This window comes from Paenibacillus sp. IHBB 10380, from assembly GCF_000949425.1.
GTDB lineage: Bacteria > Bacillota > Bacilli > Paenibacillales > Paenibacillaceae > Paenibacillus_AQ.
On sequence record NZ_CP010976.1, the window covers coordinates 2,941,240 to 3,054,785 of the forward strand.

General features: G+C 41.8%; 139 protein-coding genes, 3 pseudogenes and 1 riboswitch (2 of these 143 only partly in view). Of the genes and pseudogenes, 17 read left to right on the forward strand and 125 right to left on the reverse strand.

Annotated elements, in window-relative coordinates; translation table 11 throughout:
• The 26 genes from UB51_RS12820 to UB51_RS12945 form a co-directional block, all read right to left on the reverse strand.
• Positions 1-593, reverse strand: partial view of a phage tail sheath subtilisin-like domain-containing protein gene (locus UB51_RS12820; protein WP_044877628.1) — the 5' end (the start) only. Its footprint begins 760 nt before the window's first position; 593 of the gene's 1,353 nt are visible here — the first part of the coding sequence; the start codon lies at positions 591-593; its stop codon lies beyond the left edge, outside the window.
• Positions 574-816: a hypothetical protein gene (locus UB51_RS12825; protein ID WP_044877629.1), complete on the reverse strand. Its 243-nt coding sequence runs from the start codon at positions 814-816 to the stop codon at positions 574-576. The genes UB51_RS12820 and UB51_RS12825 overlap by 20 nt, the downstream gene beginning before the upstream one ends.
• Positions 813-1,307 carry a hypothetical protein gene (locus UB51_RS12830; protein WP_044877630.1) on the reverse strand — a complete coding sequence of 165 codons (495 nt, stop codon included), beginning with the start codon at positions 1,305-1,307 and terminating at the stop codon, positions 813-815. Before UB51_RS12830 ends, UB51_RS12825 begins: the two co-directional genes overlap by 4 nt.
• Positions 1,304-1,828, reverse strand: a complete 525-nt coding sequence (locus UB51_RS12835) for an HK97 gp10 family phage protein (protein WP_044877631.1) — start codon at positions 1,826-1,828, stop codon at positions 1,304-1,306. The genes UB51_RS12830 and UB51_RS12835 overlap by 4 nt, the downstream gene beginning before the upstream one ends.
• On the reverse strand, positions 1,815-2,141 hold the full coding sequence (locus UB51_RS12840) for a hypothetical protein (protein ID WP_044877632.1): 327 nt from the start codon (positions 2,139-2,141) through the stop codon (positions 1,815-1,817). The genes UB51_RS12835 and UB51_RS12840 overlap by 14 nt, the downstream gene beginning before the upstream one ends.
• Entirely contained in the window at positions 2,138-2,521 is a 384-nt protein-coding gene (locus UB51_RS12845) for a head-tail connector protein (RefSeq protein WP_044877633.1), read from the reverse strand. Before UB51_RS12845 ends, UB51_RS12840 begins: the two co-directional genes overlap by 4 nt.
• Positions 2,490-2,834, reverse strand: coding sequence for a Rho termination factor N-terminal domain-containing protein (locus UB51_RS12850; RefSeq protein WP_044877634.1), 345 nt, complete (start codon positions 2,832-2,834; stop codon positions 2,490-2,492). The genes UB51_RS12845 and UB51_RS12850 overlap by 32 nt, the downstream gene beginning before the upstream one ends.
• Positions 2,834-3,781, reverse strand: coding sequence for a phage major capsid family protein (locus UB51_RS12855; RefSeq protein ID WP_044877635.1), 948 nt, complete (start codon positions 3,779-3,781; stop codon positions 2,834-2,836). Before UB51_RS12855 ends, UB51_RS12850 begins: the two co-directional genes overlap by 1 nt.
• A gap of 20 nt (positions 3,782-3,801) precedes the next feature.
• Positions 3,802-5,004, reverse strand: a complete 1,203-nt coding sequence (locus UB51_RS12860; protein WP_144407011.1) for an XkdF-like putative serine protease domain-containing protein — start codon at positions 5,002-5,004, stop codon at positions 3,802-3,804.
• Positions 5,005-5,098: 94 nt separating this feature from the next.
• Positions 5,099-5,929, reverse strand: a complete 831-nt coding sequence (locus tag UB51_RS12865; protein ID WP_044877636.1) for a phage minor head protein — start codon at positions 5,927-5,929, stop codon at positions 5,099-5,101.
• Positions 5,922-7,400 carry a phage portal protein gene (locus UB51_RS12870; RefSeq protein WP_044877637.1) on the reverse strand — a complete coding sequence of 493 codons (1,479 nt, stop codon included), beginning with the start codon at positions 7,398-7,400 and terminating at the stop codon, positions 5,922-5,924. Before UB51_RS12870 ends, UB51_RS12865 begins: the two co-directional genes overlap by 8 nt.
• Positions 7,401-7,403: 3 nt before the next feature.
• Complete coding sequence (locus tag UB51_RS12875) at positions 7,404-9,086, reverse strand: terminase large subunit (RefSeq protein WP_044877638.1); 1,683 nt, start codon at positions 9,084-9,086, stop codon at positions 7,404-7,406.
• Entirely contained in the window at positions 9,080-9,940 is an 861-nt protein-coding gene (locus UB51_RS12880; RefSeq protein WP_044877639.1) for a phage terminase small subunit-related protein, read from the reverse strand. Before UB51_RS12880 ends, UB51_RS12875 begins: the two co-directional genes overlap by 7 nt.
• Positions 9,941-9,981: 41 nt before the next feature.
• The gene (locus tag UB51_RS12885) at positions 9,982-10,197 is read right to left on the reverse strand and encodes a hypothetical protein (RefSeq protein WP_044877640.1); all 216 of its coding nucleotides are present in this window, start codon (positions 10,195-10,197) and stop codon (positions 9,982-9,984) included.
• Positions 10,198-10,433: 236 nt separating this feature from the next.
• Entirely contained in the window at positions 10,434-10,952 is a 519-nt protein-coding gene (def, locus tag UB51_RS12890) for a peptide deformylase (RefSeq protein ID WP_044877641.1), read from the reverse strand.
• Positions 10,953-10,954: 2 nt separating this feature from the next.
• A complete protein-coding gene (locus tag UB51_RS12895) occupies positions 10,955-11,197 on the reverse strand; it encodes a helix-turn-helix domain-containing protein (RefSeq protein WP_044877642.1) in 243 nt (80 codons plus the stop codon).
• A gap of 147 nt (positions 11,198-11,344) precedes the next feature.
• Complete coding sequence (locus UB51_RS12900; protein ID WP_044877643.1) at positions 11,345-12,643, reverse strand: site-specific DNA-methyltransferase; 1,299 nt, start codon at positions 12,641-12,643, stop codon at positions 11,345-11,347.
• A 37-nt stretch (positions 12,644-12,680) separates the two neighbouring features.
• The gene (locus UB51_RS26475; RefSeq protein WP_052675912.1) at positions 12,681-13,334 is read right to left on the reverse strand and encodes a hypothetical protein; all 654 of its coding nucleotides are present in this window, start codon (positions 13,332-13,334) and stop codon (positions 12,681-12,683) included.
• Between the two features lie 254 nt (positions 13,335-13,588).
• Positions 13,589-14,125 (reverse strand): hypothetical protein, encoded by a 537-nt coding sequence (locus UB51_RS12910; protein WP_144407012.1) that lies wholly within the window; start codon positions 14,123-14,125, stop codon positions 13,589-13,591.
• A gap of 92 nt (positions 14,126-14,217) precedes the next feature.
• Entirely contained in the window at positions 14,218-14,619 is a 402-nt protein-coding gene (locus tag UB51_RS12915) for a hypothetical protein (RefSeq protein ID WP_044877645.1), read from the reverse strand.
• A gap of 31 nt (positions 14,620-14,650) precedes the next feature.
• Positions 14,651-14,791 carry a hypothetical protein gene (locus tag UB51_RS28540; RefSeq protein WP_199924930.1) on the reverse strand — a complete coding sequence of 47 codons (141 nt, stop codon included), beginning with the start codon at positions 14,789-14,791 and terminating at the stop codon, positions 14,651-14,653.
• A gap of 725 nt (positions 14,792-15,516) precedes the next feature.
• Positions 15,517-16,746 (reverse strand): Kelch repeat-containing protein, encoded by a 1,230-nt coding sequence (locus UB51_RS12920; RefSeq protein WP_234405656.1) that lies wholly within the window; start codon positions 16,744-16,746, stop codon positions 15,517-15,519.
• A gap of 92 nt (positions 16,747-16,838) precedes the next feature.
• The gene (locus UB51_RS12925; protein ID WP_044877646.1) at positions 16,839-17,333 is read right to left on the reverse strand and encodes an ArpU family phage packaging/lysis transcriptional regulator; all 495 of its coding nucleotides are present in this window, start codon (positions 17,331-17,333) and stop codon (positions 16,839-16,841) included.
• 257 nt (positions 17,334-17,590) lie between these two features.
• Positions 17,591-18,046 carry an ASCH domain-containing protein gene (locus UB51_RS12930; RefSeq protein ID WP_044877647.1) on the reverse strand — a complete coding sequence of 152 codons (456 nt, stop codon included), beginning with the start codon at positions 18,044-18,046 and terminating at the stop codon, positions 17,591-17,593.
• A complete protein-coding gene (locus UB51_RS27160; RefSeq protein WP_082063136.1) occupies positions 18,043-18,657 on the reverse strand; it encodes a LexA family protein in 615 nt (204 codons plus the stop codon). The genes UB51_RS12930 and UB51_RS27160 overlap by 4 nt, the downstream gene beginning before the upstream one ends.
• A gap of 2 nt (positions 18,658-18,659) precedes the next feature.
• A complete protein-coding gene (locus UB51_RS12945) occupies positions 18,660-18,869 on the reverse strand; it encodes a hypothetical protein (protein ID WP_044877648.1) in 210 nt (69 codons plus the stop codon).
• A 226-nt stretch (positions 18,870-19,095) separates the two neighbouring features.
• On the opposite strand from UB51_RS12945, the gene UB51_RS12950 reads away from it, so the two are divergent.
• Complete coding sequence (locus UB51_RS12950) at positions 19,096-19,578, forward strand: hypothetical protein (RefSeq protein WP_044877649.1); 483 nt, start codon at positions 19,096-19,098, stop codon at positions 19,576-19,578.
• Between the two features lie 37 nt (positions 19,579-19,615).
• On the opposite strand, the gene UB51_RS12955 is transcribed toward UB51_RS12950, so the two are convergent.
• The 25 genes from UB51_RS12955 to UB51_RS13060 all read right to left on the reverse strand — a co-directional run bounded on the left by UB51_RS12955 (position 19,616) and on the right by UB51_RS13060 (position 34,198).
• Positions 19,616-19,879, reverse strand: a complete 264-nt coding sequence (locus UB51_RS12955) for a hypothetical protein (RefSeq protein WP_044877650.1) — start codon at positions 19,877-19,879, stop codon at positions 19,616-19,618.
• Positions 19,876-20,709, reverse strand: a complete 834-nt coding sequence (locus tag UB51_RS12960) for an HNH endonuclease signature motif containing protein (RefSeq protein ID WP_082063137.1) — start codon at positions 20,707-20,709, stop codon at positions 19,876-19,878. The genes UB51_RS12955 and UB51_RS12960 overlap by 4 nt, the downstream gene beginning before the upstream one ends.
• A 3-nt stretch (positions 20,710-20,712) precedes the next feature.
• Entirely contained in the window at positions 20,713-20,943 is a 231-nt protein-coding gene (locus UB51_RS12965) for a hypothetical protein (protein ID WP_044877651.1), read from the reverse strand.
• A gap of 63 nt (positions 20,944-21,006) precedes the next feature.
• Positions 21,007-22,119, reverse strand: a complete 1,113-nt coding sequence (locus UB51_RS26480) for a hypothetical protein (protein ID WP_052675914.1) — start codon at positions 22,117-22,119, stop codon at positions 21,007-21,009.
• A gap of 2 nt (positions 22,120-22,121) precedes the next feature.
• Positions 22,122-22,604: a crossover junction endodeoxyribonuclease RuvC gene (locus tag UB51_RS12975; RefSeq protein ID WP_234405433.1), complete on the reverse strand. Its 483-nt coding sequence runs from the start codon at positions 22,602-22,604 to the stop codon at positions 22,122-22,124.
• Positions 22,582-22,794, reverse strand: a complete 213-nt coding sequence (locus UB51_RS28420) for a hypothetical protein (protein ID WP_162484581.1) — start codon at positions 22,792-22,794, stop codon at positions 22,582-22,584. Before UB51_RS28420 ends, UB51_RS12975 begins: the two co-directional genes overlap by 23 nt.
• The gene (locus UB51_RS12980) at positions 22,775-22,924 is read right to left on the reverse strand and encodes a hypothetical protein (RefSeq protein WP_162484582.1); all 150 of its coding nucleotides are present in this window, start codon (positions 22,922-22,924) and stop codon (positions 22,775-22,777) included. Before UB51_RS12980 ends, UB51_RS28420 begins: the two co-directional genes overlap by 20 nt.
• Before the next feature lie 50 nt (positions 22,925-22,974).
• Complete coding sequence (locus tag UB51_RS28290; RefSeq protein WP_160297265.1) at positions 22,975-23,133, reverse strand: DUF6906 family protein; 159 nt, start codon at positions 23,131-23,133, stop codon at positions 22,975-22,977.
• Positions 23,134-23,143: 10 nt separating this feature from the next.
• On the reverse strand, positions 23,144-24,547 hold the full coding sequence (gene dnaB / locus UB51_RS12985; RefSeq protein WP_044877654.1) for a replicative DNA helicase: 1,404 nt from the start codon (positions 24,545-24,547) through the stop codon (positions 23,144-23,146).
• On the reverse strand, positions 24,516-24,860 hold the full coding sequence (locus UB51_RS12990; RefSeq protein WP_044877655.1) for a hypothetical protein: 345 nt from the start codon (positions 24,858-24,860) through the stop codon (positions 24,516-24,518). The genes dnaB and UB51_RS12990 overlap by 32 nt, the downstream gene beginning before the upstream one ends.
• Entirely contained in the window at positions 24,853-25,779 is a 927-nt protein-coding gene (locus UB51_RS26485) for a MarR family transcriptional regulator (protein WP_052675915.1), read from the reverse strand. Before UB51_RS26485 ends, UB51_RS12990 begins: the two co-directional genes overlap by 8 nt.
• A 41-nt stretch (positions 25,780-25,820) precedes the next feature.
• A complete protein-coding gene (locus UB51_RS13000; protein ID WP_044877656.1) occupies positions 25,821-26,114 on the reverse strand; it encodes a hypothetical protein in 294 nt (97 codons plus the stop codon).
• Positions 26,111-26,311 carry a hypothetical protein gene (locus UB51_RS13005; protein WP_044877657.1) on the reverse strand — a complete coding sequence of 67 codons (201 nt, stop codon included), beginning with the start codon at positions 26,309-26,311 and terminating at the stop codon, positions 26,111-26,113. Before UB51_RS13005 ends, UB51_RS13000 begins: the two co-directional genes overlap by 4 nt.
• Positions 26,308-26,499: a hypothetical protein gene (locus UB51_RS13010; RefSeq protein WP_044877658.1), complete on the reverse strand. Its 192-nt coding sequence runs from the start codon at positions 26,497-26,499 to the stop codon at positions 26,308-26,310. Before UB51_RS13010 ends, UB51_RS13005 begins: the two co-directional genes overlap by 4 nt.
• On the reverse strand, positions 26,496-29,030 hold the full coding sequence (locus tag UB51_RS13015; RefSeq protein WP_044877659.1) for a sbcc family protein: 2,535 nt from the start codon (positions 29,028-29,030) through the stop codon (positions 26,496-26,498). Before UB51_RS13015 ends, UB51_RS13010 begins: the two co-directional genes overlap by 4 nt.
• Entirely contained in the window at positions 29,027-30,268 is a 1,242-nt protein-coding gene (locus tag UB51_RS13020; protein WP_234405657.1) for a metallophosphoesterase family protein, read from the reverse strand. The genes UB51_RS13015 and UB51_RS13020 overlap by 4 nt, the downstream gene beginning before the upstream one ends.
• Positions 30,216-31,214 carry a hypothetical protein gene (locus tag UB51_RS26490; RefSeq protein ID WP_052675917.1) on the reverse strand — a complete coding sequence of 333 codons (999 nt, stop codon included), beginning with the start codon at positions 31,212-31,214 and terminating at the stop codon, positions 30,216-30,218. The genes UB51_RS13020 and UB51_RS26490 overlap by 53 nt, the downstream gene beginning before the upstream one ends.
• A gap of 1 nt (position 31,215) precedes the next feature.
• Positions 31,216-31,545 carry a hypothetical protein gene (locus UB51_RS13030; protein ID WP_044877661.1) on the reverse strand — a complete coding sequence of 110 codons (330 nt, stop codon included), beginning with the start codon at positions 31,543-31,545 and terminating at the stop codon, positions 31,216-31,218.
• A complete protein-coding gene (locus tag UB51_RS13035) occupies positions 31,542-31,802 on the reverse strand; it encodes a hypothetical protein (protein ID WP_044877662.1) in 261 nt (86 codons plus the stop codon). Before UB51_RS13035 ends, UB51_RS13030 begins: the two co-directional genes overlap by 4 nt.
• Before the next feature lie 206 nt (positions 31,803-32,008).
• On the reverse strand, positions 32,009-32,242 hold the full coding sequence (locus UB51_RS13040; RefSeq protein ID WP_044877663.1) for a hypothetical protein: 234 nt from the start codon (positions 32,240-32,242) through the stop codon (positions 32,009-32,011).
• Between the two features lie 343 nt (positions 32,243-32,585).
• The gene (locus UB51_RS13045) at positions 32,586-32,840 is read right to left on the reverse strand and encodes a hypothetical protein (RefSeq protein WP_044877664.1); all 255 of its coding nucleotides are present in this window, start codon (positions 32,838-32,840) and stop codon (positions 32,586-32,588) included.
• Positions 32,837-33,109, reverse strand: a complete 273-nt coding sequence (locus tag UB51_RS13050) for a hypothetical protein (RefSeq protein ID WP_044877665.1) — start codon at positions 33,107-33,109, stop codon at positions 32,837-32,839. The genes UB51_RS13045 and UB51_RS13050 overlap by 4 nt, the downstream gene beginning before the upstream one ends.
• Before the next feature lie 10 nt (positions 33,110-33,119).
• A complete protein-coding gene (locus tag UB51_RS13055) occupies positions 33,120-33,635 on the reverse strand; it encodes a helix-turn-helix domain-containing protein (RefSeq protein ID WP_044877666.1) in 516 nt (171 codons plus the stop codon).
• Positions 33,636-33,787: 152 nt separating this feature from the next.
• Positions 33,788-33,931: a hypothetical protein gene (locus UB51_RS28545; RefSeq protein ID WP_199924931.1), complete on the reverse strand. Its 144-nt coding sequence runs from the start codon at positions 33,929-33,931 to the stop codon at positions 33,788-33,790.
• On the reverse strand, positions 33,932-34,198 hold the full coding sequence (locus UB51_RS13060; protein WP_234405434.1) for a helix-turn-helix transcriptional regulator: 267 nt from the start codon (positions 34,196-34,198) through the stop codon (positions 33,932-33,934).
• 140 nt (positions 34,199-34,338) lie between these two features.
• Between UB51_RS13060 and UB51_RS13065 the strand changes: the two genes are divergently transcribed.
• The 5 genes and pseudogenes from UB51_RS13065 to UB51_RS13085 form a co-directional block, all read left to right on the forward strand.
• Positions 34,339-34,737: a helix-turn-helix domain-containing protein gene (locus tag UB51_RS13065; protein WP_044877667.1), complete on the forward strand. Its 399-nt coding sequence runs from the start codon at positions 34,339-34,341 to the stop codon at positions 34,735-34,737.
• Between the two features lie 61 nt (positions 34,738-34,798).
• Positions 34,799-35,158 carry a hypothetical protein gene (locus tag UB51_RS13070; RefSeq protein WP_144407013.1) on the forward strand — a complete coding sequence of 120 codons (360 nt, stop codon included), beginning with the start codon at positions 34,799-34,801 and terminating at the stop codon, positions 35,156-35,158.
• Between the two features lie 82 nt (positions 35,159-35,240).
• Entirely contained in the window at positions 35,241-36,116 is an 876-nt protein-coding gene (locus UB51_RS26495; RefSeq protein WP_052675919.1) for an ImmA/IrrE family metallo-endopeptidase, read from the forward strand.
• A gap of 15 nt (positions 36,117-36,131) precedes the next feature.
• Positions 36,132-37,886 carry a recombinase family protein gene (locus UB51_RS13080; protein ID WP_044877669.1) on the forward strand — a complete coding sequence of 585 codons (1,755 nt, stop codon included), beginning with the start codon at positions 36,132-36,134 and terminating at the stop codon, positions 37,884-37,886.
• A pseudogene (locus UB51_RS13085) lies at positions 37,835-38,266 on the forward strand (ATP-binding protein); the annotation flags it as partial. The gene UB51_RS13080 and the pseudogene UB51_RS13085, both read left to right, overlap by 52 nt.
• Before the next feature lie 636 nt (positions 38,267-38,902).
• On the opposite strand, the gene UB51_RS13090 reads toward UB51_RS13085, so the two are convergent.
• The 11 genes and pseudogenes from UB51_RS13090 to rplS all read right to left on the reverse strand — a co-directional run bounded on the left by UB51_RS13090 (position 38,903) and on the right by rplS (position 47,392).
• On the reverse strand, positions 38,903-39,574 hold the full coding sequence (locus UB51_RS13090; protein WP_044877671.1) for a hypothetical protein: 672 nt from the start codon (positions 39,572-39,574) through the stop codon (positions 38,903-38,905).
• Between the two features lie 56 nt (positions 39,575-39,630).
• The gene (locus UB51_RS13095) at positions 39,631-40,215 is read right to left on the reverse strand and encodes a hypothetical protein (protein ID WP_044877672.1); all 585 of its coding nucleotides are present in this window, start codon (positions 40,213-40,215) and stop codon (positions 39,631-39,633) included.
• Positions 40,216-40,398: 183 nt separating this feature from the next.
• Positions 40,399-40,476 (reverse strand): annotated as a pseudogene (locus tag UB51_RS27855) (2-oxoglutarate dehydrogenase E1); the annotation flags it as partial.
• A 69-nt stretch (positions 40,477-40,545) separates the two neighbouring features.
• Complete coding sequence (locus UB51_RS13105; RefSeq protein WP_044877674.1) at positions 40,546-40,848, reverse strand: hypothetical protein; 303 nt, start codon at positions 40,846-40,848, stop codon at positions 40,546-40,548.
• Positions 40,849-41,508: 660 nt separating this feature from the next.
• Positions 41,509-41,892, reverse strand: coding sequence for a YraN family protein (locus UB51_RS13110; protein ID WP_044877675.1), 384 nt, complete (start codon positions 41,890-41,892; stop codon positions 41,509-41,511).
• A gap of 3 nt (positions 41,893-41,895) precedes the next feature.
• Positions 41,896-42,198 carry an EscU/YscU/HrcU family type III secretion system export apparatus switch protein gene (locus tag UB51_RS13115; RefSeq protein ID WP_044877676.1) on the reverse strand — a complete coding sequence of 101 codons (303 nt, stop codon included), beginning with the start codon at positions 42,196-42,198 and terminating at the stop codon, positions 41,896-41,898.
• Positions 42,195-44,315, reverse strand: a complete 2,121-nt coding sequence (locus UB51_RS13120; RefSeq protein ID WP_044877677.1) for a hypothetical protein — start codon at positions 44,313-44,315, stop codon at positions 42,195-42,197. Before UB51_RS13120 ends, UB51_RS13115 begins: the two co-directional genes overlap by 4 nt.
• 72 nt (positions 44,316-44,387) lie before the next feature.
• Positions 44,388-45,038, reverse strand: coding sequence for a ribonuclease HII (locus UB51_RS13125; protein WP_267884703.1), 651 nt, complete (start codon positions 45,036-45,038; stop codon positions 44,388-44,390).
• 278 nt (positions 45,039-45,316) lie between these two features.
• Positions 45,317-46,186, reverse strand: a complete 870-nt coding sequence (gene ylqF / locus UB51_RS13130) for a ribosome biogenesis GTPase YlqF (RefSeq protein WP_267884704.1) — start codon at positions 46,184-46,186, stop codon at positions 45,317-45,319.
• Positions 46,187-46,236: 50 nt separating this feature from the next.
• The gene (gene lepB, locus UB51_RS13135; RefSeq protein WP_144407014.1) at positions 46,237-46,869 is read right to left on the reverse strand and encodes a signal peptidase I; all 633 of its coding nucleotides are present in this window, start codon (positions 46,867-46,869) and stop codon (positions 46,237-46,239) included.
• Between the two features lie 178 nt (positions 46,870-47,047).
• A complete protein-coding gene (gene rplS / locus UB51_RS13140) occupies positions 47,048-47,392 on the reverse strand; it encodes a 50S ribosomal protein L19 (RefSeq protein WP_044877678.1) in 345 nt (114 codons plus the stop codon).
• Between the two features lie 273 nt (positions 47,393-47,665).
• Between rplS and UB51_RS13145 the strand changes: the two genes are divergently transcribed.
• Positions 47,666-48,922 (forward strand): MFS transporter, encoded by a 1,257-nt coding sequence (locus UB51_RS13145; protein ID WP_044877679.1) that lies wholly within the window; start codon positions 47,666-47,668, stop codon positions 48,920-48,922.
• Positions 48,923-49,021: 99 nt separating this feature from the next.
• Positions 49,022-49,591 (forward strand): winged helix-turn-helix domain-containing protein, encoded by a 570-nt coding sequence (locus UB51_RS13150; protein WP_044877680.1) that lies wholly within the window; start codon positions 49,022-49,024, stop codon positions 49,589-49,591.
• Between the two features lie 97 nt (positions 49,592-49,688).
• On the opposite strand, the gene UB51_RS13155 is transcribed toward UB51_RS13150, so the two are convergent.
• The 20 genes from UB51_RS13155 to UB51_RS13250 all read right to left on the reverse strand — a co-directional run bounded on the left by UB51_RS13155 (position 49,689) and on the right by UB51_RS13250 (position 68,353).
• Positions 49,689-51,044 (reverse strand): dipeptidase, encoded by a 1,356-nt coding sequence (locus UB51_RS13155; protein ID WP_044877681.1) that lies wholly within the window; start codon positions 51,042-51,044, stop codon positions 49,689-49,691.
• 33 nt (positions 51,045-51,077) lie between these two features.
• The gene (gene trmD / locus UB51_RS13160; protein WP_044877682.1) at positions 51,078-51,815 is read right to left on the reverse strand and encodes a tRNA (guanosine(37)-N1)-methyltransferase TrmD; all 738 of its coding nucleotides are present in this window, start codon (positions 51,813-51,815) and stop codon (positions 51,078-51,080) included.
• A 2-nt stretch (positions 51,816-51,817) separates the two neighbouring features.
• The gene (gene rimM / locus UB51_RS13165; RefSeq protein WP_044877683.1) at positions 51,818-52,339 is read right to left on the reverse strand and encodes a ribosome maturation factor RimM; all 522 of its coding nucleotides are present in this window, start codon (positions 52,337-52,339) and stop codon (positions 51,818-51,820) included.
• A 136-nt stretch (positions 52,340-52,475) separates the two neighbouring features.
• A complete protein-coding gene (locus UB51_RS13170) occupies positions 52,476-52,706 on the reverse strand; it encodes a KH domain-containing protein (protein ID WP_044877684.1) in 231 nt (76 codons plus the stop codon).
• Between the two features lie 21 nt (positions 52,707-52,727).
• On the reverse strand, positions 52,728-53,000 hold the full coding sequence (gene rpsP / locus UB51_RS13175) for a 30S ribosomal protein S16 (RefSeq protein WP_044877685.1): 273 nt from the start codon (positions 52,998-53,000) through the stop codon (positions 52,728-52,730).
• A 36-nt stretch (positions 53,001-53,036) separates the two neighbouring features.
• Complete coding sequence (gene ffh, locus UB51_RS13180) at positions 53,037-54,419, reverse strand: signal recognition particle protein (protein ID WP_044877686.1); 1,383 nt, start codon at positions 54,417-54,419, stop codon at positions 53,037-53,039.
• Positions 54,420-54,441: 22 nt separating this feature from the next.
• A complete protein-coding gene (locus tag UB51_RS13185; RefSeq protein ID WP_044880133.1) occupies positions 54,442-54,798 on the reverse strand; it encodes a putative DNA-binding protein in 357 nt (118 codons plus the stop codon).
• A 170-nt stretch (positions 54,799-54,968) separates the two neighbouring features.
• Complete coding sequence (gene trhA / locus UB51_RS13190) at positions 54,969-55,616, reverse strand: PAQR family membrane homeostasis protein TrhA (protein WP_044880134.1); 648 nt, start codon at positions 55,614-55,616, stop codon at positions 54,969-54,971.
• A 220-nt stretch (positions 55,617-55,836) separates the two neighbouring features.
• The gene (gene ftsY, locus UB51_RS13195) at positions 55,837-56,847 is read right to left on the reverse strand and encodes a signal recognition particle-docking protein FtsY (RefSeq protein ID WP_044877687.1); all 1,011 of its coding nucleotides are present in this window, start codon (positions 56,845-56,847) and stop codon (positions 55,837-55,839) included.
• A 37-nt stretch (positions 56,848-56,884) separates the two neighbouring features.
• The gene (smc, locus tag UB51_RS13200; protein ID WP_044877688.1) at positions 56,885-60,454 is read right to left on the reverse strand and encodes a chromosome segregation protein SMC; all 3,570 of its coding nucleotides are present in this window, start codon (positions 60,452-60,454) and stop codon (positions 56,885-56,887) included.
• A gap of 181 nt (positions 60,455-60,635) precedes the next feature.
• Entirely contained in the window at positions 60,636-61,334 is a 699-nt protein-coding gene (rnc, locus tag UB51_RS13205) for a ribonuclease III (RefSeq protein WP_044877689.1), read from the reverse strand.
• A 12-nt stretch (positions 61,335-61,346) separates the two neighbouring features.
• Positions 61,347-62,585, reverse strand: a complete 1,239-nt coding sequence (fabF, locus tag UB51_RS13210; protein ID WP_044877690.1) for a beta-ketoacyl-ACP synthase II — start codon at positions 62,583-62,585, stop codon at positions 61,347-61,349.
• Positions 62,586-62,694: 109 nt separating this feature from the next.
• Entirely contained in the window at positions 62,695-62,928 is a 234-nt protein-coding gene (gene acpP / locus UB51_RS13215; protein ID WP_044877691.1) for an acyl carrier protein, read from the reverse strand.
• 47 nt (positions 62,929-62,975) lie between these two features.
• Positions 62,976-63,725, reverse strand: a complete 750-nt coding sequence (gene fabG, locus UB51_RS13220) for a 3-oxoacyl-[acyl-carrier-protein] reductase (RefSeq protein ID WP_044877692.1) — start codon at positions 63,723-63,725, stop codon at positions 62,976-62,978.
• A gap of 34 nt (positions 63,726-63,759) precedes the next feature.
• Entirely contained in the window at positions 63,760-64,683 is a 924-nt protein-coding gene (gene fabD / locus UB51_RS13225) for an ACP S-malonyltransferase (RefSeq protein ID WP_044877693.1), read from the reverse strand.
• A 30-nt stretch (positions 64,684-64,713) separates the two neighbouring features.
• A complete protein-coding gene (locus UB51_RS13230) occupies positions 64,714-65,703 on the reverse strand; it encodes a beta-ketoacyl-ACP synthase III (RefSeq protein WP_199925033.1) in 990 nt (329 codons plus the stop codon).
• Between the two features lie 4 nt (positions 65,704-65,707).
• The gene (plsX, locus tag UB51_RS13235; protein WP_044877695.1) at positions 65,708-66,706 is read right to left on the reverse strand and encodes a phosphate acyltransferase PlsX; all 999 of its coding nucleotides are present in this window, start codon (positions 66,704-66,706) and stop codon (positions 65,708-65,710) included.
• Positions 66,690-67,286, reverse strand: coding sequence for a transcription factor FapR (fapR, locus tag UB51_RS13240; RefSeq protein WP_144407015.1), 597 nt, complete (start codon positions 67,284-67,286; stop codon positions 66,690-66,692). Before fapR ends, plsX begins: the two co-directional genes overlap by 17 nt.
• A 319-nt stretch (positions 67,287-67,605) precedes the next feature.
• On the reverse strand, positions 67,606-67,779 hold the full coding sequence (gene rpmF / locus UB51_RS13245) for a 50S ribosomal protein L32 (protein ID WP_044877697.1): 174 nt from the start codon (positions 67,777-67,779) through the stop codon (positions 67,606-67,608).
• 49 nt (positions 67,780-67,828) lie between these two features.
• Positions 67,829-68,353: a YceD family protein gene (locus UB51_RS13250; protein ID WP_044877698.1), complete on the reverse strand. Its 525-nt coding sequence runs from the start codon at positions 68,351-68,353 to the stop codon at positions 67,829-67,831.
• A 182-nt stretch (positions 68,354-68,535) separates the two neighbouring features.
• Here UB51_RS13250 and UB51_RS13255 point away from each other — a divergent pair, with 182 nt between their 5' ends.
• Entirely contained in the window at positions 68,536-69,768 is a 1,233-nt protein-coding gene (locus tag UB51_RS13255) for a nucleotidyltransferase (RefSeq protein ID WP_044877699.1), read from the forward strand.
• On the opposite strand, the gene UB51_RS13260 is transcribed toward UB51_RS13255, so the two are convergent.
• Complete coding sequence (locus UB51_RS13260; RefSeq protein WP_044877700.1) at positions 69,758-70,792, reverse strand: SepM family pheromone-processing serine protease; 1,035 nt, start codon at positions 70,790-70,792, stop codon at positions 69,758-69,760. The two genes, UB51_RS13255 and UB51_RS13260, sit on opposite strands and share 11 nt — an antisense overlap.
• A 138-nt stretch (positions 70,793-70,930) precedes the next feature.
• On the opposite strand from UB51_RS13260, the gene UB51_RS13265 reads away from it, so the two are divergent.
• Positions 70,931-72,154, forward strand: a complete 1,224-nt coding sequence (locus UB51_RS13265; protein ID WP_044877701.1) for a nucleoside recognition domain-containing protein — start codon at positions 70,931-70,933, stop codon at positions 72,152-72,154.
• On the opposite strand, the gene coaD is transcribed toward UB51_RS13265, so the two are convergent.
• From coaD to UB51_RS28300, 12 genes are all read right to left on the reverse strand, one after another.
• On the reverse strand, positions 72,129-72,644 hold the full coding sequence (gene coaD, locus UB51_RS13270; RefSeq protein ID WP_044877702.1) for a pantetheine-phosphate adenylyltransferase: 516 nt from the start codon (positions 72,642-72,644) through the stop codon (positions 72,129-72,131). The two genes, UB51_RS13265 and coaD, sit on opposite strands and share 26 nt — an antisense overlap.
• The gene (gene rsmD, locus UB51_RS13275) at positions 72,628-73,224 is read right to left on the reverse strand and encodes a 16S rRNA (guanine(966)-N(2))-methyltransferase RsmD (RefSeq protein ID WP_044877703.1); all 597 of its coding nucleotides are present in this window, start codon (positions 73,222-73,224) and stop codon (positions 72,628-72,630) included. The genes coaD and rsmD overlap by 17 nt, the downstream gene beginning before the upstream one ends.
• A 612-nt stretch (positions 73,225-73,836) precedes the next feature.
• Complete coding sequence (locus UB51_RS28295) at positions 73,837-74,007, reverse strand: hypothetical protein (protein WP_160297267.1); 171 nt, start codon at positions 74,005-74,007, stop codon at positions 73,837-73,839.
• Between the two features lie 387 nt (positions 74,008-74,394).
• On the reverse strand, positions 74,395-75,423 hold the full coding sequence (locus tag UB51_RS13280) for a globin-coupled sensor protein (protein ID WP_044877704.1): 1,029 nt from the start codon (positions 75,421-75,423) through the stop codon (positions 74,395-74,397).
• A gap of 259 nt (positions 75,424-75,682) precedes the next feature.
• Positions 75,683-75,856 carry a YjcZ family sporulation protein gene (locus tag UB51_RS27860; protein ID WP_144407017.1) on the reverse strand — a complete coding sequence of 58 codons (174 nt, stop codon included), beginning with the start codon at positions 75,854-75,856 and terminating at the stop codon, positions 75,683-75,685.
• A gap of 206 nt (positions 75,857-76,062) precedes the next feature.
• Complete coding sequence (locus tag UB51_RS13285) at positions 76,063-76,566, reverse strand: ferritin (RefSeq protein ID WP_044877705.1); 504 nt, start codon at positions 76,564-76,566, stop codon at positions 76,063-76,065.
• Positions 76,567-76,734: 168 nt separating this feature from the next.
• A complete protein-coding gene (locus UB51_RS13290; protein ID WP_044877706.1) occupies positions 76,735-77,274 on the reverse strand; it encodes a GNAT family N-acetyltransferase in 540 nt (179 codons plus the stop codon).
• Between the two features lie 260 nt (positions 77,275-77,534).
• A complete protein-coding gene (locus UB51_RS28550) occupies positions 77,535-77,651 on the reverse strand; it encodes a sporulation protein YjcZ (protein ID WP_199924932.1) in 117 nt (38 codons plus the stop codon).
• Positions 77,652-77,698: 47 nt separating this feature from the next.
• On the reverse strand, positions 77,699-77,809 hold the full coding sequence (locus tag UB51_RS29030; protein ID WP_234405435.1) for a YjcZ family sporulation protein: 111 nt from the start codon (positions 77,807-77,809) through the stop codon (positions 77,699-77,701).
• 143 nt (positions 77,810-77,952) lie between these two features.
• A complete protein-coding gene (locus tag UB51_RS13295; protein ID WP_044877707.1) occupies positions 77,953-78,171 on the reverse strand; it encodes a helix-turn-helix domain-containing protein in 219 nt (72 codons plus the stop codon).
• A 117-nt stretch (positions 78,172-78,288) separates the two neighbouring features.
• The gene (locus tag UB51_RS13300) at positions 78,289-78,957 is read right to left on the reverse strand and encodes an SGNH/GDSL hydrolase family protein (RefSeq protein ID WP_044877708.1); all 669 of its coding nucleotides are present in this window, start codon (positions 78,955-78,957) and stop codon (positions 78,289-78,291) included.
• Between the two features lie 55 nt (positions 78,958-79,012).
• The gene (locus UB51_RS28300) at positions 79,013-79,180 is read right to left on the reverse strand and encodes an alpha/beta hydrolase family protein (RefSeq protein ID WP_160297268.1); all 168 of its coding nucleotides are present in this window, start codon (positions 79,178-79,180) and stop codon (positions 79,013-79,015) included.
• 323 nt (positions 79,181-79,503) lie between these two features.
• Here UB51_RS28300 and UB51_RS13305 point away from each other — a divergent pair, with 323 nt between their 5' ends.
• From UB51_RS13305 to UB51_RS13310, 3 genes and pseudogenes are all read left to right on the forward strand, one after another.
• Positions 79,504-80,688 carry an IS256 family transposase gene (locus tag UB51_RS13305; protein WP_044876240.1) on the forward strand — a complete coding sequence of 395 codons (1,185 nt, stop codon included), beginning with the start codon at positions 79,504-79,506 and terminating at the stop codon, positions 80,686-80,688.
• 98 nt (positions 80,689-80,786) lie between these two features.
• Positions 80,787-80,861: pseudogene (locus tag UB51_RS29755) on the forward strand (GTP-binding protein); the annotation flags it as partial.
• Between the two features lie 59 nt (positions 80,862-80,920).
• On the forward strand, positions 80,921-81,589 hold the full coding sequence (locus tag UB51_RS13310) for a tetratricopeptide repeat protein (RefSeq protein WP_044877709.1): 669 nt from the start codon (positions 80,921-80,923) through the stop codon (positions 81,587-81,589).
• 29 nt (positions 81,590-81,618) lie between these two features.
• On the opposite strand, the gene UB51_RS13315 is transcribed toward UB51_RS13310, so the two are convergent.
• The 11 genes from UB51_RS13315 to UB51_RS13365 form a co-directional block, all read right to left on the reverse strand.
• Positions 81,619-82,245, reverse strand: a complete 627-nt coding sequence (locus UB51_RS13315; RefSeq protein WP_044877710.1) for a GDSL-type esterase/lipase family protein — start codon at positions 82,243-82,245, stop codon at positions 81,619-81,621.
• Positions 82,246-82,447: 202 nt separating this feature from the next.
• The gene (locus UB51_RS13320; RefSeq protein ID WP_044877711.1) at positions 82,448-85,615 is read right to left on the reverse strand and encodes an MMPL family transporter; all 3,168 of its coding nucleotides are present in this window, start codon (positions 85,613-85,615) and stop codon (positions 82,448-82,450) included.
• A complete protein-coding gene (locus tag UB51_RS13325; protein WP_234405436.1) occupies positions 85,612-86,073 on the reverse strand; it encodes a MarR family winged helix-turn-helix transcriptional regulator in 462 nt (153 codons plus the stop codon). The genes UB51_RS13320 and UB51_RS13325 overlap by 4 nt, the downstream gene beginning before the upstream one ends.
• A gap of 337 nt (positions 86,074-86,410) precedes the next feature.
• Entirely contained in the window at positions 86,411-87,178 is a 768-nt protein-coding gene (locus UB51_RS13330) for a thiazole synthase (RefSeq protein ID WP_044877712.1), read from the reverse strand.
• A gap of 1 nt (position 87,179) precedes the next feature.
• Positions 87,180-87,386, reverse strand: a complete 207-nt coding sequence (gene thiS, locus UB51_RS13335) for a sulfur carrier protein ThiS (protein ID WP_044877713.1) — start codon at positions 87,384-87,386, stop codon at positions 87,180-87,182.
• Positions 87,383-88,537 (reverse strand): glycine oxidase ThiO, encoded by a 1,155-nt coding sequence (thiO, locus tag UB51_RS13340; protein WP_044877714.1) that lies wholly within the window; start codon positions 88,535-88,537, stop codon positions 87,383-87,385. Before thiO ends, thiS begins: the two co-directional genes overlap by 4 nt.
• Positions 88,534-89,157 carry a thiamine phosphate synthase gene (locus tag UB51_RS13345; RefSeq protein WP_044877715.1) on the reverse strand — a complete coding sequence of 208 codons (624 nt, stop codon included), beginning with the start codon at positions 89,155-89,157 and terminating at the stop codon, positions 88,534-88,536. Before UB51_RS13345 ends, thiO begins: the two co-directional genes overlap by 4 nt.
• A gap of 179 nt (positions 89,158-89,336) precedes the next feature.
• Positions 89,337-89,439, reverse strand: a riboswitch (TPP riboswitch).
• Positions 89,440-89,509: 70 nt separating this feature from the next.
• Entirely contained in the window at positions 89,510-89,845 is a 336-nt protein-coding gene (locus UB51_RS13350; protein ID WP_044877716.1) for a hypothetical protein, read from the reverse strand.
• A gap of 112 nt (positions 89,846-89,957) precedes the next feature.
• Positions 89,958-91,169: an MDR family MFS transporter gene (locus tag UB51_RS13355; RefSeq protein WP_044877717.1), complete on the reverse strand. Its 1,212-nt coding sequence runs from the start codon at positions 91,167-91,169 to the stop codon at positions 89,958-89,960.
• Positions 91,169-91,603 (reverse strand): GNAT family N-acetyltransferase, encoded by a 435-nt coding sequence (locus tag UB51_RS13360; protein WP_044877718.1) that lies wholly within the window; start codon positions 91,601-91,603, stop codon positions 91,169-91,171. The genes UB51_RS13355 and UB51_RS13360 overlap by 1 nt, the downstream gene beginning before the upstream one ends.
• 170 nt (positions 91,604-91,773) lie before the next feature.
• Positions 91,774-92,448, reverse strand: a complete 675-nt coding sequence (locus UB51_RS13365; RefSeq protein ID WP_044877719.1) for an NAD(P)H-dependent oxidoreductase — start codon at positions 92,446-92,448, stop codon at positions 91,774-91,776.
• 145 nt (positions 92,449-92,593) lie between these two features.
• On the opposite strand from UB51_RS13365, the gene UB51_RS13370 reads away from it, so the two are divergent.
• The gene (locus UB51_RS13370; RefSeq protein ID WP_044877720.1) at positions 92,594-92,986 is read left to right on the forward strand and encodes a winged helix-turn-helix transcriptional regulator; all 393 of its coding nucleotides are present in this window, start codon (positions 92,594-92,596) and stop codon (positions 92,984-92,986) included.
• 15 nt (positions 92,987-93,001) lie between these two features.
• On the opposite strand, the gene UB51_RS13375 is transcribed toward UB51_RS13370, so the two are convergent.
• The 5 genes from UB51_RS13375 to UB51_RS13395 form a co-directional block, all read right to left on the reverse strand.
• Positions 93,002-93,379, reverse strand: a complete 378-nt coding sequence (locus UB51_RS13375; RefSeq protein WP_052675921.1) for a YkvA family protein — start codon at positions 93,377-93,379, stop codon at positions 93,002-93,004.
• Positions 93,379-94,404 carry a M23 family metallopeptidase gene (locus UB51_RS13380; RefSeq protein ID WP_234405437.1) on the reverse strand — a complete coding sequence of 342 codons (1,026 nt, stop codon included), beginning with the start codon at positions 94,402-94,404 and terminating at the stop codon, positions 93,379-93,381. The genes UB51_RS13375 and UB51_RS13380 overlap by 1 nt, the downstream gene beginning before the upstream one ends.
• Positions 94,405-94,985: 581 nt before the next feature.
• Complete coding sequence (locus tag UB51_RS13385; RefSeq protein ID WP_044877721.1) at positions 94,986-95,906, reverse strand: GNAT family N-acetyltransferase; 921 nt, start codon at positions 95,904-95,906, stop codon at positions 94,986-94,988.
• Between the two features lie 65 nt (positions 95,907-95,971).
• Entirely contained in the window at positions 95,972-96,520 is a 549-nt protein-coding gene (locus UB51_RS13390) for a GNAT family N-acetyltransferase (protein ID WP_044877722.1), read from the reverse strand.
• A gap of 61 nt (positions 96,521-96,581) precedes the next feature.
• Positions 96,582-97,403 carry a protein-glutamine gamma-glutamyltransferase gene (locus UB51_RS13395; protein ID WP_044877723.1) on the reverse strand — a complete coding sequence of 274 codons (822 nt, stop codon included), beginning with the start codon at positions 97,401-97,403 and terminating at the stop codon, positions 96,582-96,584.
• Between the two features lie 155 nt (positions 97,404-97,558).
• On the opposite strand from UB51_RS13395, the gene UB51_RS13400 reads away from it, so the two are divergent.
• The gene (locus UB51_RS13400; RefSeq protein ID WP_044877724.1) at positions 97,559-99,325 is read left to right on the forward strand and encodes a sulfatase family protein; all 1,767 of its coding nucleotides are present in this window, start codon (positions 97,559-97,561) and stop codon (positions 99,323-99,325) included.
• A 138-nt stretch (positions 99,326-99,463) separates the two neighbouring features.
• Here UB51_RS13400 and UB51_RS13405 read toward each other — a convergent pair whose 3' ends face one another.
• Together UB51_RS13405 and UB51_RS13410 are read right to left on the reverse strand one after the other, a co-directional pair.
• Positions 99,464-100,561 (reverse strand): threonine aldolase family protein, encoded by a 1,098-nt coding sequence (locus UB51_RS13405; RefSeq protein WP_044880138.1) that lies wholly within the window; start codon positions 100,559-100,561, stop codon positions 99,464-99,466.
• A 573-nt stretch (positions 100,562-101,134) separates the two neighbouring features.
• The gene (locus UB51_RS13410; protein WP_044877725.1) at positions 101,135-101,539 is read right to left on the reverse strand and encodes a hypothetical protein; all 405 of its coding nucleotides are present in this window, start codon (positions 101,537-101,539) and stop codon (positions 101,135-101,137) included.
• A 360-nt stretch (positions 101,540-101,899) separates the two neighbouring features.
• On the opposite strand from UB51_RS13410, the gene aspA reads away from it, so the two are divergent.
• Positions 101,900-103,309, forward strand: a complete 1,410-nt coding sequence (gene aspA, locus UB51_RS13420; RefSeq protein ID WP_044877727.1) for an aspartate ammonia-lyase — start codon at positions 101,900-101,902, stop codon at positions 103,307-103,309.
• Positions 103,310-103,512: 203 nt separating this feature from the next.
• On the opposite strand, the gene UB51_RS13425 is transcribed toward aspA, so the two are convergent.
• From UB51_RS13425 to UB51_RS29760, 3 genes are all read right to left on the reverse strand, one after another.
• The gene (locus UB51_RS13425; RefSeq protein ID WP_044880139.1) at positions 103,513-103,965 is read right to left on the reverse strand and encodes a GNAT family N-acetyltransferase; all 453 of its coding nucleotides are present in this window, start codon (positions 103,963-103,965) and stop codon (positions 103,513-103,515) included.
• Between the two features lie 43 nt (positions 103,966-104,008).
• A complete protein-coding gene (locus tag UB51_RS13430) occupies positions 104,009-104,746 on the reverse strand; it encodes an alpha/beta fold hydrolase (RefSeq protein WP_234405438.1) in 738 nt (245 codons plus the stop codon).
• 99 nt (positions 104,747-104,845) lie between these two features.
• The gene (locus tag UB51_RS29760; protein WP_445322382.1) at positions 104,846-104,974 is read right to left on the reverse strand and encodes a suppressor of fused domain protein; all 129 of its coding nucleotides are present in this window, start codon (positions 104,972-104,974) and stop codon (positions 104,846-104,848) included.
• Positions 104,975-105,341: 367 nt separating this feature from the next.
• On the opposite strand from UB51_RS29760, the gene UB51_RS13440 reads away from it, so the two are divergent.
• A complete protein-coding gene (locus UB51_RS13440; RefSeq protein WP_044877730.1) occupies positions 105,342-105,644 on the forward strand; it encodes a hypothetical protein in 303 nt (100 codons plus the stop codon).
• Between the two features lie 167 nt (positions 105,645-105,811).
• On the opposite strand, the gene UB51_RS27865 is transcribed toward UB51_RS13440, so the two are convergent.
• From UB51_RS27865 to UB51_RS13485, 9 genes are all read right to left on the reverse strand, one after another.
• Entirely contained in the window at positions 105,812-107,029 is a 1,218-nt protein-coding gene (locus UB51_RS27865; RefSeq protein WP_044877731.1) for a CynX/NimT family MFS transporter, read from the reverse strand.
• The gene (locus UB51_RS27870; RefSeq protein WP_044877732.1) at positions 107,030-107,716 is read right to left on the reverse strand and encodes a FadR/GntR family transcriptional regulator; all 687 of its coding nucleotides are present in this window, start codon (positions 107,714-107,716) and stop codon (positions 107,030-107,032) included.
• A 320-nt stretch (positions 107,717-108,036) separates the two neighbouring features.
• Positions 108,037-108,234 carry a hypothetical protein gene (locus UB51_RS13455; RefSeq protein WP_044877733.1) on the reverse strand — a complete coding sequence of 66 codons (198 nt, stop codon included), beginning with the start codon at positions 108,232-108,234 and terminating at the stop codon, positions 108,037-108,039.
• Between the two features lie 63 nt (positions 108,235-108,297).
• The gene (locus tag UB51_RS13460; RefSeq protein ID WP_044877734.1) at positions 108,298-109,179 is read right to left on the reverse strand and encodes a GNAT family N-acetyltransferase; all 882 of its coding nucleotides are present in this window, start codon (positions 109,177-109,179) and stop codon (positions 108,298-108,300) included.
• Positions 109,180-109,511: 332 nt separating this feature from the next.
• The gene (locus UB51_RS13465) at positions 109,512-109,775 is read right to left on the reverse strand and encodes a helix-turn-helix domain-containing protein (protein ID WP_044877735.1); all 264 of its coding nucleotides are present in this window, start codon (positions 109,773-109,775) and stop codon (positions 109,512-109,514) included.
• Positions 109,776-109,789: 14 nt separating this feature from the next.
• Positions 109,790-110,776 carry a hypothetical protein gene (locus UB51_RS13470; RefSeq protein WP_044877736.1) on the reverse strand — a complete coding sequence of 329 codons (987 nt, stop codon included), beginning with the start codon at positions 110,774-110,776 and terminating at the stop codon, positions 109,790-109,792.
• A gap of 498 nt (positions 110,777-111,274) precedes the next feature.
• Positions 111,275-112,069, reverse strand: a complete 795-nt coding sequence (coaW, locus tag UB51_RS13475) for a type II pantothenate kinase (RefSeq protein ID WP_234405439.1) — start codon at positions 112,067-112,069, stop codon at positions 111,275-111,277.
• 344 nt (positions 112,070-112,413) lie between these two features.
• On the reverse strand, positions 112,414-113,223 hold the full coding sequence (locus tag UB51_RS13480; RefSeq protein WP_044877738.1) for a GNAT family N-acetyltransferase: 810 nt from the start codon (positions 113,221-113,223) through the stop codon (positions 112,414-112,416).
• A 116-nt stretch (positions 113,224-113,339) separates the two neighbouring features.
• Positions 113,340-113,546, reverse strand: the 3' portion of a protein-coding gene (locus tag UB51_RS13485; protein WP_044877739.1) for a YhfM domain-containing protein. It continues 204 nt past the right edge of the window; only the last 207 of its 411 coding nucleotides appear in the window; its start codon lies off the right edge, out of view; its stop codon occupies positions 113,340-113,342.

The following is a 113,546-nucleotide window of genomic DNA, read 5'->3' on the forward strand; positions in this document are numbered from 1 at the left end:
CCATCAACCCTATTAAAGATACGACTCCAATCGGATGCAGTCATCACACCCGTTCCTGTGATGCCTCCAGCGAGTGGGGTATAAGCCAGATCACCCAGTGTAGTTGCTCCCGCATCTTTCAATCGTACCATTGCCGACTTCTTCAGTATTTCAATCGCTTCAGCTTTGTCAGCAACCAGGTATGTCTCCGTGTCATAAATTCCTTTGGTATCACGGATCACAATCTCTTTCTTCATTGAATCTACCAAGGCTGACCGCACCATAAATTCAAAGTCGTTTCCGCGCGTACCTGGATAACGTGCCTCAATCGTGTAGCTATCAGGCACAGCATAAAGAGCTGTCTTTTCTTGCTCGTTGGTGACGCGGTAGCCGACCACCGTTGCTCCATTCTCTGCAGCAAGCTCTAGTTCGTCCACAAGCAAGCCCGACTCCTTCAGCCGTTCAGATGTATCAGCCATATCGACTGCTTGGGCAGGTGCCCCCCACTCGGCTTGATAAGGGATCAACACACGACCCGTTACTGGTGTAACGCGAGCTTTTGCCAATGCAATTAGTTCAACATAAGCACCTGCTCTATTCCTTTGTATCGACATTTACTGTTTCCTCCTTCGTTGCTGGACGCAAGTATGCATCTAGCTTCTGAATGACTTCCTGCTTTGATAGCAGGTCATCAGCTTTGCAATCAAAAAGAGCGCCGGCGATTTCAAAGCGTTCCCGCTTCAATACCACTGCGCTCTCAATCCATTCCTGCTTGTTTCGTTTGTTCAGATCATCCGAAACATTGACAGGCTCGCGTATTGTTTTTTTAACACTCATATTTTGAGCTCCCTTTCATCGTTATCGATATAGAAATCGTTGATTTTTTCCACCGGCTGCCCATCGTCTTTGATCAGTAGCTTTGGAATGTGTAGCAAATAGGAATAACGGAAAGTGACCTCCGTCTTATCTTTCAACTCCCGTGTACGTGGCGCCTCGACTACCATCATGATTCCGAAGCGCTGTGACGATACGCAAAATCGGCGTTGCCGGAGGTATAAGAAGAAAGGAGCCAGATCCAACGGAATCGGTTCCCCTTGATCCTCTTCTCCGATCCGTTCAAAATCGAAATGGAAGACCAGTCCCACATCCTCAATAATCCGGTCGGCCCTTGGCGTGTGTACTTTATCAGAAACCAGATCCGTTTCCACGAATACGCTTGGCCGCTCAAACTGTCCGGCCAGCCATAACGAACGATCCCGAAGAATCGGAAGCTCAGGATAAACCTGCTGCACGATATCAGCCCACGCTTTAAGCCCAACATCCATCATGACAGCATCCTCTCCAATTCCTTTTCTAGACGCTTCTGGATTAAAGCATTCATGCCGCCCTCCAACTGCTTGATAGCAATGTCAAAATAATGCCGACCAATAAATGATCTCGGTTTTGCCATAAAGCCGCCTTTAGCGTTTGGATCATAAATGAATGCTCCCACACTATCCCAGTAACCAGGTACAAAGTGGGCCTTGTGAATTGTATATCCGTCATTAATCAACCGTGGATATCCCGCTTTACTTGGATCGTTACTTCGGGTTCCCAAATTGGACCCGACTTCAAGGGTTATCGCGTTGCGGTCCACATCCCATTCCCATACGTTTCCGTCTTCGCCACGTGTAAAAGAGTTCCACATTAAACCCGTATTAATAAGGTCCTGCTTATCGATCTCATCAATGACTAAGTTTAATAATGTCTCCCCCACAGCTTCAGCAATATTGCGAAGGATCTCGCTCACGCCTTCATCACTCAACTTTTTAAACTTACGGGCCAAGCCGTCAAAATCATGAACGTTCACTGCCCTTCACCTCACATGCAGCCTGGATCTCTCTCCAATATCGCCGCGGGATCATATCAATGACCAAATAACGGCGTCCTAGTAAAAGTATCTCATCGCTAAGCTTCACATCGGCTGATTTAAGCAAGCCTATCGTCTTCTTTATGATATACAATACAGGCTTTTCATCCGTCTTCTCGGACGTTTCGGTTTTAACAACAAAGCATTTATAATCCCCTGCCTTGGTGGACTTCCGGTCACTGAACAGGTCGTCGCTATCCTTCTTCCCGGTTACTCTATACACCGATAATGGAGTATTGAAGCGATGGTTCATAACACATATGCCGTGATGTTTCCGTCATCGGCCTGCTCCTGCTTCTTAATCCAAAGGAAGAGAATAGTATCCACATCAGCGTTGCCTGTGGTCTTACCTGCAACTGCCTGCCTCGTATAAGTCCATGCACCATCGCTCTCTGATGCGTAATTACGAGCAACGGAAGCAAGGTATTCTTCACTGTCTTGAAGTGCAAGCGACTCGGCAAGTTTTAACCAGGCTAACATGAGCTGCTTATCTACCGTTTCAGGAAATTTAACAGGCAAGTATAGTTCTATCCTAGTCTGTGCGTCATCGACATATTGTTCCAATTGCTCAGGAGTAGCTTCCTGAATAGCACTGACTCGACTACGCTGTTGGAGGATCGTCGGTGTTAGCATTGTCCTTTTCCTTCTTTCCACCCAAATCATCCCCAAGAGCTGCGTTCTCTTTGTCGCGCAGCGCCTTAATCAGTTCAGGCTTCTTCATATCACTAAAACCCTCTATTTCCGATGCCTTTGCCTTATCTTTAAGCTGGACAAGTGTCAGGTCCTCCAGGGGAATAACCTTTTCCTCACGTATCTCAAAATCCACTCGGTCGCGTAACTTCTTCAAAACTGACTCGCTTTCAATTAACACCGGCACCTTCGGTTCAAACCTAGTACCGTGCAGGGTGAGGGACGCGTTGGTCCCCTTATAAGTAACGTATGCCATTAAAATTCCACCCCTTCTACATAAGCAACCGCGTTAGGTTCCTCAAAAATGGAATCAAAGTCAGTGTGAGTTGCATAGAACCGCTTGTCTGCATAAATGGCTTCCTTACCTTCAGTTGTCTTTCTGAGTTGCATATCATAGGTATGCACCATGGCGAAATTCCGCTGATAGGTGAACAAAATCGCACCCTCAGGCATATGAGGAACCTCTTCCACGTCATAGGCATTGACCTTCTTAACACCGCCTGCAATTTGAAGTTGAATCGATGCGCTGGTGTCCATCTCTGCGAGTTTCTGAAGACGTTTTGAGAAGGTATTAGGGTGCATGAAGTATTTGAACACACCACCAGATCGAAAGCGCGTTGCAATTGCTCGTTCAACTTCAAACAGAACGCCTTTCTTTTGCGTAGCTGTCATTGTTGCGAAATCCAGAAAATTCCCTGTCGTACGAGCCAATTTCAGCCAGCCATCATTGATCTTCAAGAATTCATAATCCGGATCGGTGCTTAAAGTAGCAGTATCTCCGTTGAAGCCGATATCCTGCATATTTTCACCAAAGTTATTCGCCATGGAACGCATGATAATGTCCTCAGCATTTTGACCACGAACACGCTGTGTCTGGCGAATAAACTCCTCGGTAATCTCAAATGGTAAAACAACCGGTTCCACAGCATATGGCACTTGCGGAAAGGTTGGTGTTGCGGTATTTGCTGCCATAATATTCTCTTTCTTACTGCGAAGATTACGACCAGTAACACCAATTTTATCGATCGTACCTTTGGAACTCAGTTTATTAATATGGCGAATCCCTTTAAGAAAATCAGTAGATTCATACGCCATTTCTGTAAAAGCATCCACTTGCTCATAATTGAGCGCTGTGTTATCCATCGATGTTACAATAGTGGACTTTTGAATGGTGGTACTAGCGATTTGACCGTTTGTTCTCATAAAATATTATCCCCCTTGGTTTATAGCAATCCGGTGAAGCTTACGCCACCCGATGCCTTGTTAATTTCTTGTTCCCCACCTTGTGCGGAACCACCTCGACTATTCTTAACTAGCTGCACATCAGTAGCCAGCGTTTGCATTTGCTCCGTGAGCGGTGCAAGTGCCTTGGTAATAGCATCGGTTAGATCATTATGTTCAGGTTCGGTGATTGCAGGCTGTTCCTCCATACCCTCCTCTTTCTTCAGCTCCGCAATCTCAGCAGTCAAACCTTCAACTTGCTTAGCGATCGGAGCCATGGCAGCCGTTACGGCCTTTGCAATATCCTCTGCTTTCAAATCGTCTTCCTCCTTTGGCTCTACAGGAGCCGTATTATTTTTAAGTGCAGTTAGTGCAGTAATAGCATCATCCACATGTTTCAAGTTGCCGGAAGAAATCTTCTTTCCTGCTTTGGAGATCAGCTCAGATGGTTTGCCAATAGCCTTCACGATGTCATCCTGAATTAGCACCTCTTGAGCGATCTCAATAAAATCCTGTAAGGCTTCCCGAATGACCTCGGTATCGGACTCCATGCCGCTCTCCCATTGGTCCCAACGAAAAAGAACCGAGTTCAAGGCATCCTGTGCGGCCCAAAATTCTCGGTTCTTCCTGCTCTTATTATATTTGTCTGCCACAGCCCCCTTTTCGATCAGGCCCAGCGCTTTAGCTATTCGGCTTAAGAGTCCTTTGGATACCTCCTCTTCTTCCTCGATTTCTTCCCGTTTGCCAACACCCCACATGGAGAAACCAGTGATTTCACCCTTCTGAATGTCCTCCCAGGTGTCATCGTCTGTTACTTTAACGCCAGCAACCCACGAACCTTTGGCAATCACTTGCTCACCAATCTCCATATCACACGGGGCAACATAGGATTCCACCACGTACCCCTTGTCGGTGTCCAGGTCATGTTGCTTATCAATGTTGTAAGTGTGCTGATTTTCCATAAATAAGTGTGCAGCCTTTTCAATTTCAACAGCGTCCATCATGTCACCATGGGCATCCTCAACATCAGGTTGATACACAACACCGATAACAATGTGTTTGGAATCGTCTACTTTGGCGATCTGGACTTGCTTTTGAATGGCATTCTTCCCAGCCGCCTTAATAATTACAAACGGCACACCATTGGCTCCCTTATCCACGAGCGACAAGTGCGTAATTTTGGCGTCTTTCATTTTGTATGTCACGTCTTTTTTCACCTCCTCTCAGTAATAACGAAAACGCAAAAAGACACGAATTCATAATCCTTCGTGCTACCTTGAACATATTCAGTTCCTCCTTTTAATCCATCTCTGATTGCATCGTGCAGCGACAATGAATGATCTCCTCCGCACGTCCTGAAGGATCACCCGGAAACATCAGATCGCTTTTCCCAACCTTAAAGGGTTTGTCGAGGGGTTGGACTTGACCATTCGCTTTCCTATGCGTTTTGCGGGTACGGCTCCCCTTTGAAGACCGCCATTTCTTACCTGTGACAACTTCTGACTGCTTCCATCCCTCAAGCTTCCCACCGTTGGCTGCGGCTGTACTCATTGTGCGGGCAACTGTGACAGCTCGCTTCATAGTAAAAGGACCATCTTCTCCCTTTGTAGCTACAGCGCTGATCTCTTGCACTAATACCGCTCTCTCTGAAGGTGTCTTCCCTTCCTTGATAGCCTTCTGGAAAGCTCGGGTCATAACGTCCTTAGATGTGCCGTTCATGTCAGGAACAAGCTTCTTAAGATTTCTAGCAAACCGTGAAGCAGCCTTATTTTTCGTGGACCAACTTTTGTCATTATTAAGGACAGTAAGCTCTGATTCCCCAGCCAGGTGAAACAGCGGTGTGAATGCATCATAGACAGCCTGTTCAAATTGTACCGTGAACAGATCACCAGCCTGGACAGATATCAACACCTTGCCTAGCTCCCCAATATCAATCAGTAACTCCTCGCTTAGATCCTGAATGGCTTCGTGCAATTCTTTGCCCTGCAGCTCAAGAATCTCAACAATCCGATCTTCTCCCTGCTTGTATAGCTCTTCAAGTACTGAACGTTCGGCGTTAGTCAACTCCAAGCTATCCAGAAATTCCGCGTCATCTGCCTTTGCTATCCGTTCCCAACATGTCTCACACATGGATGCCTGCCTCCTGATCGCTCTGTCGAAGCAATCGCTTGGCTATCGCCCCAACTTGCTCCTGTATGTCATCATTGTCTAATTCCTTCATCATCAGAGCAGGCTGGCTGTTAATCATCTGAGCGATCGGAGTATCCAGATAATCCTCAGTGTACTTAGATTCGTCAATGGTTGTATCCAGGACTTCCTCGGCAATAGGAATAAGGTCACGAACCAGCATGATACCGCGATCTGCAATAAAGTCCAAAAGCTGCTTGCGGTCTTCAGGATCAATGATACGCGGTCCACGAAGAGTTGCCTGCACTCGAAATATACCCATAGCCGGGAACAGGCGCTTGTTAAAGATTTCATCCATGATCCATTTACGGTAAGGTACAAATATCTGCTCCTCTGCAAACCGCAGCGCAGCCTGTGCCGTTGCCCGATTATAATCGGAGCTCTGGCCCACTAAGATAGGTGGCAAACGAAATGAGGAAAGGATATCTGCCTTCTTCTCTTTTCCGTAATCCAGAAAGAGTGCATCCTGCTGAAGGAGGTCGTTAAGCTTGTCCAGCTTGATAGCTACCTTTTCAACCTTTTCGTCTATGGGACCGCCTGTTTCTTCCCCTTTGGCTTCTAGGTACAGGATGCCACCCTGCGATTGAGAGCCCTTAACATTCTTTAATAGCTCCATTGATTGCTTTGTTAAACGACCATTGGTTACAGTCAGAATCATAGACAGCATCCGACCATTTGAAAAGTAGGAGACGTTCAACTCCTCTGCCTCACGACTACCAACCACACCAGGCGTATTCCCAAACCAACGCGGTTCACCGTAGGGACCATCATTTCCAAAACGTAAAGGAATGATTTCATTCTCCTCTCCCTCAGTCTCGGTGCCGAATAAACGGAACCAAACAACAGATTGCCCTCGCTTCATGGCGTAACGCCGGGCGTAGATGTTTTGGGAGAATTCCTCAATTCGCTTTGTAGATTTGATACGCCGTTTTCGCTTGATAGTCGCCACTTTGCTTTCGGTTGTGCATCTGACATACTGCGGCTTCATTCTATAAATCGTTGGAAACTCGCTTCCTTGCGGCCATGCAACTTCCACATCTGCCATGCCACAGCTCTCCAAGTCCTCTATGAGCATCCCTATGATTTCCTCCGGAGAGTTCTCAAGGTTACATGTCTCAAGGAACTTCTCTGCCCGATGCCAGTCCTCTACTGCCGTTTCGTCATTCTCGCCCGGTAGATACTCCAAAGCAATTCCATAACCCGCAATGTTCCGTCTGTATGCCTCGATGCATTGCGGAATAATATTACTGTTTTTGACCAACAACTTACAGGAAGCCGGGTCATTACCCGGAGGAAATGGTAGTAGCCCGTGCTGATCGTAGAGGTTTTCAAAGCTATCAGGTAACTGTGCGCTTGAAGGAATATGTCTTTCATCCCCTTTTGAAATTTGAAACCATTGTGATTCATCACTCATTTACTATATCCACCCCGCTTCCTCTTGGGAGTCTTCTTCATACTGCTTTCTCAATTTCCTCTCATACCAGTCAAACCATCTGCCAGCGACTTGCCGCACCTGCAGAGCAATGGAATAGGCCATGATCCGGTCATCGTGGCAGCCGCTGTCCGCTTCTGCCTTGCCTTTATTATCGATTAGTGTCATACACTCGGTATATAACTCAGGACAATAAACGTCGTACAGTTCGTCCCTGATAGCTTCCTTGAGATCACTGATCATCACAGGGCGGGTGGCTTGGTTCGTGTTCCAACCCATTGAACCCTTCTTATGCATGAACAGTAACGGGTAATGACATGTGTTGTATAACGTATTTAAGACAGATTCACCTGTATTGTTGTTCTCTACTGCAAGTAAAGCTGTATTGTAATACAAGCCTAACGTGTTTAGCTTCTTGCCATACAAGTCCGTGTCCCATTTCCCGTGCAGAGCCGCACACATTTCGCCTGTACGTTCATCGATCACATAGGCAGCGTCATAGTCACCGTCTTCCTTGCCCTTCGCTGTATCGGCAGCCAGGACGTACCTTTTTCCCTGCTCTGGTTTTCGATATATAACGAGTTCACCAGCATGTGACAGGATAATCTTGTTCTTCACAAAGTCGATATCATGAACGCCGCCCATAAGGCTAATCGTTTCCTTCAGGCGCTTAATGAACTTGTTATCAAAGATGCTTTCACCAGATAACAGGAACGCTTCGTCAGGTTCGGAAGGATATTCCTGGTCAAACTGACGTGAATCACCGCCGCAGTCGTTTCGTATCGTATATCGACGCCACTGCAATTGCTCGTCGTCCAAGTCGTACTTGGCTTTCAGTTCCTTTTCTTCATCCGTCAGCTCAAAGCCGGGCGGTACCGGCTTGCGGTAATCGGGCATTTCAAACCATGCAAAAAAGAGCGGAGAAAAATCGCTCTCGCCCTTAACGGCTGCATCCCACATTTGTTTGAATTCTTCCATGCCGTTCGCCGTTGATTCAATAACCCCAATGCTGCCAGGTTCTTTGGATAACGCGGCCAGAAGGGAAAGCAAATGCCGCTTCTTTTTCTTGGCGGGCCAGAAGGCCACCTCTGAAGCATGCAGATAATGAATGGTATCGGAACGGGCCAGAACCCGGCTTTCCGCCGTTTGAACTGTGATCTTTGACTTCAATCCCGGATTCCTGCGGCGGTCTGCCGTTCGGATCGCGGGATTCTCAAAGGTCAGCTTCTTGGCGTTGTTCTTCCTGGTCATGGGTTGAATAACAGAAGGAACCCTCTCATAGTATAACTGGAACATTTCGAACAGGTTGCTGGAAGCATCGGAAGACTGAGCAACGATAAAGGCATTCTTTGCTTCCTGCAATGACGTGAAATAGTAAATCAACGCCTCTGTCACCGTTGAAAAGCCCATCTGTCGGGCCTTCAGGATAATAATCCGAACGGGCTTCCCTGCCGCTATATCCTCGAACACTTTGGCAGCATATCGCCGTTGGGCATCGTTGAGGATTAACCGAACCATGGCCCCGGACTTGTCCTTGATCTTCAACATACGGAAACAAAACTGCTCGAAGTCTGTGAGGATCTCCTTTAGTTCGGCCAGTTTCTCTGGTCGCTCCTTTAATTTACGAGAGATCCGCTTCCGATGCTCCTTTGCAAGTGTGATTACCACCTTAGATCATCCCCATCATCTTCACCGTCATCTTCATCACCGTCCCCTTCTGGTTTATCACCATAGACTTTGAATTTCTCCAACTCCAGCCGCTCTCTAGCAATTGCTAGCTTCTCATCTTCCTGCTGCAGGTTGGTGATCAGGTTGATAACCCTGATCTTCTTGTCTCTTGTCTTGGTCAAAGCTTCCTCTTGCTTCAGGATCTTATCCAGCTTAGATGTGACGACTGTGGTAATCTCGGTAATCTTCATGCCCTCAGTTAATAGAGGGACGATGGATTTTTTACCTGTTGTTGGGCTTGTATAGGACATCTTGTCCTTGCGCTGATGTAACTCTTCTTTGATCTTACGCTCCTCATCTGTCATACCTTCTTCCAGCAACTTAATACGCTTCAGGTGACGACGTTCCTGCAGGGAGAGCATTAATAACTGCTCTTCAGCCTGCACGATCGGTGAGGTATCAATCTGCTCCAGCAGCTCCTGTTCATCTTCATCGAGCGTATCCATAAAGATCGTTTCATACATTCCTGTTTTGAGAGCCTTCTTGTTTCGATACGGCCCTCCTGCTCCACCTTTATTCCCTTTGGCATTTTGATTATCCGGCGGTGCGCCCCCACGATTGCCCACAGCGTTCTTGTTACCTTTAGGCGCTCCTCGTTTAGCAACGTTACCTTTCAATTCATTAGTAACGTTACTATTCAAATCAGCAGCCCATTTGTCTTGAGACTTCCATTTACGGACCTGTGTTTCCCCGACATTAAGAGCAGTGGCAATGTCTTTAAGCTTCATCGCCCCGCTGCTCTCCAGCCACATCTTTTTAGCCTTGTCCCGTTCAGGACTTCTTTCTCTGGCCATGCTACACCATCACCACCCCCAACAGAAAAAGGACAAGCCGGTTAAAGCTCATCCTTCTGCAATTCGATATCTATTTCAATCAGTTTTTTCAGGTCATCCACCGTCTTGATCTCAATCCGGCCATCCTGAAAATCCTTTACCCACTTGGCTATTCCAGCTTTAACGATCTTGCGATATTGTGCTTTAGATTCCAGGATACCAGCCATGACTTCGAGCTCATGCTGTAATAATACATTTTCTTCCTCTGGTGTTCCCATTTACGTATCCCTCGGCTTCCGTGTAGAATTGGAGATGAGATAGCGGATGTCTGAAAAATGCCACGCGTGGCGCGCCGCTATCTCAGCCGGGGGATACCCTGGATGATTGGGAGGACGTTCATGCGTCCTCCTTTTAATTTGTCTGGGCATAAGAAAAACCGCCCCATATCAGGCGGTTGATTCTAAACTATAGTTCTTCATTAGCGGAGTAACGATCAAATGCCTTAGATATCCCTTTAAAGCGAATTGCTACATATTAACTTATTCGCTTCAAACAGACTCGCCCTTTCATTAGTTTCCTCATTATAAAATAAACCATCTTTGATATGATCTATGTAGAGAATTCCATTTAAATGATCAATTTCATGTTGGATGCATCTTGCTAGTAACCCTTCAGCTTCAATAAAAGACTCTGAACCGGATCTAGTTAAACTTTTGATTTTTACAGATTGAGATCTCTTTACTACACCCGCGTAACCCGGATATGATAAACATCCTTCTGGTCCCACTTGTTCTCCGCTTCGATAAATTATCTCGGGATTAATTAATTCAATTAAACCTTCACCGCAATCCATAACAATAACTCTTCTTAGAATTCCGACTTGAGGGGCTGCTAAGCCAGCTCCATCCGAAGCGTAAAGTGTATCAGTCATATCATCAAGAAGTTTAATGATTCTTGGAGTAATGCTTTCAACTGGCTTAGATAACTTTCGAAGAATAGGATCTCCAAATGGCAAAATAATCTTTATTGTCATTGCTATGCACCCTTTACTCTTGAAGATGGAGTATGAACCCATAAGTCATTTGGTTTACATTCTAAAGCTGTACATAACGCATCAAGCGTATCTGCCTTCATTTGCTTAGGCTTTCCTGATAATAGAGCACTGATGGAAGGTGCAGAAAGACTATAGTCTGTTTTTTCTTTTAAAAGACGCGCTAACGCTACACCTGACCATATACCTCTGTCAGCCATTATTTTTCTCAACATCCATTCGAGCAAGTCGGGAACCCCCTCGTATATATTAGGTAAATCTTAATAAAATTAGGTAATACCTAATATACACTACCATAGAAGTGAGATATATTCAACTCTACCGCCCACTAGCTTAATAAGAGAATCAATAACAAAACTTAACATAGCCTATATTTAGGCTGCGGGATCTACACGACGAAGCAGCACAGGCTCAATACCAGTAGCTTCCTGGTACCTCATCTTAATGACGTCACAAAAGATAGGATCCAGTTCCATTGTCCGGCATGTCCTACCAAGTTGATCACATGTCATAAGAGTGGATCCACTACCCCCGAAGAAATCAGCGACCTCATCGCCTTGCTTGCTGCTGTTCCTGATTGGAATAGCTAGGAGCTCTAGTGGCTTCTGTGTAGGATGCACGTATTTACTAACGTCACCTTTTGAAACCTCCCAAATCGTCTCAGGCAACTGCTCCTCCATTGGTAAACCAGACTTCCAAACTGTAGTCTGACAACGATCGCCATACCAAGCAGGAGCCTTCCCTTTAATATGTGCATAAAACACTGGCTCATGTTTGAAGCGATACTGTGCCCACCCAAACGTGGCCGCGTTTTTCACCCAGATGCACTGGCAGCGAGCGATAATGCTGGCGGCGTTCATAGCCTCTTCAAACTCCCGTTGATAAGATGAGGGATGGAAAACGTAAATAGCTGCAGTCGGGTCCATGACATCGGCATATCGCTCGAAGACTGCATGCAAAAAGCCCGCAAATTCCTCTGCAGGCATATCATCGTTCATTATGGAGCCGCGACCGTCGGCTGATAAACGAGCAGAACTGCTTTCTACTGCGACATTGTAAGGTGGGTCCGTAACGACCAGTGCTGCCTTCTTACCATCCATGAGCCGGTTAACATCTTCTTCACTAGTAGAGTCACCGCACATCAGGATATGCCTGCCAAGCTGCCACACATCACCACGTTGTGTTTCGGTTTTTTTGATATTGTCCAAGGCTTTCTGAACGTCGAAATCATCCTCAATGACTGGTTCCTGTATATCAGGAGTGTCAGGAAGACTACTGATCAACTCTTCTATTTCCTCAAACTCAAATCCTGATAAAGAAATATCAGCTCCACTCACCTGCAGGTCATCCAATAATCTGGCCAGTGCTTCATCATCCCACCGGCCAGAGACTTTGTTCAGTGCGATGTTCAGTAGCTTCTCTTGTTGATCGTCTAAGTTCACGACGGATACGTCAAGCTCAGTATGACCCAGCTCATTAACCATAATCTTATAACGTTGATGACCGCCAACCATATTCCCTGTACGTTCATTCCAAATGATCGGATCGATGTAACCGAATTGTTCAATGGATCTCTTTAATTTCTCGTACTCAGGATCACCAGGCCGAAGGTCGACACGAGGGTTATAAGTAGCTGCATTAATCTTATCTATAGGTATGTTTCTAATATCCATTTCGATCTCTCCTTCTGAAATAAAGAAAAAGCCGCTCTCATGAGCGACTCCTCGGATATCGATTTTCTTTGTAAAAAGCATAATCCTTTATTAGATCTTCTAATTCAGGTGTTATATGGGGAAGTTCACTCAATACTTGGTCTACTTGCTTTCCAGAGGGAAAGATAGATTTTTCTGCATCCATTAAAAGTGACAGTTGTTTGCTTACTTCTGGTTTATAGTAGCCTTCAATGCCACTTATTAAGCGGTTAAATAATTGTATGAAATTATAATCATAGAAATCTTTGATTGCATTTGTCACGTCCACGCTCACATTATTACCGTCTGTTATTTTTTCAATTTTACGAACAATATCGTGCTGAATATTCTCTGGGATTCCATCCCAAGTCATTCCCACGGACATTATCTTTATAGATGAGACAAAAAGTGGGTCCGTAAATTCCTTTAAATTCTCTATGGTTGCTTGAGCTTCTTTAACCGCTTGTTTAAGTTCAAACTCAATTCCAGCGCCTTTAAATTTTTGAAGCTTGTCTAGATTTAGGAAAGCAGCTGCTAGCGCTCCAGCGGCTAACGCGACCCCCATTTCAGCAGGTTTGCCAATAAATCCAAAAAAGAGAGAAGGTCCTAATATCAGTAATACAGAAAGGATTGTTATAGTAACTCCTATATACTTCTTCTTATCTTCTTTCATTTGCACTTTACCACCAACCTTCATGATTACATACTACAATGTTCGACACCAACCATTAAAATCCTTCCCTTATTTTGTGTTGAGTTGGTTTTTAATATAGGTAAGGCAAAAACAGACTCGTACGCCACCGCAATGGCACGTTCCTGACGTTTTCTATCCTATGTCCGGTATTAACACAATAAGAACACACGCTCCTGAATTGGCTTATACATTGTCATGAAGGAAAAAGAAAAACGCCTCTAGATTTTAGGCGCTTATTTCAATTCTTTTTCAATTTCAAGATCCAGACTTTTCTGAATTCTAATAACAGACATTATAAAAGCTTGGAATTTACTATCTATGATCTCAAATGTTAATTCTTCATCTGAATAACGCCTCTTGTTGTTATTAGGGTTATAGTATCTATCATATTGCATATTACATAACACAGAATAATCATCAAATAACTGCTCAATCTGTTCCCCATAATCTTTAATTATTACTTCGTTAACTCTGATACTCCTAATGGTTTTCGTAAACCTATCTTGAGTCTCATCTGATATTTCACAGTAAGATTTATGATCAATTTTCTCATACTCATATTCACTTAATTTTAAATGAAGTTTTCCAAAATCCCTTGCTGCCTCAAGTAAACTATGTTGTGTCTGCTGAATTTTTTCAATCCTTATTTTTGTTCTAATTAGAGATTTTTCGGCCTTCAACCCTAGCCGATAAGTCAAAATACCACCAATAAGTACCCCGAATACACCTATTGCTCCTGCTGTAACACCATTTATAATTGCCTCTATCATGTTCCTTACCTCCTCGATATCAAATTTCGCCATCAAGAGGGTTATCCCCTTTAAAAAGGCAAAAGAAAAAGCACCCGAAGGTGCTAACTGAACTAATGTGTAAGAAAAAAATCAATCTTCGTTAAATTTACATTTGGCATATCAGCAATTTCATTGTACTTTTTGATAAAGTCAGCAACCTCACCAATACTTGAAAGTTGTCCATTAAAATAATTTTCAAGTTCTTGGTCGGAAATACTGCTTTTGCTCAACGTATTACTTTTTGTCGGTCCACCAATTCCGCTTATTTCCGTCTCAATCTCATACATCACCCAGCCACTCGGTTGTATTCCGACATATTGGTCGACATCCCGATCCCCTGCACCTCCGTTGATAACTTTTGACGACAGGGTCTTGCTACAAAAATCAATGGCATTGCTCTTGGGCAGCTTCAACTCGTCATAATGCTCCAAACAAACCTCGCGAACCTTTTGTAATAGGTGGACACAATTCAAATTAACCCCTCCTAACATCATATTTCGACATTTAGGAAGGATTCACCTTCTTCACACACTCCTGCCAACCACAAAACTGTTTCGTCCCAGTCCATTCGCCCCACATACATCGTTTGCACTTCTTCGGCTGCTTATATTCGGGTGGGTCCTTAAGCCTTTTTAACTTCTTCATCACTATTCCTCCTAAAATCCTAAATTTTAAAATAGAAAAAGCCGCCCCATAAGGAGCGACTTCGTCTGAATATGTACGTATTTGGTGAACCAATTACGATAATCGATAATATTATTACGCTTTTAAAGAATGGCGTCCGTAATGGCCGCAGCAAATGCGCTTTGCTCTTTGCTTTAACTGCATACGTACTTTGTTACTATAGAGGAAGAACAAGACCATTTTACATATTATCGGAAATGGGAGTCAACAATGACAAACCCAGTTGCTAACCTCCAGCAGTATGAATGCTATTCTAATCTTCTATATTCTAACTATCTCGAAATTAACTTATTTTATTTATCCAATAGACAAGCGCTCCTAAAATACATACCACAGCTACTGGATAAATTATCTTCCCACTCACCCGATCTTTAAAAGTATAGACCAAGCAAATAATGCATATCCACGTGATAATTAAACCTGCAAAACCAGACAAAACATCACACCCTTTCATCAGTTCTACTTCGATGTCAAAGGGAGGTTTCCCTCTTTTGCAACGGAAGATGAAAAGGCGAGAAGAGTTACGCCCCAGTTAGTGCTACGTTCAAGTAGCTGTGCGTGTCATTCTCGCCATTTCCACATTACAAATATAACATGATGAAAGTCCAGTGGCGGGCCATAAACCGGACCTTTTCCGGCCCAATTGCGGACACAAAAAAGAGCCATATTCGGCTCTTTTTTGTTACTTAATATTCGCTTACTTCAAACGTCAATATTTTATTAAATACTACGTAGTCTTTACGACTGCTGAACGGGCCTTTATTATTATTATGTTTGTTAATTGCGTAGGATGCAGTACCTAATCCAGAGTTTTTTTCTTCGTACCACGAAATAAAGGCACTGACTTCTTTCATAGAAAGATCGAATTCCTTTTCAAGACCCGTATCCATTGTAACAACCAAAATTGCCCTGTTTCCACTTGGTGGCTCTGTTGGATCCACTGGCTCTTTGCTTTCCAATGAGTACATCTCAACTGTATTCAACGTCTTTGTACCGTTTGTTCCACCTATAATATAAATCTTACCATTAACAATTACTCCTACACTTTGAGTTCTACTAAAAGTTAAATCAGTAATTAATCTGCTTTCATTAGTTTCAGGATTGTAAACCTCAACACGTGATTGCATCGAGGAGTCTTTTTGACCTCCCATTATATAAATTTCCCCATTGTAAGTAGCTGTTGCAGTTGAAGTTGTTGCAGTACTCATATCACTTTTTTTCGTCCAACTGTCTTCATTGACATTATATTCATAGATTGACCCTGACATTCCACTAGACCAAGTTGTAGCCCCGCCAAACGCATATATTTTTTCATTTACAGATTCAGCACTCATTGCATTTAATGTAGCAGGGAAATTTTTCTTTTTTGTCCATGTATCATTACTAATATCATATCTCTCGACTATAGGTACAATCGTTGCATTTTCATTAGCTCCGCCAATAACATAAATCATATTATCTAAAATTACTGATTTGGCCCAAGATCTAGCCGTTATCATATTTGAAACTGTTTTCCAGGTATCTGTTTGTGTGTTATACACCTCAACTTTGTTTGTCCTATGGGTAGAACCATTGTTATCATAATATCCACCGAGCACATAAATGTTCTCTTCATAAACTACTGCTGAAACACCTGCTCGACTCGTTGGCATATCTTTCTTCTGTGTCCACGTGTCACCTTTAGGATCATAAACAAAAGTAGTTTTTGTCTTTTCTCCTACCGCCGCTTCGGTGCCAGCTGCCGTTCCTCCAAAAACATAAACGAGCCCATTTACTTCAGCCACTGCTGATCCTGTTCGTGCAACCGGCAAATCACTGACACTAACCCATTCACCCTGTTCCGCAAAAGTAATGTTTGGCCCAAAAGTCAAACATACCAAAATCATGCTTAAAACAGTTAATAGAAACTTTTTCACTTCCAACAACCCACTCTCTTATTGATTATATATACATCCCACTTTATATCGGTATTTGTTAGCAATAACTTCACTCACGTTAAAAGATCGACTCACCCTACCTCATACTTTGAGTTACTCGTTTCTTTAGTGTCCTCTATAATTTCAAGTTTTAAAGCAAATGCGAGTATCTTTATAGCACCTACTTTTATTCGTCGAAACGTTCGATCGCCTAACCCCATTTCAGAACAACTTATAAAATCAAACTCTCCTTCATCATCAAGGTAACTCCGCTCTATCACTTCACGCTGAACACTCGACAGCCTACTCATCGCCAAATCTAGCAGCCGATCCTTTTCCTTCAGCTCTGCTTCCTTATCTACATTCCATACAGCTATATTTTCAGTCGGCTTACTAATCTCGTTCGTTGCTCCATGGTATCTAGGAGCATAAGATGGCGTCAGTACCGCTTCTCTTCGAACAAGACCGATCTGTCTATACTGCCGAACCTCTTCCAAACGTTCCTCCACCGCAGCGCGGGTTGCAGCCTCATCGATCGGCAGAATGTTGAATGCTAACTGAAGTGGATTCTTACGTCTTTTCCCCATCCTTATCCCCTCACTCATGTTATAATCAATGTGAGGAAGTATTTACCGATTGACCCCCGCGCCCGGCCAGGTATTGGGGGTCTTTGCTTATCTATTCCGTTTTTTCTTCTTGCGGCGCTGGTTTGAAATTAACAGTGCCAACATACTTATGTCCAAATCCTTGATTGCAACATGGGCAGAAGGGACTTACCAAATTAACATATAACGGAAATATATAATTGCACTTACAGCAAATATACTCAAACATAATTGGCATCTTACTCACCTTCCCAGTTCCATAATCCCTGCTGCCCCTTAGCCGAGATCTGATCCGTTAGAGGTTTTACATCAGCAAGTTCCCAAGCATAACGACCTTCACTGTAGTCACCAAAAATTCGTTCGTTGCTCGGATATCCCCCCCAAGTCTTTGATGTTGGGTTCCCTTTAAGGCAGACTATGCCATCTTCACCGGAAGGACGTGATATTTTATAACAATCTTCCAAATTTGCTATTGCTACGATTACCCCTGTAGGCAAATCATTAACGGTCAAGATTCCATGCTTTTGCAGAGTCATGTAAATCACTTCGTTCATCCAAGCGTCCTTATCGACTTTCTTACCAGCATGAATAGCCAACTCGCCTCGATGTTTAGTCTCCCAGCTGCGCGTTTCAAACTTCTTTTCCCCGAGTGCGATCAGCGTTGCCCAAGGCTGTATGATAGTTATAACCTTCATGACTTACCTCCCTTGATAGGCTCAAACTTCCCAATATCATCCCCATAGCTACCCTTGTACACTTCCCGATCATGATCCCAACAACCTTGGCACATCCACTTTCCAGGAGCGAAATCATGAAAATGAGGACGACTTAATTCCGCTACGATCTCTCCACACCAGTCGCACACTCCACCGTTTGAGTATGCAGCCTGTATCTTGGCATACTGTTCATCTGTCATTTGGATTTTTCCGACAACCGGAATTAATCCAATCACCCCGCAATCAAATGTTTCCGGTAGTCCAGTATAACCACGTACTTTGTAATCCTCTGTCAATTCATTCAGGTCAATTACTAGCCTGCCATCGATCAGTACAACTTCGAATTCTTTCAATTCAGGATTGTCCAACTTCCCCCGATCAATAACTCGGATTGTCCGTGGACTATCGCCTTTCGTGATATATCCCTTCAGGACCAGCTGCTCAAGCAGATGGAACGCCGTTGAAGATGATTGATAATCCATGTGCTCTGTGATCTCCCTGACGGTAGGAGGATAGCCTTCTTTTCCAATAAATAATTTAATGAATTCCAACACCTCGGACTGACGCCTGGTTATTGGTTTGATGATCATGTTTAAACTCCTTCCTCTGCTCCTTCTAGGTGATCCAAGGGATACCACTTCCTCCGACCGGGTCCCGATCCAAACTTAACAGTATCTACGTTTTCAAACGCTACTAGAGCCATATCGGATTGTGGCTTAACGTCGTAAACGTTTCCTATTCCCCACTCTGGGTGAATCTGATGCTCGACCTGTATCAGAACTTTGTCATCGTCTCGTGCCATTACTTATCACCTACCTTCAAACACTTCATTCCAACACTCATCACACAGCGGGGGCTCAATGGGCTTCCCCATACATCCACATTCACGCCCAGTACAGCAGTATTCAGGTACATAATCAGGAATCTCCCCTTAGTATTTGATTATTAAAAATATTTTTATTACATATAAAGTAATTAATAGATTAATGTGTAATATATATACATATACCATTTAAAGGAGGATTCACATGAAAAAGTATATAGTTTCCTTATTGTCCGCTGCATTAATCTCTGGTGCGTTCTCGGCTGTTTCCTTTGCCGATAGTCCAACCAACTCCACCCGGCTTGAGAGTTTAGCAAACTTCACTCAATCGATAGGAGCAACTTCAGGCTGGCAAACCAAGAACAATATTCGGGCAAGAGTGTATACTGATGCCACTAGCTATGGGCCAGGTTCAAGGAACATTAATGTAACAGTAGAAAAATCCACTGTTGGTGCAGCCAGTTACCAAATTTATGTTACGAGTCCAACTGGTACTGGGGGTATTAATGATATATATGGAACGATAGGATCTTCTCCAATCACTCATACGATACCTATTAGTAGTTTGTTACCTATTAATGAGCAAGGTACGTTCACCGTAATGTTAAAAGTATATCAATATGCAAACTATGACGTATGGTTAGGTGATTGGGAAATACCTTCCTTTCCTGTTATAAGAACTAATTAATTTTATTTGAGTCCTTGTTATGCAACTGACAAGGACTCTATATTGTATCCTTAAGACAGTTGTAAATATTGCGGTAATCAATGACGTTTGATACACCTTTTTTATGGCATCCACTCTGTCTCATATATTCAAAGTCGGCTGAACCGCCGTCTTGTCCGGATTTGTCAATGATCGTCTGTAACTGCTTTGCATGCTCCGCCATCTGGGGTTTACTTCCCTCTAACGCGTGATTAACATAACCGTAGAAGTGTTTGCTCATAAGGGTAGACTTGATCTGCGCCTGCTTATTAGGTTGGCTCATTTCCCCACAATCTCCTTTGGTGTCCTTTTAATCCTGCGACCGCTATTCATCTTTTTTCGTTCACCGATTTTACCGTAGATATCTGCCATAATAATGCCGGTCTTAGTCAATTCGGCATTATTAGAAAGTAAATTATTTTGATTTAAGCGGGCCAACTGCTTACGGGTCACCAAGGTCAAATTTTCTGATACTATATTTTGTTTGTTTTGATCAATGAATAATAAAGCATGACCTGGTGGTACTGGACCATTTACTTCTTCCCACATCACCTTATGTTTATGCCGCCATCTCTTTTGCCAAGGGCCGTCATCCTGTACTTTAACCAACACATAGCCGTCTCGATCAATTCTTTCATATCCAACTGGCTTGTAATTTAAAGCTGGCTGCCCTGGCTTAAAAGAGGTTCTATTTCCTCCAACGTTGTACAATCCTTTTGTCCCTTTGTTTGCCGGAGTGTCCCCTTTCCGGAAGCGACAATCCACTCCGCTGACCAAACCGTGATTTTTTTTAAACGTATTCATTTGCCTGGCTGTGATCTGAAGACTAAACTCTTCATTGACAAGTTCAGCGAGTTCTTGATTTAAGCAGCCACCAACATTTTTCTTAATGAAATCCTTTTGCTCTTGTGTGAACAACCCTTCATCGCCGGTTATCCGTTTCCTTGGAACGTTACTTTTAATCTTGTGATTGGCTTTGTAGCTTTTGATCTGTCCTTCTGTGATGTCAGTCCCAAACCTATCATTAAACAATTTAGCAATTTCTTCGTTATACTTCCCTGAAGCAATTTCTTCGATGAATCTCTTCTGTTCCTTTGTATATTTATGAGTCATTTTCTACCCCTCTAGCATCTTAGGCAGTTCAGTATTTGCATTCATCCTGTCATCGATAAGCTTTCTGCCCTCCAGCACCAATGATCCGTTCGCTATGATCTGAGAAGCTACACCCGTTATGGATTTAGCTCTATTCATTTCCTCTACTAGCTTTTCGCCAGTCAATTCCTCATCACCTAAACGTTCGAGTTGTGCAAATAAGTGATCATTCAAATCTTTCAAAGTGTTTTTCATGTTCACACCCCCAATGATTGAAGTTCCGGATCCCCGTGACCCAGTTTGTAAAGAAGAAGCAGCCTAAGCTGCTCCACCATCTTTAATTAGCCCTTTAACGCGATCCTTGTATTTCTTCCACTGTGTATTTAGTTGCCCACTCGTCACGCCGTTAGCAGCAGCTAGAATCATCCAGGTCTTACCTTCTTTACGACGTTGTTCGAGCAAGTTCGGGAAATCAAGAGCTATATCCGGGAATATAGGCCGGTTCGTGAGAATGAATTCCTCAACCACTTCGTTATCAATTTCAACCACTACCGATGGATCAACATTAGAACCAGTATTTTCACTAGATTCGCTGCTATCATGACTTTGAGCACCCTCGTTGTATTTATCCTCGCCATTTGGACCTATTGGATCCTCGAATTCTATTTCTTGCTTGCCAGTGGAATCATTGTCTTCCTGCATCCAGTCCGGAAGATCGGAACAAGCATCAGTACCAGGTTCAGCTTCTCCTTCACTTTCTCCATTTCCATGATTTTCTTCTGCAGGAGTATCACCAGTCTGAATTTCTTCACCTTCAGTGATCACTGCTTCAACATCTTGGTTATCCTTGGCTGCTGGTTCCGGTTGAACCTTCCCCTTACGCCATTCATCCCATTTAGCAGCTAATGGTGCCACACGCTTCCGGTACTCATCTACCATCATTACAAAGATACCAACACCCATATCTTCTTCACCAGCAAGCTTCAGGTAAGTGTCGCCTTCAGACAGACGTCCCGTAATCTCGATAAAATCATGATCTAAATCATCATAGTCTGGAGCCATCCCACTTAAGATAAAATCATTGATGATGTTAAGTTCGATTGCCACCGGCTCTTCTTTAGTTTCTATTCTCTCGGGAGGTAATCCCAAATCTAAAGAAAGTTGTTCACCTTCTGGCTTAGCTACTGAGACAACGCCGCTACTATCGATCGCATACCTGGTAATCGGCTTGCCAGTAACTGCATTTTTCAGAATTTTATACGTAACAATCTGCGAATCTAGACCGCCCATCACCTTTTGTTCTAACATGCTTTGAAGTATGTTGTACTGCCCCTCTAATTCGGATGCAGAAATACTGATAGTAACTTCTGTTTCTTCTGGTGATTTCAGATTCACCTTTTTAACTATTCCTTTAAAATTAACAAAGCCCATATTTACGCCACTCCCTTAATAAATTTTTGGTGATACGCCCAGCAAAGTGCGATAGCGTCCGATGGATCAAAGAGACGTTCTTTAACATCGCCTGCTTTATACTTGCCTTTCGGATGGTTAAGCTTGTACAACACCGGCACAGCAATTTCGTCATAGTCTAGATCAAATAGCATCTGCATTTCGAATGCCACGGTTTCCTTATCTGCGTTACCCTTACCCGTCTGCAGCTTAAGCTCTGTCGGTCGTATTCCTTCAACTGGCTTTCCAAGATGGAGCGCTGCTAGCGTGACCATGGAATATGCTCCAACAAGTGCCAATACACTATTTGCGTTCTTGAAGTGAACCGGACGTTCCAACACCACCATATCTGGTTCTTCATGCTCGATCAGTCGAAAAGTATCTTGGTAGATTGCATCTAACACATGTGGCATTTTGATGTTTGAATAATCTCTAACTCCGAAGTCAATAGGCTTTCCGTTTTGCATTGTGGCCCATCCTGCGGAGTTGGTGCCGTGATCTATTCCCATTGTTTTCATGCGATTGCTTCTCCTCTTTCTGTTTTGGTTTTATCCACTCGTGAAGCATGTATACCTCACCGATCTGCCGACCTTTATCGTCATAGATCAATTCCCATGGGATGTCCTGAAAAAATGGATCAACCGACTTTGGTTTCATTCCGAACCCCACCTCTACTGTCACAAATCACCGACTCGAATTCTGCAATTCCCTCGAGTAACACCGAAGGATCAATTTCCTCAAATTCTGTCTCCAGCTCATCATGAGTTGGAACTTGTCCGGTGTACATGAAGCGCATCTTCATGTACTCATAAACGGACCAACAACTCCACGGCCCGCTCATGCGCCCCACCGTAGGGTGCGTACCTGCCCTTTATTCTTACTGACAATGATCATTTGCTTGCCGTCATCACGTTCAACATACCAACTTTTCGGATCAAGTTTTTTCCTTGCCATCTCAAGCTTCTGTCGTCTTGTTGGCTTCATTAAATGCTTCATATGGTTCCCCCTAATTCGCCCACCAGCGTTTATTTGTATCCTTCACATCAGGTAGTTTTGGTTGGGTGTCGTGCGCCCGTTCGTAATTCACAAATTTATTGAAGTTCTTCAGGAATACGAGCTCTACTGTTCCGACTGGACCATTACGCTGCTTAGCGATAATAATTTCGATGATGTTCTTTTTCTCGGTATCAGCATTGTAGTAATCATCCCGATACAAGAAAGCAACAATGTCTGCATCTTGCTCGATAGATCCTGACTCTCTTAAATCACTCATCATTGGGCGCTTATCTTGGCGTTGCTCTACTCCCCTACTTAGCTGGGATAATGCAACCACCGGCACTTCCAGTTCCCTAGCAATCTGCTTCAATGTACGAGAGATTTCAGACACTTCTTGCTGTCTATTTTCCCCGCGTTTACCGGAGCCAGCGATCAGCTGCAAGTAATCGATAACGATAAGACCTAGCCCATGCTTTTTCTTCAACCTGCGACATTTATTACGGATCTCCTGAACGTTTAAAACCGGAGAGTCATCGATGAAGATATTTGTTTCTCCTAAGATACCGACTGCGATCGCTGTCTTTTCCCAATCCCCGTCCTCATATTTGCCTGTTTTGATTTTACTGGCATCCAGATTACCCTCTGCACTGACCATCCGATCTCCTAGTTGCCTATCTGACATCTCTAGGCTGAATAATGCCACGGTCTCTTTCGTCTTAACTGCAACATTCTTAGCTATATTAAGTGCAAATGCTGTCTTACCAACGGAAGGCCTAGCGGCAACAATGATTAATTCCCCATCCTGAAATCCAGCCGTCATATTATCCAGATCATCGAACCCTGTTGCAATTCCCGTTACATTTCCATTGTCCTTATTGGCAAAACGTTGTTCTATTCCGTCGTAAACATCCATCATCACTTCACGTATCGGCTTGAATTCTTGAGCAGGTGCAGCTTGATCTGAAAGTTTTGCAGCAACTACTTGCATACTGGCGATAACTTGCTGCACATCGCCACTCTCAACCGCATCAATGAACTGTTTCCGAGCCGCATCGATAAGCTGACGCAACAGGTACTTATCTTGCAAAATGACAACGTACTGGTCGATATTAGCTGCCGTAGGAACAGAGTGAGCAACTCGGGCTAAGTAACTCACCCCACCAATTGTCTCTAGTTGTCCATGATCCTCCAGACGGGACGTTAAGGTTACAATGTCTATTGACTCGCCTGCTTCAAACAATTCAAGCATCGATTCATAGATAATCCTGTGCGGTGAGCTGAAAAATGCCTTGGGTTTCAGTATCGATGCTTCTTCCATAGCTGCTGGATCGATCAAGACGGCCCCTAAGACAGATGTTTCAGCGTCCTGGCTATTTGGAGGTTCAATCTTCTCTAGTTCTGCTAAGCTTCGCATGAAGTGCCTCCCTCATTCCTGCTGGTGGTGGACACGCAGCCTTTTCCCAAAGTTCTAGTTTTGCAAGATGTGTCTGTGTTTCAGCTTTGAGCCGATCATACTCTTGCTGCTCAGGAAGCTTGCCACGAATCTGTGAAATGATGGGAGGAAAGTCATTAGTCAAAATGTGTACCTCAACATTTTTCAAAGCGACTGGATAAGGGAAATCGTGTAGTTTCTTCAAGTGAAAATCTATGTTTTCATCACTCGTATCAAACCAAGAATAGTTTTTTTTGATGGCAATCAACAGCGCTGCAACCTCACCTCTATGCACGTTTTGCTTCCTCCTCTCTCATGATGGATTCCAATCTTTCAATCTCCTGCTGTTGTTTGGTCTTTCGTTTTGATGGCTCCGGCGCTCTCGGGGCGACTCCAACGATCGGTGCGTTGGTAGTTTGAGAGTTTAACCAGGCTTCTTCGATTGCGTCCACGTAGTATAAAAAACTGGAAGGAAGCTTAAATCTACTTCCTTCACGCTTGCGCTTTTCCTCAAGGAGGAACGTCATAGTTTGGATGGTAAAAGGGCTAGGCATACCTCCGGCGACCATCTTACCCATGGCTTCACGCTCTCGTGGTTTTACATGAAAATCAAACTTGCCGTGCAATTTGGAATAAGCGTTTAAAATACCAATCATTCCATCTGCTTTTGAATCTTCTGAAAATCCTTCTGTAAACTCAGTAGTGATAGGAGTAGTAATAATAAGGTCTTTTATAATATCTTTATTAGAGTGGACATTTTTGTCCAAGAGAGTAGACATATCTGTCTCTTCTCTACCCTCCAGAGTAGACATATCTGTCTCTTCTCTACCCTCCAGAGTGGACATATCTGTCTCTTCTCTTTCTCCAGAGTGGACATTTTTGTCCATCTTATTTCGATATTTTTTAGAGTTTCTAACGGTGAAAATAAGACCATAGGGTGCTCTAGTGACTCGTATATAACCATGCTCTTCGAGCGTGTCAATCCATCTTGAAATTGTCTTCTTAGCCACTCCGAACTGTTCTGATAGATCTTCAAGTTTGATAGGCTTATTCCCAAGGACAATGCCCCAAGATACCCCTTCCTCATCTTCCTTATCTTTGGTTACGGAGCTGATGCACCAAAGGAATAGCCATATCGCTGTGCTTATTTTGTTGTAATGTTCTGGCTCCAATAACCCGGAATATATCGGAAAAGGGTAACTATCTCTGGGCATACTCTTCATCCCCTGCCTATAATACTTATACCTATCAAATCTTACGCCTTGCTCCTTGTAACGCTGTGGACCTGCACACACATATGACCATTGAGACCATGAGCAATCTGCATTCCTACCTTAATACCCTGTCCAAAGTTTTCTAATACTGCATTAATAAAATCAGGCATGTGGTCCGGTTTACCTTTAACTGCCACATGAGCCCCCAAAGCATATGCGAGAGCTTTAAAGTGCTCAGCAACAGCTTCATCACCTTGTTCAGTGGCGGCATCAAGTAATGTTTCTAACTGGTCAAATACAGCCTTACTAATAACCTCTTGCTTAGTCGTAGTCATATAGCACGCTCCTTCATGGTTCTTTCTTTCCATTCCTTATCACCTAAGCAACGACTAGGAGTAACTTCGAAATGCCGACGGCCGAGTACAAACGATACAAATTTATTAGTGCTCTGCTCGTAGTACATGCCGTTTAGGATTGCTTTAGGCTCTGGATCAGTAAGTGTAAACAGATCAAGCTGCTCAACATTACTCATCGATATAGCCCCCTATCGTCTTGCAAATAAACAATTGGATACTTGACTCTCTTGACTGTAAAGTTAGGATATCCAAGGGCAAAGTACGCCCTGGTCTCCCGTTTAAACTCTTCCGGATTCGTCTTCATTAGCTTCCAGATCCTCTGACCCATCATGCTCTTCATCATAGGTAGATCCAGTTCATTCATGCGACAAAGACTTCTACGCCGCCTTCAGCGTTGTCAAATCGAATCACTTGGTCAAATGCTCCTTGAGCATCCTCAATATGTGTGATAACTAAAACTTTCTTAAATCGTCCAGCTACGGATTTGATAGATTCAAGGACAAGTGCACGATGCTCCGCATCCTGACTACCAAGACCTTCATCGATAGTCAGCCACTCAACCTTACTGCCGGCACGTTGTGCTAATAGCTCAGCTAGAGCGAACCGGATCGCGTAATCGATACGGAGTTGCTCACCACCGCTGAATGTCTCATATGGTCGCTCTGCGGACCAGTCACCAATCATGATATCTAGCGTCTCAGATACTCCATCACGGCTTTTGAGTTCGCGTTGTGTCTCAAAGCGGACATAATGCTTGCCCTTAGACATCTGCCCGAGAATCTCATTAGCGATTCGCTCAAGCTGAGGAACTGCGTTCTCAATGATGAGTGCTGGGATGCCATCTCTGCCAAATGCCTTGATCAGCACTTGATACCTTGTCCAACGTTGTGACTTTGGCTCCATCTCTGCTTTCAGCTTGTCACGTTCCTGCTGATCTACTTCTAGAGCAGCAAGTACAGCCTTAATGCCACCGATCTGCTCTGCCAACGTGGTTAATTGACCTCTCTGCTGTGCTAACCTAGATTGTAATTGCTCAAGTTCGCTCTGCAGTGTGTCGAATTCAAGACTATCCAAGACAAGAGAACCATGTTCATTGGTAAGCTCATCAGTCCGTGTTTGCTTACTAGCGACCTCTTGATCGATTGCGATGATGCGTTCCTGGGCATTCTGTTTAGTTTCCCGCGCCGCAACGATCTGGTCTTTAAGCTTTGCCCAACGTTCAAGTTCAACAGCCTTTACTGTAAGTTCTGGAAGTGGTGCAAGGGCAGCGGTAAGGGTAATCAACTGCTCACTTAGTTCATTCGTTCGCAATTCAATAGCTGTCTTGCGTCCTTCCGTATCTGCGTGCTGCCGTTGGAGCTGTAGTAGCAGTTCGTCTTTTCCGGAGAGCTGAGCGAAAGCTGTTGCTGCTTCTCGCAACTCGTCCACTTTGACTTTGTTTGCCTTGTGGGCTGCGTTATCATATTCAAGCGCTACTTGCTGTTGTTGCTTGCCATCAATGCCAAAAGTGAGTTTGTCCAACTCTGTCCGGTCAAGCTCAGTCAACTGTCGGCGCAACTCCGGTAACTCCTCAACAGCTAAAGTAGCTTCCTGCTGATACTTGCAAGTAACTAGGCATCCACTGTCATGCAGATGTGCCTCCTGCTTTTCAAGACCAGTAATTTTATCCGTTAGCACCCGTTCTTCCAACGCCAATCTTGATTCTTCCTTGGAGTGTTGTGCTCTGGTATCGTTCAACTCCGCTACCAACAAGTTCCATTGGTCAGCCTTGCCTTCATACACCTGCAGGCGCTCCAGCTCAGTTTCATATGAATCAGCTTGCTGCTTGAGCTTCTCAGACTCGCTCAGTTGCCTTTGAATAGCCACAATGCGAGGACCAAGAGTTGCTATGCTCTCATTGTTCTGATGTAAATCCGCTAGCGAACTCGACAAGTCACGCTGTAATCTATCTGCTTCTGGCTGACGAGCTTCCAACATAGCGATCTTTTGCTTGAGCAATTCCAGTTCAACAGACTTTTCCGCAATTTGCGTCTCATTAGCCAATATCTTCTCGGCCCGATCAAGACGGCCAATATGACCAGCCTGCTCGGTACGCAATGCTGTAATTTCGTCATTAATTACACTGATGTCTTTGCTAATCTGTTCAATGCGCGCTGCCTTAACCTTTAGCTCATTCAATTGAGCTTCGACTGCACGTACTGAATGTTCTTCCCTGACAATTAAATCTTGCGTAGCGTTATGTTGATCTTCTGCCACCGTTAGTTCGGTTTCCTTAACCGATCGTCCAGACAAGCGATCATCTAGCGTCAAAAGCTTGTCTTTGTTCTTCTCAATATCGATGTGGAGTATAGCCGCTCGCTGTCGGGAACGCTCCTGCAACTGCTCATAAACATTGAGTCCGAGGATCTGCGACACTACTTCCTTACGTCTGCCAGCCGTAGCTCCTGTGAAGGCATTGGCTTGACCTTGAAGAATCATCGAGGATGCGGTAAACGTCTCATCGTCCAGATTGAGTAAATTACGGATAACTGCCTCCGTGTCCGCAATCTTCTCTGCAGAACGGCTTTCCCATTGACCGTTCACTTGCTTCTGTAACTCAAGAGTAGATTTACCCTTGCCCTTGGTACTGCGCGTCCGAATGGCTCGGTACACGCTACCTTGATGTTCAAAATCAAACTTGACGGCCATTTCTTGCGAACCTTTACGGACCAGATCATCCAGGCTGACACCCTTGACTACATCCCCGAACAAGGCAAACCGTGGAGACAATGTAAACGCCGAAGACTTTCCCGCCCCGTTCTTGCCAGCGATAGCTGCCAATGTGACCGCCGACAAATCAATGTCGGCGTAAGCAATTGCTCTGAAATTTTGAAGCTCAATTCTTAATGGGATCATCCCGTTACCTCCAATAGTTCTGTTGTCATGGCCTGTAACTCGTCAATCTCATCATCGGTGTACCCTTGATTATTTCCCCAAGCGGTCAGTGCGGTGAGCGGACTTAAACTCTCAGTCACTTCTGCGTCCCTGATCCGCTCCGACCGCTCAACTTCGGCACGAATTTCAGCGACGAAGAATGCCCCAGCATCATAGAGCGCCTTTTCAAGTGACCGGCGATCAAACTGCTTTTGTAGCTCTTCTGAGCACTCGTACCTCACCCGGACAATTGCGTCCTTAACAGTAGCAAAGTCATCAATCTGTCCGTCAAGCCAGGCTTGTATATCCATGTCACACCAGTCAATTGTTTTAAAACGACGAGCTGGAGTTTCAATAAATGTTGATTTAAAACCAGGAACATCAGCAGGGAAACTAACCCCATCTAAGTCATGAATGTAAAACCCTGGTACCGTCCGCTCATCTCCGAAGTTGTGCCGTTCAGGAGCTCCGCTGTAATAAACATTACTACCAGCCAACTGCGGTCTATGAATGTGACCAAGGCAGACCATGTCGAACATCTTGGCTGCCTCATTGGTGAGGATCGGCTCATTTTGCAGTAATGCATCCTCAAATCCGGTGTCAGCTAGATCAAATGTAAGGTGACTCATCAGGATATTGGGTTGTGTGTCACTGCAACGGGACTTTAGACGTTCACACTCTGTAGTTATCCAGTCGGTCATCTTGCTGTGGAATTCATGTGGCGGTAGCCCAGAAAAGCTTGATTCAGTGGCAAAGGATGAACGGTTCATGCCTGGAAGACAGGCAATGTTTACGCCCCTTACGTGAATGTTATTAGGCTCAGTGAACACCTGAACACCATGTATCTGCATCTCACGGATAAGGTGATAAGCGCTGATAGCATCATGCGAAGGTGTGCCGCTGATAACCACCACCTCAATACCAGCACCGGACAATTTGCGGAGCCAAGAAGTGAATGCTTTAATCTCAGCCGTGGCCCGATCGATGTAGACGCGGGCATCCTTGAAAGCATCACCAGCAAACAACACCAACTCACATCTCTCCTCAATAATCCGATCTGCTACCCAGTCCATGGTTCGAGTGATGTCCTCAAACCTTGACTCAGCAGATGGACCCGGATAGCCGAATCCCCAGTGACTATCTGCAACGTGCGCTATCTTCATCTGATCACCCCATCCCGTCCGGAAGGTCATCAAAATCAATAGCATTCTGACCGCCACCGGATTCAAGGTAATCTCCAACTGTCTTCCAATCGGCTTCGCTTTGAATATCCTGAATTACTTTCTTAATAGGGCGCCCAAGAGCAGTACTAGCTTCCTCCGCTAACCCATTCCAATCAAGCTCTTGCTGTTTCATGATGCCAAGAACGCGGTTCTTCTGAGTTGCCGCACCTTGACTAGCTTGACCAGCTGAAGGTTTTCCGCTTTGGTACCTCCCACTGCTGGCACTGGCGGCTCTACCCTTTGTTCCTTGTTTCCGATCCGCTTGTGGAACATCAGCATAGTCATCCATTTCAGACTCTTCTTGCGTAAAGATCCCGCTGGAACGAGTACATTGAAGCGTTAAACCTACATATGCTCGCTTGTATGCCATTTTCAAAACGGTGTTCCATTGGGAGAACATGTCCTCATTTGGAATACGGTATTGCTTATACTTGTTTCCTGTTTTTTGACCATCGCGCCATTCATCCTTTTCCTCAAAGAGGAGGTCCTCCTTAGCAAGGTGGTGCGGGACTTTATACTCACTCACCCAGCGATAACGGTACTTCGACTCAAAGGTGCTGCACTCACCTACTCCTTCACCTACAACGACTCCGCTAGTTCGATGGATAAGTTGAAGCGTAAACTCCACGCGATAAAAGCCAGTTTCAAACTCTCTCTCTTCCTGCTTATTCTTAACATGAGCAGCGAACCCATATAGTTCACAAAGTTTTTCTGCTCCAGGCTTATAAAGTGTAGGCTTACCTGTTCCCGGGACAGTTCCGAAATCCTCATCTTTAACCATTATTTCTCTAAAAAATTCTTGAAGAAAACTATACTTTGCTTTCATGTCGGTCAGCCTCCGTTTAAAATCGGCTACGCTGCCGAACTCAAGATCAACCAGCGCCCCTCCCCCGGTGTTTCCACCAGAGGATTGAGGTATTACAGTTAAGTTTGCATCAGACAAGTTATGCAACTCCCTTCAGCAGATCAGCAACAGCTTGGAGTGCCCGGAACTCGTCCCGTAATCTCCCAAGACGGGCGGCTGAATTTTTCAGATTCAACTCAGCACCAGAAAGATTCTCGCGCTCGTTCAAAGTATTCTGGCGCATCTGCGCTGCTCTAATTTCAGCGTTTTTACCGTCTATCATATTGCCAAGCAACAGATCGTCCTCTTTTTGCTGAAGCACTTCCTTTGCCGACACCAACTGCATACTTGCCTGTAACAGCGATTCCTCGGCTACCGCGATCTCCTTAGGTAGCGACAATAGTCTGTTTACAATCTCTTGTTTAGTCATGCGATTCCCTCCTCGATAGCTTGATTTATTTCAGCATTCAATATCTGCTGTTGATCCGGTGTTTCAGGATAGCGGATTCCATCCAAATATTGATTAAAGACATAGGCGGCTTCTGCAATTTGTTCATCTGTCAAATGAAGCTGAACAGAGTCAGTAAACGTCCTGAAGGATACAATTGCAGGTGAATAATGGTTTTTAGGTGTGATCCCTACGTCAATTGACTCACCATTTGAATTAAAAGATGTAGACATTCCCATGAGACAACGCTCCCTCTCTTGTGTAGTGAGCCCCCAATCTGCTAATATGGGGGCAAGTGAATTTAAAGAATTAGTTATGACCCTCTGCAAAGGGTCATTTTTCGTTTTCGCAATCCTCGCAAGTTCTTGGATGTCCTGGCTCTTCATCATCGATGTAAGATCCGCAACATTCACATAGCGCACCGTCAAGCGTCATATCTGCAATTTCACCCATTTGTCTGTACCTCACCATGTTCTACAATCTCCTTGTACTCAACAATCACCGGACAATTCTCAATACTGACAATCAAATTCTCATCTTCGTCATTAATGATAAATTCCGAGAAGTTTTCCTCTCCAACCTGTTTGATCTCGATCACTTCCCGACCGTTCAACTCGGTTCCGACTTCAAACACTCGTGTCGGATTGCTAACCACTGTTAACTTTTGAATAACTTGCATGGCTTGTCCTCCTCTCAATTGTTAGAGTGATGCGGCTGCCTCTATCAACCACCCCACTCTGCTCAATGGTTAAAATAAATCGATAGGACTTACACTGTCCTCATTCCTTTCATATGTAGTAGCAAGGTGGGCGAGGGACTTTCACCCTTGCACGCAATGGATTGCAACTACTTACGTAGTTCACTACGAGACATCGACTTTTGTCGACCTGTACCATCGCTTAAGCCTATGCGTCTATATTTCGCCACCACCTTGGATGCGGTCAGCCACATCTCACAACGCCGAAGGGGAGTAGATTATGAAACCGCCCGACGCTGTGAGACAAGGCCGAATGGCCTGTCCTTTATTGAGTTACATGATTTCGTAAGCGTTCAATTTCTTTGTAAGTTGTTAATGCCTCTTCAAGGGGTAGCTCCCGTAATATTGCAGTTGCATTGTTCAATGAGAGAAAGATGTTATCTCGCTCTATCCAAAGTTGTTGGAACTCTTCACTCTCTACACGTCCTTCTCCAAGTGCTTCGGTTACTGCCTTTGTATTAGCCGCCATAGCTTTTGAAGATGTTATATATGCCTCTGCTAATTGATTTGTATGGGTCATACTACTTCACCCTTGCCCTTATTGCTCTCAGGGGTTAAAATAGACGTAACGAGATTTCTTAGTCGAGTTCTCAAACCAAGCGTTCGGCCTGCCAGCCGAGCGTTTTTCTGTTCTTCTTTTGCAAAACTAATCATCATCTCCAGGTAGGCTTCTGCATTCTCCATTTTTCCTGGTAATATCTTTGTTGGAGTCTCACGAATTACCTGCAGGTTATACTTCGCGTTTCTTCCAGCCTGCTTTGCTTCTGTGACCAACTGAGTTCTATTCACTTTGGTTCCCTCATTTCATATATTTTTTAAGTTTCATTTCTGCAGCATGTTCACGAAACATTCCAGAAAATGAAAATCCGTATTCCCTACAAAGGATGACAATGTTATGCATAAGGGCTGTAACAGCCTCAATCTGTTCGACAATCGATGATCTGATCAGCTGCCTCTCTTCCTGATTTAGTTGATCAGGTCGCTTCGTGATCGGAATCTCGTTAAGTGCTTCCCCTGCCTCTTCCATCTCTTCAAGTGTTTTCAGTGTAGTGCTAGACTTATGTAAGTCGGCCCCATCCAACCAAGGGATAAACGCACCACCCGTCACCTCACCCGCAGCTGCAAGGAATAGTTGTCCATCATCGTAATGTTCAGCAGCAGCTAACATTACCTCTTTAGAAGGATTTCGTGTTCCTTTGATGATCTTACCAACCGTCGAACCGTCAACATGCGCAGCTTTAGCTGCTTTCTCGCGGGTATCTCCCGTCCGCTTAAGCATTTCTTCTAGTGCTTGCGGAAATTGTCCAATTGCCATCCTTCCAATCACCTCATTTGTCCATTTTTTCGGATGCTATTGGACAAGGGCCTGTTGTATGATTTAGTTGCAAGCAAGACGCTCCCCTTACCGTCTGTCATCCCATTCGCCGCTGGCAGCCAGTACAGCTCCGGCGGCTTTCTTTTATGCTCTTAAGCTCCCTCCTGAAGCTCATCATCAGATTTGATCTCCTGATTTGGCATAGGAGCTTCTTGAACAATCTTTAAAGCCTTGACCATCTTCTCCATGTCGGGTTCGTACTCTGCTGTATATCTAATCCCTTGGGGAGTTTTCAATTAGATCACCTCCTTACGCTCAGTTGTTGTGGATTCCTCACAACGAATCATTTCGTTGCCTTGATCTGTAAAAAAATTTATCCAATTGAACCCTAATACAATAGCTATGCGTTGAGCAAGTGATACACTCGGGTTTCTAATTCCCGATTCAATCATTCCATAATATTGACGGCTGATATCAACTTCAATTGCAATATCATCATGCGTTTTCTCAGCTTTTGTTCTTAACTTGACCAACCATTCTCTAGTTATATCGTCCACCTCCACGCAACATTTCGTTTCCTTATACTTTATATTACACGCAACATAATGTTTCTGTCAACTTATTTATGCAACTTTTTGTTTCTGGGGTTTATGGCAACAAATAGTTGCGTTATACTTGTGATAAATGTGAGGTGATAGATACAATGCTTGACTTAGATAGATTAGCCACTATGAGGCTTAAGAAAAAACTTACACATCAAAATATGGCAGATAAACTTGGAATAACTCGTCAAGGATATGGAAACTACGAATCCGGTAAGCGAGATGTAGATACAGAAACATTAACTAAAATAGCTAATATTCTTGAAACAAATTCAGATTATATACTAGGACAAACTAACGATCCTACTCCAAGTAAAAGTAATTTGAATTCTAAAGACATGGCTGGATTTGAAACTTTCATAAACAATCCTGAGCATGGCATCTTTTTTAAAGACTATTTAAGTGCCCCAGAAGAAAGACGTGAAGAAATGCGTCAGATTTTTAAGATACTACAAGAGAAAGAAAAAGGACGTAAGCCTGGGGATTTTCAAGGAGAGTAAATTACTTAGCATTTAATAGCAAATACCTCAGCCGATGGGGATATATATGGTGAAAAAAAATATGAATGATAATAAAGAACTTCGTAAAGAGATAAGCCAAAGTATTGTCGATGCCAAGAATCAAGGTAATGGTGCAGGACTAGCTCTTGCTGAAATTATAGTTATTTCTACAGCTTTAGGAATTTATTATTCTTCCTGGTGGTTGTTCGGAGGGGCATTATTCGGATTAATAATTCTCATGTGTTTTAAAGTTACAAAAATTATTCTACTTGTTGTTTTCATAATCGCATGGGTGTTTATCGCTTGGATAATTGGTCAATGGTTTGAAAGTAGTGGAGCTTCTGTAGTACTAAGTATAATTGCTTTATTAGTTTCTGGCGGTCTACATGTACAAGCTTTTGAAGAATGGAAAGCAAAATAGTTAATTCTAAATACCAAGCCAGCAATGGCTTTTCTTTTTACTGCATAACAGAACATATATTCCCATTATGGAGGTTTTTAACTTGTCATACTGTCATCAAATAACTAAAACCGAGCAATTTGTAGAGAACTTATACGAAGAAATAGGAATTACCGAAACACATCAGTTAGAGATTGATGAGCTATCAAAGCTCCTGAATATTTGGGTGCATTATGAGAGTGTTCCAAGTAGGGCCATTGAATCCGTAAAAGGTTTATCCACCATGTTTATTGATGATCGGAACAACCTTGTTAAACAGTGGCTCGAATTTTTACACGAGCTCTGCCACCTGCTACGTCATGCAGGAAACCAAACCTTGATGCCGAAACAATTTACCGATGCACAAGAAAGAGAAGCTGAAAGATTCGTGCTTTATGCAGCTATTCCATTCTCGATGCTCACTAGATTGACCTTACCTACTTGTAAAAGTGATGCTATAGCTTTTGTGGCACATGAATTTCGGGTACCGTTGGAGCTTGCAGAAAGACGAATCGAACAGTTTGAACATGATAATTATCAATCGAAACTTATGCTAGAAAACAACTCCACATGTAATGACTATTCTTTAACTTTAGATGAGGACCTAAATAACGATAGCCTACTTGGGGTTCGAATCCGTGCCTATTACGACTATGATGGGGATTGGTCACGTCCACACACATTAGTGGTAGAACAGCCAGCAGGGTTCGATTGGGATAGTCAGTTATCCATTCAGGTAGATAAGAACTATAAGCAGTGTGATATTCCGCCATACATACCTAATGCTGCTGCTCCTGTACTCTCTGAAGATATTCAAGTTATCCATGACAAGCCAGGCTATGTAGCTATTAATCTACCTAAAATAGCATGGAGACATGGGAGATCTATAGACCAACTCTTTTTATCGATAGACGCAATTGAAGATGCACAAAATTTCTAAGGGGGTAAATCATCTATGATCAATTTCGTTGAGGATCAATGCAAAGACGTTGTGGTATACCCTCGTGTTTCTTCTGATGACCAGCAGGAACGGGAAACCATTCAGACGCAGATTGAATTTGCTATAAAATATTGTGATCTTCATAACTTAAATATAGCTGATTGGTATAAAGATGATGGGGTTTCTGGAACAATTCCCTTGGATCAACGACCTGAAGGACTGCGGTTATTAGAAGATGCTAAAGCAGGAAAATTTAAAACTGTACTTATTTACAATATGAAACGACTCGGTCGTAAAGCCAGAGTAACATTAGACGCTATATATCAGCTTGAGGAATATGGCGTTACAATCAAGAGCATGACTGAACCTTTTGACACAAGCACACCTATGGGCAGGTTTGTCATAACTCTATTGGCCGGACAAGCCGAATTCGATCGGGATACACTACTTGAAACGTTATGGCATGGAGCCAATCGAGTCGCACGGTTAGGACAATGGCTAGGTGGGATTGTACCCTATGGTTACCAGGTCATTGATAAGTTCCTTCAAATTAATGAAGAGCCACTTCCAGGTAAAGAAGAGTTATCAGAAGCCGGTGTAATACGTCTGATGTATCATCTAGTTGGTAACGAAAAATGGTCAACTATTAAAGTTGCTGACTATTTCAATTCTTTGAATATACCACCGTCATATGTTAAGGATGGCCGTAAAATTAAGAAGGGTAAGCGCAAAGAAAATACCGCTGGAATTTGGACTCCTGGGCGGATAAGGAATATGGTCACTAACCCAACCTACAAGGGCCTTCACATTTATGGGAAACGTTCAAAGAAAGATCGAGAACTAATAAATAGAAAGGTACCAGCAATTGTTACAGAGCAATTATGGAATTCGTCACAAGAAACACTTCGGGATAATCAACTCGAAGCGTTCAGAAATCAAAAGAGAAATTATCTATTACGCGGGTTGATTAAATGTGGTAGCTGCGGACTGACATATCATGGCACAGCTTTTACAGGAGTTGGACGCAAGCCTACTGCATATTACACCTGTGGGGGAAAGACCGCCTACAGGGGGCCATTGCAAGGCAAATGTAAATCGAAAAATATCCCAGCAGAATGGATAGAGAACATGGTTTGGGAGGAATGTGTCCGATTTATACGTAATCCTGGTGAGGCATTACAAGAAATCAACACCGGTATAGAAATTCGCAAATCACAAACTAGCCTATTTCTTTCCGAAAAAGAAATGATCCAAAAAAGTATCCGAGATAAAGAACCTGAGCGTCAAAGTATCTTATCCTTGTATAGACAAAAAATGATCACTGCTCTTGATGTTGAAAAACAGTTACAAGAAATGATGTCTGAGTCCTTATCTTTAGAGCAACGTGTTAGAGAGTTAGACGATTTAATAGAAGGAGAAAAGAATATTGAGCAATTATTTGATTCAGCAGAAGATTTACTTCTGTCTCTTAGATCAAAAATAGAAAATGATCCTTCATTTGAAACTCAGCGAGAAATAGTAAAAACACTCGTTCAAGAAATAATCGTAGAATCAACAACTCCTCCAGGAAAAATTCGACCACAAGCATCCGTAATCGTGCGCTACTCATTTAAACGCACTCCTCATTTAAATATTGCCCAAGCTATTAGCCACACGGTTGTCCTTGTGGCTATCTTGGTAGCGATCACCCTGAACATCGTTGTACGTGTAGTGAAGCACGTATTACTCAATATCGTTCTAAAATATCTGGCCCTCTCCTTGATCGGATAGATATCCAAGTCGATGTACCAAGACCCAAAGAATGGAGCCGGGAGAGATTCGGTCTATCCTCAGAGGAAATGAAGGAACAAGTCATGAGAGCGCATGCTATACAGCTATCAAGGTATAAGCACTACCCTTTTTCATGGAATAGTGAGTTATCAGGTAGCCAACTACGTGAACAGGCCTCACTCTGTTCAGATACAGCTGAAATGCTTCAGCACACACTCGAAGCTCTAGGTCTTAGTATGCGCGCATATGATCGTATTATTAAACTATCACGCACTATTGCAGATCTTGAAGGCAAAGCTAATATCGAAGCCTATCATGTTGCAGAAGCGATACAGTATCGTAATTTAGACAGACAACAGCTTAACATCGAGGAAGCGTAAGTGAATTAGCCTTGTTTATATGGACAGCGAATGATGGGATATCAGGATCGATACAACATCTTCTCGTATCACAGATTGGCCAGTAATAAGCAATACAAAATTGCCTTTCAGAAGACAAGCTTCATATTTCTAAGATAAAATTATCACAATTGTTAGTACTAATGTATGAAGGTTTTCGTCTATATGTTAATATAACCAGCATAAAAAAATACCTCCTAAGAAGTATCCATGAATGCTTCTTAGGAGGTATTTTTGAAGTAAATTCAAAAAAAACAAATAAACAGATTAGTGGACAAGATATAACTCAGCCACATCAATACAGTTTTGTTATTAATAGGGCGAAATTATGATAGTTTGGTTTCTAGCCATCCGTATTAATAGCGTCTAACACGTTATACTAGACGCTTGGTGATATGCTAGATTGGTTTATTATTCTGAATCTTTACCCTCACCTATTCAATAGGATGTCTTAGATTTGGTTCTAAAGGGTTGAGTCTGGTACTTTGTAACAAGAGAGAGATCCAAGAGCATTTTAACAATCATCTGATCATACAGTCAAACCACTAAGATTCCTTTACTATGATGAGAAGCCGTTAAAACACGAATTCTCTTAATAATGCTTTCTATTTTAAAAAATTACTTCAATCGTATATAGGCAATATCATTATCATTATTAGCCAATATCTCTACCTTATTTGCATGAACTACAAAATAATGTAATGAGGGAGACTCAAGCAAGCTATTATTAAGTTTCCATCCTATAGGTACGAAATTAACTGCTCCATCTGCGTCTATTAAAGTTTTATTTAGGAAGTCCCATAAAGATGCATCCGTAAACTTAGATTGTCTACTATAAGCCAAATATGCATCAGGGATTATTTCATACTCATATACTTTTGTAAAAGAAGATTTTTTAAAGGAATTCCTATAATATAAATCATAAATTAGAGGATCTATCTTTTCTTTAGAATTAACCCTTGAAAAATAATTTATTAGTCTTGTATCCAGTTTTTTAAAAACGATCCTTTTTATTTGAGAATCCTCATATACCTTGAATGCATATTCAAAATATATTAAAAATTTATTTACTACTATCTCAGCCTTTTCTGTATCTACTACTGAAATTTGTAAATGATCGTTATTATTTAAATAACAAGAAGTTAGAAAAAACAAAGTAATAGTATCTATGTTTTCTAATGAAAAATTAATGTTTTTATTTAGAATTTTATCCATTCGCACTTCTGAAAAATCATATTCTGAATTACCTGACATATTATCCTCATCAATAATTCTGCGAAACCACGTCATCTATTTAACCTCCTAAAATAAAGAGGGGAGTAATTATACTCCCCTCTTTATTACAATTACTTAATTGTGAATTCAGCTGATTTTAATGGTACTATTATATAAGTTTTTTCCCCTTCTGTTCCGCTAATACCTCCAATTGCTCCTGTTACTCTGGCATAATACTTACCCGCACTGTACAAGGGTTCCTCTGTTTGAGTATTAAATGTACTATACAACGTACCTGTACCAGAGAGCCATACTGAAATTGGTTCCGTTCCCCATTGTCTATTGCTAGCATCAAAAGTAGTAACTGTAGCTTCCACACCCATAATCTGAGCTCCGCCAGTCAATTTAAAGGAGACGTTGCAAACTGCTATCTGCAGTCCTCCATCAAAACAATTGATTGTGCCATAACCTCCAATTGTTGCCCTAGAAGAGGGAGGCATATTACCATTCTTGTCTTCCTCTACTAATAGATATTGTTCTGAATATACTGGTTGTTCCTCTTTATAAACCTGACCTTCTTCAATCTTTTGGTTAGTCTCAACTAGATTAAACTCACCCGTTACATTAGGTACTGTTTCATCAGCAAAAGCAGTAAGCGGTAAAGCCAGTAATAATACTAATAATGATAGCACAAGACTTGAAACTAGTTTTTTCATGATAACCCTCCAGGTTATTTATTGTAAATACAAGAGTTAATATACCCATAAATTTATTATTGTGTCAATTATTTACTTTTTATAGAGTATTCATCATTTACTGGATTATAAAAGGCGAGAAGAGTTACGCCACAGTTAGTGCTACGTTCAAGTAGTTGTGCGTGTCATTTTCGCCTGATTTGCCCAGCTGCGTGTTTCGAATTTCTTTTCCCCGAATACGATCAACGTTGCCCAAGGCTGTATGATGGTTATGGCCTTCATTACTTACCTCCTCTGATGGGTTCAAACTTCCCAATATCATCCCCGTAGCTACCCTTATATACTTCTCTATCATGATCCAAGCAACCTCGACATGCTCTTTCTGATCGCCATGTTATGCATGTGCGGACCACTTAATTCACTAGCTATTTCTCTACACCAATCACACTCTCCACCGTTTTCATACAAAGACATAATATGAATGTATTGTTCTTCACTTATCTCTACCACTCCAACTACTGGAGCTAAACGGAGCGTGTCGAAATCAAACTTCTCGGGCAATCCTGTATATCCTTTGCCTTTAAAATTAAATTCATCGTGATTATCCATTTTGATTACAAGGTGATTATTTATGAGTCTTAAAATAAATTTCATATCCGCTACCGCTCCTTCATAATAATGGTTATTCAACTTGCCACTAGTGTCACATCATGGAAACTGAGTCTTGCCCCTATAGTGGAACAACAACCAGCGGAGTCGCCTACCCAACAACACCTGTAGAGTGAATGTACTATCTATTTACTTCCTTAAAAGGTGGTTGCCCTATTGGTACGGGTATAGGTCGACCGGGTTACTTTGTTAATGTTCTAACTCGATCGGCCAGCTTCCCTAATCCCTCTGACACTTCCCGGATCGGCTGATAATATTCCGAACTTCGACCGTTTACTCCCATTCGCCGGTAGAGTCCAACCGTATTATTTCCAAAACATGCATCCTCAGTAGGATACCGATATCCATGAGTCTTACTACGAAATCGTCTGTATTTTCTCCAATATCAGCGCCTGATAACTTGTATGCCACTGGTCCGATCACTGCGATTTTGAGAAAGAACAGAAATACCCTTATCAACCATTCATATATTGGAATAAACGAATGACACGATAAGGTAATAGTGCGGAAACGAAAAAAAGCTGGATTTAAGATGTCCTTATACGAATAGGACATCTTAAATCCAGCTTTTATATATTAGTAATTTAATAATTATGATATAAATACTATTATTTCGGAATAAAGGATAAATAAACAATACCAATTTTAGAAAGCATCTAGAATATGCTCCATCTTTAAGACCGTCAACTCTTTATTCAAATTTACAGCCATCACATCGAAACGAATAGTCTGTGTTTCAATTTGTTTATAGTATAAATATACTTCTGCAGTTTTACGTACTTGACTCATTTTACGAGCATTCACAGACTCAGCTGGTGTACCGAACTGTGTAGTATTCCCAGTACGACTGCGAACTTCCACTATAACAATCACATCATCCTTACAAGCAACTATATCCAGCTCACCACTGCGGCAACGCCAATTGCGGTCTAGAATATGATATCCTTCAGCAATTAAATGGAGTGCAGCCGCTTCTTCAGCAGCCGCTCCTTTTTGCTTGCGTGTATTGTTATGCATCTGTCCATTCATGAACTAGAATCTTCCTTCCCTAGCCAGACTGTCAGTACGGTAAATATACGATAATACCTCAGCAACTAGCTGATATAACTCAGCGGGTATTTGCTGATCCAAATCCAGTTGAGATAGAACCTCAACTAAAGCAGCATCTTCTTGTACAGGAACTCCATGTTCCTTAGCCCGTTCAAGTATCGTATCTGCCAATTTACCACGACCCTTAGCTACCACGATTGGTGCCTCTGACTCGCCAGGAGTATACTTCAGTGCTACTGCCTTTTTCATGGATATCTTCGGCTCTTCCTGCGCCTTATCACTCATACCTTCATATCCACTCCTTTATATGTTGGAGGAGTAAATTCAGTTGTTATACTACTCTGTTTACCATCTATTTGTTCGATGGTTGGCACAGGTAAAGGTTCCGCTTTAAGACTCAACAGCTGATATCCAACCGATTCAATCGCTTGGGATATTTCTTCTCTCCGATCCTCAATTAAGGAGGTTATCCAAGTGTTATCATTGTGTACTTTTAGGGTGACTATTTTGTCGACCACCTGTACATCAATAAGTGTTGTACCTAAGTGCTTCATATCTAAATCAAACCATAACCGACAGTTGGATGCATCAAGTTCACCTTTTTTGCCACGTCTAGACTGTATATGCACAGAGGCGGTCTCCTGACCGTCCTGTCCAGTAAACGGAATAAACATCGTTACTTGAGCAAAGGGGGCTGTACGATCTGTATTCAGCAGCAATTGTTGACCTGTCATATGCTGCACAAGCTGCTGTGCAGCTTCCTTCAGGGCCACAGGTACATCATTTCTTTCTAACACATGTAACAAAAGCCCCTTCAGCGTATCCTGACTCACATTTAACGCCTCTGCATTAGGTCGCATCATCGTTTCGGATCCCAATGCTGGATTTCCATGCGAAGATAATGGCGTAAACATACGGTTTATTGCTTCTTGAACTGAATTTGTCGGTGTAGCTCCTGTCATTCCCACTTCCGTAAGTGGCGTCTGATTCCCCTGTGTAGTCGGACTTGCTTGAACCGTTACAGGTATGGCTGTATTCCCGCTTGCTGATACAGGTGCGGGAGTACTTCCCGTTACCGGTACTTGTGTTGATGTTGTCGTCTGCTGGGCAGACACGGCCGTAGCACCTGCCTGCGCCTGTGCACTGCTTGTCGCTGGCTGCCCTTGCATTGGCACCGCCTCGGGCGTTGATGCAAGCCCTGCAGTTGCGCTTCCTTGCTGCGCGTTCCCCGCCGTAGCAGCTTGCCCCTGCGGGGCTTGCGCCGGCATGTTCGTGCCGCCGCGCACAGCCTGCTGCTCGTGCTCTGCACCGAGCAGCTTCAACATCCGCCCCACCCACGGTGTATCTTCATGGGCTGCTGGGGCGGATGCTGGCGAAGGCGCAGCGCCTTCGCCTAGAGGTGCCGCCGTAGCCGTAGGCGGCACCGTGCCTGCCGCGATCCCAGAGGGAGCGGCAGCACTTGCACTTGCCGGCGGCGTAGCCACGCCGGCTGACATGCCCGGCTGCGGCGCAGCGCCGGGCGTATTACCGCCGCTAGGCGTAGCTGCGGCGGGGACTGACCCTGGCGCAGCTTCCGGCGCCGGGGCTGATGCTGTCAGCTGCGTACCACGCAGCTGTTGCAGCACATCCTGCAGCTTCGCTAAAAGCGGCTGCAGTGTAGAATTTGCGGGCGCCGTAGCAGTACCGCCTTCCTTACCAACAGCAACAGTTGCAGGCTCTGCAACTACCTGAGCTGCCACATTCGACGGCGGCTTAACAATAGTCGGGGTCGATCCATCATTCATAGCGTCAGCCGTCCCTAACGAATTTGATATTAAGACAGCTAGTTGCTCTCCAAGACCAGAAAGCAATTGGTGCAAAGGAGGGCCAAATACAGCTTGCTGTAATCCCTTTACACTTTCACCGGTCATAGGGAGACCACGCTGAAATGCAATTGCTGCAGACTGAATCCACTGCTCTACTGGAACAGCTGTAGGCTTCGCCATTAACACCCCGGTAAATAACACGGCATTCTCTTTCGTTATAGGCACACCGCTAGCCTGAAGCGTCTGTATCATTTCGCGATTAGCCTTTGTATCTGATAATCCAACGGATGTTAATACATCTGCAATAGAACTAGCAGGAATAGCCGTATATGGCGATTGACTTAATGGCTTCATGACCATTTTGCCATCCTCACCCGGTGGCTGCACCTGCAACAGGGTAGCTTGCCCCTGTTGCAAAGGCGTCTCTAACTTAGCCTGAACCTTCACACCTTGGATCTGTAAGACAGCATCCTGTCCATCCTCAGAGACACTGAGTACAACACCTCTAACCACTTGCCCCGTCTTCATTTCTAATTTGTTAACATCTCCGACCTTACTATCTCCAAGCAGTCCGCGCATCATTGATCCGATATTCACAATACTTCCTCCGTTCCCTAGCGCTTCTTTATATATATCGGTGCTAAACAGACTTAGCTTAAGGTCCTTTATTCAAAATAATGTTTGCTGCACCACTTCTAGATTTCTTAGGAAACTTCGACGATGCATCTTTGTGGGTCCAAGCTCCACAATTTGTTGACGATGAAATTTAGTTGCATACCCTTTATGTACCGCGATACCGTATTCCGGATACATCGCTTCCCACGTCCCTTGACACAAACGGTCGCGTGTCACCTTAGCTATGATGGACGCAGCTGCAATAGATTGACTGTTAGCATCTCCCTTAATGATAGAGAGTTGAGGAATGTCAACATCTACCTTCTCAGCATCGACCAACAAAAAATCCGGTTCCAACAACAAACTCTCTAGCGCCCTCTTCATGGCTAGACGCGATGCCTGTTTAATATTAATAAGGTCTATTGTAGCAGCATCCGCGTAACCTACGCCCACAGCTAACGCATTCTCCATGATGACATCATATAGATATTCACGCTTCTTCTCATTCAACTTCTTAGAATCGTCAACACCTTCAATCAGCAATCCTTCAGGAAGAATGACCGCCGCTGCAATTACATCACCGAAGAGACAACCTCTTCCCACCTCATCTATACCTGCAACGTGTTGATAAGACTGCTCCATACACTTTTTCTCATGCTGTAACATATCAATCACAACGATTTCCGTTTCTTCTGTCTTGCGCACGATTCATCCCTCCGTAAACCCACTATCATATCTCAAAGATTACTACCTTAGAATAACTCAATTAACTTCTAGCTTACCATATCAAGAAGTGTCTGCACATCCTTCACAGCCTTCTCTCGACAGGAATTCAAGCATTTCTATACAAGAAGAAACGGCTTCGCCATCCTTAAAGGGACGGGAACCGTTTCTTGTAGAAACATAAGCAAAATATAGTTGAATCCTATATTTTCTTATATCACAAAAAAACCACCGTATCAACGGTGGCCTCATCACTTTGATTAATAGGGTTCTTCCATAGAGAATCGACCCATTTTACCCGCACGCAAATCATGAAGTAAGATACGCGAAGCCTTCTCTAGATCGACTCTGCCACCACTCATTAAACAGCCCCGTTTGCGTCCTATATCTTCTAATAACTTAATAATATCGTCGGAACTTTCCGGATCGATAGGAGATTCGTTCTCAAGACCGAAACGCTCTTTCATCGGATCCCAATAATATTTAGAAAGATATTTAACTGCAAAGAAAGCCACATCTTCCAAATTCATAATTTCTTCTTTAACCGCGCCTGTAACAGCTAAACGATATCCGACATTCATGTCCTCAAATTTCGGCCACAAAATCCCTGGAGTATCCAACAGTTCCATTTCTTTGCCCACTTTAATCCATTGCTGACCTTTGGTTACCCCGGGACGATCACCCGTAATAGCAATACTCCGACCTGCGAGTTTGTTGATCAACGTGGATTTACCCACATTCGGTATTCCTACAATGAGCGCACGAATAGATCTTGGATTCATACCTTTAGAGATTTGTTTATCGATCTTTGCCTTCATCAACAATTTGAGTTGAGCCGGGATGTCCTTCACACCAGTGCCTGTGGAAGCATCCACAGGAAAAGCGACATGTCCTTGCTTTTTGAAATAATCTAGCCATTTTCTCGTTACTTCCTGATCCGCTAAATCCGCTTTATTCATGATAATGAGTCTCGGTTTATTTAGGAGAATCTCATCAATCATTGGATTACGACTCGATAGTGGAAGACGTGCATCAATAAGCTCTATCACAACATCAATTAACTTTAATTTATCTTGAATCTGGCGGCGTGCTCTGGTCATATGACCTGGGAACCACTGAATCGTCGTCACCGTCTTCACCTCATATTCTTAGCCACAACTATCCTATATTTCCACAGTTGTTAATGGTTTATCCATTCAATATCTTTTACAGGCCAAAAAATAACATCTGCCCGGCCTACAATATCACTTAGCGGAACGAATCCAATCATCCGACTGTCTTTACTGTCTGAACGGTTGTCCCCCATAGCAAATACATAGCCCTCAGGTACCTTATTGTCTGTAAATTCGTCATTCGGGAAATCTTTATCATTATAAAGCCTGTCTTGCTGATGGGCTTCATCAATCGCACCTTGTATGTAGGTTTCATTAACAGGCTTACCATTCACCAGTACCGTATCGCCTTCCACCTTAACTGTGTCTCCAGCAACCGCAATCACTCGTTTAATAAAATCTCTGCCTTCTGAAGGAACATGAAAAACAATCACTTCCCCATGTTTAGGTTCACGAATGTCATATAGAATTTCATTCACAATCACACGTTCACCCGTATGAAAATTAGGCTGCATGGAAGGACCATCTACAATAAATGGTTTGAAAAGCAACCACCGAATGAGAACAACTAATATTACCGCGATGATAATGGCCTTAAGCCACTCTACGATTTCATTATTTCTTTTCTTGGATGGTTTATCCTTATCCTCATGATCTTTTATATCATCTTGTGTTTGTTGAATATCCATATCCTGTTGCATCACGTTCACCACCTTCTCTGATCCTCGTTATTACGACAAGGTATAGGCGCTATACCGAAAACAAAAGCTCCTCAACGGAGCTTAGCTTCAAATAAATGAAAGACATAACTCATTGTATGCCCTTATTATCCTAAAACGAAAGGGACTTGAAATCAAGCCCCTTAAGGTTGTTCGCTTTTTAACGGCGAATTTCTTTAATTCTCGCTGCTTTACCGCGTAGTTCGCGAAGATAGAAGAGTTTAGCACGGCGTACTTTACCGCGACGAGCCACTTCAATTTTCTCGAGTTTAGGCGAGTTAAGTGGGAAAGTTCTTTCCACACCAACACCGTAAGAAACTTTACGTACTGTAAAGGTCTCACCAATTCCGCCACCACGACGTTGAATTACAACACCTTCGAATAATTGGACACGCTCACGAGCTCCCTCGATAACTTTTACATGTACTTTCAAAGTATCTCCAGGGCGAAAGTTAGGCAAATCAGTGCGAAGTTGTTCTTGAGTAATCGCTTGTAGGATATTCATATTAGAATTCCCTCCTTCCATACAGGTGTTCTTGCCTCTTCCAGAGAAACATATTCTCTTTCATTATTAACAGAGGACCACCGTAGTCATACACAACAGGAGTAATTATAACATAGGTTTCTCTCCTCATGCAAGAAGTTTTGACTCTTCACTTGATTATTTTACGATTTCGATAACACAACAAAGTGTATTGACAAATATACGATTATAGTTAAAATTTAGTTAACAATAAAATAATTTTAACGTTAACTAAATTTTATAGGAGTGTTCCTTATGACAGAAGCAACTCTAACCAAGAAAACGGGATTAAGAGAATTGAAAGTGAACAAACCTTTTATGTACCTTCTTACTGCCAAAATCATTTCCCGTTTTGGTGACTCCATAGACTCAATTGCTTACAGTTGGATGGTTTACTTACTTACTGGATCCAAGGTGTTAATGGGGAGTTTGTTTGCGATAAATTTTGTTCCGGGGATAGTCTTCAGTCTCTTTACCGGTGTACTCGTAGATCGTTGGAATCAACGTATGATTGTCATGATTGCAGATGCAAGTAGAGGTTCTATCGTTATCATTACAGGATTACTTTATTGGCAAGGACTTTTACAGCCTTGGCATTTATTCTTGTTTACGTTTATCAATTCAACATTCGAATGTTTTGCTACTCCCGCCGAAATGTCACTTGTCCCTCGTATTCTTCCCAAACAACTTCTACTCAGTGGCAATTCCATCTCTTCTACTTCTGCACGTATTGCCGAATTAGCTGGACTCGCTGCCGCTGGTGCCCTCATAGGACTCATCGGTGTGTCAGGTGCTCTTATCATAGATGGATTGACCTTTTTAATCTCGGCATTACTTATTGCTTTTATCACTGTGCCCAGCGATTCTCCTTCTCATTCCAGCACATCGAGCACACAACCAAGCTATTTCCAAGAATTTAAAGTCGGCTTAACATTCATTGCGTCTCATAAACTTTTAATTATTATTATGTGTGTAGCTACCTTTGTTAACTTGTGCCTTACCCCTTTTAATGTGCTTAACACCGTATATGTAAAGGAACTTCTTAACGAAGGTCCTATTGGATTATCTATTCTTGGTATCTCTCTGATTATAGGCATGATTGTTAGTGGTCTATGGCTCAGTATTAAAGGTCCGTCCTTTAAAAAGAGTAAATTGATTGTGAGCGGGTTCATAATTTTAGGCATTAATTACGCCTTACTTTTTATACCTGTAGCTCTCCCCATTTATCCCCTTTACTCCGCTGCGATCTTTAGCTTCGGAATGGGCATTGCTGTTCCCCTCGTGAGTACACCAACAGCCACTTATTTGTTGGAAGTTACACCGAAAGAAATGCTTGGCCGAGTTGGATCGTTATTCAATATGGTCTGCACATGTGCTATACCCTTGGGAAGTGTGCTAGCAGGATTTGTTGCTGAATTCATACCCGTGCATACGATCTATCTCCTATTAGGTGGCCTCCTTATCATTCCAGCTGTTTATTTAGTGACACAGAAGGATTTCATGAAAGTTTGATAAGACGACTATCTCTTTGTGCTTTATCCATCCGCAGATTATAATGAATGAAGTGCAGAGTATGCATAAATACGGATCTTATGACTGAGGTGCACGTAGATGGACACAAAAATACTGAGAACACTTGAAGAAATCAGAATATATTCGGACCCTTACAGAATGGATATCATGGGAGAATTCCAGAAAATAGACAGACCTGCTACGATCAAAGAAATTGCAGATATTATGGGCGAAGTTCCTGCCAAAGTGTACTATCATGCCAAAAAACTAATAAGCATTGACCTTCTTACACTTGACCATACTAAACAAATCAACGGTATTACCGCGAAATATTATCAACCTTTCCAAGGTGGTGTTAGCATTGTTCGTAGTGAAATACACCATTCAGAACAACATGTATTTTTATCAGAAGCTCAAAAATTACTTGAAGATATTTATACAAAGAGTAAAAATAAGTTTATTAGCTTAAGCAATATCGATAACCCTTACGGTAAACTAGAGAATTCAGAAGTCTACTTAACTTCTGAGGAAGCTAAAGAATTTTTTGAATGGATCAACCAATTTCATATGAAACATCACAAGAAGGATGCGCACAAAGAACAAGAGAAGTATGATGTCTTTACCTCCATCGTTAAAATCCCCGCAGAAGACAAGAACAAGCCATCCTGAACATCATATGATATCACTATAAAAAAGCCACCGGGAATGGATGTAAGTTACATCCATTCCCGGTGGCTATTATACAGCACTTCGAATCAAGTTCCTCTTAAACCTGGTTCAAAAACTCCACAATCGTAAGAAGTCCTTTATCAAAGTTATCCAAATTGAAATGTTCATTCGGCGCATGTAGATTCTCATCCGGTAGCCCGAAGCCCATTAATACGACAGGAACACTTAACAAGCGTCCAAATGTTTCGACAATGGGAATCGAGCCTCCATCCTTAGTAAACACTGGACGAACCCCGTATACATGCTGGAATGCATCTGCCGCCTTCTGCAGCATTGGTGTAGATGGATCAATCGTGAACGGATTTCCTTTTTCACGTTGAATAACCGATACTTTAGCACCCGTAGGAATATTCGCATGAATATGACGTTCAATTTTATCTAGAATATCTTGTGGCTTCTGATACCCTACAAGACGACAAGTAATCTTCGCATGTGCTTCTTTCGGAATAACAGTCTTCGACCCTTCACCTTGAAACCCGCCATAGACCCCGTTTAATTCCAGTGTTGGACGAGCTCCCGTTCTTTCAACAAAGGAGTAACCTTCTTCTCCGTAGAGAGCGTCAAGACCCAAATCATGTTGTAATTTGTTCTCATCGATCGCTTGCTTTACAAACTCCGCTTTCATTTCAGGCGAAAGTGCAGGTACATCCTCATAGAAACCTTCTACATTTACGCGTCCTTGATCATCGTGAAGTGTAGACAGAAGAGAAACGATTGCATGTAATGCATTAGGAACCCCACCACCAAAGGAACCTGAATGAAGATCTGTATTTGCTGTTGTGATCTTAACATCTAGTGAGCACAGTCCGCGTAGTCCTACACAGATTGCTGGCTTCCCTTTTTCAAGTAATGATGTATCTGAGATCAACACCACATCTGCTGCCATTTCCTCACGGTGTGATTCTAAGAACGAAGGCAAGTTCGGACTCGTTACTTCTTCCTCCCCTTCAATGCAGAACTTAATATTAACGGGAAGTTCCTTCTCTTGTTTAAGAATGGCTTCAACAGCTTTAATATGTAGAAATACTTGACCTTTATCATCCGTTGCTCCACGAGCATAGATTTTATCTCCACGGATCGTCGGTTCAAATGGAGGTGTCTCCCATAAGTGAAGTGGATCTACCGGTTGTACGTCATAATGTCCATAGACTAATACTGTAGGTTTACCCGGTGCATGCAAATGGTCTGCGTAAACAATAGGATACCCTTCGGTTTGATGGATAGTTACATTCTCTAGACCTGCTTTAGTTAGTGCATCAGCCAACCAATCAGCCGCGCGGTTCATATCAGGTTTGTGTTCTGACAATGCCGAAATACTCGGAATTGATAACCATTGTTTAAGTTCCTCTAGATGTTGTTCTCTTACGTTTTGAAAATAAGTTTGATAGTCCATTATTATCCTCCTCTTATCATGAATAATCTATTCTCATTCAGATTCCCTAGCTAGTTGTTGCAGATACTTCTTATCTTGATCACTAAGTGTCAATTTCTTCAATAGATCAGGACGACGTGTGAAGGTCCGCTTTAGCGCCTGCTCTCTGCGCCAAACTTCTATATTAGCATGATGTCCACTTAATAACATATCTGGCACCTTCCAGCCGCGGAACTCTGCAGGACGTGTATAATGTGGATATTCAAGTAGTCCCGTGCTGAAAGAATCAGTCATCGCTGACATCTCATTTCCCAACACCCCAGGCAGAAGCCTCACCACGGAATCAATGACTGTCATTGCAGGCAGCTCACCACCTGTAAGCACATAGTCTCCAATGGACAGCTCATCTGTCACAAGATGCTCTCGTATACGTTCATCATACCCTTCATAATGACCACATACAAAGATTAAGTGCTCCTCCTGTGATAACTCCTCCGCCTTTTGCTGAGTGAACGTCTCTCCCTGTGGGCACATCAATATGACTCTTGGACGTCTCGAGGTGTTCGTAAGCAGGTCTTCAACCGCAGCAAAAATAGGCTCGGGCTTCAGCACCATGCCTCCGCCTCCGCCATAGGGCGTATCATCTACTGTATGGTGCTTACTAAGTGAATAATCCCGAAAGTTAATCGCATTCAAAGACACAATACCCTTATCATTCGCTTTACCTAGAATACTGCTACCGAACACACCTGTGAACATTTCGGGAAACAAGGTCAAGACATCTACCTTCATGATTACAACAATCCTTCCATCAGGTGAACCTTAACCTTTTGATTCTTCACATCTACATCCAGTACAACTTCATCAATAACAGGAATTAGAATATCAGGACCTGATGATGGCTTGATGACCCATACATCATTTGCACCTGGAGTAAGGATCTCCTTAATCACACCCAGCGCCTTATCTTGATCCTCATCTGTATACACAACACAGCCTATAATCTCGTGAAAATAGTACTCATTCTCTGGTAATTCCACTACATCATCCTTGGATACCTTCAGAATACTGCCCTTGTACTTCTCTACTTCATTGATGTTGCTGAATCCTTCCAATTTCAAAATGTACATTTCCTTATGAAAACGTACAGATTCTATGGTTATCCAAAAAGAATTACCCTCAGTTGGAATAAGAAACAATCGTTTCCCTTTAGCGAACCGCTGCTCAGGAAAATCTGTATGTGATAATACCTTGATTTCACCTTTAATTCCGTGAGTATTTACAAGTTTACCCACCGTTAATAATTGCTCTGACATATGACCCTCCTAAAATAACCCCACCAAGTGGAGACTATACTTCAAAGCGGAAACATTGCGTTAAAAACCTATTCTATCATCTTCAGCATGTACGAAAAAGGGTTAGGACATGCATCCTAACCCACTTTTGTATATCTTAAGATATAATATCCACGGTTATACGTTTTTCCATTTTAACTGCTGCAGATGTGACTACCGTGCGCAGTGCCTTAGCAATCCTACCCTGCTTGCCTATGACTTTGCCTACGTCATTAGGATGAACAGACAATTCATAGACAACGAGATGATCCTTCTCCACCGTCGTGACGGTCACATCTTCAGGATGATCCACCAAAGCCTTAGCAATAACACTAACTAATTCTTCCATAGATACCCTCACATTCAGTTATTATTTCTGTAACTTAAGGTCATGGAATTTTTTCATTACTCCTGCTTTGCTAAGCAAGTTACGAACTGTATCGGATGCTTGCGCACCGTTTTGAAGCCAAGTCAGTGCTTTATCTTCATCGATTTTAACTACTGCCGGTTGTTCGATCGGATTGTAGTAACCAATTTCTTCGATAAAACGACCATCACGCGGGGACCGAGAATCCGATACCACGATACGGTAGAATGGCGCTTTATGTGCTCCAATGCGTTTAAGACGAATACGAACTGCCATGAAATTCACCTCCTTCAATAAATAAAATAGTTATGCTTAACGGAATGGAAACTTCATACCGCCTTTACCAGCTAAGCCCTTCAGCTGTTTCATCCCTTTTCCTTTGGGACCTTTAGGTCCCATCATATCCGAGAACTGCTTCATCATACGACGCATTTCATCGAACTGTTTGATCAGGCGATTCACTTCGGCAATATTAGTACCACTACCTGTTGCAATCCGTTTGCGACGATTATGGTCGATCATATTAGGATGTTGCTTTTCTTCCTTAGTCATAGAGAAGACAATCGCTTCAATTCGACCCATTTGCTTATCGTCTACCTTAATGTCTTTGGCTTGCTTCATCTTGCCCATACCAGGAATCATATCCATAATTTGATCGAGAGGTCCAAGCTTCTTCACTTGATCCATTTGCTCTAGGAAGTCATCAAACGTAAATTCCGCATTACGCATTTTACGTTCCATTTCCTTAGCTTTCTCAACATCAATGTTAGATTGAGCCTTCTCAATTAGAGAGAGCATGTCACCCATGCCTAGTATCCGTGAAGCCATCCGATCTGGATAGAAAGGCTCTAAAGCATCGATTTTCTCACCAAGTGCTGCGAATTTAATAGGACAACCCGTAACCGCTTTGACAGAAAGTGCGGCACCACCACGTGTATCTCCATCAAGTTTAGTGAGCACAACACCGGTAAGTGCTAGCATGGTATTGAAATTCTCAGCCACATTAACTGCATCTTGTCCAGTCATTGCATCTACAACAAGTAACACCTCATCAGGGTTAATCGCTGTGTGAATCTGGCGTAATTCCTCCATCAGCTCTTCATCAATGTGTAAACGTCCAGCCGTATCCATAATCAGATAATCATGTCCGTTATCCTCAGCGAATTTCAAGCCTTGCTTAGCAATTTCAACAGGGCTAACTTGATCACCTAATGAAAAAACAGGAACATTAATCTGTGACCCTAAAACTTCGAGTTGTTTAATGGCAGCAGGACGATAAATATCACCTGCAACGAGTAATGGACGAGAATTTTGTTTCTGAAGAAGCTTAGCCAACTTACCCGATGTGGTTGTCTTACCCGCACCTTGGAGACCGACCATCATAATAACCGTTGGTGGCTTATTAGACTTAACAAGCTTGGCCTGACTTCCACCCATAAGTTCAGTCATTTCCTTATTAACGATATCAATAATGACCATGCCTGGTGTGAAGCTGTCCATCACTTCTTTACCAATGGACTTCTCTTTGACCTTGGCAACGAATTCTTTCACCACTTTGAAGTTAACGTCCGCTTCCAAAAGAGCAAGGCGTACTTCACGCATCGCCTCGTTCACATCATCCTCTGACACTTTACCTTTGCCGCGAAGCTTACTGAACACGTTCTGTAATCGATTGGTTAATCCTTCAAATGCCATTCGCTGCCACCTCCCTTACCCTTTATTCATATATCTGTAGTTGATCCAGAATCTGGGTTATCTTTAGTTTCTGCTCCTGGTTAAGATCACAATCTTGAAGTATATTGCGAAGCTCATCCAGCTCATGATTGCGGCGTTCATATTTCTGTAGAAGATTTAACTTCTCTTCATACATTTCAAGAACATGTTCCGCACGTTTAATATGTTCATAGATTGCTTGCCGACTAATATTAAACTCAGCTGCAATTTCCCCAAGGGAAAAATCATCGTGGAAATAATATTTCAAAAACATCTGTTGCTTATCTGTAAGTAGGTATTCATAGAAATCAAACAACTGATTGATTCGGTTTGTTTTCTCGAGTCGATCTTCTTGACTCATCATAGGGGCACTCCCTTCGTCAAGGAAAAACACTTTACAGATCTTCAACGTCACTAATCATACATAAAAAAAAGAAAGATGTCAAGTACTTATCCTTGTCATCTTTCAAATTGAATTTAGTATGATCTAATTTTTATCCTCAAGCTGTGATTTGGACCTTATGTGACCTCTCATTGATTAGGTAGAAGGTACAAAAATACAGCTAGAAAATGGAGTACACTCCCTGCCAGTACGAACAAATGCCATACTGCATGGTGGAAAGGAAACCCCCGCCACACGTAAAATACTGTCCCAAGTGTATACATGATCCCACCTAAAGCAAGCAGTGTCATTCCACCTGTAGGAACTGCCGCTGTAAGAGGAACCCAAGCAATGACGATCATCCAACCCATAATGATATAAAAAATCGTGGACATAAACAGAAATTTTTTAACAAAGAATGCTTTGAACAAACAGCCTAGAATAGCAAAACCCCAAACGATCCCAAACAACGTCCAACCTAACGAACCGCGAATCGCAACTAACATGAAGGGAGTATACGATCCTGCTATATAGAGATAAATAGATGAATGATCGAAAAATTCAAACAAATCTTTGGTTTTACCCTCTTTGAAGCTGTGCACTAGCGTTGAGTTTAAATATAACAGAAGCATGGTCACACCATAGATCGTAAAACTGACGATATGCCACGGTGTTCCTCTAATACTTGAAAATACAATCAACAGTACAAGTGCTGCTATGCTAAGAACCGTTCCAATCCCGTGGGTAACTGCATTAGCCACTTCCTCACGGCGAGTATAAACATGCGTATTTGCCATAAACAAAATCCTTTCTCTTCTCGCTCAATACCAAAATCCTTAGAGCCTTTTTCCTTCCTCGATATTTAAATTATACACCTCTTATAGCTAGAATTTCCACTCGCTCTAAAATAAGGCCTAGCTTTGATCCTTACTTCAAAAAATATCTAGCAATCAAAAAAAGGCATCCGCTATGTTCTAGCGAATACCTTCTTCCTTACTTTGTATAATATGGTTCTCTCTATTTAGAAATCTCTTCTGATTCTTCTTCAGATTCGGTCTCTTGAATCATGCCAGCAAATAATGCATGTACAAATTGTTCTGAATCAAAGGGTTGTAAATCTTCCATTTTCTCGCCTAGACCTACCCATTTCACAGGGATATTCAGTTCTTGACGAATGGCAACGACAATCCCCCCTTTAGCCGTACCGTCCAGCTTCGTGAGTACAAGCCCAGTCACGCCACTTTTCTCACCAAACAACTTCGCTTGGCTAAGTGCATTCTGACCGGTTGTCGCATCCAATACCATCAACACTTCATGTGGAGCACCTGGAATCTCCCGTTGAATGACACGGAAAATTTTGTTCAATTCATCCATTAGATTCGATTTATTCTGTAACCGTCCTGCTGTATCGCAGATTAACACATCGGCTTGACGCTGTTTAGCAGCTTGGACAGCATCAAACATAACCGCTGCCGGATCTGAACCTGCCTGCTGCTTGATCACATCCACGCCCGCACGTTGTCCCCACACCTCAAGCTGTTCAATCGCCCCTGCACGGAATGTATCGCCAGCGGCTAATACCACCTTTTTACCTTCTTGCTTGAAGCGATGCGCCATTTTGCCAATGGTAGTTGTCTTACCCACGCCATTTACACCTACGAATAGAATAACGGTAATCCCATCCTTATTCACGTTCATCTCATTGTCATTATCCCCACGTAACAGTTCCATCAACTTCTGAGATAAAATAGGCTGTAACTCCATCGCATTTTCAATCTTTTGCTTTTTAACTTCTGCTCTTAGCTCATCGATCAATTTCATGACCGTATTAATCCCTACATCCGCACCAATTAGAATTTCTTCCAGCTCTTCATAGAATTCTTCATCTATTTTTTTGCGACGAATCATAAGATCAGATACTTTTTCGACGAAACCCTTGCGTGTTTTCTCAAGTCCATCTCTAAATTGCTTCGTAACCGATTCCGTTTTGCTAGAAATATTATCTTTTAACCTCTTAAAAAAGCTCATATATTCCTATTCCCTCCATCTCTATACTCTATCGAACTTAAGCAATCTCAGCTTCCTCATTCTCTAATTTAACAGATACCAACTTGGAGACGCCACCCTCTTCCATCGTGACCCCATAGAGTACATCTGCCTCCTCCATAGTGCCTTTCCGATGGGTAACGACAATAAACTGCGTCTGTTCGGAGAACTCACGTAAATATTGAGCGAAACGCACAACATTGGCTTCATCCAGCGCGGCTTCTACTTCGTCCAGTACACAGAAGGGAACGGGCTTCACCTGCAGAATAGCGAATAAAAGTGCCATCGCAGTTAATGCTCGTTCGCCCCCAGATAATAATTGAAGGTTCTGCAGTTTCTTCCCCGGTGGTTGAGCCACAATATCAATCCCGGTATCCAACATATGCTCCGGATCGATTAACACTAGATCGGCTCTTCCTCCTCCAAACAATTTGGAGAATACGGTTCCGAATTCACGGCGAATAGCATCGAACGTAGATTTAAACTTTTTGGACATCTCATCATCCATTTCACGAATGACTTCATACAGTGTCGTCTTTGCTCCAATTAAGTCTTCCTTCTGCTCACTTAAGAATTGGTATCGCTCATTCACACGCTGATATTCCTCAATCGCACCCAGATTGACCTCTCCAAGGGCTGAAATCTCACGTTTCAACTCCCGAACCACATTCTGAACAGCAAGTATATCATCAGGAATAGGATAACGCTGCTTAGCTAACTCGTAACTCAGTTCATAATCGTCACTAAGCTTCTTCAGAATATTGTCCAGTTCCACATCTAGACGGTTAACACTGATCTCAGTCTGACGAAGCTGATCCTCTACCCCACGAAGCTGATTGCGTTGCTCTCTAGTCTCATTCTCTTCCATCTCCAGCTTCCTGGACAGCTGTAGGCGGGAAGCTCTTGAGAAATCAAGTTGTTCTGAAGATCTTTCCTTATTTAATTTATAATGATTCAAATCGTGAATCTGCTGTGAAGACTCTTTAGCATTCGAGATCAAATCGGCTTCAATGGTTGCAAGAATTGCCTTGGTCTGACGTAAGTCCTTATCCTGCGAGTTGAAATCTGATCGCAACCTACGAAGCTGCTCTTCGATAGAGAAGCATTCTTGATCCAGCTTCCCTTCTCTAACTTTCATCTGAGTCAACTGACCTTGTAGCTCATCCTTAGCTGACTCACTAGCTTTACGAGCGAATTCAGCGGCATGTATAGCTTGATGCGTAGCCTGCTCTTGTTCCTCAAGCTGTTCAAGCTTCTTCACCGCTTCTTCACGGCTAAGTGCAATCTCTTTCTCTTCATCCGAGAAACTTTTCTTCTCTTCGCCGGCCATTTCAACCTGTTCCATTACATGACGAAGTTCATGTTCTAGTTGCTTCAAATCGCCGGCTGCTTGTTGTTCTTCCATCCGCTTCACATCACCGGATTGCCGCAGCTCATCCAATGTAGTCTGCGTTTGTGTCAACTGACTCTTTAACTGTTCAATACTATCTTGAAGTTTAATCAGTTGCTTCTCTGTCTCATTAATTTCTTCATCAAGTTGATCCAATTGGCGTTTACGGCTAAGCAAGCTGTTATTCTTCTTATGCTGGCTCCCCCCTGTCATGGACCCACCAGCGTTAACGATATCCCCCTCAAGGGTTACCACTCGATATCTGTATTGACATCGTGAGGCAATTTTATTAGCATGCTCTAACGATTCAGCAATAATGACATTACCAAGCAGACTCCCAACAACCGGAGCATACTTAGAATCATATTGAACCAAATCTGCTCCGATGCCAACAAATCCTTCTGCTCCCTCAATATCAGAACGATCGCTGGCTGAAATATGACGAGCACGCATAACATCTAGAGGGAGAAACGTAGCTCTACCCAACTGGCGCTGCTTCAGGAATGCAATTGCCTGACGAGATACCGCTTCATTATCCATCACGATATGCTGAAGGCTAGCCCCCATAGCTGTCTCCATGGCAAGCTCTAGCTTCTCTGGTACCGTAATTAATTCAGCTACTGCACCCTGCACGCCACTCAGAATGGATTTACGTGAAGCCTTCAATACTTCTTTAACGCCGAGCATGAAGCCCTCGAAATCCTCTTGCATTTCCTTCATGGTATCCCGTCGAGAAGTTTGAGCTTCCCGCTTCTGTTCCCATTTACGCAGAGCTCCTTGGCTTTCTTCAAGCAGTCGCTGCACAGATTGATAACGTTCACTCGCAGTAATATATCCTCCGCGTAGCTCCCTAATCTCATTCGCCAGCTTCTCTATAGATGAATCCATTTGTTTCTTACGTTGTAATAGTTCGTCCTTCTGCGAAGTCCACTTGCCTGTCTCTTCCTCTGCCCTATTCATTCGGCGAGCAAGAGTCTCCTTCTGTTGATCCGAATAACGTATTTCATTACGGGCTTGAGCCATTTCATTCATTAGATCTAGCAAAGAGCCCTTTAAGGTCTCTTCTTCATGCTGGCTGATCCCACCTGTGACGGAAGTGAGCTTAGCTTCTTCCCCTGACAACTGAATACGAAGTTGCTTAAGTTCTTCTTGTAACGCTTCTAGCTTATCCTGCAAAAGAGCTAACTCAGCTTTCTTACCCTCAAAACGTTCATCACCAGTGTTTAAAGTGTCCGCCAACTGTTCTCGGTTCGCTTCTAGGTTTCTCTTACGTTCCTTAAGAACTTCTCCATAGCCTTCACTCTTCTCGTAAGCCTCACTGAATTGAAGTAACTCACTCTGGAGTGTCTCCACTTCTTGTTCAAGCTTACGGAGATCCGAGCGTTCGCTTTCCAACTTCGCATCATGTGCTGATACTACAGTAGATAACTGTAGCTGCTGTTCCTGCAACACGGAGAGCTTTGCATTCGCTTCGCTCCAACCGTTATGAATTTGCTCAATTTGATGTACATACATCGAGATTTCCTTGCTTTTTAACTGCTCACGAAGATGCTTATAATGCACTGCTTTCTCAGACTGTTCTTTCAGTGGACCTATTTGATCCTCTAATTCAGTCACTAAGTCATGAATTCGAAGTAAATTTTGCTCTGTTTCATCCAACTTACGAATAGCATCTTTTTTACGTGATTTATATTTTACAATCCCAGAAGCCTCTTCAAAAATCCCTCTTCGGTCCTCTGAGCGGGTACTTAAAATTTCTTCAATTCGTCCTTGACCGATAATGGAGTAAGCTTCTTTACCAATACCGGTGTCCATGAATAATTCCGTAATATCTTTCAAACGACAAGAATGCTTATTAATTAAATACTCACTATCTCCATTACGATGAACCCGGCGCGTAATGGTTACTTCACTGAAATCAAGAGGCAGTACATGATCCTCATTATCTAGTGTTAGAGACACCTCGCCGAAATTAACCGCTTTGCGCGCATCGCTACCCGCAAAAATAATGTCTTCCATTTTGCCGCCACGTAAGGATTTAGCACTTTGCTCCCCTAGCACCCAACGAATTCCGTCGGAAATATTACTCTTACCACTGCCATTAGGACCTACTACTGCTGTTATACCCCTGACAAATTCCATTTCTGTTTTATCGGCAAAAGATTTGAAACCCGTCAATTCAATCCTTTTCAGAAACATATTCCCCAAATCACCTCTAAACCTTATAATACCACAAGTTCTTCTACTGAAAATACTATCTAAAAATCAGTTAATCACATTCATAGCAAAGAGCAAAGAGCAGTCTATGGACACAAGTATGCATCCCTAGTTTGAGACTACTCTTTGCTCTTTAGTTATGAATGACCTATGCACCAAAGCATTAGGATTCCTTAATCTTCAACTGATCGAGAGCAACTGCTGCAGCTTGCTGCTCAGCCTCTTTCTTCGAACGACCACTTCCACTACCAAGACACTCGTTTCCCATGTACACCTCAGAAACAAATTCTCGCTCGTGAGCAGGTCCTCGTTCTTCGACGATCCGATATTCAATCAGCCCCATATTATGTTGCTGTGTCAGTTCTTGAAGCTCTGTTTTGTAATCGCTCATTTGCTGCTTTCCACTCGCAGCTACCTGAGGAAACACATGGATATCCAAGAATTTCCTTGCTGCTTCAATTCCTTGATCCAGATACAATGCTCCAATAAAAGCTTCAAATACATCTGCTAATAGTGCAGGGCGTGTACGCCCACCTGTAAGTTCTTCACCTTTACCTAGCAGTACATATTGTCCAAATTCTAGAGTCACCGCAAACTTAACAAGGGACGGCTCGCATACAATTGCGGCACGAAGCTTAGTAAGTTCACCTTCAGGACGAGTTGGGAAGAGATTGTATAGATACTCCGATACTGTTAACTCCAATACCGCATCTCCTAGAAACTCCAAGCGCTCATTATCATGATGCTGGCTGAATCGATGCTCATTGACGTAAGATGCGTGGGTAAAGGCCTGCTTCAATAGCAGCTTATTGTGAAATTGGATATCAAGTTGCTGCTGTAACTGTTTCAGATCTCCACTCAACAAACCGTCCCCTTACACATCATATTTTTTCAAAATAATGGTCGCATTATGACCACCAAAACCGAATGAGTTAGACATAGCTACTTGGATGTCAGCTTGTCTCGGAACATTAGGAACATAGTCTAAATCACATTCCGGATCCGGATCATCCAAATTAATAGTAGGCACGAGTGTCTGGTTCTGTATTGAAAGACCGCAAATGATCGCTTCCACTCCCCCAGCAGCACCCAATAAGTGACCTGTCATAGACTTCGTTGAACTTACTGCAACCTTGTAGGCATGATCACCAAGTGCGAGCTTAATGCCTATCGTTTCCGACTTGTCGCCCACAGGTGTTGATGTTCCATGCGCATTAATATAATCAATATCTTCTGGCTTAATGCCCGCATTACGGATAGCCATCTTCATACAACGAGCAGGTCCATCAGGATCCGGTTCTGTCATATGATGAGCATCTGCACTGAGCCCATAACCAATCACTTCAGCCACGATGTGTGCACCGCGCTTCTGCGCATGTTCCAAGGATTCAAGAACCATAACTCCAGCTCCTTCTCCCATAACGAAACCATCACGTCCTTTATCAAATGGACGACTCGCCTTACTTGGCTCATCATTACGAGTTGACATAGCACGCATAGCGCAGAACCCCGCTACTCCCGTCGGACGAATTGTCGCTTCCGCACCACCACAGATCATAACATCAGCTTCGCCATTCTGAATCCAATTGAAGGAATCTCCAATGGCATGAGAGCCTGATGCACATGCGGTAACCGTAGTCGTGTTAGGTCCCTTCGCTCCAACCAGAATGGATAAATGACCTGAGGCCATATTCGCAATCATCATCGGAATAAAAAAAGGACTTACACGTTTGGGACCTTTCTGAAGTAGCACATTATGCTGATCTTCCAAAGTACCCAGACCGCCGATTCCAGAACCAATAATAACGCCAATACGACTAGGGTCCTCTTCATTCTTAATATCAAGACCACTATTCTTTATAGCACTCATACCAGCAGCTACTGCAAACTGAACATAACGATCCATTTTGCGAGCTTCCTTACGTTCAACGTATTCCTCTGGGTTGAAATCTTTCACCGAAGAAGCAATTTGTGTAGCGTAGTCAGTAACATCAAAGGCCTCAATTTGGGAGACTCCGGATTTTCCTGCCATCAGGTTGTCCCAAAATGTATCCAAATCTTTACCCAGTGATGTCATGACACCCATACCTGTTATCACAACTCTATGTTTCAAAATACACCCACCTCTATATAAACTGCATATGCCATATTATTCGTAATTCACAAAATGAGGAGAAAGCCCCGCCTATATATTATCAGGTACGGGACTTACCATGGTTCACTTAGGTATGAGATTGTATGTAGTTAACTACTTCACCCACACTTGTAATTTTCTCTGCATCTTCATCAGAGATTTCAATATCAAATTCATCTTCTAATTCCATTACTAATTCAACAACGTCTAAAGAATCAGCACCAAGATCATCTTTAAAAGATGATTCTAGCGTAACTTCAGCTTCGTCAGCACCTAAACGATCGACAACGATGCGTTTTACACGCTCCAATACATCGGACATCCGGTTCACCTCCTCTTTGGTATTATACGAGAATTTTTTTCAAAATGCTACATTACCATTCCGCCGTCCACATGTAGTGTCTGGCCCGTCATGTATGATGCACCATCAGACGCTAAAAAAGCAACTACTTTTGCAATTTCTTCTGGTTGCCCTAGTCTTGCCAGCGGAATATCTGCAGAAAGTTTACTCCGTACTTCCTCTGGCAATTCCTTAGTCATATCCGTATCAATAAATCCAGGAGCCACACAATTGACTGTAATGCCACGTGAAGCAAGCTCCCGAGCAGATGACTTGGTAAGACCAATTACACCCGCTTTCGCGGCTACGTAATTAGCTTGCCCCGCATTCCCAAGAACCCCAACTACAGATGAAATATTAATAATCCGACCATAACGTTGCTTCATCATAGGTCGTGTGACTGCCTTTAAACAGTTAAATACACCTTTAAGATTGGTTTCAATCACTTGATCAAATTCTTCTTCTTTCATGCGCATAATTAGATTATCTCTAGTTATCCCTGCATTATTCACAAGGATGTCAAGACGTCCCCATGCGCTGATAGACTCCTTCACCAAGTTCTCGGCCTCTTCACTTTTTCCAACATTAGCTTGTAAGGCAATAGCTTCTACACCCATGGCTTGTATCTCTACCACAACTTCTTGCGCTGCGGCTTCATTCCCAGAATAATTAACGATGATATTAGCACCATTTCCAGCTAAGGTTAGAGCGATGCTACGGCCTATTCCACGGGATGCTCCTGTCACCAGTGCAACCTGTCCACTTAAAGGTTTGGACATGCAATTTCCTCCTTTCCTCAAGTATACACTTGTTTTATCCAATAGTTTCAACACTTTCCAAATTGTTGATATTGATTAATGTAAGAGTTTTATCAATTTTTTTGATTAGTCCTGTTAATACATTTCCTGGTCCGATCTCAATAAACGTATCTACACCTTGCTGAATCAGATAGTTAATGCTATCCTCCCACAAAACAGGCGAATACACTTGTTTCACTAACAAGTCACGAATTTCTGCACCACTTGTAACTTGCTGTGCAGTCACGTTAGCGACAAGCGGAATCGTGGGCTCATTAAACTGCACAGAACTCAGTCTAGCTTCAAGCTGTTCTGCTGCTTCCTTCATCAAGGAAGAGTGGAAAGGACCGCTGACTTCAAGCAGAATTGCTCTTTTGCCACCTGCTTCCTTTACCCGTTCACATGCAGCAGCAACACCTGCTTGTGACCCAGAAATAACAATCTGCCCTGGGCAGTTGATATTCGCAAGTTCTACCAAATGACCTGCCTCGGTAATGCTTTGGCAAAGACTTGCCAAACTTGCTCGATCTGCGCCAAGCACAGCAGCCATAGCCCCTTGCCCTTCTGGAACAGCTTGCTCCATAAATTGACCACGAGCTCTCACGATGGATACTGCGTCATCTAACGATAGAACGCCAGATGCTACAAGCGCGCTATACTCACCCAAGCTATGTCCTGCAACATAATCTGCTTGGATTCCCTTACCTCGAAGAGCCTCCAAATAAGCAATGCTTGTAGTCAGCAAAGCAGGCTGCGTATTAAAGGTCTTCTTCAACTCACTGTCAGGCCCTTCAAAAATCATGGAAGTCAGCGAAAACCCTAAAGAAAGATCCGCTGATTCAAAGATTTGCCGAGCTTCTGCTACAGTATCATAAATATCTTTACCCATACCTACCGATTGAGCTCCTTGCCCTGGAAACACCAATGCTACTTTCCCCATTGTACAACTCCTCACCAATCTATCGTTTTTCTACCAGACTAATACCGAAGCTCCCCAGGTCAATCCGCCACCGAACCCAACCATTAAGACTGTATCTCCTTCTTTCATTCGGCCCTGCTCAGCAGCTTCAACAAGCGCAAGCGGGATCGATGCAGCAGAAGTATTAGCATACTTATCAACATTAATCACACATTTCTCTGGCGGTAAATCCAAGCGTTGCATAGCCGATTGAATAATTCGAATATTCGCTTGATGCGGTACGAACAAATCTATATCTTCTTTTGTTTTTCCAGCTTTATTCAAGACAGCCTCTGTTGCAGACCCCATCACACGTACCGCAAATTTGAACACTTCGCGTCCATTCATGTATATGAAATGTTGCTTACTCTCAATAGTAGCTGTGGATGCAGGCAATCTAGATCCACCCGCTTCGAGTTTAAGCAAGCCGCCTCCAGCTCCCTCAGCACCTAGATCAAAGGAAAGGAATCCACGTCCTTCAGGCACTTCTCCAATGATAACAGCACCCGCTCCATCACCGAATAATACACAGGTATTACGGTCCGTATAATCAGTAATTCTAGACAAACAGTCTGCTCCGATAATCAGTGCGTTATTATACATTCCTGTGCGGATAAAGTTCGTAGCAGTAGCCAAGCTATACACGAATCCTGAACAAGCAGCTGATAGATCGAAGGCTGCCGCTTTTTTGGCGCCTAGTTTCTCCTGTACAATACATGCTGTGGATGGAAAAATAGTATCTGGCGTCACGGTAGCTATAATGATTAGATCCAATTCATCTGCGGTCATACCTGCAGATTCTAATGCCTTTAAGGCTGCTTCGTAAGCTAAGTCAGACGTCGCTTGATCAGGTGCCGCAATATGTCGTTCCCGAATCCCTGTGCGACTTACAATCCACTCATCGTTCGTATCTACAATTTTCTCTAAATCGCTATTAGTCAATATTTTCTCTGGAACATACTTCCCTGTTCCAATGATCCCTACGGGTCTAAGACTACTCATAATATCACTCATTCCTAGTAATTTCCTTAGATATACTTTGAACTAACTCATTCTCAAGAGCAATTCTTGTCTGACGGACGGCATTCTTGATCGCATTGCCATCAGAAGAACCATGACTCTTCATCACGAGGCTACTTAAACCTAACAGGGGCGCTCCCCCATGTTCCTTATAATCAAGTTTCTTCTTTAGACCCCTCAATTGAGGCATCAACAGAGCTGCACCAAGCTTACTTCTCCATGTCTGACTGAATTGTTCTTTAAGTAAAGTAAACATGGAACCAGCCGTACCCTCAAGCGTCTTCAACAAAATATTACCCGCAAAACCATCACAAACAAGTACATCGCAATGATTACCTGACATGAGATCACGCGCCTCCACGTTGCCGACGAAATGAATCGGCATCTCTTGTAAAAGTGGGAATGCCTCCTTGGTTAGCTCATTTCCTTTTCCCGGCTCCGTCCCCACATTCAAAAGGCCTACGCGAGGCTTCGCAACACCCTGTACCTTCTGACGATACAAACTGCCCATCAAGCCAAACTGAGCTAAGTGTAACGCTTTAGAGTCCATATTAGCACCCAAATCCAGCGCTAATACGCCCTGACCGTCTAATGTAGGAATCATAGGTGCTAATGCCGGTCGTTCAATGCCCTCCATACGACCCACCACTAGTAACCCTGTGGTCATCAGTGCGCCTGTATTTCCAGCAGAGATCATAGCATCAGCCGTACCTTCTTTCAGCATCCTCCCAGCCACCACCATGGAAGCATCCTTCTTACGTCGAACGGCTCTAACAGGTTCATCCTCCGAACCAATCTTTTCACTAGCATGGTGAACACTGAGATTAGAAGGTACGTCCTTACCTTTCAACAAAGGATCAATCTGACTCTTATCTCCAACCAATATAATATGTACATCTTTCCATTCAGCGGCAGCTGCAAGCGCTCCTTCTACATTACAACGAGGAGCATGGTCCCCACCCATAGCATCAATGGCGATCTTCATGCTGTATTCCTCCCTCAATGTTATCTTCGCCTGCAGATCTGTAGATTAGGAAATTGCCTTGGAAGACCATCTCTTCACCCACATAGGTAAATACTTCGACTTTAGCTTTCCCCTTTTGTCCAGCCATAGATCTCACGTATGCTTTAGCGATACACTTCTCGCCTAGATGAACGGATCGTAAGAAACGGATATCTGCTGAAGCTGTCAATGCGATCTCATCATTAATAACCGCTACAGCAAGGGAGTTAGCCTGACCAAATATGTCATGACCCCGTGCAATAAGTGTTCTTGAGAACACATGCTCTTCACCAATCTCAAATAAGGAAATGCCACTCTTATCCAGCTGCAAGTCGACTATTTCTCCCACAACTTCATTCAGAGGCAAAGAGCGAACTTGGTCGTACGAATGCTCCGCCATCTGTTTAATCCGTTCCCGAAGTTCTGGTATTCCAAGCTCCATTCGATCTAGCCGGATCGTCTGAATACTCACTTTCAGTTCTCGTGTCAACTCACGGTCTGTAACAAAAGGATTATCTTCAATGAGGGATAGTAATTGTTGATGGCGCTGTTTCTTGGACAAGCGTTCTATGATGGTACACCTCCTTACGATTCAGATAAGATGAAGACAAGCTTTATATAAGGATAATCCACTTAACCATCCCCAAAGGGCGGTATTCGTTCACCGATAAAATATAGAATAACGTTTATACTTTTTAATATTTATTTTTATTTTTTAATAAACACATACACTTTAGAACCTGGTACTAATATTTAGTATAAATCATGCTGCACTAAAAAGAAAGTCCCCTTGGGACAAATGCATCTTGTGAGTTTATTATTCCACATCAATTCAAAAAAAATAGCACCTCACCAAAGATGAAGTACTACTTGTTTGTGAATTATTGTGAAATAATTTCTCTTGCTTTGTACGTTCCGCAAACTTTACATACGTGGTGAGCAAGCTTCATTTCTCCGCATTGTTCACATTTCACCATACCCGGTACTGTCAATTTAAAGTGAGTACGACGTTTGTCACGACGTGTTTTGGACGTTCTCCGTTGAGGTACTGCCATGTTAACACCTCCTTATTTCAATCAACCCATTATTGGGATGAATGTTGCATCAATCAAAAAATAAATCTTTTAGCCCTGCAAGCCGTGGATCAACTACTCTCGTGTCGCAGTTACAGGTGCTATTGTTCAAGTCTATTCCACATCTCTGGCATAATCCCTTACAGGAAGATTTACAGAGTGGAATCTGGGGTAAATACAGCAGAAAAGTTTCTTCCACAAATGGGATAAGATCCACCATGTCATGATCCACGTAAATGGTCTCGTCATCTTCATCCTGAAGCTCTTCAGGCTGCTTCACCAGCTTGAAACGTTCATGAAACGGAATGTCTAATTGTTCGCGGACTGATGTCAAACAGCGTGAACACACCATTTCAACATGCCCAGTGAGCTTACCTTGAACCTCTACCATATTATCTAACAAGTCTGTGCCTGTAAAGGTAGCTTGCAAATCCGCATGAACGGGTTCTACAGCAAGAATATCTCTACGGCCTTCCACTGCGCGATCTATGTCCACTGATTCATGGAACTGTAGGGGTCCTTCCAACTTTACCATTGCACGAAATTCAAAATGCATCTTTATCACTCCAAACAAACAAAATTTATTATACCGAGATATGTGGATGTTTGTCAACAGGTAACACCAATGTGGTGTAGCATTATTTTTTCAGAAGTAGACCGAATTTATGTTATATTTCTTAAAAGAATGATTCTAGAAATAATATCATATCACATCTGTCCTGAGGAGTTGAGCGTAAATTGAGTACTGTAGGCATCATTGTTGAATACAATCCTTTACATAACGGTCATGTGCACCATTATAGCAGAGCCAAAGAAATGACGGGCGCCCAGCATACCATCGCTGTTCTAAGTGGCCCATTCCTGCAACGCGGTGAACCCGCACTCGTCAATAAGTATGCCCGAACAGACATGGCACTAGCCATGGGGGTTGACCTTGTGATCGAGCTCCCAACTGTGTATGCGGTACAGCCTGCAGAATGGTTCGCATTCGGAGCTGTAGCGCTTCTGGAAGCCACTGGCGTCGTCGATAGCCTCTGCTTCGGGACGGAGACTGGGACACTTGAGCTACTACTTCCCCTATCGCACAAGCTAGCAACAGAAAGCGAGTCTATGAAGAAGGAGTTGTCTAAGCTTCTTAATCAAGGAATGAGCTATCCTGCAGCATATAGTACAGCGATTGGCAACCTTTCTAACGATCCAATTGATAAGGAAGATATTGTATCGTTACTACAACAACCCAATCACAACCTAGGTCTTCATTATCTGATTGCACTTCAGCGTTTAAAGAGCAATATCGTTCCATGCACGATCCCGAGAGAAAGTGCAGGCTATCATGACTCTACACCTTCAAAGTCTAACATCGCCAGTGCTACAGCTATAAGGCGCCTTGTGCTAGAACAAGACTTCCAAGCGGCGGCTCCTTACGTACCCTCATACACGCTTGAGATTATGCGTAAAGAATTTGATGCTGGGCGAGGTCCTATCGGTTGGGAATCATTCAGACAACCACTTATGCATCAATTACTAACCCAGAGTACATCTGAGTTAGCTCAGTTCCACGAGGTCACAGAGGGCCTAGAATATCGTATTAAAAAGTTACTACCCCATGTTGTAAATCTTAACGTCAGTGACCTGCTACATAGCTTAAAGACAAAACGCTACACGCATACCAAGCTTCAACGTATGCTTGCACATATTCTACTTCATCACACTAAACAAGAAATGTCTCCGATCAGCCTAGGAGAAGGACCTCAATATTTACGAGTTCTGGGCTTTAGCCCTAGTGGGCAAAAGCTTCTGAAACAAATGAAAAAAACGGCGTCACTACCCATTGTAGTTAAACCGTCTAATCATAGCCACACTCATCTGGAACGTGATCTACAGGCATCCGCAGTGTATGCCAATGCCTACCGTCATCTGAACAACCGAGAAATGTTCCGCGATTACTTTGAGCCACCCATCAAGGCTTAGCTTCAAGGTTATTCATATAAAGTAATGCATCTTCTAAGGTAGAGACAGCAATTAATTTCATGGTTGTGCCGATCTTATCAGCCTTTGCCTTAGCCTCTTGATAATTGTCCTTTGGTACAAAAAAGATTTCCGCATTCTTTCTATTGGCAGCAACAATCTTGTGCTTAACACCACCGATGGGTCCTACCGTTCCACCCTCTACAATCGTTCCCGTACCTGCAACTCGGTATCCTTTGGTCAAGTCACCTTCCGTTAGCTGATTATAGATTTCCATCGTAAACATAAGTCCTGCGGAAGGTCCTCCAACTTGAGTGTTTACAAACTCTACCTGTTTCCCAGGATCATCTGTTGTTACCTTCTGCATCGTAGCAATGGTAATCCCAAGACCTGGACGAGTCTTAGACCCATCCTTGATGGCTACTAAGGGTACATTTTCGACCAAATACTCTCCACCACGCTTCAACTTAACAGATACAACATCCCCTACTTTTTTGCTTGTTAGAAGAGAGGTCAGAGCGACGTTATCAGATGCGGGTCGCCCTTCTACCTCGACGATTCTGTCTCCTGGGTTGAAATATTTACGATTATCTGCTTCCTTCGGTACAGAGAACACAAATAGGTATTCCGGCAATATTTGGTAATCAATCTTAGCTTCCTTATACGCCGCTTCCATTGCAGATGATTGCGAATTACTCATGTAAAAGACTTGTTCCGCAGCATATTCATCTTCACTTTTCTCACCTAATCTAGACTGTTTCTTGTCTATCTCTGCATTAGGGTTAAAAGAAGAAGCCGCTAGTAAAGCGATATTGGCATACCTAGCAGACACCGTCGTCATCATAAACGTTCCTCGCTCCGCCATATCACCGTCTTGTACACTTATCATCGGCTTTACTTCTTCCGCACTTCCTGGCTGATATATAATATAGGGCGTTGGCATAAATACAACGACGTATACCAGCATCACAACCATAACTATGTATACGGATAACTTAAAGCCTATCGAGTTTTTAAATTTATACATCTTGTTCTCCCTCCCAAGATGAACACATATCCACCACACTGTACATGCTGGTCTTATGTGACTCTTATCTGCATAAATTAAATGAGCAATAGCTTGTTCTGTATTTATATATATTGTTCACTTAAAGAGGTGATGCTCATGATAAGAAGTCGTAAATATCTGCTGCTTGCTCCATTAGTCACTATGATGTTAGGTGCACTTTCCATCCTACTCGTCATTGCCATTGTCAGCTCCCCTGAGCTCACCTTTCAGGCTTCCCTTCAAGGTCTTTCCCTCTGGTGGCATATCATATTTCCCGCTCTGCTTCCTTTTCTCGTTCTCTCCGAGATGTTAATTGCATATGGTTGGGCACACGGTATGGGTGTACTGCTTGAACCCTTAATGAGAAGAGTATTCGGTCTTCCAGGTGCAAGTGGCTGGCCACTTGTCATGGGGTTGACGACAGGATACCCTGGTGGTGCACAAGCAACCATGCAATTAGTTGAACAAGGCGAGCTAAGCCACTCTGAGGCGGAAAAATCAGCTGTGTTATCGCATTTCTGCAACCCTATGACAGTTATCGTTGTCATAGGTATTGGTCTGATTGGACATCCCATTGCCGGTTATTGGCTACTAGGTATTCATTGGCTATCTGGCATTATTGCTTTTCTTACGTTAACAATATTCAGTAGAAAAGAACGTAGCACAACACACAAGATTACAATATCCCAAATGTCCATGAATCCTCCGTCTCGTCCATCGCTCATTCGTCGAGTCATAACTGCCATGGAACAAGCCCGTATCCGGGATGGTCGTAGCTTCGGTAAATTACTTGGAGAAGCAGTCGCTCACGCTGTTCAGACACTTATGATTGTTGGTGGGTATATCATTATATTTGCGGTCATCATTCATATTGTCAGCTTTTTTATACTGCCCCAAATACCAAGCTACTACGTAGCTGGATTATTCGAAATGCACTTAGGCACCAAAGCGCTAAGTTCAGCTTCAAGTCTTTCACCCATCATGAAATGGTCTCTTCTCTCAGCACTCATTGGCTGGAGCGGTCTATGCGCATTACTCCAATCCATCTCCCTCCTTAAGAAAACTGGAAAAGGATGGTTAACCTATACTACGGTCAAACTGCTACATGGGGGATACGCATTTGTAATTACTCTTCTTGTATGGAGGCCTTTGGAACAATTAAACCGGGATATTCAACCTACATTTATGGAGTCCTCATATGTCCCCTGGCATTCATTAGACACACCTAATTTATGGTCTAAAATACCCCTGCTATTAGAATGGCAAGGGCTTATACTAGGATGCTTACTTCTGGTCTCACTTATGATAGCCCTATTTACTTCCGCTCTTCGTTCCCGTTAAATTTCGCGTGTAGCGCTTGATCTACTACTGGACATAACCATTCGGTCAAATCACCATTAAAGTGTGCAATTTCTTTCACTAGACTAGAACTTAAGTAGGAATACTTCGGATTCGTCATCATAAAGATCGTTTCTGCATCTGGATTTAACTTATGATTCGTAGAAGCAAGCTGTAGCTCATATTCGAAATCCGTTATTGTGCGAATACCACGAACGATCACGCGGGCCTCTTTCTCCCGAACATAATTTACCAATAAATCTCGGAAGCTATCCACCTGCACATTAGGAATATCAGCTGTCACTTGCTTCAGTAAATCTGTACGCTCTTCAACTGAAAACAAAGCATTCTTACTAAGATTGTTCAATACAGCAACGATGAGTATATCGAACTGCTTGGAGGCCCGTAATATAATATCCATATGCCCTAAGGTAACAGGGTCAAAACTTCCGGGATATACGGCAATGCGTGGTGAATTATTCTGTTGGTTCATGTTGTTCCCCCTCAATTGGATGCATCTCTACTTGATACCGATATATGGTGATTGCTGCCTCCCCATAGAGCGCTTTACGAGTGCATGTGAAATGATTCAATTCATCAGGGTACTCGTATTTCGAATCATGCTCAACGACAATTGTTGCATCAGCATGTAGAAGTCCTCTATCGTGCATCTGCTGCATAAGCTCGTCCGCATTCTTCATCCGATAAGGGGGATCTAGAAATATCACACTCAGAATAACACCGCGTTTCTCTAGCACCTTCAGTGCCCTCGCAGCGTCGTTTCGATAAACTTCGCTTTGATTCTCCATTTTCGTTATTTTGAGGTTAGCTCTTATTGTCTCAATACTCTTCGGCTCCATATCTACAAATATGGCGTGTTCCATTCCACGACTCAAAGCCTCAATTCCCAAACCACCGGTGCCAGCAAATAAATCAAGCACTGTTCCACCCTCAAAGTAAGGACCAATCATGCTGAATACAGCTTCTTTAACTTTATCTGTCGTAGGTCTTGTTCCTGATCCAGGGACACTTTTCAATGGTCTTCCCTTCGCACTTCCCGATACAACTCTCACTAGCTATATTCACCCATTCTATGCTTAAGATCCAATGCCGAAATCAGCATTTTTATGACGATATCGTACCACACTATGCTAGATAATGAAAAATGAAAGACCATTTCGAGTCGATATTTAGAAAGATTATGTATAAAAAGGAATTTCTACGGGCATGCTTTAATTATCGACATCAAAAGAATGTCGTAGACAACCGTGGAGAAGAATTACGTTTCCCCATAGCTCTTCGACCGGTTTCTCCTCTCCCATGAGGACGCCCTGCAAGGGGCGTCCAATTTTTTTGTGGTTCAAAGACTTTGTAAACAAGTTTTTTGCGATTCACCCCTATGTCCAAACAGTCGAGAATTAGTAAATGGGTACCTATTGGGCACCCTATTTTTAGAGTGGAGAGAATCTGAATTTCATTAATACATAAATGGAATATGTTCTCTGGCCTGCTTTCGAAGCAATAACTATCCTTATCCTCACATACCAAATCTATAAAGCTCCATAGCGATGAGCTCATAACCGGAATAGCGGAAGTATCAACCGATCATGAACGCGCTAAGGTGAGACGCTGAAAGTTCTGTAACCAAAGATACCCCGCAAAGCGTGAGCCTTACGGGGTATTCATTATTTAGCAGCTATAAACTGAATCACTCCAACACTGATTAGGAAAATGAAAAACCAAAAAATAAACCACAAGACTATTTTCCCACTTCTTCCTCTGGCTTGCCTCGGGTTATTCTCCAACCTATGAATACGGTCTTCAAGTTCTCGTATTCGTTCCTCTTGTTCCAACATTTACAACAACTCCAATCATATATAGATAGTGTTAATTTATACGCCGCTTTTCAAATGCACAGAAAACTCAAATCCGTCTCGCAGGTAATACAAGTCGGAAGTTTTGACAGAATTGGGAGTATACTAGTCAAATATAAAATACCCCATAATAGGGTATCTGTATTACCGAATTATATCATTTAATGAATAAACACTTTACTTAAAGTTAATACTTAGGCAAAATTCAGAATCATCCATGCTTCAATCTAGGCGAAGTGCCTGATCCATTTCAATCGTACGTCCCATGATCTTGCCCCGTAAAATCAACAAAGCCGACGATATTTCGGTAGCCTACAATGGTCTGACTTCGTATACGAATACGACTTCAATCATACATAAGTGTCATTGTCATTTGATGCTCAAAGCCTGCCTTTTCTCAACCTGTAGCATTTCCAAATCTGTCGCTACCTTTTCAATCATTTTTACAAAGCTCGTCAGTTCCTCCGAACTTGCTGCTTGTATCTTCATGTTGTTCAATGTATCCCTCGACACAAGCTGAACACTACTTAGCTTGCGCATAATAGCTTCCACCTTACTCTGTATTTGCTCTTGTGCGCTACGCGAAGTAGATGCCAACTTACGAACTTCCTCAGCTACGATATTAAATCCACGTCCAAATTCACCTGCATGCGCCGCTTCAATAGCTGCATTTAGACCCAGTAGATGACTTTGATTAGAAATTTCACGGATGAGTACACCCATGTTCTCAATCTGACCCACCTCTGTACCTAATTGCTCCATTAAGTCATGTGCCATTTCCTGAGAATCTACTGCCACTTGGGCAGTTTCAGCGATGGAGCCCGCATTTCCATGCAATTCTGCAATCATCCCAGCTAACTCTTGTGCTACTTCCGTGACCGTTTGTAGTATCTGATCCTGTTGATCTGCCAAGTTAAATAGCTGCTCTTTCTCTTTCTTATTATAAGCCTCAAGAACTAGCTGAGAATCTAGATTAAACATCTTACTTAAGGCATGTGTAATCGATATCCAATGATCTGGTCTAATCTGACGAAGAATGTCTGTTGCTATATCTAAATAAACAATATAAGAACCCAAATAATAATTTGAAGACAAACCTATTCGAGAATGCACCAGACCAATAGCAATTCTCTTTTGGATATACTCCTCATCAATTACACCTGTTGTCATCGACATCCAATACTCACGCTGAGTTTCCTTTAATCTGTCCAATGATGCGGCTTGATCTATAACCCGTTTAAGATCCGGTTGTTTGTCAATGTGTTCATAGAAGCGGTTCACCACTTCATCCACTACCTTCACAAAAACATCATGATTAGCTGATAAAATCTGTAACTCTGTCTCCGTCAACCCGATATAATCTAACTGCTCTTGTCTAACCTGTGTAACATTTATCATCTTTGTTAAATCCCCCGTATTTATAATTATGTAAAAGTTAAAATATATAGATTAAAAATGGTAATTTAATCATTATAGGTTATATTGAGAAATTATAACATATTTCATGTATGCGATTACAAAAAAATGCTGTGATTTATCTCTCATTATAAAAATTATAACAAAAATACGTTTCTCGTTGTTAATCAGACAGAAAAAAACAAACTCCGCTAGCTAAAAATGCGCGGAGTTGTGAAGTTCAGTTCTTCGAACTATTTGTTTAAAAGCAAAATGCACTTGTAATGATCACTAACAAAATAAACAGAACTAAGATGGCACCTGTAGAGCCGTAAGCTCCACCAATACCGCATCCACCACCATATCCTCCAACATTATTGTTGCCAACGCTATTTCCGCCAACGCCAGCATTTCCACAACATCCATTTCCGCTCATAAGTTAATTCCTCCTTTGGTCTAGAGTACATCCTAGCATATGTACAATTTGGATTATGGGAAGGGCTAAACGGTAAGCAAATAAAATTCAGTTAACATCGTCCAACTTTGAGCAGAAGAACTCACCAAACAACGGAATTTGGTTATTGTAGAAGCATACAAATAACCCCCCTTAAAAAAGGGGGGTTATTTGAAAAGACAGTTCAATTATTCTGCTGGAGGTGTGAATGAGCGTTTAGCAAATTCTGCATCAAGCATATAGAATGCGTTGCTATCTTTTTCAATACGCTTTAGTTTCTGAATAATGTTATCAAACAATGATTCCTCTTCAACTTGTTCATCAATAAACCATTTCAAAAAGTATATCGTTGCATGTTCACGTTCATTTGTAGCTAAATCTGCCAAGTGATAAAATTTCTTAGTGTTCTGTTTCTCATGTGAATACCCATGCTCAAAAACATCAAGCATCGAAGCATACTCGTTCTTAGGTTCTTGTAATGCACCTATTGTTGCCCGATGTCTGCGATCATTGAGGAACTTGTATATTTTCATTGCATGGAATCGCTCTTCTTCAGCCTGAACAGTGAAGAAATTAGCGAATCCCTCCAAGCTTTCAGCTGAACAGTATGCAGCCATTGCAAGATATACATGAGCTGAATAAAATTCGAAATTCATCTGTTCGTTTAATGCTTTTGCTAATTCGTCTTTCATATACAGGTCACCTCATCTTCTTTATAGTAGTTTATCTTAACACTCTACTCTTGCCCAATTATTAACAGCAAAAAAGTATCCTTATCGTAACACGACACCTATTTCATCAGCAAGCCCAGTGGATATTTGTCTAGAAAAGGATTCCCCTCTATTTATAAATATATGTTCTTAATTAAGCAGATTCTCATACTTATTGAACCCTTTGGCTTCACCTATGTAGGTATAGCCGCTTCGTTGGTAAAAACGATTCAGTGTCTCATTGTTACGAATACAGTCAAGTCGAATACGATCTTTACCTTTAAATTCAATACTCTTTGCAGCCCACTGGAGAATATCTCGTCCTAATTCTTGCCCCGCAAAACCACGTTTAATAGCTAGTCGATGTAAATATACTGCAGAGTCACACGCTATAGCTCCCTCACCCCAGAGGTTAATATCCCACGGGCTGGGCTGTTGCATCAGAATAACCACACCAACCAATTCACGATCTTGTCTAAAAGAAAATACTTCTCCATGAGAAATACAACCTGCCATGTTATGACTATCTTCTCCTTCTAATAAGCCACTCCATTGCGTGGAGCCTTGACTTTGTAGCCATCTCGCTGTTTGAATAAGTAGTTCCATGATCTCCTCTGTATCCTCTGAATTCGCTTGATGGCCTTTTACATGTTCATTTACGAACTCATTAACAATATTATATGTACCCATTCCTATCCCTCCATTAAAAGTCATATCCATGGATTCATGCTAGCATCTCTTCTGAAAAGCTTCAACTTGTGCTAAGAAAGATACAACTATCGAAGCTTGTACTTTAATAATCAAGAAGAAACGGCTTTGCCGTCCTTAGAGGGACGGTAACCGTTTCTCGTAGAAATATAAGCAAGTATAGTGAAAACTTATACTTGCTTATATTTCGCAAAGGGTCGGGAAGCATATAAATGCTTCCCGACCCTTTAATAAAGATCTTATTAACAGAATCCTCTTCCAAGGCCTGCTAAAATGATAACCAACAAAATATAAAGTACCAAGATAGCTCCTGTAGAGCTACAAGGTGAAGCTCCTACACCGCCAACACATCCGCTCATGAGATCTCCTCCCTTCTATAAAAGGAATATAAGTGATTTAGTATTTTCTAGTAAAGGAACGCACGTGTAATAATAACCAACAAGATAAACAGAACTAAAATCGCACCTGTTGATGTAAAAGGATTTGGGGCATAACCGTAACCTGCTACTTCGCTCATTCCAATTCCTCCTTTCCCTTTAACATATTGTAAGATATGTCAGTGTGGAGTTCATTGGTCTAGTCATTCCCCCAATTTTGACAAAAGAAAAAGCCCTTATTCAGGGCTTCACATGTACAGCCTATTCCGCACATTTAAACAAATCATACATTCTGTATTTTCTGGACTCGTTTTCTCCGATCCACTAGACCTGAATCTCCTTGCTCTCGGTATTTCCTCATCCATACTTTTAAACGTCCGATATCTGCGATATCTAAAGCAGTAGCAACTTCTTTTTTAGTCATACCCTGTAATCGCAATTCGATAGCCTTTTTCTTAATATCCAAACTATAGGAATTAAACGTCTGTCCCTTCTTGGCCAAATCGATCACCTCAAGATATTTATCGGATGAAACAGATTTTTTATAATACTCCGTTAAATAATCTTAAGAAAAGGTACCCTTATCAGGATTAAAAGGATGTGTAGGCTGTCCTTTAACTCAGTTGTTCTCTCCATTCCAAGAAAATCCCACTGCCTGTAAAAATTCACGAGCAAGCGTCATGTGACCTCGTTGTCCAGGATGTACTCTATCCCAATTATTAGATAGTGATGACAAATACACATATTCAGATAGTGAATCAAAGGCACTTTGCGTATCGACAACGATAGCGTTAAATTCATCAGCAATTTTCTTAACTACGCCGCTATAAATATCCATTGTTGCTCGCATCGGATCATTCAAATTAGGTTCAAGGTAGTAAGGAGTCATAAGAACAAGACCTTTCAAAGAAGGACGAATGGCATCAACAAGTGTACGAAGTGTCTGTTCATATTCATCCAAATAAACATGATCTTCCGTATTGAGTGGATTATCAAACTGACGCCACACATCATTCGTACCAATCATGATAGATAACCAGTCTGGACTAAGATCCACTACATCTTTTGCCCAGCGAGCTTTCAAATGACGTATCGTATCTCCACTTATACCTGTGTTTAAAGTACGGATGGCAAGCTCTGGATATACGGCATTCAATAGTGCATCTACTTGAGTTACATACCCATCGCCTAACTGTCCAAATCCACCCTCTCCTACGGGGAAAACACGACCGGAATCTGTGATGGAATCTCCAATAAATAAAAGTGTATCATTCTTACTAAGTTGCATATTAAATTCATCTCCATTCCTTTATAAATCATGCCTACATGTTAATGAACACAGACTACATCCCTTGTTTCTTGAGCCAAGTCATACACAAGCTTGTCCAAATGGCTACTTCAGGAATTTCTATCACAAGTCCTAGTCCATGGTTCCCTTCTGGAAATACGTGAAGCTCATGCAGAACATTGAACTGACCCAAAGATAATGACAACTGAAGGGTTAAATACATGAAAGCATTTTCATTTTACCATATAGCTAGAATCAGAGTCTAAAAAAATCCATTTAATGTTAATAAAGCGGAAGGAGCCTGGGTTGTGTTTATTTATAAGCTCGCAGGTAATAAATCCCCCTCCGTTTCTATCCTATCTAGTAGGGACTACAATATACTATAGTAAAAAACTGATTCAAATGACAACCCTATATAAGCCTATGATATAATAAGGCTTACAATAATTGTTAGAGAGCGTAAAATATTTTGTGTAAATAGAAAAAGGAAGACCTTTTCTTGTAGAATTGAGTTACCACACAACAATTCAAAGAGAGGTCTTCCCTATGAATCATTTTACAACAGATTTAGTCCAAGCTCTAGTCACAAAGCAAGATGTAACGGAAGTATTTCGCAGTCACTTAGAGTCTGCCATGAATCATCTGCTAGAGACGGAGCTTACTGCATTCCTAGACTATGAAAAATATGACCGTATAGGCGTGAATTCAGGTAATTCTCGAAACGGTGGCTACTGCCGAACGCTTCATACCGAGTATGGGGACCTGCAGTTAAACATTCCCCGAGATCGTAATGGAGAGTTTAAGCAACAGACCGTAGCACCGTATAAACGCTCGAATGACACGCTAGAATCCTTCGTCATTCACATGTTTCAAAAGGGCGTAACGATGACGGAGATTGCCGACCTAATCGAGAAAATGTATGGTCACCATTACACGCCACAAACCATATCTAACATGACAAAAGTAATGGTCGAACATGTCGACGCTTTTATGAAACGCCCACTTGAGAAGCGATATGTATGCGTCTATATCGATGCTACATATATCGCAGTTAAGCGTGAAACTGTATCTAAGGAAGCTGTCTATCTTGCCGTGGGAATTCGTGAGGATGGTTCTAAGGAAGTACTCGCGTACGCCATTGCACCAACCGAATCAGCGTACATCTGGAAAGAACTGCTCCATGACGTGAAACAGCGTGGTACTGAACAAATCCTTCTCTTTATCTCCGATGGACTCACAGGTATTGTGAATGCGATTCAGGAGATCTATCCGCAGGCAAAGTACCAAACATGCTGTGTTCATTTAGCTCGTAATATAGCCCATAAAGTTCGCGTCTCAGATCGAGCAGAGATCTGCGAAGACTTCAAATCCGTCTATCGATCCGATGATGAAGAAGCTGGTAAAGCAGCTCTAGCAACCTTTTGTGACAAGTGGAGGGCTGCTTATCCTAAGGTCGTTAAATCCCTACAAGAAAATCCCTACATCTTTACGTTTTATAGCTTTCCAAAGCCTATTTGGAGAAGCATTTATTCGACGAATTTAATCGAATCGTTTAACAAACAGATTAAGAAATACACAAATCGTAAAGAGCAATTCCCCAATGAAGAAGCACTTGAAAAGTTCTTGGTTTCACAGTTTGAAAGCTATAACCAACGCTTTGCTACACGTTGTCATATTGGTTTTGATCAAGCTCGCTCAGAACTGCTAGCTATGTTCTCGACCAAAGACTAATCCTAGTTCTTCAAGACAAGGTTATTTTTATTTACACATAAATCTTGACGCTCCCAATTGTTATCTAACGGAGCTACTTATACATGACGAATTAATCTAGAAGAAACGTCGGTATATTTGCACATGTAGATGCGGGAAAGACGACAACGACCGAGCATATGCTATACACGAGCGAGCCTTATCTCAACTGTAATCGAAAGCATGCTTACTAATCTCATTTTGGAGGTAATTTATGAAATTTATTGGTTTTTTTCTATTATGGCGAATATTAGGGAATCCATTTCTCGCACTACTTGTTATTGTTGTAGTAGTCTATCTACTGGATCGCCGTTATGTTGGGGTGTTTCCCAGTATCACAAAGCCCTTTAAACGGATGAGTAAAATTTCAAAGCTACGTAGTGAAATTGCTCTAAATTACAACGACGTATCTTCTAAATATGAGCTAGCACGTCTACTCATGGAGCGTAAAAAATACAAAGAAGCACTAGCCATTTTGGAGATGATTCAAGAACCCTACGAACAATCTGCTGAATATTGGAGTGACCTAGGCACAGTGTTGTTAAAGCTAGGCTCTATCGATCGGGGTGAAGCCTACATTCTTAAAGGTCTAGATATTAATCCTAGAGTCAAATATGGAGAGCCGTATCTCAGACTAGCAGGAGTGTACCAGAATCAAGATCGTGAGAAAGCTCAGCATTATGTGCGGCAATTCCAAACGATTCACTCTTCTTCAAGCGAAGCTTGTTATCTGTTAGGTATGATGTATAAGGCATTAGATCGAAAAGAAGATGCCAAATCTGCATTTCAAGAATCTATTGATATCTATCGCACGCTACCGAAGTACAAAAAACGTCAAGAACGCAAGTGGGCTGTCCGCAGTCTTTTGAGAAAAATGACCTAGAGATCTGGAGTTCCAAAAAAATAGACCCTTCAGCCCAGCGGTCTATATTCTAAACGATTTAATTGATCTGCGATGATACGATAGCCACGACTATTAGGGTGAACATGATCTAGCGATAATAACTCTCTCTCTCTCCCATGAAAAAGCGGGTATATATTAGCCACTGCTAACGTCCTACTCTGATAGCGCTCGATATATTGATTGAACTGTTGAACATAATATGACGCCTCTACTACTTGGGGAAGTGGGTTATATAAACCGATGACACGAATAATATAGGACTGGTTCGTGTTCCTCTTGATGTGATACAACCCTTTGATGATACGCCCGAAATTCGCCTGACACTCAGAAAGTGCTTTATTGAAGTGTTGTGATGTAGCACCCAGTAATTTAGCCGCTCTAATTAAGTCATTACCACCGATCGACAATGTAATGATATCTGAGCGTTGTAACGATTGCCGGAAAGATAAGTTTCGGCTTATAAGATCATATTGCCCCTGAGTAGTTAATCCATTGATTCCCAAGTTATCACAAGCTACAAAAGTCTGAAAATGATACTCTGCAAGTCTTCGATACACCGGCACGAAACCATTGCCCGGCAAAGCACCATAACCAACGGTTAAAGAATCACCTATAGCTGTGTAATGGTATACCATTTACCTCAACCTCCTGAATTGATATCTCGCTCTTTCAGTTATCTAAACCTTCCACTACTAATTTATGAATATAAGATCTATCTCGTCACGGACAATGGACATCATAGAACCCCTTATTATAAAAATAAATAACAAAGAGGCCACCATATCTAACCGGTAGCCTCTTCTAATCATCTTTTATCTTGGTCCATTCTATCTAATGCTACATATGAATCGATCTAGATTCAGATTCGGTACTCTTTTCATGCTTATTGGGGAACGGCCACCAATTGGCCCGACCGAATATTTTCACCATGACAGGCACAAAGAACGGAAGAATAAGTAGCGAGTATAACCCAAGTCCTACCAGGACAACCGTTGCAATCTGAAGCATCGATAGTACGCCTGATGGATACATAGCAGCGAATGTGCCACTTAATATAACAGCAGCAGACAAAATAACAGTTCCCATATTCCGCATCGCGTGCAGTATAGCTTCTTGGACATTCCAACTTTTGTTCTCATTAAACCGATCCATAAGGAAGATGCTGTAATCAACCCCAAGCGCCATCAACATAACAAATCCAAAGAACGGTGTTACCCAGCTAATGCCAGAGTAGTCAAGCATATTAACGAAGATTGCCTCTGTCACACCCAAGGCCGTGAAATACGTAAGGACTAACGAACCAATGAGATATATCGGCATTATAATAGATCTCAACATAATAACGAGAATAATGAATATTCCTCCAAGCATCAAGATGACCGTTCGCGTGTAATCTGCATTAGATATTTGTTGCAAATCCGCAAAGGTACTTGTCACACCGCTAATCGCGATCTCGGCATTTTCTAGCTTAGTCCCTACGACTGCTCTATCTACTGCAGTGCGAATATCTTCTATACTACCGATCGCTTCCGTACCATAAGGATTCTCTGCAAATATAACATCAATAGTCATAACCTTACGCTGAGGAGATAGATAGGTATCAAATACTTGTGTGAAATCCGCATTCTTCAATACCTCTTCCGGAATATACCAACCACTTAGCTCTTGATCCGGAGCATCTTCAATCTGAGTAAGATATTGTTGTGCTGTCGTAATACCACCCGAGATTTGAGATAGTCCTTTAGCACTTTGATCTAGCCCATCGGTTAATTCGCTAATCTGTCCCGTTAACTGACCAAAGCCATCTTGTAATTGATTCTGTCCACTCTGTAGCTCTGATAGTCCCTTCTCTATTTGAGGTACTTGATCTACGATTTGCCCTTGACCATCCGCAGCTTGATTTAATCCCGATTGCAGCTTACCAATACCGGTAATAAATTGATCAAATCCTTTAGAGAGAGCTTTCTGCCCTGCAGACACGCCAGCATAACCTTGATTAGCTTGCTTCAATCCTGCCGTCGCTTGTTCAAGCTGACTGCTAATTTTAATTAATCCCGCTGACAGAGCCATAACACCCTTACCGCTCTCCGTTACGGTTCCTTTAATCGTAAGGTAATCTTTGTCCTGTAGCAGCTCTGGATGACTGGCCTCCAAGCTAGTAAATGATGCTTCCAGTTGGTTCAATCTATGGGCTACACCATTCATTTGCTGTTGAAGTTGTTTCAGACCTCCATCTAGCGCACCTAATCCTTCACCTATAGTGCCGTAACTAGCTAGTAGCTGTTCGTTTGCTTTTGCCAACTGCACTGCACTTTTCTTAGCCCGTTCTAGGCCCTTCTTCAGTTCCCCAGCTCCCATAGAGCCATCTTTAATACCCTGTTGAATTTTACTTAGCCCTGTACCAAGCTCACTAATACCATCCTTAAGTTTACCTGTACCCTCAGACAATTTGCCTGTACTTGCAACGGCCTCTTTCAATTTAGGCTCATTATCACTCAACTGCCGACTTGCATCAGCAAGACCTGTCTGTATCTGATCTATCCCTTTACCACCTTCACTTAAACCATCAGACAATGTACCCAGCTGCTTAGGGATTTGGAAATCTTCAATAACATCACCCATAGGACGTGTTAAACTACGTACCCCTGCAACACCATTAACCTTCTGCACTTCACGGCTAATTTTCTCAGCAAGAGCCATATATTCCGTAGTATCCATCTTGTCATCATTCTTGATCACAATTTGACCAGGGAGAGATTCTCCTGGCCCAAAGCTGTCTGAGATAATATTAAAAGCTTCAACGGATTCATACTTATCTCCGATTTCTTCAAGACTGTTGAATGACAGCTTACCGTCATACGTTACTAAGAATGGTGTCACGATAATAGCGATAATGAGTAGTGCGGCCCATGGACGCTTAAGAGAGAATGTACCCGCAGCCCCCCATAATTGATTCTCTTTATGCTCAATCGATTTCTTCATAGGCCAGAATAACTTACGACCTAAGACTGCCATAAAAAAAGGAACAATCGTTACCAAAGCGACCATCATGACAGCAATCCCAACAGCTACAGCCACAGCCGATTGATACAATGTAAATTTCGCAAAACCAATGGCCAGAAACCCAACCAGAACGGCAAGACCGGAGAAGAATACCGTCTTCCCAGCTGTCCGATAAGTCTCTACTATAGCTGTCCCTATATCATCTTGGCGACCTAACTCTTCTTTAAACCGACTGATCAACAAAATACAATAATCCGTCCCAATTCCAAACATCACAGCCACCATAAAGATTTGAGTGAATGTAGAGATTGGGAAACCGAACCAATTCACCAAAAAGGCAACAATGGATTGGGACGTAATATAACTAATACCAACCGTTAAAAGAGGCACAAACGGTGCGACAAAAGAACGGAAGACGGCAAAAAGTATGATGAGTATGAACACAACCGTAATATACTCCGATTTCTTTAATCCCTCTTGTGAACTAATGATAGTATCCTCATTGATCTGATCTTTACCTGTCAAATAGTGAGGCACGCTAATAGATTCTAAAGCTGTATGTAACCCGACCTCTATTTCCTTCATAGATTTAGTACTTAGATCTACCGAAATTGAAGTCATGATGGTATTACCGTTCTTGGCAATTAACTTGCTAGCAATCTCAGGTTGTTCAAAAGGATTGACTATAGACTCTATGCTTAGATTTTCCTTATTCTTCTCAAGCTCACCGAACGCCTGCTCAATTTCTTTTTTGGCTGAATCATCAAGACCCTTCACATCATGAAATACAAGAGCTATTTGAGTTCCCTGACTACCCCCGCTTTCCTTAGCCACTTCATCCATAATACGAGTCGCTTCTGTAGAAGAATACCCATTCGGAACATCGATTTGTCCATTCTCACGGATCAAATCACTTACGGGCGGCGCCGTGAGAACTAACACTACAGTTGCAATTAGCCATAATACAATAATTCCCCATCTAGCTTTAAGTATGATTTTCATATTTTCTCATCTCCCCCTGTGTCCTGTACCAAACGGGCCAGCTTTTCATACAATGTAATAAAAGTCTCAATCTCTTGCTGTGTGAAATGGACAAGATAGTCCCCCACCATTTTTTGTACTTGTTCTTCCGCCTCTGTATAAATCTTATGCCCGTGCTCACTTAAAGATAAATAAACTTGACGACGATCGGATTCATCTCTTGTACGCTCAATCATGTCGTGCTCAACAAGACGGTTCGTCATGGCTGTAATGGAGCTTTTGCCTACATAGAATTGTTCTGCTAACACAGTAGATGTACAATTCTTATCTTCTAAATAAATTAACCGTAAAAGCTGATATTGATCTATTGTTAAATCCTGACCAATGACTTCGCTAATTTCTCCATGGAAGCGTTTAGTCATAATCATCGTTGCTGTCATGTATCGTTCGATCCAATGTCTTGGTTGTTGATGTTCCACTTTGCTGTTCACGCCTCTCTAATCTGTATCGTTCATAAATCAAATAGTTCTATTGTCAAATAGTTCTACAATGAAACTATTTGATAATAGAACTATATTCTAAGTCAGTAGGTGTGTCAATCATAAGTACAGCGATGACAACAACAAAATCACTCACTCATATTCCCGAAGCGGCGAATGCTTTTTCATCAAGGCACACCTACCAAGCCACATGATAGTTACTTATAAAGTTTGTGGGTCGTTTTATTTTGATAAACAAAGAGGAATCAACACATTGGGAGGTCCTAAACCAGACTTCAACTTCTATTTTTCTCTAATTAAAAGCCAAATCAGCTCATCAAGTCCGACTCCATCCTTCCATCGGACTGCTAGCCGAAGCGTATCTTTTCTTCGGAATTCTTCCAGCTTCGAATCCCAGTCTTCCTGCTTCAATTGCAAGCTTCATCGCCAAAGCCATTTTCACCGGATCTCGAGCTCCGGAAACAGCTGTATTTAGTAATACACCATCGGCTCCAAGCTCCATTGCGAACGCTGCGTCAGCTGGACTCCCAATCCCAGCATCGACAATAACAGGTACTGTTGCCTGCTCTATAATAAAACTTAAATTTAGTGGATTAATAATGCCCTGGCCCGATCCAATCGGGGATGCGCCTGGCATAATGGCATGAACACCTAAATCCTGTAGTCTCTTCGCTAACAACACATCATCAGATGTATAAGGAAGTACTATGAACCCTTCAGCAAGTAGCATTTCAGATGCTTTTAACGTCTCAAAAGGGTCTGGTAGTAATGTCTTAAAATCGCCAATCACTTCAACCTTGATCATGTCACAAAGTCCAGAGGCCTTAGCTAGTCTAGCAATACGAACCGCTTCCTCAGCGGTCTTCGCCCCAGCTGTATTCGGAAGCAACGTATATTGGCTAATATCCAACATTTCCAGAAAATTAGGCTGAGTCGCCTCAAAAATGTTCATTCTTCTGACCGCAAACGTCAATATCTGTGACTCTGATACATTTACCGCTTCCTTCTGAATCTCAAAGCTTGGGAATTTTCCCGTTCCGAGCAATAAGCGTGAGTTGAATTCATATGTTCCGATCTTTAACATGTTAGCCGCCCCCTACAAAATGTACGATCTCAACCCGGTCTCCATCCGACAGTAACGTCTCTGAGTGTGAAGATTTCTCCAGAATTTGCTGATTACACTCCACAATAACCACTTTATTGTCCAAGCCAAAATGGGTAAGTAAATCTGTGATCGTCGTAACTTGCGTGTCAGGTACTTCCACCTGTTCTCCATTAATTTGTAGCTTCATGATGAAGCACCTGCCTTTTCTTGTAAAATGTTCTGATGCCGATGAATTCGATAAGGCTCTAACGAAAGGTGCTTCTCTGACTTTCCCTCTGCCCAATCTGCAACCAGTTTGCCGGTCATTGGACTTAGCAAGATGCCATTACGATAATGACCCGCAGCTACATATAATCCCTTACAAGTCTCATGTTCCCCCAGATAAGGAAAGCCATCAAGAGTCTGTGGACGTAACCCACTCCAAGCTTTCTCCCATTCCGAATCTACAATGCTTGGCACAAGCCTCTTGGCTGCTTCTAAAAGCGTCGATATTCCGCCTAAGGTGACCTTTCGATCATAACTGTGGCGTTTGCTAGTTGCTCCGACAACGAGCCTTCCACCCCTTTTCGGAACTAAATAGCATCCATGACTAAAGATCGTTGCAGAAAGTAACGGCTTATGTGTCAGAACAGAGAAGCATTCACCCTTAACCGGATAGATCGGACAACTCAAGCCAACTTGATCTAGTAGCGGTCCACTCCACGTTCCGGAAGCTATAATGACGCGATCAGAACGAAGTACATCTTCACTTGTGACCACTCCGCCCACTCGCCCTCGCTCTAGAAGAAGAGACTTCACCTCTGTAAACTCCTTGATGTCTGCACCTATAGTTACTGCCGCTTTGGCATAGGCAAGCGATAGTTCAGGAGCATCTACTTGCCCATCTCCTTCCACTAACATGGCACCCTGCAGTTCCCTAGAAATCTCTGGCTCTCTCTGAATGACTTGATCCATAGATAGCCACTCTGCTTGCTCTCCCACACTTTGTTGAAAAGCAATGGTCCGTTGAAGTGCTTCTACATCTGCGGCTGTTATCCCCACACGAAGTAATCCTTGTCGCTTAAAGCCTATATCTATGCCGGTTAACGCTTGTAATTCACTCGCTAGCTGAGGAAATAATGCACGACTGGACCTTGCTAAATCGAAGAATGGACCTGCTTCGTCAATCTCTGCCTGTGCTGCAAGCATCCCTGCTGCCGCAAGCGAGGCTTGTTGCCCTAATCGGTCTCGATCTATAAGAACGACTTTCATTCCTCTGGCAGACATGTAATAAGCAATAGAACTGCCTATCACTCCTCCACCCACAATGATGGCATCGCAGAACTTCGACTTCGTCAACTACATTCACCTCCTGCTAAATCTAGCTCTCTTCGATAATCTTTTACCGCCTGTATAGGATCAGACGCTGACGTAATTCCCGATAGGATAGCAATTCCTGCTGCTCCCATTCCTATGACCTGTTGCACATGTTCTGGCTTAATGCCACCAATAGCAATAATAGGAAGATGAACATGCTCCACAACTTCCTTCAACATGAGGATTCCTCTAGGCTCTTGATCAGGCTTCGAATTCGTTCTGAAGATATGTCCGTAAAGAAGAAAATCAGCGCCACGTTTGCTCATGTCATCGGCCTCTTGTACAGAATGAATTGAACACCCTATACGCAATCCAGGAAAAGAATGCTTTATCTCCTGAACTTGTAAGCTATGATAAGCTAACTGAACCCCACCTGTCTGAGCCGCCCAAGCCACGTCTATACGATCATTAATGATCACTTTATGCATCGGTACCCCACCTGCCTTCAAAGCCATAACCCATCGCCACAATTCCGCCGCAGTGCTAGATTTCTCCCGTAAATGAAAAGCTGTTACATAAGAATGGGTTCGCTCTGCTATCCATACAAAGTGTTCCAATTCATGCTGACCGTTTGAAATGACATGTAACTCTCGAACTGACATTTCATGACCTCCTACACACTCGTAATTCAATTCATCCTACAGAAGAATTCCATGACCAAATTAATGAAGAAAGAGAACAAAAAAAGCCCCCTTCTGCTTAGAGAAGGAAGCTTTATATCAATAGCCAAGTGAATGTCCACCTATGTACGCATATGTACGTAAACAAACAATAGTTCAACCAAAGTTCAAGCTCACTTCCCTACGCTGGTATAATCCAGATCAGGTTCAAAGGGTTTGGAATCACATTTCCGTCTCAGCTAAATAGCACCCCTAGTGATCTAACGTATTCAATTGGATACATCCTACCATGAATAAATGAAAAAGAAAATCTATTTTATTTTACAAACCTAAGCTATTTAGATTTTAATATTTTCGCAATATCCTTTTGTAAATCTGTCATCTTCTTGATGATCTTTGTCTGCTCGCTTAAAATATCCCGATATTTCTTCGATGTTACAGCTAAGTTTTTCTTCTTTTTTTCTAGCTGATCAAATTCCTTCTGTAGCTTTTCCAACTTCTTTTGGACCTTTTTAAGAGATTCTAGCTGATTTGTCAAACTATTTACTGATACTTCTACAACATTATTATTGTTACTACTCTTGGCGTTAACTGGGTTTGCATAGGATGTTTGTGTACTTAACGTTAATACCACGACAAAGGTAACTAATAGAATCATTGCTTTCTTCATCTGAATCCTCCTTCTGTTATATATGGTGAATTATAGCATTGTGTAGAGATATTTAAAATACATTTGGGAGCAACTCCCCCTTAGAATAGCTCCCCTATAAATAATAATGAATCTAGTCATTCTGCTGCTCTAATATACGACGTGCAGATAGTAAGAACGGTATTCCAAACGCTGCAGTTAACGCAATCACCGTGAAAATAATAATCGAGTAGTCTACACCAAGCGCATCCAACAGGAACCCTCCAAGTAAGGGCGCCATAACATTACCCAAATTATTAAAACCTATCATTCCAAAATAAGTTCCTCGTAATTCCGGCTTGGCAATACGATCTATAAGGATGTCTGTCATTGTAAACATGAGAACTTCTCCAATCGTAAAAAGAACCACACTGAGCATGAATCCAATAAACGATTGAAAAATACCGAATAGTAACAAGCTACAAGATACCAAAGCGCTTCCGACAATAAGAGGCGTAATTGGAGACCACTTACTCGCAATACGAACAACGGGGAACTGGAAAGCCAGCACAATGATCGCATTCAGGGAGAGCATATAACTAAACCATTTAGCTCCATCTTCGATGCTCGGGCTCATCTCCATGTATTGGGGTAATGTTGAACTGAAGTGCCCATAGCCAAGTACGCAAAAAATCATACCCATGAGAACATACACAAATACTCGATCTCTACCTGTTACTCGCAGTGCACCCGTAAGCGTTAACCGTTCACCCACTTGGGTCGAAGCCAAGCCCATTCCCTTGTAGCGAAGAAACTGAATGATCAACGTCACGCCATAGCAAAAATAAACTAATCCGGCTATTACAAACGCCCAGCTAGATTCAGATGCCCCCATTTGAAGTCCCAAAATCGGTCCAAATACGACTCCGAGATTGATTGCAGCATATCGTAAGTTAAATACGAGTAGTTTACTCTCCTGGGGTGTAATATCAGCCAGAAGTGCACGCGAGGTAGGTTCAAACATTGCACGGCATAATCCGTTGAGTGCATTCATGACAAAGAAAATCCAGATTTTATCCGCTACTGCAAATCCGATAAAAACCAGTGCCCAACCAAATATCGAAATCAATAAAATCTTCTTACGACCTATGACATCAGATATATATCCACCATAAAAGCTAGCGAATACACCAATCAGAGAGCTCACCGCTACAACAATACCTGTCTGTGAAGGTGAGGCTCCCATTGATTTAATCAAATAAATAGAGAGAAATGGAATACTCATAGACGTGGCCATTCTTCCAAAAATCGTTCCTATAATAATTGTCCATGATAAAGGATGTATTTGTTTCAATTGTGCATTCATTATTCCTCTTCTTCTACCGCAGCATCGTACACACAACGAAACCGCTCTATTCCAGGATGAATTTCACCCAAACTGTACACCACGAATCCAATATTGCGATAAAAATCAACCGCTTCTTCATCTGTCTCTGCAATAATTTGTGCTGGGTTTTGAGCTTCTAGTAGTTCGAGCATCATTCCTCGTCCGTATCCCTTCATCCGATTCTCAGGCAATACGGCAATATGATGAATGGTTATCATTCTTTCATCGTCCATCTCATACCCAATTAGACCTACGAGCAGCTCCTCATCTTCGAAGCCATATAAACGTAAAGATTCACTACCTTCATACCGATCTATAGCAGCGTTCAAAGACTTATCATCTGGAAAAACCGCATACGATAGTAGCTCTGTTACTTCCAATTTGTGAATATACGATTTAACGTTAATTAGCATGTCTTAACCCTCCAACAAATTTGTCTTCATACAATAGTCATTCCGTAACTGTAATGGGTTTGGAGGGAAAATTCAAGTATTTAGAATGATCGATATATCAAAGATAGGTCTATAATCGACTATTAACGACAAGCCAGAGATAAATCCCGGCCTGTCGTTTGTATGTTGTATTACACCCACTGAATCACTTGTTCAGCGGTTTGCCGCGTTTTCCCGCGTGGCTCATTCAGGCGATATCCAAAGGCTACCATGCAGGAAATTCCGAAATGCTCAGCATCCATGATTCCTTCTTCGGCCAGGATATGCTCAATCTTCTCCTTATTGAAACCCTCCATCGGGCATGAGTCGATGCCGATTTGGGCTGCAGCAGTCATCATATTACCAAGCGCAAGATAGGTCTGCCGGCAGCCCCATTCGAACATCGCCCGTTCATTCTCTTGCAGTCCGAACTCTAATTTCAGAAAATTATCATATACGTTTCCTTTTCCCACTACAACCTCAGCAGGCAACTTCTGCACATTCTTCAACATACCCTGAATATAGTCAGAATCGGCAACCATATCTTTAGGCAGCCTTGACAGAATAAGCACAAAATGACTAGAAGTCGTAAGCTGTTTTTGGGCTCCCCAAGCGTAAGGGTGTAGCTTCTCGCGGATCTCCTGGCTCTGCACAACGACAAACCGCCATGGTTCAAAACCAAAGGAACTTGGTGACAATCGTCCGGTTTCCAGAATAAATCGGAAATCGGAATCGCTAATTTTTTTGCTGCTATCAAATTCTTTAGTTGCGTGTCTAAATTGGTAAGCAGACAAGATTTCATTCTTGGTTGTTGTCAAATTTTCCATCATTTATACTCCCTTTCTTGGCACACATTAAGTTTGACTGTTTGCCAATTACAAGTTTAATATTAGAGTATATATCGCATGTTTAGAAGTACGCACATTAATGTTATATAGTATACAAAATGATACTATGAGGAGTGAAATAAATATGCGCAATCGAAAAGGTGGCTTCGGGGATTGTCCTGGAGGCGATAAGCAGGCTTGCCCTGTAGAATTTACGCTGGACGTCATCGGAGGCAAATGGAAGGGAATTCTCTTATATCATCTAATGGAGGGCACGAAGCGGTTTAACGAATTTCGCCGAATAAGCCCGGGAATTACTCAACGTATGCTAACGTTGCAGCTCCGGGAATTGGAAGAGGACGGTGTGGTCCATCGCGAGGTCTATCATCAGGTACCTCCGAAAGTCGAATACTCACTAACGGAATTTGGGAAAACGCTAATTCCAATTATTAAGCTTATGAAAGAATGGGGCGAGGAATACAAAATAAAACAGCTTCCCGTAGAAAGCTGTCTAGAAGTAACAGATAAAAAATTGTAGCTTAGAGCTGAACCGTTATTTTTCTCCATTAAAGAACGCTTCTGATTTATTTCTATGCTCATCCGTCACCTGACCCGAGATCGCTCTAATTCCTGCCGCAATCAGGGCTGCATCATCTGTAAAACCTAATCCGATAATCACATCTGGAATAACATCTATGGGTGAAACGAAATAGGCCAATGCGCCAAAGGCTATCCCCTTCGCCCAAAGAGGTGTTTTAGCATCAACGGCACAATAGTACATGGCAATAGCATCTTTGGTAAACGGAATTTTTCCAGCAGATTTCTTCATCTTTGTCCAGAAGCTATTTTTTACAAGCTCCTCATTTTCTTTGCTATATTTAAATTTATTCACTGTGAGTTCCACAGTGTTCTTATCATCGACTTTCTTCATTAGGGGGCCTTTATTGTTGAGCCTTGCACATAGTCGTCTGCGTCTTTCCATTGTACACGTATCGATTTGGAAGTGAACAGGTCTGCACCGTCGGAGACTTGGAAATGAAGATGAGCTTCGCTAGAATTGCCTGAATTCCCGCATTTTCCGAGGTCATCCCCGACACTCACTTCGTCACCGACTTTGACACTAACCGAACCTTTTTGTAAATGGGCGTAGTAGCTAAACTCCCCGTTGCCATGATCGATAATGACATGATTTCCGGCTGGATGCTCTTCATTCGCTGTCCCAACAGGTACGTTATCTTCAATGTCATTGACGACTTGAACGACTTTACCTGTAGCGGCAGCGACGATCGGCTGACCGAAAGCATAATAGCTTTCATTTTTTGTGGCATCGCCTTTATAACTGAGGCCTTTATTCTTCATAACAATGTCATACGCATAACGCTGGGTCTCATGGTCATAATGATAATTGACTAGTGCATTTGTTCCACCCCAATAGGTAAACCAATCTCCGTGAAATGGAAGTTCGAACGTCGTTTTAGTACGCTGAGCATCTGTCTCAGGGAATTTTTGAATTTTTTTGAACAGCATACTATGAATAATATTTTTACTATCGAAAATGACTTCGATGCCTTTTTCTCCCTTACTATCTAGCCATATATACCTCTTTATATCATTTGCATGCAACTGTGACAGCAGTGTATAAGAGGCAATACCTTTATGGAAGGGGAGGCCTACTTTCTTTAGATCCTTTAATGAGATTTGTTTTTTGAATGGAGGGCTCAATTGTTTATATATGCGATCATACTTTCCTTGTAGCAATAGCTTAGGCAATTGCTCTGGCGTAAAGGCTGTCATTTTATTTTGTGATGATTTCTCATTTTTCGCGGAAGGGCTGGTACTTGTTTGGGAGCCTGAAGTTTTAGAGGCTTCTGCGTAAGCTGTAACTGAGCTGGCGGTTAATGCAAAAATTAGACTTAGCAGCATGATATTTCGTTTCATTTTACGATGTTTTATCAATTTCTTCTCTCCTTTTTGGGCTCAACACCAAAATAAATGCTTGATAAATGACCGCTACGATCAGCATAGGTTTCTATTTTCTTCAAGCACTGATTATGAATTAGAGCCCCTTTTTGTTTCTTATTAATGATTGTAACCGATGAGGTTTATCTCGTTCGAAACAGAATCTTAACAGTAACTTAATTTTATGAGCTATCCATTCATGTTCGTTAAAGATTTCATTAGATTGTGTGATTTACTTATGTATTGTTTTGGGGCAGGTTAACGTGGAAATAAGAAAGTAAAAGTTAATCGAGGACGAATAGTTATTGGCAATGCACTACACCTCACTTTGTTATGACTATATCCACATTATTGATACGTTCTTAATGAGTACAAGTTCCATTAATTTGAAACTATTTCGAGAAAAATTGAACATTGAAATCTTATGATAATACTTTCTTCGAAGATAAGATTACCAATTCATGATGTAATTGTAAATCAAGAGAAAAAAGGGTCTGAGGCTTGATCTCAGATCCTTCTTTGATTCTGTCATTGGAGTCTCCTTCTTGTTTGTAATATGTTACCTTCAAATGGTTTCCCTAACGTTTCATACTGTATACCTCTAGTAAATCAGTAACTAATATCCCATCAATACTCATGCCGTCTAAGTTACAATTCTTTATAGACAGATTCTGTAGATTCGAATCAGTTATAGTACTATTAATCATTTCACATCTTTCAAGGACAAGCGGTAGCTTATCATTTCCAGTGTTTAAGTTAACATCATGTATATAAGCGCCTGCTAACGAAACATGGCAAATTTCAACGTTACTCATATTGGAATCGCCAAGAATTGAATTGCTCAAATTTGTGTTTGTTATGTATGTTCTAGATAGGTTAATATTTTGAAGTTTAATACCACTCATATTCGCATCAGAAAAACAGGACTTCTCTAAATTAATATTATAAAAATCAGCTTCCTGAAGATTACAATCACGAAAATTATGTTTACTAAAGTCTTTATTTCTAGTTAATCTATTTACATCGCAGTTCGGATCATCAATCTCTTTGCAGTAATATCTTTCATAATCATTTTCTGCTACTACCTTATATCCATTTTTCTCATAAAAATGATGATTTCTAGTACTTTTTTGAATCGTATCCAAAGTCCAAATCTTTACCTTCGGATATTTCTCTTCAATGAGCTGAAGGACTTTAGAGCCAATCTGCTTACCTTGATGCTTAGGATCAATATATAAGCGATCTATTCTTCCATGCTCTCTTCCTGTTGTAGATATAAGAATGACTCCAATAGATATTTCATTCATTAATATCTTGTAGTAATTTTCCTCTCTTGCATGGTATTCATGCATTGATACCGAATCAAATCCAGGAATATAGGGTCTTTCGCCGTTAGAATACCACCTGGACGTCTCATCTGCCTCTATTAAAATCATCATATCTCTAATTTGCTCGGCATCATCTTGGGTTGCCACTTCTAATTTAATTTGATTCTTCATATCTCTACACCTCATTTTCAATATTTTTTGGTTAGCTTCACTCAACTATATATCCAAATCAATATCTATGTCATTACGTCATATTCAATTAGCCAACAATCCATTAATTTTCCTTCATGCCATTCGTGTTTCTCAAGCAATCTCTTCTTTACAAATCCATTTTTCTCATAGACTTTCAATGCCCTTGTATTCCAAGCCTGAGGGTCCATTACAATTTTCTTTGCACCTTTTTGTTCTATTAAGTATTTCACCATTTCTTTAATTAAAAGAGTCCCGATTCCTTGATTCCAGAATTCAGGCTCTCCTATAAATTGATCCATACCATATATTTCACCTTTGAAGTCTTCATATTGATATTCCTGTATTTCTTCATCTTCTATTAAATAAAACTGAATATACCCAATTGCTTTTGATTCATATTGAATTATACATTGGGTTACACTGTCGTCGCTATCCTTATAAAAATGCTCTTGAACTAGTTCCATATCATGTGAACGATCACGACCTTCATAGTACTCTAATACAACAGGGTCACTCAGCCATTTCATCAATAGAACAGCGTCTGCAGGTGTTAGAAGCCTAATACTCATCTCTTGTACTTGAAACAATGTCATTGATGAAAACTCCTCACTATATTGGTTATTGTTTAACTCTTGTTGATCCTAAAAAAGATATTCATCCATTCTTAATATAACGATGAACCCCTATTTTAGCAAAAATCACACTGTCTATATAAGGTTTTGCTACTTTCAGATTTCCTCGTGTAGATAATTTACGCAGATATTCAAAATCTGGATAAAGCACGATATCCGAAATATATGCCGATGTTACACTCCCTGGGATTCTCTTGCGATTCAGAGATGCAATCATTTCTTCCGACGTTCTTATTCCTATACCATGGCCGAAGTATAAGTTGTCGCCTAATAAGATCGTATTCTCTCCTTGCCATTCAGGCGTTTTTGGGTCATGGTCTGGATTGCTGAAATAGACAACATCTCCCGGGTAAGCCTCATTCTTATTATGTGTCATCTTTAGCCGCAAGTCACTGTCATATTTCCAATCCCTTAAGTACAAATTTCTGAAATATGCATTAAATGTTTGCTGATGAATAGAGTCGAGTGTACCCTTGTACAAAATAATCACCATTGCGGTTGCACATTCAAAGGCATAGAGATGTCCATTTTCGAAAATATCATTGATCCCATCCGAAGGTAAGACTTCGCTCTTCAGTCTGAAGCCACCATTTTCTGTGAGTGTCCATAATTGGTTATTACATCGGGAATTTTTGAAGGTAGCAAAGCTCGCTTTACTAGCATCTAACGCTATGGCCGCCTCCACGATGTTCGTTCTCATTTTCAATTCGAATTCCAAAGCCTCAAGCGAATCATAATGATAGACCACTGGGCTTTTTTTCTTTTGATTCACAATATACTTGTCTAGATCCGATAGCGGTAACGTATTTAATTGCTCTATATCATAACCCGAGATTAAGATCATCGTAATTCCTCCATGTACGTTCTAAGTATAGGTTATTGTACGTGGGTAATTCGATGTTTGTGCTTACATTTATTGCACAGGATTTCTAGAACACTTCTGTTTTGAGGCTTCCCAACATAACATGGGATAAAAATCATCTAATGAGGATGTGTTTCATGAACGATGCTGGGCCTCTTTCCCGACACCTTAAAAAACCTAACTTTCTCGTGTTCCTCGTGGATGAGGAACGATATCCCCCCGTTTATGAAAATACGGAAATAAAAGAATGGCGCCGACAAAACCTGAGTACACAGGAACTTTTGAAGACTCATGGGCTGGAATTCCACAGGCATTATATTGGTAGCGCTGCATGCTCCCCTAGTCGGGCTACCTTATTGACCGGTCATTATCCGTCTCTTCATGGCGTCAGCCAGACAACCGGAATCGCAAAAGAGCCCTTCGACTCCGATATGTTTTGGTTGGATCGAGACACCGTTCCTACGATGGGCGATTACTTTCGCGCGGCCGGATACCAGACCTACTATAAAGGGAAATGGCATATATCCTATGAAGATATTGTCATCCCTGGTACGCATATAGGCCTCTCTAGCTATAATCCATTGACAGGTGTACCTGATAAAAAACGAGAAGAATTATATAGGCGCACCAACCGCCTAGACAATTTCGGATTTTCCGGTTGGATCGGCCCGGAGCCTCACGGCAAAGATCCTCGAAATTCCGGTTCTTCCGCTTCTTTCGGAGTAAGTGGCAGAGACGAAGTTTATGCTTCAGAAGTCGTCGAGCTCATTGAATCCCTTGATCGCCAGAAAATTCATAACCAAAATGCCAAGCCTTGGTTTACCATAGCCTCATTTGTGAACCCGCACGATATTGTTTTATATGGTGCTCTTACTGCGCATCTGCCAACGTTTCGGTTTGAGGTGGAACCTATGCCAGAGGTGTTCCCTCCTCCAACCATAAACGAACCTCTATTTACGAAACCGCGCTGTCAAGCAAGCTATCGGGATATCTACCCAAGAGCTTTACAGCCCATTATCGATCAGCCCTTTTACCGTAAGCTTTACTACCAGTTACAAAAAAATACCGATCAGCAAATGTTTAAGGTGTTTGAGGCTCTTACCCGCTCCTCTTTCTATGATAATACGATTGTTATTTTTACATCTGATCATGGGGATCTGCTAGGCGCTCATGGTAACGGTAACCTTCATCAAAAATTTTACTGTGCCTACGAAGAGGCTCTGCACGTCCCTTTCGTCATTCATCATAAACATCTTTTTCCGCAGCATAATCATTCACATACACTTACAAGCCACGTGGATCTCCTACCTACCTTGCTTGGACTAGCGAATGTTGACATAGCAGAGATTCAGAACCGTTTGAAAAGCAATTTTAGCGAAGTACATCCCTTTGTGGGACGCAACCTCACTCCTCTAGTTCTAGGACAGAATCAATCTGTGATAGTAGATGAGCCCATTTATTTCATGACCGACGACGATATTACTCGAGGTCAACACCAAGTAAACCCACTAGGAAAAGCGTATCCTTCTGTTATTCAACCTAACCATGTCGAGACCATAATTACGACCCTACATAGGAATAACAGCATAGAATTGTGGAAGTTCTCCCGCTATTTCGATAACATTCAATTTTGGAGCCATCCAGGGACGAAAGATGAAACCTTTGAGCCAATGAATGGTATGACTTGTGGACGTGACCCTTTTAGGATCGCGCGGATCAAAACACAACCTATTCATGATGAATATGAGCTATATAACTTAACAGATGATCCATTAGAAACACGCAACCTTGCATATCATACTTTTGCAACACAGCATACCCAAAACATTCAACAAAGGATGATGCATTTACTGGAGGAACAGCGGATACAAAAGCGAATGTACCCAGCTCAATCAAACACGTAAACAAAAGAAATAAAGTCCTTAATTGGACTGCCTAAGTCGATGTATTCACTTGTTAACCTCTGCTAACATTTTATCCAACAAAAAGATATACAGGGACGACGGGCAACCAGCAGATTAGCACAAATATCCTTGCTTAATTTAAACCACGCTAGATCTCATTTCTTCATCCAACCGTTGAAATGCTATCTTCACCTTATCCTTAGGTAGTTCAGCATAGTGATCTCCAATACCTACTTCACAATAGCAGGTTGTTTCGCTAGTTTTTCTTAGTGATTGCGTTAATCCTACATCTGTTGACTCATAAATACGGATTAATATAGACTCCAGTTGCTCTATAGGCATATCAAAATGAACATGAAACATATTCGATACCGGCTCTACTGGCATAGTCGCGACACCATGGCACTGGTTATATAACTCTGCTAGTTCTTTGGCTTCTTCATAATACTGTCCCATCTTATGAACGCGCTGTTTGAAATAATAATCGGAACTTAAGATATAGGGATATAAACTGATTAGATCTCCACCGTGCCGTCTTTTCCATACCTTTGATTCATTCGTAAAAGCCTTGTCACCTGCGAGAATGGCCCCTGCAATCCCGCCAATTCCCTTATAAAAGGATACATACACACTATCAAAGAGTGCACAGACTTCAGCAGCTGACTTTTGATAATAAGGTAAAATTTCAAAAAGTCTAGCTCCATCCAGATGAAGCTTGATCTCTTGTTCACGGCAATAGGTGGAAATAGCTTCAAGCTCTGCGTAATCCGGTAATTGTCCACCGATCTCTCGCTGAGGTAATTCCAGCAATAAACAAGCAATGCCTTCAGGCATGTGCTGAACGTCTTCCAACCCAATTAATCTGCCATTGTCCGCGAGCAAGACGGGTTCTATGTGATGCAATTCTTTTAGGCCATCTTCTTCATGAATCTCCAAATGACATAAGGGATGATAGGCGACTCGTCTCACTCCCTTTTGATCACACCATATTCTTAAAGCAATCTGCTGAGCCATCGTTCCACTAGGAAAAAACACTGCCGTTTCTTTCCCTAAATATTCTGCCATCTGTTCCTGAAAATCTTCAATTACTTTACCTTTGCCATAGACATCACTTTCCAGACTCCCATCGATATCTTTCAAGGCTTCCATTAATACTTGAACGTTTCGTTTGCCGTGACCTCCCACTGGATAAGCTGCTTGGTTAAATGCTGTTGATAAAGACTTCGTATTGTTCATCATGATACAACTCCTTTTCGTTTTGATCCTCGTTATTCAATATGATAAGTATATCTTTTCATACATGAGCTGTCTCTAAATCAATATGAACGATATCATTTGAGTATAATCCCCTCACATTATCGTATATGACAACAAGCCGACCGCATGCGGTCAGCTTGTTGTCGATGGAGGTGGTACCGCATTTTATTGGGCGATTTATTTGATTGTTTCAATTAATGCATATATTAATTTCACCGGGGTCTCTCCTTAGAGTTGGTTGATCCAAACTGGAATTGTGATAAGCCCCAGTGATATTACAACTAAACTTCTTGTTAAGACTATACTCAATTTTTTATTATTCTCGGATTTATACCAGCCCAAACTGAAAGTAATTTCGGTATAGTACTAAAAAAAGAGTCCAATTTCCCACTGCCATTGTCCAATAATAAATGGGTTGATCATAGATCATTTGATATATTTATCTTTCTATCCCACCTAAAATAAAGGTCATTAATTTAATCATAATGTCTTAGCATCCCTTCATTTTATTACGTGAATTTCTACGTACGTTCAGCTTCTTGGTACCTCTTTCTACAGATCTCCTAACCCTTTGAATACATTATTTTCAATTTCAAAATCCCTTTCATCACCTTTTATCAGATAAATCTGTGCATTTTTAATGGATGCTACTATTAATGAATTACCAAAATTCATTGTATTATATTTGTTATGAAGTTCACCTTCACTCTGTTCTTTACTAGCTTCCTCGTTAAACACATATATTGAAAAAATATGATTCGGAGCAATATTAAATGTGACTTGTTCGCTCGCAACCTCAGATTTAATGATAAGATCTCTCTTTTCTAAATCGAACCCAGATTCTTCAAGATGATTAGTAATTTCTGATAATGTAAGATATTTATCTTCATAAGTTTCATTATTACAACCACTTATCAAGACAACTAAAATCACAAAACAAAACAATAATTCATTCATATTATACCTCTTCCTTTTTGTAATCTTCGGACTACTTCTTCTTCCACAGACTTGCCCATAGAAATGGATTTCCAAAATAATCCTTGTTCATCCTTCTCAATCATGTGTCTAATTTCAACTAGTTCAAAGTCAACGGATAAAATACCCGCCAGCTTCTCCGCGCTATATGCTAGGCCGCCAAGCAATCTACGTTCATTATAAACATCGTAATCAATGTGGTAAAAGATGATGTAATAAGCAATTCGACGTAGGACTAGCTAAACCTGTCAATAAGGACGTATAATAGTAATAAGTCCGGTAAATACAGCGCTTTCAATCGGCTTATATTTTCAAATTGTCGCACTCGGAGGAATTGATATTATGAGATTGGAAAAGGATTTTCTTGGTACTAAAGAAGTTCCATCAGAAGCTTATTATGGTATCCAAACCATGCGAGCAGCGGAGAATTTTCCGATTACCGGACAGCGCATTCACCCCGAGCTGATCCGTGCCATGGCCATGGTCAAGAAAGGCGCTGCCATTGCAAATATGGAAATCAAACGGCTACTCTCTGACAAGGGAAATGCCATTGTTCAAGCAGCCGATGAAATTATTGGAGGCAGATGGTTCGATCAATTCATTGTCGATCCCATTCAAGGCGGAGCAGGCACGTCGATTAATATGAATACCAACGAGGTCATTGCCAATCGTGCCCTTGAACTAACAAACAAAGAAAAAGGCAGTTACGCAGATATCAATCCGAACAATCATGTAAACATGGCTCAGTCTACGAATGATGCCTTCCCCACAGCAGTACATTTAGCAGTACTGACAATGATTGAGAAGTTGCTTGAGACCATGAAAGATTTGCATAAAGCATTCAGCGATAAATCCGAGGAGTTTGACGGTGTTATCAAAATGGGTCGTACCCACTTGCAAGATGCAGTACCTATTCGCCTCGGACAAGAGTTCCAAGCTTACGCTCGCGTGTTAGGAAGAGATATTAACCGGCTAGGAGCCACGAGGACCAATCTGCTTAATATTAATATGGGAGCAACAGCGGTCGGTACTGGGCTAAATGCAAATGTACGCTATATTCAACGGGTCGCAGAAATACTTGCAGAACTGAGTGGCTTTCCTCTAGAGCCTGCTGATCATCTTGTAGATGCAACGCAGAACACGGACGCCTATACAGAAGTTTCAGCCGCGTTGAAAATTTGCATGATGAACATGTCAAAAGTGGCTAATGACATCCGTCTGATGGCATCCGGTCCAAGAGACGGATTAGGCGAGTTAACGCTTCCCTCTCGCCAACCAGGCTCATCCATTATGCCGGGTAAAGTAAACCCCGTCATGTGCGAAGTCATCAATCAGATTGCTTTCCAGGTCATCGGTAACGACCATACCATTTGTCTCGCGTCAGAAGCCGGTCAACTTGAACTGAACGTCATGGAACCAGTACTGGTCTACAACTTACTACAGTCGCTAGAAATTATGAATCAAGGCTTCCGGGTCTTTAGAGAGTATTGTATTGAAGGAATTCAGGCGAACATAGATCGGTGTCGTGAACATGTTGAGAACAGTGTAGGCATCATAACAGCACTGAATCCTCACTTGGGCTATGAAGCGGTATCCCGGATCGCGCGTGAAGCCATCATGACCGGTAAATCCGTGCGTAGTCTGTGTCTGCTGTACAATGTGCTGACAGAAGAGGAACTGAATATCATACTCGATCCGTATCAGATGACGAACCCGGGTATAGCAGGCGAAGTATTACTTCAAAGGGAGTAATATATACTCCTTGCATCGGCAAGTTCGACAGCATCAATATCTATTTTTTTAGAAATTATGTTCAATCGATTAAGGGGTAGAACCAAGATATTAGGTTCTACCCCTTTTTTACGTTGTCATTCAAAATCAGACTAAACCTGCACGAATAGCCTCACTTTAAATTGCGAACACTTATCAGAAGTCTGGGACTATTCTACACAAGATCACAAACCCATACTGAGCCTTATCATATCCTTGCACTGAATTCCATCCTCAAATATTTCTTCTTCATAATTTCTTATGAAAAAATCATGATCTATTCCTGTTATTCTAAATCCACATTTTTGGTATAGTCTTAATTGTTGAATACTTGAATTACCTGTTCCAATCTCTATTGATGTTGCTTTGAACTGTTTTGCTACTTCAATAGCCTTTATTATGAGTTTTCTTCCAATTCCTTGTCCTTGGTATGTTTCCTTAACGGCTATGTTTACTATTTCTACGGTTTGTGGATGAGTATGAATTAATACAAACTCCCCTATAATATCACTTTTATGTTTAGCCAAGTAACATATGCCTTTATCTATATAACTATCTATTAACATTTTTGATGGATCTGCAAGTAAGAGCAAATCATATGGAATAACCCCGTTAGTATCTAGTGGTTTAATATCGATCTCCAAATTAAGCACCCTCTTCTCTCTCATGATTATTCAGCACTTATTCAATAGACTTCATTTCCATTGGCAGTTCTTTATCATTAATCCATGCTTCTACTATTTTATTGAATAAATCAGGGCTTGCTAAAGAAACTCCGTGTCCAACCTTGGGAAGGATGTAACCTCGGCAATTATTGTTGCTTTTAGTAATAAAGATAGCTGATTTCTTCATCATTGTTTTCTCTTTATCTCCAACTAACACTAGTATCTTTGCATGACTATGTACAAATTGATCTGATAATTGATAAGACATATTCTCTTCTAAAATCTTAATTAGAGCATCCACACTCATTTGTTTAGTATCACTAAAATACAAATCAAAGTACTCTTCACGAACATATAATACTTTGGCTTGAAGTTTTGCAAAAGATTTGTTCTTGGTTAATGGCATCATGACCCGGGTTATAGGATTAATGATAGATTTGAAATAGTTCATAGGAATAACAAGTCCACTCACAATAATCGCCCGATCAATCATTTCTTCCTTCATACTTAATATTTCTAAGGCTATTTGAGCACCCAGAGAAAACCCTATCATCGTAATCTCCTGACCATTTCTTCTTTCTTGTATGATACCGATGATATCTTTTGCTGCTTTATTTATAGATAGAAATTCCTCACCTCCACTTTTACCGTGACTAGGTAGATCAGGAATCAATACATAGTATTTATCTTTAAAAAAGTCCACTTGCTTGTCCCACATCCAACCACTTACTCCCCCGCCATGTAAAAATATCATGATTGGAGAATTCCTATTTCCGAATTCTTTAACATATAGTCCCATACTGACCTCCGATAAAATGTTATGGTTTAGGTTGTAATCATGTTCTCTTATCAATCATTTACAAACGTTCTTTCTCTTTATATCTACTTTCTCATCTACTCCAGCTTTCTCAAGTTTGGCTAAGAGAGCATCAGCCCCATTATTTTTCAATTTAAAATTCATTTCTTCCGTATAGAGTGGCATCAAATTAATGTAACTAATGTGTAATAGTTCCTTTTCTTCGTTGGTTTCACAATAAGAATATCTATATGGACAAGATCAGATATTATTTCATGAAAAACACCATCAATTTCACCTATGTACTTTTCAACATGCTTCGAGATCCCGAAGGAGAAAGTTCTTGGCTCATATTGCCTCCTATATATCATTATTTCTCTTAACACTACCATATTATCATATTCTGGTAACTGTTTAGCCTGTACAGAATCCTAATATTCTAGAAATCATAAATACCAGCCATTCATATCTGTAATTCTCTCTGTAATCCTTTCTCGAATATTGAATATGGTATAGTTATATCTAACTAAAAGAATTAGGATGGGACAATCATATGGCTTTTGGAATCAAAAGAGAAGAATTAAGCGCGTGGAAGGAAGCTGTAAACAGAGGTGAGATAGCGTTTCTAACGCACTATTGGCTAGATCCACGCTTCCCCGATATCACCACAGTCACTAAAGTGGGCTGTTCAGACCTTGAAAGGTTATCTAAGTGGTGTATCGATCATGGATTACCACCCCAATATATTCATAATCGATCCTCATTTCCCCATTTTGATCTTATAGGTCCAAGACAGAAGGATATCCTTATCGAAGAAAACTTGTTGCAACACGTAGAGCATTTTAAGATGAGCTAATAGGCCAAGCCTCGTAAAATACCATACGTACATAATAATAAAGGCCATCCATAACCTGATGAAGGTATGAACGGCCTTTATTATTTCTAATCTAAATAGATGCTTGCCTAATGGCTGGATCACCCTCTGTACAATGTTAGACCGTTTTTAATTCTCACCTAAGAGTCTTAAGAGTTTTCTTCTCCGATTAATCGATTACGACCCGAAGCAACACCGAAAATGAGCAACAAGGATGTGATAACAAGCAACACGATAAGCGGTACATTCCACCCATTGGTCACATCGTGCAGATAGCCGAACAGTATCGGTCCTAACGCGGCCAGCAGATAACCTATCGATTGAGCCATACCGGACAACTCCGCCGCGTCATGTGCGTTAGAAGTTCGAAGTCCAAATAACATCATTGCAAGACTGAACGCACACCCTCCGCCGACTCCGATTAGAATCGCCCATAGAAGAACCAACGTATGATTTCCGGATAGTAGACCCCCAATACCACTGAAGAAAAAAAGAGCCGTCAAGATCATAAGGCCAATTTGATTTTTCATGCGTCCAGCTAAAATCGGCACGATAAAAGTAACCGGAAGGATAGCGAGTTGCATCAGAGAAAGTACCCATCCAGCGGAATCCGAACTCATCCCTTGAGATTTCAGAATATCAGGGAGCCAAGAAACGACAACATAAAAAATCATCGATTGCAGACCCATAAAGAGGGTCACTTGCCAAGCAAGAGGAGACTTCCACAAATTCGTTCGCTTTTCGTCCGACGTCGTTGTCTTCACTTTTTGTTGCCGCCGCCCTAGTTGGGGTATCCAAACGAGAAGGGCTATAAAAGCTAACATACCCCAAATTCCCAAAGCTCCCTTCCAGCCTAATCCTGTTAGATTGGCCACCGGTACACTGATTCCGGATGCAATAGCACCACTAAAATTCATTGAAACCGAATAAACGCCGATCATTATTCCAATTTTTAAAGGATACTTTTCTTTGATCAAGCTTGGCATCAATACATTGCACATGGATATCGCAAGACCCAAAATGACCGTCCCGATCAGCAATGAACCGATATTCCATGACGAACGCAAGACAATGCCGACAACCAGCAGGGATAGCGCTCCAAATAGAACAGGGGACATTCCAAAACGGCGAGCCAACTTCGGCGCAAGCGGTGATAGCAAAGCAAACGCTATTAACGGAAGCGTGGTAATCAAGCCCGCTAACGTATTCGATATACCCAAATCATCCCGAATGATCCCAATCAAAGGGCCTACTGAAGTTAAAGGGGCACGTAAATTCATCGCGATCAAAATAATTCCCAGAAGAAGTAGCCATCCTGTAGACGTTGGACGCGTTTTTGAGTTGATTCTAGGTTGTTTGGACTGCAACTATATTTCCTCCATCTCTATTGCTCGTTTTAATTCATTTATAAACAGATATACACTTTGGGCTGCCGCTTCACTATCTTGCGCGTATATTGCATCTACCAGTTGATCATGCTTTTTTTGCGGAAGGTTTGCATGAAATTGCTTCTTTATAAGAGCAGTAATAGAATCCTGAATGGCTTCAGTAATATGCGCATACAAGTCAATCAACATTCGATTTCCGGCCGATTCTACAATGGTCTGATGGAGCTTAATATCAGCGTCGACATACCGTTCTAAATCTCGTACTTCGCTAAACGAATTACATTCCTGTTGATAAAACCGAATTTTCTCTAAGTCCCCCTCAGTCCGCCTTTCAGCGGATAGCTTCGCAGCTTCTCGCTCTAGAGCATTCCGAACTTCCAGCGTTTCCAATAAGCTCGATTTTTGGACACGTCGTTGAATAGCCGTACCAAGTGCACTACTAGAAGATACATAAGTACCATCTCCCTGCTTTGTCGTCAGCACTCCGGCATGACACAACGCTTTTATACCTTCACGCAATGTATTGCGGCTGACATTCAATTCATGGACTAGATCCGGTTCAGGCGGGATTTTTTTTCCTATCGGCCATGTTCCAGATTCAATCAAGGATTCAATTTGAATAATGACTTGATCAACAAGGGTCAGACGTGTGGTTTTTTGTAGCATTTTTCAAACCTCCAAACATAGGATGACTGTACCAAATGAATTCTAACATATTTTAATCAATTTTAAAATCATAAGAAAAGATAAAATAGCTAAAGATGCATTTGCTCATGGCAAAGGCATCAAGTTTAAGGATGTTATAAATGAATTACTTCATTGAGTTATCATTACTACCTCCGAAAGAATGTATATATCACCGTACGGTTTCTGGTCTAAGCCAAGAAACGTCATACCCCAACTCACTAATAATATCAAGTCCATCTTGGAATTCTATTAAGTTTTCTCCAGTCCATCCATTCCTTAAGCCATATAAAATGAAATTTTTAATTATTTTTGTGTAATAACGGACTTCCAGTATTAGGATCATCCCATGTGCAAAAAAAGAATGTTAACGTTAACTTTTTCAATCCTTTTATAGATACTTTCAAGGTAATATTACTCGATTTTTCATTATATTTTTGATTTAGCACATATATATATTCTTTTTCACCTACAATAATTTTTCTTGTCTTTTTCTTCATAACTAAGCACCTTTTAGATTAGTTTTGATTTTTGCAGTATATTAATTATGCATAATTGAAATATCAGATGTTATGCCAATAGAAAGTATAATGTGAATGCTGATGAAAGCCTAATGACTTATAAAAAGAGTTATCAGAAATAACGTATGCTTTTTTAGCACCTAAGGAGTAGCATCTTTTTAAGGCTTCTAAAACCACCGCTTTACCAAGCCCCTTATGTCGGTACTCTGGGATTGTACATACAGGTTCAACGTAAGCATAATCAGTTTTTTGACTATACCATAAGCCGCAGTATGCAACATATTCCCCATCTTCATTTTCTGCAACAATATGTAGGAATGAATTCAAATTCGTTGCTGACAACATTACTTTTTGCTTATTCATAGTAGTTTCATCAACAGGTACATGTCCTTCGTTGTCAAATGCCTTCCATAGCAAATTATGATGCTTATATAAGTCCTTTTTTATATCAATATTTTTTACTGTTACACCTTCAGGAGTTATAAAATCAAGGCTAACATTCTCTAGTGTAAGTTCAAGTATGTTTTCAGTCAGATCATTCTTCACAAATTTATTACTGCGTAATAAGTCTAGAGTGTGAGTATCTGTATCATTCACCGCTATCCCAAGGCCATTTTCATTACTGAAAGTAGCAATGGCATATTCTAATATATCTTTTTCTAATTCTCCAAACCCTTGTTTAGTTGCAAAAAATGCTTCGCCAAAATAATGGTCGTAGGTTGCTATACCTACTAATTCATCATCACAATACCATAATCCAATTTTATCCATTAAGTCTCTGTTAAATTCAGGGTGAAAAAACATCCACTCCCATCTTGCCCAATTCCAATTTATATGTCTACGGTCATCTTTTGATAATTCAATCAAAAAATCACAAACTTTATCATAATAAGAATTATCAAAATTTCTAAATACAATGTTCATTTCAATCCCCCATAATATATAAATTATTTTTACGTCACAATGAAATACTATTGCACCCAAATACCTTTAATAAATTATACGCTATCATTCCAATAGTTGGGTTGGGTGATAAAGATTAATTATAACTGAAGGGATTTCTGTTCCGTTCGCTAGAGTAGATGCTATTATGATGAAAGGGTTTTATGCTCTTGCGACAATTTCTTATAACATTCGCGCATTCCTGACGTTCAAGCGGCTTAGAAAACAAAAAAACACCGGGAAACCCCGATGTTATGCTATATTTTATGGGAAGTTAGGTGAATATAGATGCCATAATTTTATTCTTATTATGCTCATTTATCCGTGTTGAGAGTTTCTTTAATTTGCGGGATAGATAATCCGTTTGATTTCAGTTCTTTAATTAAAAGAATGCGCGCGACAGTTTCCTCTCTTTTATATTTGCGTGTCAGATTCTCTTCCGCCTGTTCAAAAGGCAGCATACCCTCTTCTGTATAAAATTTCAGTGTGCTATAGCGAGAATCCGTAAGCCGCACTAATTCACCTATAGATACGATATTAGAGGCCAATATAGTCTCCATGGAACGTTGTCTTGACATGATTACCGACTCCTTTAAATTGGGAGTCTCGGGAGTAGACGCACACCATGAATTGGCACTCTCCCGTAAATGGCATGCGGAATCGCTTCGTAAACAATATTATCTATTTTAATTGTCTGCCCTTCCCCTAACACCTTAACCGCATGGCCATTGGACTCTAACCGCATCCTCACATCGTGTAGTCTTTTTGTTGAATTAGAAAGCATCGCCTCCGTATCAATGAAAACAGATTGCGAACGTTCAAGGATTGGAAATAGAAAATTCAAACCGCTGCCCACGGGTGTCTTTACTGCCGCTTTTTTCATACGGAGGAATTGTTTTATTGCTAATTCTATTCCGTGATGGATTCGGATTGGATATACTGCTTTTGCCAGTGGAGTACTTTGATATAATTTATACATTCTTGCACTCACCTTTTCTAACTCATTCCGCGAAAAAAAATCATGCATACATCCGCTTTCACGCAGGAGCCAAAGCATACAGATTGTCTCATCTGTTACTGGGCCATCTTCCAGAATTTCTGCTCGAATATTCTCTGTAATCCTTGTATATTCCTGAATATGGCTACGATATTCTTTGATCTCAACGCCTGCGGAATGAAAGTACAGGTCGCACCCCAAAAGATGAGGGATTTCTTCAAGTAAACCCATTTCCTTTAGAGAATCTGATACCGCGTGTTCAAACTTTATTAATTTTCTTTTGGAAAGCATGGAAGCCCTTTTCAGCCACCAATTCAGATCACCCATTACCCCAACATTTTTGTGAACTAAGGGTTTTAAAATCGTTTCCTGGTAGAGCATTGTATGAGATTGGTTAAGTACATCTTTTTTCAAAACTAATGTATTCTTAGCTTGTGTAAAACCGCTATCTAAGTAGACCTCTAAAATAACCGCTGCTGCCATACAACGAAGAGCCACTTTCTTTACATTAGTCATCTCAAGACTTCTCTGCGCATTTAGCGCTATCATTGAAAAGTTTTGTGCTAATTTTAGATCTGTCATAGTAATCCTCTCCTACTCATTTTCTTCAAGCGATCTGATGTTTACTTTGTATGAGGAATCATTTGGATCTTACTTACTACTTGCTACTTACTACTTACTACTTACTACTTATCACTTAATATATAAGTTATTTATTTTGCTTTGTCAAGTATTTGGCACTTAATAATTTAAATAATTTGCAATACTAACCGCAGGTGATGCTGTTTTTGGCCGTATGTACAGTTGAAATGCTCTATAAATAACGATATTACCTTTCTCTGTGAGGGTATGTTTTGGAAAATTTAAGCTCGATTTCAACGAACTCGCCAAACAAAAAAGACAACGACATAACTGTCATTGTCTTTTATTGTTCGGTGGAGCCTAGGAGAATTTGTTATGCTCTCATAGGTTGATTACGGGAGAGTGATAAATAAGTTATAATAAAACCATGGAGCGGAAGCGACGATGCTGAAAAACATGGTTATGAGATGTCCTAGCCTTCAAATAAACACCCTCAATTTATATTGACATTAATGCTCCAACCGCTCCGCTGTATTCACCATTTCGAACAAACAATGGACTTGCTCCCCTAAGATTTGTATAGTTAGATACTACTTCTCTGAGAATTTCATTATGGATAAAAGACAATCCTATATAGACTATACTTGTAGTCCCATATGAATCAGCAGCAAGGACGCTTGTAGTTGCCACTGTTTCCCCAACTAGTCCAATAATGGATGCCAACAAATCTTCTTTTTTTGAAGGTAACTTCAACATCTGTACATTCCCAAAATTACTTGCTGTTAAATCTCCTGATATTGGAGACTCAGACCCTTCGTAAATATTCCTTACTTTAAGGTCAATATCGTCTCTATTACCTTTTTTCGAAATATTAACTATTTTATTATATTCTTCTATGTCAGTTAATAATAAGGATAGTCCCATCATTGTGCCTCCCCCAACACCAGTTCCACCAACACGCACGTGCCTACCTGAATCGAAAAAGTGGATTGAAGTCCCCGTTCCTACATTCGTTAGTATAAATGATTCCAAAGGTGCTCCCTCGAGATTTAAGAGAAATTGTATTCCCCGACAAGTTGCATCGAATTCAACAATATTCTTTGTTTCATGTTTAAGTAATGATTGCAAGTGAGACCCTTTACCACCAGTGAGACAAATTGTTGCTTCTTGAAAATATTCATTAATCCATAAAGCTGCAACTCCAAGTTCCATTGAATCAAATACACGGTACTCTATTATGCTTTGGTTCATATATGCAATTTTTATTAACGAACCTCCTGCATCAATACCCACTTTCACTATATTCAGTGTTTTTCACTCCTATCATTCATCGCTGGTGTAAGATCTTTAAACTTTATTATTTTTAAGTCAATCCGCTAATCGAGCATATAGAAAAATTATGATCTTATTTGTTTCGACTTTTTTTTGCGGGGATTTCTCATAACGTTTCCGTGTTCACGACGCCTATTCACCTTAAGCTACTGGAGTCGTGCGATTAGCAAGATCTCGGCTGGTCGCGACGGGTTAGCTGAATGGATGTGGCATACTGCCCTCCGACCAGTGCCATGACCGAGGGCGCACACCCCGATGCGTGAACATATTGTTATATGATGTCCACCACCCCTTAATTTCTAAATTTATATTGGAAATCCAATACAACTGTATTGATGATCTTTATCAAAACCTAATTTCTCTGCTAATTTTATTGAGCCTTCATTATCCATTGAACAATCCCAATATGCTGTATAACCGTTCTCAATAATTTCGTTTACTACTCTAGCAGCCAACTGATAACCAATACCCTTCCGTTGGTGTTCAGTTAAGGTTTCAACACCAATTGCATGTGTTTCATTAGTAATAAAACTTGAATAGCAAATACCTACTATTTCATCTCCCTCCAAAGCGATACATCCAAACCCTTTCGAAAGAAATTGTTCCTCACTGTCCCAGAACAGATTAATATGACTTTGTAGTAGTTCTTTTCTTTTAAACTCTTCATTAATGAATTCACGTTTACCTAGGGTAATGAAATTGTACCCATCTATTTCACTTATAATTAGTTTTTCTTTGCTATCAACGTATTTGTAAACAAATTGCCCCCACCTATTTATTACTCTACTCGAAAAAATATCATCTAGTTTCCATTTTCCCGAATTTCCTGAAGCCTCGAAATAATCTAACCCCATACCCCGCATTCTTGGGGCAATAATTGTTGTTATATTTTCATTAATATCTTTCAAAAAATCATGATTATTCTCATTCCCAATTAAATAAAAGCCTTTGATCCCCTTACTCCAAACCAATGCTGTTTCAGGAATTAATTTATCATCAATAAATATCCAACCAGGGTTATTCTGCTCAATAATCGATACTATCTCGGGATGATTATACCCCGTTTCAATAAGAAATTTGACTTTATAATATTCGTGCTTACTTAATTCAAACATTAATATTCTCATTCCTTTTCAAGAATAAATTTTCTTGGTGACCAAGGAGCGAATGCGACGATACAGGAATGTTCTGTTAGGTGATGTCCCCGGCTTCCTGAAGTACTGTCAGATTCCTATTTCTTTAATATGTCTCTCAATTGATTTGCATATTTCATTGGAACTTCGTATCCCTGGCTTGAATTTGATTGATCTACTAATAATCCTTTCATTGATCTATCTGATCCTAGGGACAAATGATAATTCTTTGTTGTATTGTTAGAGCTGGTAAATGTCAAATTGTATTCTGCAACGTAATCTAAGTTACCTAACATTTTTATTGC

Bases quoted from the DNA above. Each gene is read 5' to 3' on its own strand.
- UB51_RS12825 (WP_044877629.1), bottom strand. From the start codon at position 816: ATGAGTGTTAAAAAAACAATACGCGAGCCTGTCAATGTTTCGGATGAT.
- UB51_RS12830 (WP_044877630.1), bottom strand. From the start codon at position 1,307: ATGATGGATGTTGGGCTTAAAGCGTGGGCTGATATCGTGCAGCAGGTT.
- UB51_RS12840 (WP_044877632.1), bottom strand. From the start codon at position 2,141: ATGAACCATCGCTTCAATACTCCATTATCGGTGTATAGAGTAACCGGG.
- UB51_RS12845 (WP_044877633.1), bottom strand. From the start codon at position 2,521: ATGCTAACACCGACGATCCTCCAACAGCGTAGTCGAGTCAGTGCTATT.
- UB51_RS12850 (WP_044877634.1), bottom strand. From the start codon at position 2,834: ATGGCATACGTTACTTATAAGGGGACCAACGCGTCCCTCACCCTGCAC.
- UB51_RS12855 (WP_044877635.1), bottom strand. From the start codon at position 3,781: ATGAGAACAAACGGTCAAATCGCTAGTACCACCATTCAAAAGTCCACT.
- UB51_RS12865 (WP_044877636.1), bottom strand. From the start codon at position 5,929: ATGTGTGAGACATGTTGGGAACGGATAGCAAAGGCAGATGACGCGGAA.
- UB51_RS12870 (WP_044877637.1), bottom strand. From the start codon at position 7,400: ATGAGTGATGAATCACAATGGTTTCAAATTTCAAAAGGGGATGAAAGA.
- UB51_RS12880 (WP_044877639.1), bottom strand. From the start codon at position 9,940: ATGGCCAGAGAAAGAAGTCCTGAACGGGACAAGGCTAAAAAGATGTGG.
- UB51_RS12885 (WP_044877640.1), bottom strand. From the start codon at position 10,197: ATGGGAACACCAGAGGAAGAAAATGTATTATTACAGCATGAGCTCGAA.
- def (WP_044877641.1), bottom strand. From the start codon at position 10,952: ATGACAATAAAGATTATTTTGCCATTTGGAGATCCTATTCTTCGAAAG.
- UB51_RS12900 (WP_044877643.1), bottom strand. From the start codon at position 12,643: ATGGATATTAGAAACATACCTATAGATAAGATTAATGCAGCTACTTAT.
- UB51_RS26475 (WP_052675912.1), bottom strand. From the start codon at position 13,334: ATGAAAGAAGATAAGAAGAAGTATATAGGAGTTACTATAACAATCCTT.
- UB51_RS12910 (WP_144407012.1), bottom strand. From the start codon at position 14,125: ATGATAGAGGCAATTATAAATGGTGTTACAGCAGGAGCAATAGGTGTA.
- UB51_RS28540 (WP_199924930.1), bottom strand. From the start codon at position 14,791: ATGAAGAAGTTAAAAAGGCTTAAGGACCCACCCGAATATAAGCAGCCG.
- UB51_RS12925 (WP_044877646.1), bottom strand. From the start codon at position 17,333: ATGGGGAAAAGACGTAAGAATCCACTTCAGTTAGCATTCAACATTCTG.
- UB51_RS12930 (WP_044877647.1), bottom strand. From the start codon at position 18,046: ATGAAGGTTATAACTATCATACAGCCTTGGGCAACGCTGATCGCACTC.
- UB51_RS27160 (WP_082063136.1), bottom strand. From the start codon at position 18,657: ATGATCATCAAACCAATAACCAGGCGTCAGTCCGAGGTGTTGGAATTC.
- UB51_RS12945 (WP_044877648.1), bottom strand. From the start codon at position 18,869: ATGGCACGAGACGATGACAAAGTTCTGATACAGGTCGAGCATCAGATT.
- UB51_RS12950 (WP_044877649.1), top strand. From the start codon at position 19,096: ATGAAAAAGTATATAGTTTCCTTATTGTCCGCTGCATTAATCTCTGGT.
- UB51_RS12955 (WP_044877650.1), bottom strand. From the start codon at position 19,879: ATGAGCCAACCTAATAAGCAGGCGCAGATCAAGTCTACCCTTATGAGC.
- UB51_RS12960 (WP_082063137.1), bottom strand. From the start codon at position 20,709: ATGACTCATAAATATACAAAGGAACAGAAGAGATTCATCGAAGAAATT.
- UB51_RS12965 (WP_044877651.1), bottom strand. From the start codon at position 20,943: ATGAAAAACACTTTGAAAGATTTGAATGATCACTTATTTGCACAACTC.
- UB51_RS26480 (WP_052675914.1), bottom strand. From the start codon at position 22,119: ATGGGCTTTGTTAATTTTAAAGGAATAGTTAAAAAGGTGAATCTGAAA.
- UB51_RS12975 (WP_234405433.1), bottom strand. From the start codon at position 22,604: ATGCAAAACGGAAAGCCTATTGACTTCGGAGTTAGAGATTATTCAAAC.
- UB51_RS28420 (WP_162484581.1), bottom strand. From the start codon at position 22,794: ATGAAACCAAAGTCGGTTGATCCATTTTTTCAGGACATCCCATGGGAA.
- UB51_RS12980 (WP_162484582.1), bottom strand. From the start codon at position 22,924: ATGTACACCGGACAAGTTCCAACTCATGATGAGCTGGAGACAGAATTT.
- UB51_RS28290 (WP_160297265.1), bottom strand. From the start codon at position 23,133: ATGAAGCATTTAATGAAGCCAACAAGACGACAGAAGCTTGAGATGGCA.
- dnaB (WP_044877654.1), bottom strand. From the start codon at position 24,547: ATGCGAAGCTTAGCAGAACTAGAGAAGATTGAACCTCCAAATAGCCAG.
- UB51_RS26485 (WP_052675915.1), bottom strand. From the start codon at position 25,779: ATGCCCAGAGATAGTTACCCTTTTCCGATATATTCCGGGTTATTGGAG.
- UB51_RS13000 (WP_044877656.1), bottom strand. From the start codon at position 26,114: ATGACTACGACTAAGCAAGAGGTTATTAGTAAGGCTGTATTTGACCAG.
- UB51_RS13005 (WP_044877657.1), bottom strand. From the start codon at position 26,311: ATGAGTAATGTTGAGCAGCTTGATCTGTTTACACTTACTGATCCAGAG.
- UB51_RS13010 (WP_044877658.1), bottom strand. From the start codon at position 26,499: ATGAATGAACTGGATCTACCTATGATGAAGAGCATGATGGGTCAGAGG.
- UB51_RS13015 (WP_044877659.1), bottom strand. From the start codon at position 29,030: ATGATCCCATTAAGAATTGAGCTTCAAAATTTCAGAGCAATTGCTTAC.
- UB51_RS13030 (WP_044877661.1), bottom strand. From the start codon at position 31,545: ATGACTAAACAAGAGATTGTAAACAGACTATTGTCGCTACCTAAGGAG.
- UB51_RS13035 (WP_044877662.1), bottom strand. From the start codon at position 31,802: ATGGGAATGTCTACATCTTTTAATTCAAATGGTGAGTCAATTGACGTA.
- UB51_RS13040 (WP_044877663.1), bottom strand. From the start codon at position 32,242: ATGCAAGTTATTCAAAAGTTAACAGTGGTTAGCAATCCGACACGAGTG.
- UB51_RS13045 (WP_044877664.1), bottom strand. From the start codon at position 32,840: ATGACCCATACAAATCAATTAGCAGAGGCATATATAACATCTTCAAAA.
- UB51_RS13055 (WP_044877666.1), bottom strand. From the start codon at position 33,635: ATGGCAATTGGACAATTTCCGCAAGCACTAGAAGAAATGCTTAAGCGG.
- UB51_RS13065 (WP_044877667.1), top strand. From the start codon at position 34,339: ATGCTTGACTTAGATAGATTAGCCACTATGAGGCTTAAGAAAAAACTT.
- UB51_RS13070 (WP_144407013.1), top strand. From the start codon at position 34,799: ATGAATGATAATAAAGAACTTCGTAAAGAGATAAGCCAAAGTATTGTC.
- UB51_RS13080 (WP_044877669.1), top strand. From the start codon at position 36,132: ATGATCAATTTCGTTGAGGATCAATGCAAAGACGTTGTGGTATACCCT.
- UB51_RS13090 (WP_044877671.1), bottom strand. From the start codon at position 39,574: ATGACGTGGTTTCGCAGAATTATTGATGAGGATAATATGTCAGGTAAT.
- UB51_RS13095 (WP_044877672.1), bottom strand. From the start codon at position 40,215: ATGAAAAAACTAGTTTCAAGTCTTGTGCTATCATTATTAGTATTATTA.
- UB51_RS13105 (WP_044877674.1), bottom strand. From the start codon at position 40,848: ATGAAATTTATTTTAAGACTCATAAATAATCACCTTGTAATCAAAATG.
- UB51_RS13110 (WP_044877675.1), bottom strand. From the start codon at position 41,892: ATGAATGGACAGATGCATAACAATACACGCAAGCAAAAAGGAGCGGCT.
- UB51_RS13115 (WP_044877676.1), bottom strand. From the start codon at position 42,198: ATGAGTGATAAGGCGCAGGAAGAGCCGAAGATATCCATGAAAAAGGCA.
- lepB (WP_144407014.1), bottom strand. From the start codon at position 46,869: ATGCAACAGGATATGGATATTCAACAAACACAAGATGATATAAAAGAT.
- rplS (WP_044877678.1), bottom strand. From the start codon at position 47,392: ATGAATATCCTACAAGCGATTACTCAAGAACAACTTCGCACTGATTTG.
- UB51_RS13145 (WP_044877679.1), top strand. From the start codon at position 47,666: ATGACAGAAGCAACTCTAACCAAGAAAACGGGATTAAGAGAATTGAAA.
- UB51_RS13150 (WP_044877680.1), top strand. From the start codon at position 49,022: ATGGACACAAAAATACTGAGAACACTTGAAGAAATCAGAATATATTCG.
- UB51_RS13155 (WP_044877681.1), bottom strand. From the start codon at position 51,044: ATGGACTATCAAACTTATTTTCAAAACGTAAGAGAACAACATCTAGAG.
- trmD (WP_044877682.1), bottom strand. From the start codon at position 51,815: ATGAAGGTAGATGTCTTGACCTTGTTTCCCGAAATGTTCACAGGTGTG.
- rimM (WP_044877683.1), bottom strand. From the start codon at position 52,339: ATGTCAGAGCAATTATTAACGGTGGGTAAACTTGTAAATACTCACGGA.
- UB51_RS13170 (WP_044877684.1), bottom strand. From the start codon at position 52,706: ATGGAAGAATTAGTTAGTGTTATTGCTAAGGCTTTGGTGGATCATCCT.
- rpsP (WP_044877685.1), bottom strand. From the start codon at position 53,000: ATGGCAGTTCGTATTCGTCTTAAACGCATTGGAGCACATAAAGCGCCA.
- ffh (WP_044877686.1), bottom strand. From the start codon at position 54,419: ATGGCATTTGAAGGATTAACCAATCGATTACAGAACGTGTTCAGTAAG.
- UB51_RS13185 (WP_044880133.1), bottom strand. From the start codon at position 54,798: ATGAGTCAAGAAGATCGACTCGAGAAAACAAACCGAATCAATCAGTTG.
- trhA (WP_044880134.1), bottom strand. From the start codon at position 55,616: ATGGCAAATACGCATGTTTATACTCGCCGTGAGGAAGTGGCTAATGCA.
- ftsY (WP_044877687.1), bottom strand. From the start codon at position 56,847: ATGAGCTTTTTTAAGAGGTTAAAAGATAATATTTCTAGCAAAACGGAA.
- smc (WP_044877688.1), bottom strand. From the start codon at position 60,454: ATGTTTCTGAAAAGGATTGAATTGACGGGTTTCAAATCTTTTGCCGAT.
- acpP (WP_044877691.1), bottom strand. From the start codon at position 62,928: ATGTCCGATGTATTGGAGCGTGTAAAACGCATCGTTGTCGATCGTTTA.
- fabG (WP_044877692.1), bottom strand. From the start codon at position 63,725: ATGTCCAAACCTTTAAGTGGACAGGTTGCACTGGTGACAGGAGCATCC.
- fabD (WP_044877693.1), bottom strand. From the start codon at position 64,683: ATGGGGAAAGTAGCATTGGTGTTTCCAGGGCAAGGAGCTCAATCGGTA.
- UB51_RS13230 (WP_199925033.1), bottom strand. From the start codon at position 65,703: ATGAGTAGTCTTAGACCCGTAGGGATCATTGGAACAGGGAAGTATGTT.
- plsX (WP_044877695.1), bottom strand. From the start codon at position 66,706: ATGAAGATCGCCATTGATGCTATGGGTGGGGACCATGCTCCTCGTTGT.
- rpmF (WP_044877697.1), bottom strand. From the start codon at position 67,779: ATGGCAGTACCTCAACGGAGAACGTCCAAAACACGTCGTGACAAACGT.
- UB51_RS13250 (WP_044877698.1), bottom strand. From the start codon at position 68,353: ATGCATTTTGAATTTCGTGCAATGGTAAAGTTGGAAGGACCCCTACAG.
- UB51_RS13260 (WP_044877700.1), bottom strand. From the start codon at position 70,792: ATGTATAAATTTAAAAACTCGATAGGCTTTAAGTTATCCGTATACATA.
- UB51_RS13265 (WP_044877701.1), top strand. From the start codon at position 70,931: ATGATAAGAAGTCGTAAATATCTGCTGCTTGCTCCATTAGTCACTATG.
- coaD (WP_044877702.1), bottom strand. From the start codon at position 72,644: ATGAACCAACAGAATAATTCACCACGCATTGCCGTATATCCCGGAAGT.
- UB51_RS28295 (WP_160297267.1), bottom strand. From the start codon at position 74,007: ATGTTGGAACAAGAGGAACGAATACGAGAACTTGAAGACCGTATTCAT.
- UB51_RS13280 (WP_044877704.1), bottom strand. From the start codon at position 75,423: ATGATAAATGTTACACAGGTTAGACAAGAGCAGTTAGATTATATCGGG.
- UB51_RS27860 (WP_144407017.1), bottom strand. From the start codon at position 75,856: ATGAGCGGAAATGGATGTTGTGGAAATGCTGGCGTTGGCGGAAATAGC.
- UB51_RS13285 (WP_044877705.1), bottom strand. From the start codon at position 76,566: ATGAAAGACGAATTAGCAAAAGCATTAAACGAACAGATGAATTTCGAA.
- UB51_RS13290 (WP_044877706.1), bottom strand. From the start codon at position 77,274: ATGGGTACATATAATATTGTTAATGAGTTCGTAAATGAACATGTAAAA.
- UB51_RS28550 (WP_199924932.1), bottom strand. From the start codon at position 77,651: ATGAGCGGATGTGTTGGCGGTGTAGGAGCTTCACCTTGTAGCTCTACA.
- UB51_RS29030 (WP_234405435.1), bottom strand. From the start codon at position 77,809: ATGAGCGAAGTAGCAGGTTACGGTTATGCCCCAAATCCTTTTACATCA.
- UB51_RS13300 (WP_044877708.1), bottom strand. From the start codon at position 78,957: ATGCAACTTAGTAAGAATGATACACTTTTATTTATTGGAGATTCCATC.
- UB51_RS28300 (WP_160297268.1), bottom strand. From the start codon at position 79,180: ATGTATTTAACCCTTCAGTTGTCATTATCTTTGGGTCAGTTCAATGTT.
- UB51_RS13305 (WP_044876240.1), top strand. From the start codon at position 79,504: ATGAATCATTTTACAACAGATTTAGTCCAAGCTCTAGTCACAAAGCAA.
- UB51_RS13310 (WP_044877709.1), top strand. From the start codon at position 80,921: ATGAAATTTATTGGTTTTTTTCTATTATGGCGAATATTAGGGAATCCA.
- UB51_RS13315 (WP_044877710.1), bottom strand. From the start codon at position 82,245: ATGGTATACCATTACACAGCTATAGGTGATTCTTTAACCGTTGGTTAT.
- UB51_RS13320 (WP_044877711.1), bottom strand. From the start codon at position 85,615: ATGAAAATCATACTTAAAGCTAGATGGGGAATTATTGTATTATGGCTA.
- UB51_RS13330 (WP_044877712.1), bottom strand. From the start codon at position 87,178: ATGTTAAAGATCGGAACATATGAATTCAACTCACGCTTATTGCTCGGA.
- thiS (WP_044877713.1), bottom strand. From the start codon at position 87,386: ATGAAGCTACAAATTAATGGAGAACAGGTGGAAGTACCTGACACGCAA.
- UB51_RS13345 (WP_044877715.1), bottom strand. From the start codon at position 89,157: ATGTCAGTTCGAGAGTTACATGTCATTTCAAACGGTCAGCATGAATTG.
- UB51_RS13350 (WP_044877716.1), bottom strand. From the start codon at position 89,845: ATGAAGAAAGCAATGATTCTATTAGTTACCTTTGTCGTGGTATTAACG.
- UB51_RS13355 (WP_044877717.1), bottom strand. From the start codon at position 91,169: ATGAATGCACAATTGAAACAAATACATCCTTTATCATGGACAATTATT.
- UB51_RS13360 (WP_044877718.1), bottom strand. From the start codon at position 91,603: ATGCTAATTAACGTTAAATCGTATATTCACAAATTGGAAGTAACAGAG.
- UB51_RS13365 (WP_044877719.1), bottom strand. From the start codon at position 92,448: ATGGAAAATTTGACAACAACCAAGAATGAAATCTTGTCTGCTTACCAA.
- UB51_RS13370 (WP_044877720.1), top strand. From the start codon at position 92,594: ATGCGCAATCGAAAAGGTGGCTTCGGGGATTGTCCTGGAGGCGATAAG.
- UB51_RS13375 (WP_052675921.1), bottom strand. From the start codon at position 93,379: ATGAAGAAAGTCGATGATAAGAACACTGTGGAACTCACAGTGAATAAA.
- UB51_RS13385 (WP_044877721.1), bottom strand. From the start codon at position 95,906: ATGAAGAATCAAATTAAATTAGAAGTGGCAACCCAAGATGATGCCGAG.
- UB51_RS13390 (WP_044877722.1), bottom strand. From the start codon at position 96,520: ATGACATTGTTTCAAGTACAAGAGATGAGTATTAGGCTTCTAACACCT.
- UB51_RS13395 (WP_044877723.1), bottom strand. From the start codon at position 97,403: ATGATCTTAATCTCGGGTTATGATATAGAGCAATTAAATACGTTACCG.
- UB51_RS13400 (WP_044877724.1), top strand. From the start codon at position 97,559: ATGAACGATGCTGGGCCTCTTTCCCGACACCTTAAAAAACCTAACTTT.
- UB51_RS13405 (WP_044880138.1), bottom strand. From the start codon at position 100,561: ATGAACAATACGAAGTCTTTATCAACAGCATTTAACCAAGCAGCTTAT.
- UB51_RS13410 (WP_044877725.1), bottom strand. From the start codon at position 101,539: ATGAATGAATTATTGTTTTGTTTTGTGATTTTAGTTGTCTTGATAAGT.
- aspA (WP_044877727.1), top strand. From the start codon at position 101,900: ATGAGATTGGAAAAGGATTTTCTTGGTACTAAAGAAGTTCCATCAGAA.
- UB51_RS13430 (WP_234405438.1), bottom strand. From the start codon at position 104,746: ATGATATTTTTACATGGCGGGGGAGTAAGTGGTTGGATGTGGGACAAG.
- UB51_RS29760 (WP_445322382.1), bottom strand. From the start codon at position 104,974: ATGCCACTCTATACGGAAGAAATGAATTTTAAATTGAAAAATAATGGG.
- UB51_RS13440 (WP_044877730.1), top strand. From the start codon at position 105,342: ATGGCTTTTGGAATCAAAAGAGAAGAATTAAGCGCGTGGAAGGAAGCT.
- UB51_RS27870 (WP_044877732.1), bottom strand. From the start codon at position 107,716: ATGCTACAAAAAACCACACGTCTGACCCTTGTTGATCAAGTCATTATT.
- UB51_RS13455 (WP_044877733.1), bottom strand. From the start codon at position 108,234: ATGAAGAAAAAGACAAGAAAAATTATTGTAGGTGAAAAAGAATATATA.
- UB51_RS13460 (WP_044877734.1), bottom strand. From the start codon at position 109,179: ATGAACATTGTATTTAGAAATTTTGATAATTCTTATTATGATAAAGTT.
- UB51_RS13465 (WP_044877735.1), bottom strand. From the start codon at position 109,775: ATGTCAAGACAACGTTCCATGGAGACTATATTGGCCTCTAATATCGTA.
- UB51_RS13470 (WP_044877736.1), bottom strand. From the start codon at position 110,776: ATGACAGATCTAAAATTAGCACAAAACTTTTCAATGATAGCGCTAAAT.
- UB51_RS13480 (WP_044877738.1), bottom strand. From the start codon at position 113,223: ATGTTTGAATTAAGTAAGCACGAATATTATAAAGTCAAATTTCTTATT.